This window comes from Mesorhizobium sp. P2_C4, assembly GCF_056404575.1.
The window spans coordinates 219,202-319,614 of the sequence record NZ_JBFUDT010000006.1; the positions used below are offsets into that span (position 1 = coordinate 219,202).

Annotated in this window: 96 protein-coding genes and 1 tRNA gene (1 of these 97 only partly in view); 59 read left to right on the forward strand and 38 right to left on the reverse strand. The window is 62.2% G+C overall.

The genetic code is table 11. The annotated features are described in order from the left end of the window. On the reverse strand, positions 1–3,283 hold the 5' portion of the coding sequence (locus AC1DX6_RS23025; protein ID WP_477317568.1) for a vitamin B12-dependent ribonucleotide reductase. It extends 536 nt beyond the left edge of the window; only the first 3,283 of its 3,819 coding nucleotides appear in the window; it begins with the start codon at positions 3,281–3,283; the stop codon falls past the left edge of the window. A 732-nt stretch (positions 3,284–4,015) separates the two neighbouring features. Between AC1DX6_RS23025 and gltX the strand changes: the two genes are divergently transcribed. Then, positions 4,016–5,389 carry a glutamate--tRNA ligase gene (gene gltX / locus AC1DX6_RS23030; protein ID WP_477317570.1) on the forward strand — a complete coding sequence of 458 codons (1,374 nt, stop codon included), beginning with the start codon at positions 4,016–4,018 and terminating at the stop codon, positions 5,387–5,389. Here the strand turns inward: gltX and AC1DX6_RS23035 are convergent. Further along, on the reverse strand, positions 5,307–6,527 hold the full coding sequence (locus AC1DX6_RS23035) for a DUF2865 domain-containing protein (RefSeq protein WP_477317572.1): 1,221 nt from the start codon (positions 6,525–6,527) through the stop codon (positions 5,307–5,309). The genes gltX and AC1DX6_RS23035 overlap by 83 nt on opposite strands. A gap of 166 nt (positions 6,528–6,693) precedes the next feature. Here AC1DX6_RS23035 and AC1DX6_RS23040 point away from each other — a divergent pair, with 166 nt between their 5' ends. Further along, a complete protein-coding gene (locus AC1DX6_RS23040) occupies positions 6,694–7,314 on the forward strand; it encodes a DUF1287 domain-containing protein (RefSeq protein WP_477317574.1) in 621 nt (206 codons plus the stop codon). A 6-nt stretch (positions 7,315–7,320) separates the two neighbouring features. Here AC1DX6_RS23040 and AC1DX6_RS23045 read toward each other — a convergent pair whose 3' ends face one another. Continuing rightward, positions 7,321–9,645 (reverse strand): NADP-dependent malic enzyme, encoded by a 2,325-nt coding sequence (locus AC1DX6_RS23045; RefSeq protein ID WP_477317576.1) that lies wholly within the window; start codon positions 9,643–9,645, stop codon positions 7,321–7,323. A gap of 173 nt (positions 9,646–9,818) precedes the next feature. Next, positions 9,819–10,598: an SDR family oxidoreductase gene (locus AC1DX6_RS23050; protein WP_477317578.1), complete on the reverse strand. Its 780-nt coding sequence runs from the start codon at positions 10,596–10,598 to the stop codon at positions 9,819–9,821. Between the two features lie 119 nt (positions 10,599–10,717). Between AC1DX6_RS23050 and AC1DX6_RS23055 the strand changes: the two genes are divergently transcribed. Together AC1DX6_RS23055 and AC1DX6_RS23060 are read left to right on the forward strand one after the other, a co-directional pair. Next, on the forward strand, positions 10,718–11,533 hold the full coding sequence (locus AC1DX6_RS23055) for a UDP-2,3-diacylglucosamine diphosphatase (protein ID WP_477317580.1): 816 nt from the start codon (positions 10,718–10,720) through the stop codon (positions 11,531–11,533). Between the two features lie 127 nt (positions 11,534–11,660). Then, entirely contained in the window at positions 11,661–12,875 is a 1,215-nt protein-coding gene (locus tag AC1DX6_RS23060; protein WP_477317582.1) for an MFS transporter, read from the forward strand. Here AC1DX6_RS23060 and dgcA read toward each other — a convergent pair. Further along, positions 12,846–13,829 carry an N-acetyl-D-Glu racemase DgcA gene (gene dgcA / locus AC1DX6_RS23065; RefSeq protein WP_477317584.1) on the reverse strand — a complete coding sequence of 328 codons (984 nt, stop codon included), beginning with the start codon at positions 13,827–13,829 and terminating at the stop codon, positions 12,846–12,848. The two genes, AC1DX6_RS23060 and dgcA, sit on opposite strands and share 30 nt — an antisense overlap. Before the next feature lie 76 nt (positions 13,830–13,905). On the opposite strand from dgcA, the gene AC1DX6_RS23070 reads away from it, so the two are divergent. The 4 genes from AC1DX6_RS23070 (at position 13,906) to AC1DX6_RS23085 (ending at position 18,001) form a co-directional block, all read left to right on the forward strand. Continuing rightward, a complete protein-coding gene (locus tag AC1DX6_RS23070) occupies positions 13,906–15,093 on the forward strand; it encodes an MlaE family ABC transporter permease (protein ID WP_477317586.1) in 1,188 nt (395 codons plus the stop codon). A gap of 1 nt (position 15,094) precedes the next feature. After that, entirely contained in the window at positions 15,095–15,916 is an 822-nt protein-coding gene (locus tag AC1DX6_RS23075; protein ID WP_477317588.1) for an ABC transporter ATP-binding protein, read from the forward strand. A gap of 14 nt (positions 15,917–15,930) precedes the next feature. Next, positions 15,931–17,304 carry an MlaD family protein gene (locus tag AC1DX6_RS23080; RefSeq protein ID WP_477317590.1) on the forward strand — a complete coding sequence of 458 codons (1,374 nt, stop codon included), beginning with the start codon at positions 15,931–15,933 and terminating at the stop codon, positions 17,302–17,304. A gap of 106 nt (positions 17,305–17,410) precedes the next feature. Continuing rightward, positions 17,411–18,001, forward strand: coding sequence for an ABC-type transport auxiliary lipoprotein family protein (locus AC1DX6_RS23085; RefSeq protein ID WP_477317592.1), 591 nt, complete (start codon positions 17,411–17,413; stop codon positions 17,999–18,001). 368 nt (positions 18,002–18,369) lie between these two features. On the opposite strand, the gene AC1DX6_RS23090 is transcribed toward AC1DX6_RS23085, so the two are convergent. After that, positions 18,370–24,336 (reverse strand): kinesin, encoded by a 5,967-nt coding sequence (locus AC1DX6_RS23090; protein WP_477317594.1) that lies wholly within the window; start codon positions 24,334–24,336, stop codon positions 18,370–18,372. Positions 24,337–24,654: 318 nt separating this feature from the next. Between AC1DX6_RS23090 and AC1DX6_RS23095 the strand changes: the two genes are divergently transcribed. From AC1DX6_RS23095 to AC1DX6_RS23105, 3 genes are all read left to right on the forward strand, one after another. Next, positions 24,655–24,993: an Hpt domain-containing protein gene (locus AC1DX6_RS23095; RefSeq protein ID WP_477317749.1), complete on the forward strand. Its 339-nt coding sequence runs from the start codon at positions 24,655–24,657 to the stop codon at positions 24,991–24,993. Between the two features lie 102 nt (positions 24,994–25,095). Then, on the forward strand, positions 25,096–25,416 hold the full coding sequence (locus tag AC1DX6_RS23100) for a 2Fe-2S iron-sulfur cluster-binding protein (RefSeq protein ID WP_477243009.1): 321 nt from the start codon (positions 25,096–25,098) through the stop codon (positions 25,414–25,416). A gap of 81 nt (positions 25,417–25,497) precedes the next feature. Continuing rightward, positions 25,498–26,526 carry an NAD(P)/FAD-dependent oxidoreductase gene (locus AC1DX6_RS23105; protein WP_477317596.1) on the forward strand — a complete coding sequence of 343 codons (1,029 nt, stop codon included), beginning with the start codon at positions 25,498–25,500 and terminating at the stop codon, positions 26,524–26,526. A 71-nt stretch (positions 26,527–26,597) separates the two neighbouring features. Here AC1DX6_RS23105 and AC1DX6_RS23110 read toward each other — a convergent pair whose 3' ends face one another. Beyond that, complete coding sequence (locus AC1DX6_RS23110) at positions 26,598–28,079, reverse strand: MDR family MFS transporter (RefSeq protein WP_477317751.1); 1,482 nt, start codon at positions 28,077–28,079, stop codon at positions 26,598–26,600. Between the two features lie 236 nt (positions 28,080–28,315). Next, a complete protein-coding gene (locus tag AC1DX6_RS23115) occupies positions 28,316–28,936 on the reverse strand; it encodes a DUF922 domain-containing Zn-dependent protease (RefSeq protein ID WP_477317598.1) in 621 nt (206 codons plus the stop codon). An 84-nt stretch (positions 28,937–29,020) separates the two neighbouring features. Between AC1DX6_RS23115 and folP the strand changes: the two genes are divergently transcribed. The 3 genes from folP to folK are packed head-to-tail and all read left to right on the forward strand — an operon-like array spanning position 29,021 to position 30,731. Then, positions 29,021–29,872, forward strand: a complete 852-nt coding sequence (folP, locus tag AC1DX6_RS23120; protein WP_477317599.1) for a dihydropteroate synthase — start codon at positions 29,021–29,023, stop codon at positions 29,870–29,872. A 3-nt stretch (positions 29,873–29,875) separates the two neighbouring features. Next, positions 29,876–30,235: a dihydroneopterin aldolase gene (folB, locus tag AC1DX6_RS23125; RefSeq protein WP_477317601.1), complete on the forward strand. Its 360-nt coding sequence runs from the start codon at positions 29,876–29,878 to the stop codon at positions 30,233–30,235. Beyond that, positions 30,219–30,731 (forward strand): 2-amino-4-hydroxy-6-hydroxymethyldihydropteridine diphosphokinase, encoded by a 513-nt coding sequence (gene folK / locus AC1DX6_RS23130; RefSeq protein ID WP_477317603.1) that lies wholly within the window; start codon positions 30,219–30,221, stop codon positions 30,729–30,731. Before folB ends, folK begins: the two co-directional genes overlap by 17 nt. An 18-nt stretch (positions 30,732–30,749) precedes the next feature. On the opposite strand, the gene AC1DX6_RS23135 is transcribed toward folK, so the two are convergent. Next, positions 30,750–31,298 carry a DUF924 family protein gene (locus AC1DX6_RS23135; protein ID WP_477317605.1) on the reverse strand — a complete coding sequence of 183 codons (549 nt, stop codon included), beginning with the start codon at positions 31,296–31,298 and terminating at the stop codon, positions 30,750–30,752. 4 nt (positions 31,299–31,302) lie between these two features. After that, on the reverse strand, positions 31,303–33,141 hold the full coding sequence (locus AC1DX6_RS23140) for a monovalent cation:proton antiporter-2 (CPA2) family protein (RefSeq protein ID WP_477317607.1): 1,839 nt from the start codon (positions 33,139–33,141) through the stop codon (positions 31,303–31,305). Between the two features lie 161 nt (positions 33,142–33,302). Here AC1DX6_RS23140 and AC1DX6_RS23145 point away from each other — a divergent pair, with 161 nt between their 5' ends. The 3 genes from AC1DX6_RS23145 (at position 33,303) to AC1DX6_RS23155 (ending at position 36,011) form a co-directional block, all read left to right on the forward strand. Continuing rightward, complete coding sequence (locus AC1DX6_RS23145) at positions 33,303–34,292, forward strand: AraC family transcriptional regulator (RefSeq protein ID WP_477317609.1); 990 nt, start codon at positions 33,303–33,305, stop codon at positions 34,290–34,292. A gap of 60 nt (positions 34,293–34,352) precedes the next feature. Beyond that, a complete protein-coding gene (locus AC1DX6_RS23150) occupies positions 34,353–35,561 on the forward strand; it encodes an MFS transporter (protein WP_477317611.1) in 1,209 nt (402 codons plus the stop codon). A gap of 183 nt (positions 35,562–35,744) precedes the next feature. Then, positions 35,745–36,011, forward strand: coding sequence for a hypothetical protein (locus tag AC1DX6_RS23155; protein ID WP_477243021.1), 267 nt, complete (start codon positions 35,745–35,747; stop codon positions 36,009–36,011). A gap of 80 nt (positions 36,012–36,091) precedes the next feature. Here the strand turns inward: AC1DX6_RS23155 and AC1DX6_RS23160 are convergent, their stop codons facing one another. From AC1DX6_RS23160 to AC1DX6_RS23175, 4 genes are all read right to left on the reverse strand, one after another. Continuing rightward, a complete protein-coding gene (locus AC1DX6_RS23160; protein ID WP_477317613.1) occupies positions 36,092–36,646 on the reverse strand; it encodes a hypothetical protein in 555 nt (184 codons plus the stop codon). A gap of 77 nt (positions 36,647–36,723) precedes the next feature. Then, positions 36,724–37,818: a YcjF family protein gene (locus AC1DX6_RS23165; RefSeq protein ID WP_477317615.1), complete on the reverse strand. Its 1,095-nt coding sequence runs from the start codon at positions 37,816–37,818 to the stop codon at positions 36,724–36,726. Next, positions 37,815–39,293 (reverse strand): YcjX family GTP-binding protein, encoded by a 1,479-nt coding sequence (locus AC1DX6_RS23170; protein ID WP_477317617.1) that lies wholly within the window; start codon positions 39,291–39,293, stop codon positions 37,815–37,817. The genes AC1DX6_RS23165 and AC1DX6_RS23170 overlap by 4 nt, the downstream gene beginning before the upstream one ends. A gap of 64 nt (positions 39,294–39,357) precedes the next feature. After that, complete coding sequence (locus AC1DX6_RS23175) at positions 39,358–39,861, reverse strand: SixA phosphatase family protein (RefSeq protein WP_477317619.1); 504 nt, start codon at positions 39,859–39,861, stop codon at positions 39,358–39,360. A 256-nt stretch (positions 39,862–40,117) separates the two neighbouring features. On the opposite strand from AC1DX6_RS23175, the gene dksA reads away from it, so the two are divergent. After that, on the forward strand, positions 40,118–40,534 hold the full coding sequence (gene dksA, locus AC1DX6_RS23180) for an RNA polymerase-binding protein DksA (protein WP_006202025.1): 417 nt from the start codon (positions 40,118–40,120) through the stop codon (positions 40,532–40,534). A 191-nt stretch (positions 40,535–40,725) separates the two neighbouring features. Here the strand turns inward: dksA and AC1DX6_RS23185 are convergent, their stop codons facing one another. Then, the gene (locus AC1DX6_RS23185; protein ID WP_477317620.1) at positions 40,726–41,445 is read right to left on the reverse strand and encodes a hypothetical protein; all 720 of its coding nucleotides are present in this window, start codon (positions 41,443–41,445) and stop codon (positions 40,726–40,728) included. Between the two features lie 217 nt (positions 41,446–41,662). Here AC1DX6_RS23185 and cckA point away from each other — a divergent pair, with 217 nt between their 5' ends. Both cckA and AC1DX6_RS23195 read left to right on the forward strand, forming a co-directional pair. Then, positions 41,663–44,236, forward strand: a complete 2,574-nt coding sequence (cckA, locus tag AC1DX6_RS23190) for a cell cycle histidine kinase CckA (RefSeq protein ID WP_477317622.1) — start codon at positions 41,663–41,665, stop codon at positions 44,234–44,236. A gap of 213 nt (positions 44,237–44,449) precedes the next feature. Further along, positions 44,450–45,166 (forward strand): purine-nucleoside phosphorylase, encoded by a 717-nt coding sequence (locus AC1DX6_RS23195; RefSeq protein WP_477317624.1) that lies wholly within the window; start codon positions 44,450–44,452, stop codon positions 45,164–45,166. 56 nt (positions 45,167–45,222) lie between these two features. Here the strand turns inward: AC1DX6_RS23195 and AC1DX6_RS23200 are convergent, their stop codons facing one another. Continuing rightward, positions 45,223–47,136 (reverse strand): PhoX family protein, encoded by a 1,914-nt coding sequence (locus AC1DX6_RS23200; protein WP_477317626.1) that lies wholly within the window; start codon positions 47,134–47,136, stop codon positions 45,223–45,225. 109 nt (positions 47,137–47,245) lie between these two features. Further along, complete coding sequence (locus AC1DX6_RS23205) at positions 47,246–47,641, reverse strand: hypothetical protein (RefSeq protein ID WP_477317628.1); 396 nt, start codon at positions 47,639–47,641, stop codon at positions 47,246–47,248. A 317-nt stretch (positions 47,642–47,958) separates the two neighbouring features. Here AC1DX6_RS23205 and urtA point away from each other — a divergent pair, with 317 nt between their 5' ends. The 6 genes from urtA (at position 47,959) to AC1DX6_RS23235 (ending at position 54,170) form a co-directional block, all read left to right on the forward strand. Further along, positions 47,959–49,269, forward strand: coding sequence for an urea ABC transporter substrate-binding protein (gene urtA, locus AC1DX6_RS23210; protein ID WP_477317630.1), 1,311 nt, complete (start codon positions 47,959–47,961; stop codon positions 49,267–49,269). A gap of 122 nt (positions 49,270–49,391) precedes the next feature. After that, positions 49,392–51,008, forward strand: coding sequence for an urea ABC transporter permease subunit UrtB (gene urtB / locus AC1DX6_RS23215; RefSeq protein ID WP_477317632.1), 1,617 nt, complete (start codon positions 49,392–49,394; stop codon positions 51,006–51,008). After that, positions 51,005–52,237, forward strand: coding sequence for an urea ABC transporter permease subunit UrtC (gene urtC / locus AC1DX6_RS23220; protein WP_477317634.1), 1,233 nt, complete (start codon positions 51,005–51,007; stop codon positions 52,235–52,237). Before urtB ends, urtC begins: the two co-directional genes overlap by 4 nt. Positions 52,238–52,243: 6 nt before the next feature. After that, a complete protein-coding gene (gene urtD / locus AC1DX6_RS23225; protein ID WP_477317636.1) occupies positions 52,244–52,990 on the forward strand; it encodes an urea ABC transporter ATP-binding protein UrtD in 747 nt (248 codons plus the stop codon). Positions 52,991–53,060: 70 nt separating this feature from the next. After that, on the forward strand, positions 53,061–53,756 hold the full coding sequence (urtE, locus tag AC1DX6_RS23230) for an urea ABC transporter ATP-binding subunit UrtE (RefSeq protein WP_477317638.1): 696 nt from the start codon (positions 53,061–53,063) through the stop codon (positions 53,754–53,756). 237 nt (positions 53,757–53,993) lie between these two features. Then, a complete protein-coding gene (locus AC1DX6_RS23235) occupies positions 53,994–54,170 on the forward strand; it encodes a hypothetical protein (protein ID WP_477317640.1) in 177 nt (58 codons plus the stop codon). A 23-nt stretch (positions 54,171–54,193) separates the two neighbouring features. Here AC1DX6_RS23235 and AC1DX6_RS23240 read toward each other — a convergent pair whose 3' ends face one another. The 9 genes from AC1DX6_RS23240 to AC1DX6_RS23280 all read right to left on the reverse strand — a co-directional run bounded on the left by AC1DX6_RS23240 (position 54,194) and on the right by AC1DX6_RS23280 (position 62,759). Then, the gene (locus AC1DX6_RS23240; protein WP_477317642.1) at positions 54,194–55,345 is read right to left on the reverse strand and encodes a GGDEF domain-containing protein; all 1,152 of its coding nucleotides are present in this window, start codon (positions 55,343–55,345) and stop codon (positions 54,194–54,196) included. Positions 55,346–55,483: 138 nt separating this feature from the next. After that, complete coding sequence (locus AC1DX6_RS23245; RefSeq protein WP_477317644.1) at positions 55,484–56,290, reverse strand: DUF72 domain-containing protein; 807 nt, start codon at positions 56,288–56,290, stop codon at positions 55,484–55,486. A 27-nt stretch (positions 56,291–56,317) separates the two neighbouring features. Continuing rightward, positions 56,318–56,776, reverse strand: coding sequence for a GNAT family N-acetyltransferase (locus tag AC1DX6_RS23250; protein ID WP_477317646.1), 459 nt, complete (start codon positions 56,774–56,776; stop codon positions 56,318–56,320). Between the two features lie 34 nt (positions 56,777–56,810). Then, positions 56,811–59,732: an excinuclease ABC subunit UvrA gene (uvrA, locus tag AC1DX6_RS23255; protein WP_477317648.1), complete on the reverse strand. Its 2,922-nt coding sequence runs from the start codon at positions 59,730–59,732 to the stop codon at positions 56,811–56,813. Between the two features lie 796 nt (positions 59,733–60,528). Next, on the reverse strand, positions 60,529–60,810 hold the full coding sequence (locus tag AC1DX6_RS23260; RefSeq protein ID WP_477317650.1) for a hypothetical protein: 282 nt from the start codon (positions 60,808–60,810) through the stop codon (positions 60,529–60,531). Positions 60,811–60,910: 100 nt separating this feature from the next. Further along, positions 60,911–61,516, reverse strand: coding sequence for an ATP-dependent Clp protease proteolytic subunit (locus AC1DX6_RS23265; protein WP_477317652.1), 606 nt, complete (start codon positions 61,514–61,516; stop codon positions 60,911–60,913). A gap of 24 nt (positions 61,517–61,540) precedes the next feature. Beyond that, a complete protein-coding gene (locus tag AC1DX6_RS23270) occupies positions 61,541–62,014 on the reverse strand; it encodes an SRPBCC family protein (protein ID WP_477317654.1) in 474 nt (157 codons plus the stop codon). Next, positions 62,011–62,325 carry an ArsR/SmtB family transcription factor gene (locus AC1DX6_RS23275; RefSeq protein ID WP_477317656.1) on the reverse strand — a complete coding sequence of 105 codons (315 nt, stop codon included), beginning with the start codon at positions 62,323–62,325 and terminating at the stop codon, positions 62,011–62,013. The genes AC1DX6_RS23270 and AC1DX6_RS23275 overlap by 4 nt, the downstream gene beginning before the upstream one ends. A 44-nt stretch (positions 62,326–62,369) precedes the next feature. Then, positions 62,370–62,759, reverse strand: a complete 390-nt coding sequence (locus AC1DX6_RS23280; protein WP_477317658.1) for a cupin domain-containing protein — start codon at positions 62,757–62,759, stop codon at positions 62,370–62,372. Between the two features lie 111 nt (positions 62,760–62,870). On the opposite strand from AC1DX6_RS23280, the gene AC1DX6_RS23285 reads away from it, so the two are divergent. From AC1DX6_RS23285 to AC1DX6_RS23305, 5 genes are all read left to right on the forward strand, one after another. Next, entirely contained in the window at positions 62,871–63,041 is a 171-nt protein-coding gene (locus AC1DX6_RS23285) for a hypothetical protein (RefSeq protein ID WP_477317660.1), read from the forward strand. A gap of 120 nt (positions 63,042–63,161) precedes the next feature. Beyond that, positions 63,162–63,491: a c-type cytochrome gene (locus AC1DX6_RS23290; RefSeq protein ID WP_477317662.1), complete on the forward strand. Its 330-nt coding sequence runs from the start codon at positions 63,162–63,164 to the stop codon at positions 63,489–63,491. 282 nt (positions 63,492–63,773) lie between these two features. Further along, positions 63,774–64,295, forward strand: a complete 522-nt coding sequence (locus AC1DX6_RS23295) for a single-stranded DNA-binding protein (RefSeq protein WP_477317664.1) — start codon at positions 63,774–63,776, stop codon at positions 64,293–64,295. 21 nt (positions 64,296–64,316) lie between these two features. Next, the gene (locus AC1DX6_RS23300) at positions 64,317–64,715 is read left to right on the forward strand and encodes a DUF2306 domain-containing protein (RefSeq protein ID WP_477317666.1); all 399 of its coding nucleotides are present in this window, start codon (positions 64,317–64,319) and stop codon (positions 64,713–64,715) included. 31 nt (positions 64,716–64,746) lie between these two features. Beyond that, positions 64,747–65,172, forward strand: coding sequence for an OsmC family protein (locus tag AC1DX6_RS23305; protein ID WP_477317668.1), 426 nt, complete (start codon positions 64,747–64,749; stop codon positions 65,170–65,172). Between the two features lie 17 nt (positions 65,173–65,189). Here AC1DX6_RS23305 and AC1DX6_RS23310 read toward each other — a convergent pair whose 3' ends face one another. The 3 genes from AC1DX6_RS23310 to AC1DX6_RS23320 all read right to left on the reverse strand — a co-directional run bounded on the left by AC1DX6_RS23310 (position 65,190) and on the right by AC1DX6_RS23320 (position 66,861). Next, entirely contained in the window at positions 65,190–65,819 is a 630-nt protein-coding gene (locus tag AC1DX6_RS23310) for a MarC family protein (protein ID WP_477317670.1), read from the reverse strand. Positions 65,820–65,914: 95 nt separating this feature from the next. After that, positions 65,915–66,292 carry a VOC family protein gene (locus AC1DX6_RS23315; protein ID WP_477317672.1) on the reverse strand — a complete coding sequence of 126 codons (378 nt, stop codon included), beginning with the start codon at positions 66,290–66,292 and terminating at the stop codon, positions 65,915–65,917. Between the two features lie 38 nt (positions 66,293–66,330). Beyond that, positions 66,331–66,861 carry a hypothetical protein gene (locus tag AC1DX6_RS23320; RefSeq protein ID WP_477317674.1) on the reverse strand — a complete coding sequence of 177 codons (531 nt, stop codon included), beginning with the start codon at positions 66,859–66,861 and terminating at the stop codon, positions 66,331–66,333. An 87-nt stretch (positions 66,862–66,948) separates the two neighbouring features. On the opposite strand from AC1DX6_RS23320, the gene AC1DX6_RS23325 reads away from it, so the two are divergent. Next, positions 66,949–67,836, forward strand: a complete 888-nt coding sequence (locus tag AC1DX6_RS23325) for a helix-turn-helix transcriptional regulator (RefSeq protein WP_477317676.1) — start codon at positions 66,949–66,951, stop codon at positions 67,834–67,836. Here AC1DX6_RS23325 and AC1DX6_RS23330 read toward each other — a convergent pair. Beyond that, positions 67,800–68,423: a ParB-like protein gene (locus AC1DX6_RS23330; protein ID WP_477317678.1), complete on the reverse strand. Its 624-nt coding sequence runs from the start codon at positions 68,421–68,423 to the stop codon at positions 67,800–67,802. The genes AC1DX6_RS23325 and AC1DX6_RS23330 overlap by 37 nt on opposite strands. Beyond that, entirely contained in the window at positions 68,420–70,108 is a 1,689-nt protein-coding gene (locus tag AC1DX6_RS23335; protein WP_477317680.1) for a SulP family inorganic anion transporter, read from the reverse strand. Before AC1DX6_RS23335 ends, AC1DX6_RS23330 begins: the two co-directional genes overlap by 4 nt. Positions 70,109–70,318: 210 nt before the next feature. On the opposite strand from AC1DX6_RS23335, the gene gyrA reads away from it, so the two are divergent. Beyond that, positions 70,319–73,135: a DNA gyrase subunit A gene (gene gyrA / locus AC1DX6_RS23340; RefSeq protein ID WP_477317682.1), complete on the forward strand. Its 2,817-nt coding sequence runs from the start codon at positions 70,319–70,321 to the stop codon at positions 73,133–73,135. 56 nt (positions 73,136–73,191) lie between these two features. On the opposite strand, the gene AC1DX6_RS23345 is transcribed toward gyrA, so the two are convergent. After that, positions 73,192–73,338 carry a hypothetical protein gene (locus AC1DX6_RS23345; RefSeq protein ID WP_477317684.1) on the reverse strand — a complete coding sequence of 49 codons (147 nt, stop codon included), beginning with the start codon at positions 73,336–73,338 and terminating at the stop codon, positions 73,192–73,194. 180 nt (positions 73,339–73,518) lie between these two features. On the opposite strand from AC1DX6_RS23345, the gene coaD reads away from it, so the two are divergent. The 7 genes from coaD (at position 73,519) to tgt (ending at position 78,149) form a co-directional block, all read left to right on the forward strand. Beyond that, complete coding sequence (gene coaD, locus AC1DX6_RS23350) at positions 73,519–74,019, forward strand: pantetheine-phosphate adenylyltransferase (RefSeq protein ID WP_477317686.1); 501 nt, start codon at positions 73,519–73,521, stop codon at positions 74,017–74,019. A 166-nt stretch (positions 74,020–74,185) separates the two neighbouring features. Continuing rightward, entirely contained in the window at positions 74,186–74,680 is a 495-nt protein-coding gene (locus tag AC1DX6_RS23355) for a peptidylprolyl isomerase (RefSeq protein ID WP_477317753.1), read from the forward strand. A gap of 27 nt (positions 74,681–74,707) precedes the next feature. Continuing rightward, positions 74,708–75,220 (forward strand): peptidylprolyl isomerase, encoded by a 513-nt coding sequence (locus AC1DX6_RS23360; protein WP_477243054.1) that lies wholly within the window; start codon positions 74,708–74,710, stop codon positions 75,218–75,220. A 12-nt stretch (positions 75,221–75,232) separates the two neighbouring features. Continuing rightward, complete coding sequence (locus AC1DX6_RS23365; RefSeq protein WP_477317688.1) at positions 75,233–75,682, forward strand: DMT family transporter; 450 nt, start codon at positions 75,233–75,235, stop codon at positions 75,680–75,682. Further along, positions 75,682–76,767 (forward strand): tRNA preQ1(34) S-adenosylmethionine ribosyltransferase-isomerase QueA, encoded by a 1,086-nt coding sequence (gene queA, locus AC1DX6_RS23370; protein WP_477317690.1) that lies wholly within the window; start codon positions 75,682–75,684, stop codon positions 76,765–76,767. The genes AC1DX6_RS23365 and queA overlap by 1 nt, the downstream gene beginning before the upstream one ends. After that, on the forward strand, positions 76,757–77,026 hold the full coding sequence (locus tag AC1DX6_RS23375; RefSeq protein WP_477317692.1) for a hypothetical protein: 270 nt from the start codon (positions 76,757–76,759) through the stop codon (positions 77,024–77,026). The genes queA and AC1DX6_RS23375 overlap by 11 nt, the downstream gene beginning before the upstream one ends. Beyond that, complete coding sequence (gene tgt / locus AC1DX6_RS23380; RefSeq protein ID WP_477317694.1) at positions 77,019–78,149, forward strand: tRNA guanosine(34) transglycosylase Tgt; 1,131 nt, start codon at positions 77,019–77,021, stop codon at positions 78,147–78,149. Before AC1DX6_RS23375 ends, tgt begins: the two co-directional genes overlap by 8 nt. 3 nt (positions 78,150–78,152) lie before the next feature. Here tgt and AC1DX6_RS23385 read toward each other — a convergent pair whose 3' ends face one another. Continuing rightward, entirely contained in the window at positions 78,153–78,587 is a 435-nt protein-coding gene (locus tag AC1DX6_RS23385) for a DUF4864 domain-containing protein (RefSeq protein ID WP_477317696.1), read from the reverse strand. 209 nt (positions 78,588–78,796) lie between these two features. Between AC1DX6_RS23385 and AC1DX6_RS23390 the strand changes: the two genes are divergently transcribed. From AC1DX6_RS23390 to glpK, 16 genes are all read left to right on the forward strand, one after another. Further along, entirely contained in the window at positions 78,797–79,408 is a 612-nt protein-coding gene (locus AC1DX6_RS23390; RefSeq protein ID WP_477317698.1) for a DsbA family protein, read from the forward strand. Positions 79,409–79,489: 81 nt separating this feature from the next. Further along, the gene (locus AC1DX6_RS23395) at positions 79,490–79,726 is read left to right on the forward strand and encodes an Lrp/AsnC ligand binding domain-containing protein (protein WP_023674883.1); all 237 of its coding nucleotides are present in this window, start codon (positions 79,490–79,492) and stop codon (positions 79,724–79,726) included. 172 nt (positions 79,727–79,898) lie between these two features. Then, positions 79,899–81,311, forward strand: coding sequence for a circularly permuted type 2 ATP-grasp protein (locus AC1DX6_RS23400; protein ID WP_477243061.1), 1,413 nt, complete (start codon positions 79,899–79,901; stop codon positions 81,309–81,311). 21 nt (positions 81,312–81,332) lie between these two features. Beyond that, the gene (locus tag AC1DX6_RS23405) at positions 81,333–82,274 is read left to right on the forward strand and encodes an alpha-E domain-containing protein (RefSeq protein WP_477317700.1); all 942 of its coding nucleotides are present in this window, start codon (positions 81,333–81,335) and stop codon (positions 82,272–82,274) included. An 85-nt stretch (positions 82,275–82,359) separates the two neighbouring features. Then, positions 82,360–83,154 carry a transglutaminase family protein gene (locus AC1DX6_RS23410; protein ID WP_477317701.1) on the forward strand — a complete coding sequence of 265 codons (795 nt, stop codon included), beginning with the start codon at positions 82,360–82,362 and terminating at the stop codon, positions 83,152–83,154. A gap of 31 nt (positions 83,155–83,185) precedes the next feature. Continuing rightward, entirely contained in the window at positions 83,186–83,917 is a 732-nt protein-coding gene (locus AC1DX6_RS23415) for a proteasome-type protease (protein WP_477243064.1), read from the forward strand. Between the two features lie 116 nt (positions 83,918–84,033). Further along, positions 84,034–85,446 carry a pyridoxal phosphate-dependent decarboxylase family protein gene (locus AC1DX6_RS23420; RefSeq protein WP_477317703.1) on the forward strand — a complete coding sequence of 471 codons (1,413 nt, stop codon included), beginning with the start codon at positions 84,034–84,036 and terminating at the stop codon, positions 85,444–85,446. Between the two features lie 128 nt (positions 85,447–85,574). Then, a complete protein-coding gene (locus AC1DX6_RS23425; protein ID WP_477317705.1) occupies positions 85,575–86,342 on the forward strand; it encodes a DeoR/GlpR family DNA-binding transcription regulator in 768 nt (255 codons plus the stop codon). A gap of 129 nt (positions 86,343–86,471) precedes the next feature. Next, positions 86,472–87,998: a glycerol-3-phosphate dehydrogenase gene (gene glpD, locus AC1DX6_RS23430; protein WP_477317707.1), complete on the forward strand. Its 1,527-nt coding sequence runs from the start codon at positions 86,472–86,474 to the stop codon at positions 87,996–87,998. A 38-nt stretch (positions 87,999–88,036) separates the two neighbouring features. Next, positions 88,037–89,116, forward strand: a complete 1,080-nt coding sequence (locus AC1DX6_RS23435) for an ABC transporter ATP-binding protein (RefSeq protein ID WP_477317709.1) — start codon at positions 88,037–88,039, stop codon at positions 89,114–89,116. Positions 89,117–89,125: 9 nt separating this feature from the next. Further along, the gene (locus AC1DX6_RS23440; protein WP_477317711.1) at positions 89,126–90,193 is read left to right on the forward strand and encodes an ABC transporter ATP-binding protein; all 1,068 of its coding nucleotides are present in this window, start codon (positions 89,126–89,128) and stop codon (positions 90,191–90,193) included. Further along, positions 90,194–91,060, forward strand: coding sequence for a carbohydrate ABC transporter permease (locus AC1DX6_RS23445; RefSeq protein ID WP_477243070.1), 867 nt, complete (start codon positions 90,194–90,196; stop codon positions 91,058–91,060). Between the two features lies 1 nt (position 91,061). Then, positions 91,062–91,985 carry a carbohydrate ABC transporter permease gene (locus tag AC1DX6_RS23450; protein ID WP_477317713.1) on the forward strand — a complete coding sequence of 308 codons (924 nt, stop codon included), beginning with the start codon at positions 91,062–91,064 and terminating at the stop codon, positions 91,983–91,985. 2 nt (positions 91,986–91,987) lie between these two features. Further along, positions 91,988–92,275: a DUF2160 domain-containing protein gene (locus AC1DX6_RS23455; RefSeq protein WP_477317715.1), complete on the forward strand. Its 288-nt coding sequence runs from the start codon at positions 91,988–91,990 to the stop codon at positions 92,273–92,275. A 79-nt stretch (positions 92,276–92,354) separates the two neighbouring features. Then, positions 92,355–94,082, forward strand: coding sequence for an ABC transporter substrate-binding protein (locus AC1DX6_RS23460; RefSeq protein WP_477317717.1), 1,728 nt, complete (start codon positions 92,355–92,357; stop codon positions 94,080–94,082). 99 nt (positions 94,083–94,181) lie between these two features. Continuing rightward, the gene (glpK, locus tag AC1DX6_RS23465; protein ID WP_477317719.1) at positions 94,182–95,675 is read left to right on the forward strand and encodes a glycerol kinase GlpK; all 1,494 of its coding nucleotides are present in this window, start codon (positions 94,182–94,184) and stop codon (positions 95,673–95,675) included. Positions 95,676–95,733: 58 nt separating this feature from the next. Here glpK and AC1DX6_RS23470 read toward each other — a convergent pair whose 3' ends face one another. Beyond that, positions 95,734–96,198: a BA14K family protein gene (locus AC1DX6_RS23470; protein WP_477317721.1), complete on the reverse strand. Its 465-nt coding sequence runs from the start codon at positions 96,196–96,198 to the stop codon at positions 95,734–95,736. Between the two features lie 299 nt (positions 96,199–96,497). Between AC1DX6_RS23470 and AC1DX6_RS23475 the strand changes: the two genes are divergently transcribed. Next, positions 96,498–96,573, forward strand: a tRNA-Lys gene (locus AC1DX6_RS23475). 184 nt (positions 96,574–96,757) lie between these two features. Here the strand turns inward: AC1DX6_RS23475 and AC1DX6_RS23480 are convergent. The 4 genes from AC1DX6_RS23480 to AC1DX6_RS23495 form a co-directional block, all read right to left on the reverse strand. Then, positions 96,758–96,847: a putative RiPP precursor gene (locus tag AC1DX6_RS23480; RefSeq protein ID WP_477317723.1), complete on the reverse strand. Its 90-nt coding sequence runs from the start codon at positions 96,845–96,847 to the stop codon at positions 96,758–96,760. Between the two features lie 794 nt (positions 96,848–97,641). Next, entirely contained in the window at positions 97,642–98,205 is a 564-nt protein-coding gene (locus AC1DX6_RS23485; protein ID WP_477317725.1) for an NADPH-dependent FMN reductase, read from the reverse strand. Between the two features lie 468 nt (positions 98,206–98,673). Then, positions 98,674–98,889, reverse strand: a complete 216-nt coding sequence (locus AC1DX6_RS23490; protein WP_477317727.1) for a hypothetical protein — start codon at positions 98,887–98,889, stop codon at positions 98,674–98,676. A 144-nt stretch (positions 98,890–99,033) separates the two neighbouring features. Next, positions 99,034–99,300 carry a hypothetical protein gene (locus AC1DX6_RS23495; protein ID WP_477317729.1) on the reverse strand — a complete coding sequence of 89 codons (267 nt, stop codon included), beginning with the start codon at positions 99,298–99,300 and terminating at the stop codon, positions 99,034–99,036. Positions 99,301–99,450: 150 nt separating this feature from the next. Here AC1DX6_RS23495 and AC1DX6_RS23500 point away from each other — a divergent pair, with 150 nt between their 5' ends. After that, positions 99,451–99,666, forward strand: a complete 216-nt coding sequence (locus AC1DX6_RS23500; RefSeq protein WP_477317731.1) for a hypothetical protein — start codon at positions 99,451–99,453, stop codon at positions 99,664–99,666. Between the two features lie 471 nt (positions 99,667–100,137). Continuing rightward, a partial coding sequence (locus AC1DX6_RS23505) for a DnaJ domain-containing protein (protein ID WP_477317733.1) occupies positions 100,138–100,413 on the forward strand: 276 nt, incomplete at its 3' end.

Consider the following 100,413-nt stretch of genomic DNA (forward strand, 5'->3'; position numbering starts at 1 on the left):
TGGAAAAGTCCGACTGGTCGACATGGGCGAGGTCGTTGCGGCCGAGATAGGAGATGGCGAGTTCCCGGAACACGTAGTCGAGGATCGACGTCGCGCTCTTGATGGCGTCGTTGCCTTGCACCATGCCAGCCGGCTCGAATTTGGTGAAGGTGAAGGCGTGCACATATTCGTCGAGCGGCACGCCGTACTGCAGGCCGAGCGAGATGGCGATGGCGAAATTGTTGAGAAGGCCACGCAGCGTCGCGCCCTCTTTGTTCATGTCGATGAAGATCTCGCCGAGACGGCCATCGTCATATTCGCCGGTGCGCAGGAAGATGGTGTTGCCACCGATCTTGGCCTTCTGGGTGTAGCCCTTGCGGCGTCCCGGCAGCTTTTCCTGCTCGCGCGACACACGCTCGATGATCCGCTCGACGATCCGCTCGGTGATTTGTGCCGCACGCGCCGCCGCCGGGGCCTGGATCAACTGCTCGACCGCATCGTCCTCGTCCTCCTCGCCATCGGCGAGCAGCGAGGCATTCAGCGGCTGCGACAGCTTCGAGCCGTCGCGATAGAGCGCATTGGCTTTCAGGGCCAGCTTCCACGACAGCATGTAGGCGCCCTTGGCGTCTTCCACCGTCGCATCGTTGGGCATGTTGATGGTCTTGGAGATGGCGCCGGAGATGAAGGGCTGTGCCGCAGCCATCATCTGGATGTGGCTGTTGATCGACAGCGAGCGCTTGCCGATCTTGCCGCAGGGGCTCGCGCAATCGAACACCGCGAGATGCTGTTCCCTAAGGAACGGCGCGCCTTCCAGGGTCATCGCACCGCAGACATGGATGTTGGCGGCCTCGATCTCCTTCTTGGAGAAGCCCAGCGCCGGCAGCATCTCGAACGAGAAATCGTTGAGCTGCTCGTCGGTGAAGCCAAACGTCTCCTTTACCCAGTCGGCGCCCAGCGTCCACTGGTTGAAGACGAACTTGATGTCGAAGGCCGACTTCAGCGCCGCATTGAGCGCCGCGATCTTTTCATCGGTGAAACCCTTGGCCTTGAGCGAGCCGGGGTTGACCGCCGGCGCCTGGTTCATGTTGCCATGGCCGACAGCATAGGCCTCGATCTCGGCAAGCTGCGCCTCCGAATAGCCGAGCGTGCGCAGCGCCTCCGGCACGGCGCGGTTGATGATCTTGAAGTAGCCGCCGCCGGCCAGCTTCTTGAACTTCACCAGTGCGAAGTCGGGCTCGATGCCGGTGGTGTCGCAATCCATGACCAGGCCGATCGTACCGGTCGGCGCGATCACGGTCGCCTGCGCGTTGCGGTAGCCATGCTCCTCGCCAAGCTCGATGGCGCGGTCCCAGGCAGCCTTGGCGTGCTCGACAAGCTCCTGCTGCTTGAGGTCGGAGGCGACCAGCGGCACCGGATTGACGGCGAGCTTCTCGTAGCCCTGCTTCTCGCCATAGGCGGCACGACGATGATTGCGCATGACGCGCAGCATGTTCTGCGCATTGCGGTCGTAGTCGGCGAAGGCGCCGAGTTCACCGGCCATCTCGGCCGAGGTGGCATAGGCGACGCCGGTCATGATCGCGGTGAGGGCGGCGCAGATGGCGCGGCCTTCGTCGGAGTCGTAGGGAATGCCCGAGGTCATCAGCAGGCCGCCAATATTGGCGTAGCCGAGGCCGAGCGTGCGGTATTCGTAGGACTGCTTGGCGATCTCCTTCGACGGGAACTGCGCCATCATCACCGAGATTTCGAGAACGATGGTCCACAGCCGCACCGTGTGCTCGTAGGCGGCGATATCGATCGTGCCGTCGGCGTTGCGGTAGGGCAAAAGGTTGATCGAGGCCAGGTTGCAGGCCGTGTCGTCGAGGAACATGTATTCCGAGCACGGGTTGGAGGCCCGGATCGCACCGGCCGAAGCGCAGGTGTGCCAGTCGTTCATCGTCGTGTTGAAATGCAGGCCGGGGTCAGCCGACGCCCAGGCGGCGTAGCCGATCTTTTCCCAGAGGTCGCGTGCCTTTAGCGTCTTCAGCACCTTGCCGTCCTTGCGGGCGGTCAGGTGCCAGTCGGCGTCTTGCTCGACGGCGCGCAGGAAATTGTCCTTCAGCGACACCGAATTGTTGGAATTCTGGCCGGAAACCGTGAGATAGGCATCCGAATCCCAGTCGGTGTCGTAGGTCTTGAACGACATCGAGGTGTAGCCCTGCTTGGCGAACTGGATGACGCGGTAGATGTAGTTCTCCGGCACCGCGTTCTTCTTGGCCGCCTTGATCTCGCGCTTCAGCGCCGTGTTGATCGACGGATCGAAGCAATCGTCGTCATGGCCTTCGCAATTGATGCAGGCCTTCATGATCGCTTCGAGATGCTTCTTGACGATCTTGGAGCCGGTGACCAGCGACGCCACCTTCTGCTCTTCATTGACCTTCCAGTCGATGAATTCCTCGATATCGGGGTGGTCGGCGTCGACAATGACCATTTTGGCCGCGCGGCGCGTCGTGCCGCCCGACTTGATGGCGCCCGCCGCGCGGTCGCCGATCTTGAGGAAGCTCATCAGGCCGGACGAGCGGCCGCCGCCCGAAAGCTTTTCGCCTTCGCCGCGCAGCATGGAGAAGTTGGAGCCGGTGCCCGAGCCGTATTTGAACAGGCGCGCTTCACGCACCCACAGGTCCATGATGCCGCCCTCGTTGACGAGATCGTCCTGCACGCCCTGGATGAAGCAGGCATGCGGCTGCGGATGCTCGTAGGACGACTTCGACTTGGTCAGCTTGCCGGTGAACGGGTCGACATAGAAATGGCCCTGGCTCGGGCCGTCAATGCCATAGGCCCAGTGCAGGCCGGTGTTGAACCATTGCGGCGAGTTAGGCGCGACGCGCTGCGTGGCCAGCATATAGGCGAGCTCGTCGCGGAAGGTGAGCGCGTCGTCTTCCGACTTGAAGTAGCCGCCCTTGTACCCCCAATAAGTCCAGGTGCCGGCAAGGCGGTCAAAAACCTGACGAGCGTCGATCTCGGAACCGTAGCGCTCGGCCTCCGGCAGCTTTGCCAGTTCCGCCTCGTCGGCGACGGAGCGCCACAGGAAGGAGGGGACGTCGTTCTCCTCGACCTTCTTCAGCCGTGCGGGAACGCCGGCCTTGCGGAAATACTTCTGCGCCAGGATATCGGCGGCAACTTGGCTGAACTGAGCCGGCACATCGATATTGTCCAAGCGGAACACCACCGAGCCATCCGGATTCTTGATCTCCGAAAGCGCCTTGCGGAATTCGATCTCCGCGTAAGCCGATTGCCCTTGCTTGGTGAAACGCCGCTCGATGCGCATTTGTCCGATCCCTTTTGTCTATATATAGCGCTTTCCCAAGGGGATTTCTTCCCCCAATAGTGAAACGCGCGGTCCGCCGTTTGCCGGCGTTCGAAAACAACCGGCTCTCCATTTCACAGTCTCCGCCGTCCTGCTGGTCAAAACTCCTTGCGAAGCGCCTGTCCAACTCTGCGACGAACCCTGCGGGTCCCTCAAAACTGATTTTTTGTCGATTCCCTCACCGGAGGGAAATTCACACTATCTAGTGTCGAACCTACCTGCAAACACTAAATATAGTATTAACAGACAATTTATTCCAGTCCGACAATTCGCCCTAATCACCCCCACGCCCCCACAATCCCAACGCTTCCGCCAGCCTCGTAAACGGGCGGAAATACGGGCAAAAAACGCACATAATCCGGGAAAAAGACCGGGCTCAGAACTTTCCGGTCGCGCTCTCAACAGGAACGCATGGCCTATAAAAGGCGACTCGTTTTGCGCCGTCAAGGATTCGTTTCTGAAGCTTTTATGACCCCAACATCTTGTGTGTCACATATGTGGATAACGGGGATAGAATGACGTTTTGAGAATCCCCGGTTTTGCCGGCGTGCCGTCGCCGATGGGCGATCTATCCGGTTCACGCCGGGCAGCCTTGGTCCACAGCCTTTTCATTTCGGCTGGCATGTTCTATGTCTGGCGCCTCGCGCGGGGGCGCGTCTTGTCAACCATAAAAGCATCCGTTACGCCCCGCTCATGACAGTTACCGTTCGTTTTGCCCCTTCACCGACCGGCCGCATTCATATCGGCAATGCGCGCACCGCTCTGTTCAACTGGCTGTTTGCCATGAACAACAAGGGCCGCTTCATCCAGCGCTTCGATGACACCGATAGTGCCCGCTCAAGGCAGGAATTTGCCGACGCCATTCTTTACGATCTGCACTGGCTGGGGATTTTCCCCGACGCCACCGAATACCAGTCGCGGCGTGTCGAGGTTTACGATGCGGCGGTCGAACGGCTGAAGGCGGCGCGCGTCCTCTATGCCTGCTACGAAACGCCCGAAGAGCTCGATCTCCGCCGCAAGGTGCGCCGTACGCGCGGCCTGCCGCCGGTGTATGGCCGCGAGGCGCTGACACTGACGCCGAGCCAGATCGCCGAATACCGCGCCGATGGCCGCCGGCCGCACTGGCGTTTTCTGCTGCCCAATTTCACCAACGATCCTCAGCAGCCAGAGCGCACAGAGGTTCATTGGATCGATTTGGTGCGTGGCGAAGAAACCGTCGACCTTGCCTCGCTTTCCGATCCAGTCCTGCTGCGCGAGGACGGCACCTATCTCTATACGCTGCCATCGGTGGTCGACGACATCGAGATGGGCGTCAGCCATGTCATCCGCGGCGACGATCACGTTACCAACACCGGCGTGCAGATCGCCTTGTTCAAGGCGCTGGGCGCCGAGCCGCCGATCTTCGGCCACCACAATCTGTTGACTACGGCTTCGGGCGAGGGGCTGTCGAAGCGCACCGGCGCGCTGTCTATCGAGAGCCTGCGCGAGGATGGCATCGAGCCGATGGCGGTGGCGTCGCTGGCCGTGCTTGTCGGCACCTCGGAAAATGTCGTGGCTATGCATGATATCAGGGAGCTTGCTGAACGCTTCGATCCGGCCGCGACGTCAAAATCCGCTGCCAAGTTCGATCCGGACGAGCTTTTCGTGCTCAACCGCACGCTGCTGCACAAAATGCCGTTTGCCGAGGCGCGCGACCGCCTGATTGTGCTCGGCATTTCTGGCGACAAGGCTGAAGCCTTCTGGCTGGCGGTGCGCGGCAATCTCGACACGCTGGCCGACGCCGTAGACTGGTGGCGCATCCTTGACGAGGGGCCGCAGGAGCCGCCGGAGTTTTCCGGTGAGGATCGCGCGTTTCTGGAGCAGGCGTTCGAATTGCTGCCTGAGGAACCATGGAGCGGCACGGTCTGGAAGGACTGGACCGGCAAAGTCAGGGAAGCGACGGGCCGCAAGGGCAAGGCGCTGTTCATGCCGCTCAGGCTGGCGCTTACGGGACTGCCTTCCGGGCCGGAGCTTGCAGATCTATTGCCGCTCCTGGGTCGGGAAGGAACGCTGGCCCGACGACCCTGACCTTGCGCTGATCCGGCGGCAGGGCCGACACTGGCGACGTCACAGGTTTCGCCGAAAGACGCTTGATCGCGTCGCGGTCGAGCCCGCCTTCCATATTGGCCAGCGTCTCCGGATCGGCGCCGGGATCAGGCTTGGCGACCGGCATCGGAACAAACGGCGTGGTCTCCGTATTGGCCTGCGACGGATCCGGCGGATTGCCGCCAATGATCTCGAAATTCTGCGCCGCATTGCAGCCGCAGGTCGGCGGGCGCGGTATGTTGGTCTGCTTGTAGAGATAGGCCCTAGGCAACTCGCTATACGGTCTTCCGGTCACCGACGATGTCATGTTGGCGGAATCGTCGTCCATGCCGCGTGAGTAGAAAACCTGCATTTCGGTGCCGGGGCAGGCCGATTCGCAATTCTTCTGGTCACGTTCGAAGTCGCTCAAAGAGGCTGCGTTCGACATGGGGAAGAAATAGCCGTCGCAGGTGCGCACGCAACTCGTGTGGAACTCGCCGCCGACGCTCGGGAAATCCGGGACGCCGGGCTGGTTGAGCACCCGGCGGATGTTGCGCTCCTCGCCGGGATCGTCGGGCTGGTCGAGCGTGTCTGAATCGAGTTGGTGGCTGCCGCCACCGAACAGCTGCTCGAACAGATTGCCGTTGCCCCCATCATTTCCGAGGCCATTGTCGCGGTTTGCTTCCTGGACGGGTGCGTGCCGTGGCGCAATGGTGTCGTCACGACAGTCATTGGCATCGAGCGCTGCCAGGATGCGGCTGCGATCGCGCCGCGAACCGCCGCCGGCGAGCCGTGCGCGCTTGGCCTGCAAGGCGTCGAGATTGGCATTCATGCGCTCGATGGTGCTGTTGAGCGCGGCGCATTGGTTGACGTTGCGGCTGAACAGCGAAAAGCCGCAATTGGCATCGCTCGCCCGGCCGCGGACCTTTGCAAGCTGTTCGCGCTGCCGATCGATGGCATCATCGTATCGTCGCAGTATCGCCGAACCGCCGCCGCCGCCATTTGAAGCGGCCGCAAGCTCGGCTTCCAATTGCCGGCAAACGCGCGAGGCCGCCTGCGGCTCGGTGACAGCGACGACAGACAAAGCCAGCGCGCCGAGCAGCGCAGCAAGGTGTGCCAGCTTCCACCCTCCGCCTATCATATGCCCAGAACTCCGCTTGCTTGCCTGTCGCGATGCTACCGGATTCGCGGTTAACCGTTCCCTCAATCTACAACCAAAGATGGTCTTAGCCCATTCCAGCGCTGCATGAAAAAGGCGTATTCGCCCGGGAGAACTGCCTGGGTCCAGTAGGGCTCGGAGGCTCGGCGTGAGCGCGATTACCCGTCGAACCGCACTGCAGTTCGGTCTTGTGTGCCTGGCGATGCCTGCCGCCATGGCGCAGCAGAAGCCCGACGCGCCGGATTGGCGCACCCGACTGGTTGACGCCGCCCGGGAACAGATCGGCATCACCACCCTCTACGATCCGACCTATGTCCGGCTGGGCTATCCCGGTGGCGATGTCGCGCCGGAGCGGGGCGTGTGCACAGATGTCATCGTTCGCGCCTATCGCCGCGCCTTCGGGCTCGATCTGCAAAGACTGGTGCATGAGGATATGGCGGCCAAGTTCGCCGCCTATCCCAAGACCTGGGGCCTGAAAGCGACCGACCGCAACATAGATCATCGCCGGGTTGGGAATCTCGCCGCCTTTTTCAGCCGGCGAGGTGTTTCCCTGGCGGTCAGCCAGGATCCCGCCGACTTCCAGCCGGGCGATCTGGTCACCCAGATGCTGCCCGGCAATCTGCCGCACATCGCCATCGTCTCGTCAGGTCGTTCAGCGGACGTGCCGGAAAGGCCGCTGGTCATCCACAATATCGGCGCTGGCGCCCGCGAAGAGGACACCTTGTTCGTCTTCAGACAGACCGGGCGTTACCGCTTCGCGCCCGCCTAAGGAAACTCAGCCCAGATCCACCACCGCTTGCGCCTTGTGGGCGGCTTCGACTACCGCCAGCGCCGTCATGTTGACGACGCCGCGCGAGGTCACCGACGGCGTCAGGATGTGGGCCGGCTTGTCGGTGCCGAGCAGGATCGGGCCGACATGCAGCGCGTCCATCATCGTGCGCAGCGCGGTGAGCGTGATGTTGGCGGAATCGAGATTGGGGAAGACCAGCAGATTGGCTTCGCCCTTCAACCGTGAATGCGGATAGACGCGCTGGCGCAGGTGCTCGGACAGAGCCGAATCTGCATGCATCTCGCCGTCGGACTGCAGGTCGGGCGCAATCCGCGCCAGGATCGCCGCCGCCTGGCGCATCTTCAAGGCGCTCGGCGAATCGCGCGAGCCGAAATCCGAATGCGACAGCAGGGCGGCCTTGGGCTCGATGCCGAAGCGCTGGATTTCTTCCGCCGCCAGCACCGTCATCTCGGCGATTTCTTCCGCCGTCGGGTCGACGGAGACATGGGTGTCGGTGAGGAAAATGATGCCACGCTGCGAAATCAGCATGGAAAGCGTCGACAGGTCGCGGTCCTTGACGCCCGCACGTGGGCCTATGACGAGCGTCACGTTGCGCAAATGCCGCTCGAAACGCCCTTCGAGGCCGCAGATCATGGCGTCGGCGTCGCCGCGTTTCAGCGCCAGTGCTGCGATCACCGTGTTGTCGGTGCGCACCATGGTGCGCGCGGCTTCCGTCGTCACGCCGCGCCGCCCGGCGAGTTCGATCAAGAGGTCGACATAGTGGCGATAGCGTGGATCGTCTTCGGGATTGATCAGGCCGAAATCGACGCCCGGCTTGATGCGCAGCCCGTAGCGTTTCAGCCTGACTTCGATGACATGCGGGCGGCCGATCAGGATCGGCTCGGCGATGCCTTCCTCCAGCACCACCTGGGCGGCGCGCAGCACGCGCTCGTCCTCGCCATCGGCATAGATGACGCGCTTGGCGCTCGACGCCTTGGCCGACGAGAACACCGGCTTCATCACCAGGCCGGAGCGGAAGACGAAGCGGTTCAGCTTGTCGATATAGGCGGCAAAGTCGGTGATCGGCCGTGTGGCGACGCCGGTCTCGCAGGCGGCCTTGGCGACTGCAGGCGCGATGCGCAGGATCAGCCTGGGATCGAAGGGCGAGGGGATCAGGAATTCAGGGCCGAAGATCGGCGTCTCGCCCGAATAGGCGCGGGCCGCGACATCCGACGGTTCTTCGCGGGCAAGGGCTGCGATCGCCCGCACCGCCGCCATCTTCATCTCTTCGTTGATGGCCTTGGCGCCGCAATCCAGCGCACCACGAAAGATGTAAGGAAAACAAAGGACGTTGTTGACCTGATTGGGAAAATCGGAACGCCCGGTGCAGATCATCGCATCCGGCCTGGCCGCCCGCGCGGCCTCCGGCATGATCTCGGGATTGGGATTGGCCAACGCCAGGATCAGCGGTTTTGGCGCCATATGCTGGAGCAGTTCCGGCTTCAGCACGCCGGCGGCGGAAAGGCCGAGGAACACATCAGCGCCCGGGATGACATCGGCCAGCGTGCGCGCCTCGGTGTCCTTCACATAGGGGTCTTTCCATCGGTCCATCTCGTCGATGCGGCCCTTGTAGGCGACGCCGAAACGGTCAGTGACCCAGATGTTTTCGACCTTGGCGCCGAGTGAGACCAGCAGATTGAGGCAGGCCAGCGCGGCGGCCCCGGCGCCTGAGGTGACGATCTTGATGTCCGAAATGGCCTTGCCGGCGAATTCCAGGCCGTTGAGCACGGCGGCGGCAACGATGATGGCGGTGCCGTGCTGGTCGTCGTGGAAGACGGGAATGCCCATGCGGGCCTTCAACTGCTCCTCAACCTCAAAACATTCGGGTGCCTTGATGTCCTCGAGATTGATGCCGCCAAAGGTCGGCTCCAGCGCCGAGATCGTCTCGACCATGCGCTCGATCCCCGGCGCGTCGATCTCGATGTCGAACACGTCGATGCCGGCGAATTTCTTGAACAGCACCGCCTTGCCTTCCATCACCGGCTTGGAAGCGAGTGGGCCGATATTGCCGAGACCGAGCACCGCCGAACCGTTGGTGACGACGCCGACCAGATTGGCCCGCGCCGTGTAGTCGGCGGCGGTTGCCGGATTGTCGCGGATTTCGAGGCAAGGAGCGGCGACGCCCGGCGAATAGGCGAGCGCCAGGTCGCGCTGGTTGCCGAGCGGCTTGGTCGCCTGTATCTCAAGCTTCCCCGGCGTCGGGTATTTGTGAAAGTAGAGCGCGGCTTCGTCGAGGTCCGACCGTGCCGTCTTCTTGCTTTCGCCTTCCATGCCGGCCTCCCTGCAATCCTGCTTTGAAGCCTTTTAGCATGCGGCAGCGATTTTTCGCGACGCCAAATGACGCATTCGCCGAATAGGCCGGTGAAGCGTCAAAAATCAAGTCATCTCAGAGGCTTGTGCTGAAATCCTGTTGAAGCGATCAGGTCGCGCTCCGCGCCGCGCGATCAGAACGCGCTGACATAGAGGCCACCATCCACCGGTATGTTCTGACCGGTGAGATAGCCGGCATGGACCGAGCACAGGAAGGCGCAGATCTGGCCGAATTCCTCCGGCGTGCCGAGCCGCTTGGCCGGAACGTCGGCGCTGATGCGGGTCTTGCGCGCGGCCGCCGCCGCCGGATCTTCCACGGTGCCGGCTTCATGCGGGCCGCGCAGCCGGTCGGTGTCGAGCTTGCCCGGCAGCATGCTGTTGATGGTCACGTTGCGGTCGACCACCGTGCGCGCCACACCGGCCAGGAACGAGGTCAGCCCGGCGCGTGCGCCGGACGACAGATCAAGGCCGGGGATCGGCACGTAGACCGACAGCGAGGTGATGTTGACGATGCGGCCAAAACCGCGCGCCGCCATGCCGTCGATCACGGCTTGCACCAGTTCGATCGGGGTCACCATGTTCTGGGTGACGCCTTCGAGGATCTTTGCGCGGTCGAGCTCGCGGAAATCGCGCAATGGCGGACCGCCATTGTTGTTGACCAGGATATCGGGGTCGGGGCAGGCGGCAAGCAGCGCCTTCTGCACCTCCGGCTTCGAGACGTCGCCGACGATTTCCGTCACTTTGACGCCGAATTTTTCGCGCAACTCCGCGGCGGTCCTGGCCAGGAGCTCGGCGTTGCGCCCGTTGACGACCAGGTCGCAGCCGGCCTCGGCCAGCGCCATGGCGCAACCGCGCCCCAGTCCCTTGCTTGAAGCGCAGACAATGGCCTTCTTGCCGCGAATGCCGAGATCCATGACGAAATCCTCCAATTGATCGGCGGCAAGCTAGTCCTTTGGCTGGACCAATCGCAACCGTCATACGGTTGTTGCATGAATCGGGGCATAGCCTGCGCGAAAGCAACGGTGACAAACTGATGTCTGGCCCAGAGCCCCGCACTTTCCGCAGCATGTTCATCTCCGATATCCATCTCGGATCGAAGGCGGCCAAGGCCGAGTTCCTGATCGATTTCCTGCGTCACCACGACGCCGATATCATCTATCTCGTCGGCGACATCGTCGACGGCTGGCGCTTGCGCAGAAGCTGGCACTGGCCGCAGAGCCACAACGACGTTGTCCAGAAACTGCTGCGCAAGGCGCGCAAGGGCGCCAGCATCACCTACATCGCCGGCAATCACGACGAGTTCGCCCGCCAGTTCCAGGGCGTGCATTTCGGCGGCATCGTCGTCGCCGATCGCGCCATCCACGAAACCGCCGATGGCAGGCGCCTGCTGGTCATCCATGGCGACCAGTTCGACACCGTCGTCCACAATGCGCGCTGGCTCGCCTATCTCGGCGACTACGCCTATGACGCGGCCATGCTGATCAACCGGGTGGTAACGCGGCTTCGCCAGTTGCTCGGCCTGCCTTACTGGTCGTTTTCGTCCTGGGCCAAGGTCAACGTCAAGAAGGCGGTGAACTTCATCGGCTCGTTCCAGACCATGTTGACCGAGGAAGCGCGCCGCTCGCATGTCGACGGCGTCATTTGCGGCCATATCCATCACGCCGCGATCGAAACCTACGAGGACGTGCAATACATCAACACCGGCGACTGGGTGGAAAGCTGCACGGCCGTGGTCGAGCATTTTGACGGCCACATGGAGATCATCCACTGGGCGCAGGTCCTGCCTGAAGCTCCGGATGAACCATTCATCCCGATGCTCATCGAGGACAGGGTGGTCGAGGCCGCCTGACGCGAAACACGCTGCGGATTGCGCGACCAATCGGTTGGTCCAGCCGGTTTCGTCCCGATTTTCTCCATGTTAAGGGGTCTGTACGTTGCTGGCCGGCCGGTCGAATGCGGCGTAATTGGATCGATTCATGTCCCTGCCGCCGCTCTCGCCCGAACAGCTCGTAAAACCGCGCCATTTCGAACTGCGCATGAGCCTGATCTTCGCGACACTTTTCCTGTCGCCGGGGACGCATCTGCCCTATTTCCCACTTTGGCTGCAGGCGCAGGGTTTTCATGCCCAGCAGATCGCCATCATTCTCGCAGCACCGATGTTTCTGCGCGTGGTGACGACGCCGTTGCTGACAGCGCTCGCCGACAGGGCCAGGGACCGCGCCAATGTCTATGTCGCGCTGGTGCTTGCGTCGCTGGTACTTTCCGCCGGCTATTTCCTGCCCGCCACCTACGCGATGGTGCTCGCCGTGTCGCTGGCGCTGACCATCGTCTGGACGCCGCACTCGCCGATCGCCGATTCGCTGGCGCTGTCGGGCGTGCGCCGCTTCGGCTCGAACTACACCTCGATGCGCAAATGGGGATCGATCTCCTATCTGTGCGCCAACGTTGCCGGCGGCTTCATCCTGGCGGCAACCGGGTCGCAAGCCGTTCCGGTGATCATATTCTTGGCGTTCAGTGCTCAACTTGGCGCCGGCCTGCTGGCGCCGCGCCTTGGCCGGCCCCGCCGCGCGTCGCCGCTTTCGGCCACCGACATCCAGCAATCCGCGCCAAAGCTGCTCAACCCGTATTTCCTGTATTTCTCCATCGGCGTCGGCGTCATCACCGCCAGTCACGCGTTTCTCTACGGCTTCGTGTCGATCTACTGGAAATCGATCGGCATCAGCGATTCGGTCGTCGGACTGCTATGGGCCTGGGGCGTCGTCTCCGAGGTCTGCATGTTCGTGATCTTCACCCGTGTTTTCGGGTCGTTCTCCGTGGTCTCGATCATGGCCATTGCCGGCATCGGCTCGGTCGTGCGCTGGATCGCCTTTCCGCTGATCTGGCCGCTCGGTCTTGGCATTCCAGGGTTTTTCGGTGTTCAGACATTGCACGCGGTTTCAGTGGCGATGGTGCTGATCGGTCTGCAGAAGATGATCGGCGAGACAGTCTCCGAAGAGCGCACCGGAGCTGCGCAAGGCATCGCCTATTTCTCCAACGGGTTCTTCATGGCCGTGGCAACGCTGGCGTCGGGTCCGCTCTATGACCACTTCGGCGTCGACGGTTTCTTTGCCATGATCCCGATCGCCCTGATTGGACTGGCGCTGATCGGCTTTGCCGCGCGCTCAGCCCCACAGCGCCGTAGCGGGCGGTGACACCATCGATCCCCGGTAGACGAGGCCGGGAGCGCGGTCGCGCGCGAGCAGCAGCGGACCGTCGAGATCCACGAAGTCGGCATCCTGCGCCAGCAGCACCGCCGGTGCCATCGCTAGCGATGTCCCGACCATGCAGCCGACCATCACACCAAAACCCAGTTCACGCGCGCGGTCGCGAAGCATGAGCGCGGCGGTCAGCCCGCCCGATTTGTCGAGCTTGATGTTGACGGCATCGTAAAGGCCGACAAGCGCGGCGAGGTTTTCTGCCTCATGCACGCTTTCATCGGCGCAGATCGGCACCGGATGCGCAATGTGACGCAAGATGCCGTCACGGCCGGCCGGCAGCGGCTGTTCGATCAGCGCAATGCCCAGTTCGGCGGCAAAAGCGAGATTTGCGACGATATTGTCGTCGGTCCAGCCCTCATTGGCGTCGAGGATGATGCGGCTGGCCGGTGCTGCGTCCCGGACCGCGCGGATACGGGGGACATCGTTGTCGCCGCCGATCTTGACCTTGAGCAGCGGCCGCGCCGCATTGGCGCGGGCCTGCGCCGCCATCGCTTCTGGTTCACCCAGCGACAGCGTGTAAGCGGTTTCGAGTGCGCGTGGCGCGGCGGTGCAGATTTGCGCGGCCACCGGCTTGCCGCTGATCTTGGCCTCCAGGTCCCAGAGCGCGCAGTCTATGGCGTTGCGGGCCGCACCCGCGGGCATTGCGCCCAGCAAGGCGGTGCGGCTGATCCCGTCCGCAATCGGCTTGCGCATGGCCTCGATCGCGTCGTGCACGCCCTCCATGCTCTCGCCATAGCGCTTGTAGGGAACGCATTCGCCACGTCCGCTATGGGCGCCGTCGCCGATCGTGCAGGTGATGACTTGTGCCTCAGTCTTGGAACCGCGTGAGATGGTGAAGGTCCCGGCGATGGGAAAACGCTCGGCCTCAACCGAAATGACACGCGCCATATTTTTCTGCTCCGGCTGTGCGACAAGCGTTGTCGGCAAATCGACAGGTCAGACCCGTCAGGCTAAACAGGACGCCATGTTGACTATCGGCAAACGCGACGCAAGCGGCACGGCCGCCAAGGAGGCTGACCGCGAGCCGCGTGTTGCGGTTGGCGAAGAAGGCAACATTCTCGGCTGCGCTTTCTCCGGCATCTGGACGACGCGCACCGTTGCGCTGGTCGACGCCGAAATGCGCAAGATCGAGAAACGGAACAATTTCAAGATTTTAGCGCTCGACCTTTCCAAGATCGAGAAGATCGATACTGCCGGCGCCTGGCTCATCGACCGGCTGGTCAGCGTCTTCGAGAAGAAGGGCGTCGAGGTCAAGATGCAGGGGCAAAGCGAGATAGCCTCGATCCTGCTTGGCGCCGTTGGCGAAGCTGTCCGGCGCGAGCCCGAATCGAGCCGCGTTCGGCCGCCCAACATCATCATTCGCGGGCTGGAGGCGGTCGGGCGCCGCGTCTATGAGATGCGCGACGATTTCCTCGCCTCGATGAACATCCTCGGCGCTACCATCGGCGGCGCGCAGATGAAGCTCGGCCGCGGCCATGCCATCAACCCGGCGGCGATCTTCAACCAGATCGATCGCATGGGTGTCGGCGCCATTCCGGTGGTTGTGCTGATGTCGGCGATCGTCGGCGCCATCGTTGCCCAGCAAGGCGCCTACCAGCTCAACTATTTCGGCGCCAACATCTTCGTCGTCGACCTTGTCGGCGTGCTGATCCTGCGCGAACTCGGCGTGCTGATGACCGCCATCATGATCGCCGGCCGCTCCGGCAGCGCCATCACCGCCGAGATCGGGTCGATGAAGATGCGCGAGGAGGTTGACGCGCTGAAGGTCATCGGCCTCAACCCGATCGGCGTGCTGGTCTTTCCGCGTCTGGTGGCGCTGGTGATCGCGTTGCCCTGCCTGACCATCGTTGCCAATTTCGCCGCCCTTGGTGGCGGCATCCTCGCCGCCTGGCTTTATTCCGGCATTGCGCCATCCGCTTTCATCGACCGGCTGCGCGGCGCCATCGATCTCAGCACCATTTTCGCCGGCCTAATCAAGGCACCTTTCATGGCCATGATCATCGGGACCATTGCTTCCGTGGAAGGCATGAAAGTCGGCGGCAGCGCCGAATCGCTGGGATTGCACGTCACTGCATCGGTGGTGAAGTCGATCTTCGTCGTCATCATCCTCGATGGGCTGTTCGCCATCTTCTACGCGGCGATCGAGTTCTGACATGCTGCTGAAAAAGAGGAAAAGGGCGAGTGCACTGGTGGACGATGCCGGCGAGGGCGACATCGTGCTTTCCGCGCACGACGTCACCGTGGCCTTTGGCGACAAAATCATTCTCGACAAGCTTTCGCTCGATATCAGGCGCGGCGAGATTCTCGGCTTCGTCGGCGCCTCGGGGGCCGGCAAGTCCGTTCTTCTGCGCACCATCCTTGGCCTGACTAGCAAACAGTCAGGAACGATCAAGCTGTTTGGCACCGATGTCGAAAAAATGAGCGAGCTGGAGCGCCTGCGCATCGACATGCGCCTTGGCGTGCTTTTCCAGCATGGCGCGTTGTTTTCCGCGCTGACGGTACTCGAGAACGTTCAGGTGCCGATGCGCGAATATCTCGATTTGCCGAGAAAACTGATGGATGAGCTGGCGATGCTCAAGGTCGAACTGGTCGGGCTGCCGCCGGACGCGGCGCAGAAATTCCCCTCCGAGCTTTCCGGCGGCATGATCAAACGTGCCGCCCTGGCTCGCGCCCTGGCACTCGATCCGGACATCGTCTTCCTCGACGAGCCGACCTCCGGTCTCGATCCGATCAGCGCGGCGGAGTTCGACGAACTGGTGGTCAAACTGCGCGATACGATGGACCTGACCGTCTACATGGTCACGCACGATCTCGACACGCTGTTCACCGCTTGCGACCACGTGGCGGTGCTCGGCAACAAGAAAGTGCTGGTTGAAGGCACGATAGACGACATGCTGAAGAGCGAGGAACCGTGGGTTAAATCCTATTTCCGCGGAAAACGCGCCCGGCAACTTGATCTTGCCGCGCGCGCATAGCCATAAGTGAAGCAATGGAAACCCGAGCCAACTACGTCATTGTCGGCATCTTCACCCTGGCTGCGATTCTGGCGGCCTTCGCCTTCGTCTATTGGACCGCCCAGATCGGCGATCGGGGCGAGACGGCGGAGTTGCGCGTGCGCATTCAGGGATCGGCTTCCGGCCTCGGCCCCGGCAGTCTGGTGCTGTTCAACGGCGTCAAGGTCGGCGTGGTCAAGCGCGTCTTTTTCGACCGTAACGATCCGAATGCCGCCATCGCCACCACCGAGATCGACAAGACAACGCCGCTTACCAAATCGACGCAGGCCGATATCGGCATCGCCAGCCTTGCCGGCCAGGTCAACATTGAACTGAAGGGCGCCGATCCCAAGGAGCCGAACCTGCTTGAAGAGGCGGAAAAGGAAGGCAGGATCGCCGAGATCGTCGCCAACCCCTCGGCCGTCAACAATCTCCTGCAGACGGCGCAGAACATCTTCACCCGTGCCGACAAGGTGCTTTCCGATCTCGAAGGTTTCACCAAGGATGTGCGCGGGCCGCTGACCGAGACCGTCAAGAACGCCCAGACATTCTCGGATGCTTTGGCCAAGAATGCCGACGGCATTGACAAGTTCCTGTCGAGCGTCAGCGCGTTGGCCGACGAACTGAAGGGGGTTTCCGGCAAGCTCGACGGCACGCTGAAGGCCGCCGAAAGCCTGCTCAATGCCGTCGACAAGGACCAGATCAAGAGCATCGTCGCCAATGTGAACACCGTAACCGCCAATCTGAAGGAGACCAGCGGGCAGCTCGACGGCGTGATCAAGAACGTTGATACCGCCGTAGGCTCGGTCAATGATTTCGCCAAGCAGACGCAAGGCACACTGGCCAAGGTCGACGGCGTGCTGGACGGCATCGATCCGGCGCAGGTGCGCACGGCGCTGGCCAACATCCAGAAAGCCAGCGAAAGCGCCGACAAGGCCGCCGCCGACATCGCCAAGGTGACCGGCAAGTTCGCCGACCGGGCCGACGATATCGACGAGACGATCAAGGACGCCAAGCAGCTGGCGCAGCGCCTCAACGATGCCTCGGTGCGCGTCGATGGCATTCTTGCCAGGGTCGACACGCTGTTGGGCTCCGGCCAGGCGGATGGCGTGATGGCCGACGCCAGGGACACGCTGAAGTCGTTCAAGCAGGTCGCCGACACGCTGAACGCCCGCCTCGGCGTCATCACCGACAATCTGGCGCGGTTCTCCGGCCAGGGGCTCTCGAATGTCGAGGCGCTGGTCCAGGACAGCCGTCGTTCGATCAGCCGCATCGAAGAGGCGGTAACCGACCTCAGCCGCAATCCGCAGCGGATCCTGTCCGGTGGCGACGGTGAGGTTCGGCAATATGACGGCAGGGTGCGGCGTTGACATCGGCTCCCGCCCGCCGCAAGAAAGTTGGACAGATGTGCAGCCGCACTGAGTTGCTGCCACGGTCCGGGGACGGGGATCGCGTGTGAAGCCGAGCGGGTTCAAGTTGGGTGGGGTCAAACCGGCTGTGGCGTTGCTTGCGCTGGCGCTTGCCGGCTGCGCGGCGCTGCCCGGCGGCGGGCCGGCGCCTCTGGACACGTTCGAGCTTTCGGCACCGTCGCTCGATGAGCGCGGCCACAGCCGTCGCCAGATCCTCATCGCCCAACCGTCTGCGCTCAAGGCGCTGGACAGCCAGAACATCGTCATCAAGCCCTCCGATCGCTCGATCCAGTATCTCAAGGGCGCGCAATGGGCCGATCGGCTGCCGCTGATCGTGCAGGCGCGGTTGGCCGAGACGTTTCAGCGATCGGGCAGCTTTGCCGGCGTCGGCAAGCCCGGCGAGGGGCTGGCCATCGACTATCAGGTGATCGTCGAGATCCGTTCCTTCGAGGTCCGCGTCGACGGTGGCGATCACGCCGAGGTTGACCTGTTCGTGCGCATACTGAACGACCGCAACGGCGAGGTCCGCGCCTCGAAGAGTTTTACCGCCACCGCGCCTGTCTCGGGCAGCGGCAACCCGGCCTATGTCGCCGCGCTCGACAGCGCCTTCGGCGACGCGGCCAAGCAGATCGTCCGCTGGACGGATTCGCTGATCTGAACCGATCGAGGCTTCAAAGCGATCGCGCGTCGGATTGAAACACCCCACAGAACGCACCGATCAAAGATCGTCAGTTTACGCTGCCCCTCATTGCCCTGCCGGGCATTTCTCCCCGTATAGTGACGGGGAGAAAGACGCTGTCGCCAATGATTTCGCCAATCACCAGCCTTGCAGAATGGGCGGCGAGTTTCGATGCCATCTCCCTTCTCCCCGTCACTATACGGGGAGAAGGTGCCGGCAGGCGGATGAGGGGCAGCGCGGACCTGCCATGATCTTTTCCGGCAGCGGATTAGAGGAGCGGACAATCGCCTGGCGTGAACAAAAAAGGCGGGCCGAGGCCCGCCTTTTTGTTTCCGTCTATCGCCAGATCAATGCAACCGGCCGCTGGCATGCGCCAGCATGGTGTAGACCTTGCCGGTGTCCGAAGTCAGGTAGGTCTGCGCCATGATGTTGTCGCGGTCGTTGCGCGACACGTCCTTGAGCAGCTTCTCGAAATCGTCGCAGTAGCGGTCGACGGCGGCGCGGAACTCGGCCTCCGACTGATACTTGCGGCGAATTTCATCAAACGTCTGCTGGCCCTTCAGCGTGTAGAGGCGCCGCGTGAACACGTCACGCTCGCCGCGCCGGTAGCGGTTCCACAGCTCGATCGAGGCATCGTGATCGATGGCCCGTGCAATATCGACGGACAGCGAGTTGAGCGACTCCATGACGTGCAGCGGCGAGCGCTGGGCGGGAGCCGAGCGTGGTGCTTCCGCCGGTGCGGCGGGCCGGGCGTCTTCCTCGCGCGAAGCCCCGGTCAGGAGATCGCGCACCCAGCCGCCTTGCGGCGTACGGGCACTTTGATCGCGCTGGCGCTGGGCCGTCTCGGTCGGGCGCTCGAGGTCGAGCGTGCCGCGCAGTGCTGAGCCGCCCAACGGTGCCTGAGGCGCCGGACGCTCCGCCTGCGGCTGCTGCGGCGGCGCCGGAGGACGGCGCTGCGGTTCGGCGGGGCGCTGAACAGGCGCTTGCGGCGCCGGACGCAGGTTGCGCTGCTCGGAATTGTCGTTTCCGCGGCCCGATTTCGCAACGATATCCGAAAGTTCCTTCAGCGCGTTGATCTGCTCGGCGACGGCGCGACGGATGGCTGAGGTCGATTCCTTGGCCTCTTCCGGCATCTCGATGACGCCCTTCTTGAGTTCGGCGCGGGTAAGGTCGAGTTCGCTCTTGATCGAGCCGGCCGTGCGCCGGATCTCCTCGGTGGCCTGGGCGAAGCGCGTTGTCGCCGAATCGACGACCTCGGAAATAGCGGTGCGAATCTTCTCCGCCGATTCCATGGTTCTGCCTTCGGCGTTCTGCATCGTCTGGCCGACCAGGCTCTCGAACGAACGCATGACCTTTTCGAGATCCTCCGACTTCTTGACCAGGCCGACGGCGAGGTCCTCAAGCGACGACTGCCGCTCGAGCGTATGTTCGAGGTTGCTCTGCGCCGAGCTCAACAGGTCCGAAGCGCTGGACAGCAAGCGGCTGTGCTCGTCGAACTTGGTGGCGATCGAGGCGACCTCGCGCAAGGTGGCTGACGACAGTTCGGTAAGCCGTGTCGTGTTCGAATCGACCAGGCGTGCCGAGCTGGCAAAAGTCTGCGCGGCCTTTTCGGTCGTCGCGGCAAAGCTCTGTGTGCTGCCGCTCAGCCGTTCGTCGACCTGGCCCAGATTGACCGCGGCCTGCTCGATCAGCTGACCGAGCTGCGAGCTGGAGGTGGACATGCGGCCGATGAGATCGGCGACACTGTCAGAGAGCGACGAGCGCGCGCCTTCGACAGCCGACAAGGTTTCGGCCGTCCGGCTGGCGAGCGCGTTGACGAGGGCGGCGTTTTCGCTGCGCAGCCTCTCGGTCGCACGTTCGGTGACCTCTTCCATGCTCTTTTGCAGTTCCGAGCTGCCCTGGGCAAAACGTTCGACCAGCGGCCGAGCCGTTTCGTCGAGGATTCTTGCCATCTCGGCGGAACGCGACGCGAGCATTGTGTTGAGTTCGCGGGTGTTGGCGCCGATGGTCTTGGCGGCATCGTTGGTGCTCTGGCCGATATGCTGTCCGACCGCGGTGAAGGTTTCCGCGATCACATTGGCGCGCGAAACCAGCTGAGCCTCGGCGCCCGAAACCTGCTCGTTGAGCCTCTGGCCCATCGTCTCGGTGGTGTAGGCGAGGCGGTTTTCGACGCTGGCGATCTGCTCCTCGACACGGGCGGCCGCAGCAGCGGCGCTCGAGGCAAGGCGCTCATCGGCGCCGGCCAGCGCCTGTTCGATCTCGCGGGCGTGGACGGCCAGTTCCTGACCGGTCTGGCGTGCACGGTCGGCAACTCTCTGCTCGGTGCTGGCAAAGGCGCCGACAATGGTCTCGGCATGCCCACCGATCGCGCTGCTGCTGTCAGCGATGCGCGACACCAGGCGCTGGTCCGCATCGTCGAAGATGCGGGCGATTTCGGATGCACGCGACGACAGCGCTTCCGAACCTTCGGCGATGCGCGAGAGCAGGTGCTGGTCGGCGGCATCGAAGATGCGGCCGAGATCCGACGCGCGTGACGCCAGCGCCTCGGCCGATTCGCCGATGCGCATGCTCAGCCGCTGGTCGGCGCCTTCGAAATTGCGCAGGATGTCACCGGCGCGTGCGGCCAGCGACTGCGCCGTCTCGACGGCACGGGCAACCAGCTTCTGGTCGGCCACATCGAATGTGCCGGCGATCTCGCTGGCACGGGCGGCCAACTGCTCGGCAGTCGCCTCGGCGCGAGCCAGCAACGTGTTGTGCGTGTCGTCATGCCGGGCAAGCAGCGCGCTCGACGTGTCTTCTGCACGTGCATGCAGGCGGCGATCCGCCTCCTCGAAGGTGCGGGCGATGTCCTCGGCCCTGGCGAGCAGGGCGCTCGAGGTCTGTTCGGCGCGCTCGGCGATCTTGCGGTCGGCGTCGCTGAAGGCCGCACCCGCCTGCTCATGCAGCGCGCTGGTGACTTCCATGACCTTCTCGCGCAAGGCGCCGGCGACGAAGACGGCGCTTTTCTCAAGCACGCTGCGGACATTGTCGACACCCACCGACAGCGCGCGCTCCATGGTTCCGGCGCGCTCCTCGATGATGCCGGTCTGCCGGCTGAATGCCTGCTCGATCTTCTCGACATCCGCGGCGATTGCAGCGGAAATATCGGTGCTTCTGGAAGCAATCTGGTCGATATGGCCGGACAGGGAAAGGTCGACGTCCTTGCGCGTATCGGCCAGTTTGCCGAGATCTTCTTCCAGGGCACGGGTCAGCATGTTGCGGCCTTCGGCCAGCTTGCCGACATGTCCGGCGATGATGTCGTCGACCTCGCTGCGGCTCGCCGCAAGCTTCTGCATATCGGCCTCGAGCGCGCGCCTGAGGATGTCGCGGCCCTCGGCCAGCTTCTCGACCTGGCCGGCGACCAGCCCGTCGATGCTGGAACGGCTCTCCGCCAGTTTGGCGAGATCGTCCTCGAGCGCCTTCGACAGTGTCGAACGATCCTGGACGAGCCTTTCGCTGTGGCCTTGGAGGAGGCCGTTGACGTTTTCCAGATCGGCTTCCAGCACCCGTGCGAACTCAGAACGGTTTTCGGTCAGCTTCTGCGACTGGTCGGCGATGGTGCCCTTGATCATGTTCAGATCGGCTTCCAGCGCACGCCTGAGAATGTCGCGGCCCTCGGCCAGCTTTTCGACCTGGCCAGCGACCAGCCCGTCGATGCTCGACCGGCTTTCCGCCAGCTTGGCAAGATCGTCTTCGAGCGCCTTCGACAGGGTCGAGCGATCCTGAGCAAGCCTGTTCATATGGTCGGAGACAATGCCGTTCACGCCCTGCAGGTCGGTTTCCAGCGCGCGTGAAAGCTGGCTGCGATCCTCGGCCAGCTTTTCGGACTGGCTGGCGAGGGTGCTCTTGATCGTATTCAGATCGGCTTCGAGCGCGCGCTTGAGGATGTCGCGGCCCTCGGCCAGCTTCTCGACCTGTCCGGCGACCAGCCCGTCGATGCTCGACCGGCCTTCCGCCAGCTTGGCAAGGTCGGCTTCGAGCGTCTGCGACAGCAGGCTGCGATCGTCGGCGAGCCTGGTCGAATGACCTTCGATCAGATTGCGTATGCCCGACAGATCGCTCTCCAGCGCTCTGCTGAGTTCGGTCCGGTCTTCGGCCAGTTTCGCCGAATGATTCTCGATCACGCCCTTGATGCCGATAATGTCGCTTTCCAGCGCCTTGGTCAGAATGGCGCGGCCTTCGGCGATCTTCTCGACCTGGCTCGCGACCAGACCGTCGACACTGGCGCGGCTGTCGGCCAGCTTGCCGAGATCGGCCTCGAGCGCGCGCGAAAGAATGTTGCGGCCTTCGGCAAGCTTGCCGACATGGCCGGAAACCATTTCGTCAATGATCGTACGGGCTTGCACCAGTTTTCCGGAGTCTTCATTCAAGGCCTGGGACAGCCGGTTGCGGCCGTCTTCAAGCCGCTCGAGATGGCTGCCGAGCGAAGCGTCGATGGCGGCGCGCGACTCGTTGACCTTGCGCAGATCCTCTTCGAGAGCGCGCGAGATCAGGTTGCGGCCTTCGGCCAGCTTCTGAACCTGGTTGGTTACGGCTGCGTCGATGCCGGCGCGGCCTTCGGCGAACTTCGCCAGATCGGCCTCCATTGCCACCGCCATGCGGTCCCGGCTTTCGGAAAGCTTGCGGCTGTGGTTTTCGACCGCTTCCTCGATGCCGACGCGGGCATCGGCAAGCCGCTGGATATCGGTGTCGAAGGAACGCGACACGACATGACGGGCCGCTTCCATGCGGCCGGCGAAATCGCTGGCACGGGCTTCGAGCATCGACGAGGTCGACGAGACGATGTCGGCCATGTCGGCGCCGATCTGGGTCTTGCCCTGATCGATCATCGCCGACAGCGTGTCCTTGCTCTCCGCGAAAGTGTGCGCGATTTCGCGCGCGCGCTCGACCAGTGTCTCGTTGATCTGGCGTGCGCGGGCTTCGAGAGCGGCATTAAGCTTCTGCGTGCCGGTGTCCAACGCCTCGGCGCGGGTCTGGAATTCGCTGATCAGCGCCTGACCGCGCTCGGCCAGCGTCCGTTCGATGCCGTTGAGGCTGGCTTCGAATTCGGAATTGAGCGTGCGCGCGGCACCGCCGAGCAGCGACACCATGCCGGTGGTGCGGTCGTCGAGCAGATCGGTCAGCGACCGGGTGAGACCGTCGGTCGTGTCCGTCAGCTTGGCAATGCGCGTATCGAGAAGGCTGGCGAAGGCTTCGCCGGAGGTCGAAAGCCGGTCGGTGATCGAATCGAGCCGGCCTTCGACGGAATCGAAGATCGACATCGAGCTTTCGTTGATCCTGTCGATCAGCGTGTCGCCGGAATTGGTGATCGTCATCGACAATTTGGTCGATGCGTTGAGGATCGAGTCGCGAATGATGTCGCTGGCAGCTCCGATTTCATCCTTCAGCGTCTCATGGGCGCCGGTGATCGACGCGCGCACCCGCTCGGCGTGGGTGACAACGGCTTCGCGCTCGCTGCCGAGCCCGTCGACGAGCGAACGGATGCGGGATTCGTTCTCCGAATAGGAGCGTTCGATCTGGTTGACTTCGCTGTGGACCAGGGTTTCGAGCTCGACGGCACGCGCCAGCGTGCGTTCGATGCCTTCACCCATGGCCGCCACCTCGCGGCGAACAGCCTGCCCGACCATCATGACACGATCCTGAGCGAGGTTTTCCGGCTCGGCCAGGCGGAAGGCCACTTCGGTCATCGACTGGGCGGCAATGCGCATTTCCTGCGCGCGCCGGATCATCGCCGCGAATGCCCAGAACAGGATGATGGGGACGATCGCCGCGACCGCCAGCCCGATCAGCTCGGGGCGGGCGAGAAACTGGTCAAGCGTGCGGATTTTCCAGATGCTGGACCCGAACAGAAGATTGGCCAGGCCGCCGGCGCCGGCAATCCAGGCCAGCGAAACGAATGCCACGACCCAGTAGATCGTGTTCGAGGCGCGGCGATTGAGGGTATGCAGAAGCGACTTGTAGTCTTTTTGACGGTCGTCATTGGCTGGTGCGAAACCGGCCGGCTGCGAGCTGTTGCGGGTTTCCACAGGGCGCAATTCGGCCGGCTTGGCTGCAGGTTTTGCGATCTGGCTCTGATTGGGGGCAGCGGCGGGTTGCGGGCTGCGGCCTTCGCGCGCCAGTTCGTCCGCGGCTTGCGATATCTGCGCTTCCAGATCTTCCATCGAAGCGGCGATGTCGAGGTCGCCGGTGTCTCCGCTCAGATCGAGATCAAGTGCCTTTTCGAGTTCCCTGGCTACGTCGCTGTCGAGAGTTCTTGTCGTTGGTTTCTTCGCCATGCCTTCGCTACCCTGTACTAGCTGCCGCGGGACTTATGATTCTGGTTGTCTTATCCCATGCAGGAGGCTGAAAATGGACCCCTCGTATCGTAATGACACACAGGGGTAAAGAAAACCTGCATTCCGCGAGATACGTAAAACTTTAAATATAAGGTTAACAAGAACGTGATTTCGCGGCCTCTACGGCAACAATTTTCCGGGCCATTCATTAACGCGATAGCTACGGAAATCGCCTAGGTTTTCGAGCGATCGATGGTTTGGGCGATCGAGACAGGGAGTTTCAAATTGGTACGCGGCGAAAGCGGCATTGCCTTTTCAATGCCCGGCGGCGATGTGTCGGGAACGGGTCGCTCGCGGCCGGTCGACCTGACCCATCTTGCACGTCAGACGATGGGTGACCGGGGCCTCGAGCAGGAAGTGCTGGCGCTGTTCGTACAGCAGGCGCTTTCCGTCCGCGACAAGATAGTCGACGCCGACGTGCGGGAACGGCTGCTTCTGGCGCATGGGTTGAAAGGCTCGGCGCGAGGGGTCGGCGCCTTCGCCATTGCCGACTGCGCGACTGACATTGAACGTCAGCCCGAAGACGTCAGAACCCTCAAGCGTCTTGGCACTTTGATCGAGGAAGTGCGCGATTTCATCGCCGCCATCAGTCGCTGAAATCGGTTTTCCCTAAAAAACGTCACGCAGCGCCGCTTTCTCGCGACAGTTGACTTGTCTGCCGGAGTGATTATCTCGGCTGGAACTCCCTTCAGGTGACAAATGACCAAGCTGACCTTCATCGCCCATGACGGCACTCATTTCGACGTCGATGCCGAAAACGGCTCGACCGTCATGGAAAACGCAATCCGCCATGCGGTGCCGGGCATCGAGGCCGAATGCGGCGGCGCCTGTGCCTGCGCGACCTGCCATGTCTATGTCGACGAGGCATGGACGGCCGAGGTCGGCGAGCCGGAAGCGATGGAGGAAGACATGCTGGACTTCGCCTACGACGTCCAGCCGAACTCACGGCTGTCGTGCCAGATCAAGGTGCGCGACGCTCTCGACGGCCTGCTTGTACGCGTGCCCGCCCGCCAGGGCTGAGCCGGCTTTTTTTCTGCTGCAGCTTGGCAGCAGGCCCATGGTCATGCAGTGTCGCGCGGTTTCCGCATCGAGGCGCATCGCATGACCGATATTATCAAGACGGACGTACTGATTGTCGGGGCAGGGCCTGTCGGCCTGTTCGCCGTGTTCGAACTCGGCCTCTTCGACATGAAGTGCCATCTGATCGATATTCTCGATCGTCCCGGCGGACAATGCGCCGAACTCTATCCGGAAAAGCCGATCTACGACATTCCCGGCTGGCCGCTGATCACGGCGCAGGGCCTGGTTGACAAGCTGCTCGAGCAGATCCACCCGTTCAAGCCCGAATTCTCCTATAACCGCATGGTCTCGAGCCTCGAAAAGCTCGAGGACGGCAGCTTTCGCGTCACCACAGACGAGAACGAGGTGTTTGAAGCCAAGGTGGTGGTGATTGCCGCTGGCGGCGGCTCGTTCCAGCCGAAGCGGCCGCCTATACCGGGCATCGAGCCCTATGAAGGCAAAAGCGTCTTCTACTCCGTCCGCCGTATGGAGGAATTCCGCGGCCACGACCTCGTCATCGTCGGCGGCGGCGATTCAGCGCTCGACTGGACGCTGAACCTGCAACCGGTGGCAAAGAGCGTGACGCTGGTGCACCGTCGCCCGGAATTCCGCGCCGCGCCTGATAGCGTCAACAAGATGTACGCCATGCAGGAGATGAAGGAACTGGATTTTCAGGTCGGCCAGGTGACCGGGCTGACCGGCGCCGACGGCCAACTCGCCTCGGCAATCATCAAGGGACCTGACGGCGATGTCGAAGTGCCTTGCACGCGCATGCTGCCGTTCTTCGGCCTGACGATGAAGCTGGGACCGATCGCCGAATGGGGGCTCAATCTCCACGAGAACCTGATCCCGGTCGATACCGAGAAATTCCAGACCTCCGTGCCCGGCATTTTTGCCGTCGGCGACATCAACTGGTATCCCGGCAAGCTGAAGCTGATCCTGTCGGGCTTCCATGAGGTGGCGCTGATGGCGCAGGCTGCCAAGCGCATCATCAGCCCCGGCGAGCGCATCGTGTTCCAGTACACGACGTCGTCGACCAGCCTGCAGAAGAAGCTCGGCGTCCACGATTGACGCCTGGAGCATGATCCCGAAAAGTGGTTCCGGTTTTCGGACAAGATCATGCTCAAACAAACAGATAGAGCTTATTCCGCCAGGATCGGGGCCGCGGTCTCGTCATTGCCGCGCAGCACTTTTTCCGGCATCAGCGCGAGCATCACCAGCGCCAGGACCAGCGTCGCTGCGGCGGCCAGAAAGATCATCACGAATGGCAGTCCCGATATGACCTGCCCGGAAGCCGGCGTGCCTTCGCCGGCAAGCAGCAGCCCATAGCCCAGGGCGACGGCGCCGAGCATGGCGACGCCGAGCGCGCTGCCCAGCGAGCGAAGGAAGGTCAGCACGCCGGTGGCGACACCGAGATGCATGCGGTCGACGGCGTTCTGGACCGAGACCGTGACCACCGGAAAGGTTGTTCCCGAGCCCAGCCCGATGCAGATGGTCAGGATTTCGACCAGCAGCAGCGAGGCATGCTCGGCGACAAGGCTGAGCGATCCCAGGCACAGTATGGCGAACGTAACCCCCACCATCGCGATCCGCTTGTAGTGGACGAAGCGCGGTATCGTGCGACCGCTGAAGGTCGCGCCGGCCACGGTGCCGAGCAGCAGCCCCAGCATGGCGATGCCCGACTGGCTGACCGACAGACCGACGATCGATTGCAGATAGACCGGCAGATAGACCGCAAGGCCGATATTGGCAGCCTGCAGCATGAACATGGAAAGCGTACCGGCGCGAACGATCGGATTGCCAAGCACTTCGAGAGAGATCAGCGGTTCGGCCGCGCGCAGCAGGCGCAGCGCGAAGGCGGCCCAGAAAACCGCCGAACAGGCGACGAGCCCAAGGATTTCGCGTGACCCCCAGGGATAGGTGCTGCCGCCCCAGTTCAGCGCCAGCAGCAGCAGCGCCGTCGCCACGACCAGAAGCACCGCGCCGAGGCCGTCGATGCTATGATGTTTTGCCGCGATCGGCAGTTTCTTCAGCGGCTTGTTGATGATCGCCATGGCCGCAAGGCCGAGCGGAATGTTGATCCAGAAAATCAGCGACCAGTGCAAATGTTCGGCAAAGGTACCGCCAAGCAGCGGCCCGGCGATGCTGGCGACAGCCCATGTGCCGGCGATCCAGGCCGCATAGCGCGCCCGCTCGCGTGGCGGCACGAGGTCGCCGATGACGGTCTGCGCCAGGGCAAACAGCCCGCCGCCGCCGGCGCCCTGGATCGCGCGGCCGATGACCAGGACCAGCATGTTGGGCGCCATGGCGCTGACCAGCGATCCCAGGAGAAAGATCAGGATCGCCGCGTAGACCGTCGGACGCCGCCCGTAGACATCGGAAATCTTGCCGTAGAGCGGCGCCACCGCGGTCGCGGTCAGGAGATAGCCGGTGACGATCCATGGCAGATATTCGGCGTGGCCGAGCGCCCGCCCGATCGTCGGCATGGCCGGCGAGATGATGGTCTGGTCAAGGGCTGCCAGAAGCATCGACAACAGCACGCCGGCGATGATGGCGTTTTTCTCGCTTTCGCTCAGCGGCGTGCCGGTTTCCACCATCGTTTGCTTGTCGACAGCCTGATCCATGCTGGGGTCGTCCATGTGCTTGCGTGCGCTTCCTAAGGCCGCTGGCCGGGCCGATGGGGTGCGTCTGCCGCTTCGATTGTTTGCATCTCGTGCTCTGGAGATCGCGCCCTCGCGACCCTGACATATATCGTCCCGTATAGGCCGATTTCGACAGGGGCTCGAAAGTTTTTCGGCGCTGGCACTACGCTTCGACGAAATTGGCTTGCCGTCGATGCTACTCTTTTGCTTGGCGAAATTCAGGCCGGTGGCAGCTGGCCGTTCTCGATGCGCTGGATGCGGTAGCGCAGCAGGCGCAGGATGCGGCTCTCGAAATTGACGCTTTCGACGCGATCGAACTGCAGCTGGGCCTGGTCATGCTTGGCAAGGATGGCAGCGGTGATGGCGGCGGCCTTTGCCTTGGCCGCTTCGCAACTCTTCTGCGGATAGGCCGCCCGCAACGCATTCTCGAGTTCACGGGCATGGTTCTTGGCGATTTCGACATGGCGTTCCTCGTGACGCTTGATGTCGGCCGACAATGTGTCCCAGAATAGCCTTACATCCGGATCGGCTTTGCGCGGACGCCGCCACTCGGGAAGGATGACCTTCACCTTGACGGTTACAAACGCGTCGGCGATCCCGCAGGATTTGGGCGTTTGCGCGTAGCTGATACGGGTGGTGAACGCCATCTGGGTGGCGCCCGGATGCCGCGTCCCGGTGCTTTTCACCTGGGGCCCGTGTTTCGACAACTGGCTCTCAATGTCCTCGAGCGTCCTGCCGCCGATGGCGAAGTAGCTATATGTCTTCACCAGTTGAGCCGCCCCCGCCGGCAAGGCGGTCAAAGCGAGCATCAGGGCGCACAGCAGGGGTCGTTTCATCATGTTGCCTCTTCAGCCACCTTGCTTTACGGCCGTTCCCGGCGCAACGGAATTGATCTCGGGCAGATCACACATGGTTGATGGACAATGACGACAAGGCGATGGCAGCTGGCGCACGGGCGCCATCTCGACCTTGGCGGCAAGGCGGTGGTCGTCGGCATCCTCAATGTCACGCCGGACAGTTTTTCCGATGGCGGTCTGTTCGCGACGCCCGATCAGGCGCTGGCCCAGGCGCGTCGCATGCTGGAGGAGGGGGCGTCCGTCATCGACGTCGGCGGCGAATCGACCCGCCCCGGTGCCTCACCGGTAACCGCCGGGGAAGAGCAGGCCCGCATCCTGCCGGTCATCGCGGCGCTCGCCGGACTGGGTGAAGCCCTGATCTCGGTCGACACCTATCGCGAGGCGACGGCCCGGCTTGCCGTCGCCGCCGGCGCGCATATCGTCAACGATGTCTGGGGCTTGCAGCGCGAACCGGGTATTGCCCGTGTCGCCGCCGAGACCGGCGCCGGGCTGGTCATCATGCACACCGGGCGCAATCGCGAGAAGCTGCCCGACGTGATCGCCGACCAGTTCCTGTTTCTCAGAAAATCATTGGAAATTGCCCGCCAGAATGGCGTCGGCGACGAGCATATCGTGCTCGACGCGGGTTTCGGCTTCGCCAAGGAGACGGCGGAGGAAAACCTCGACCTGATGGCGCGGTTTGCCGAACTCAACGTGCTCGGCTTTCCACTGATGGCCGGGACATCGCGAAAACGCTTCATCGGCAATGTCACCGGCCGCGACGCCAAGGACAGGGCCGCCGGCACGGCCGCCACCAGCGTCATTCTGAGACTGAAAGGCGCCGATCTGTTTCGCGTCCACGATGTCGCAATCAACGTGGACGCACTGGCCGTCGCCGATGCTATGCTGGCACGCGAAACAGGCCAGGCAGGACGCTGAGCGATGTATGTCATCCGCATGAAGAATTGCGCCTTCTTTGCCCGGCACGGCGTGCTGGACGAGGAGGAAAAGCTCGGCCAGCGCTTCTATGTCGATGCCGCGCTGACCGTCGACCCCGGCACAGCACTGGTCGATGATTCCATCAACGACACCGTCAACTATGGCATCGCCTTCGCGGTGATCGAAAAGATCATCACCGGGCAGCGGCGCTTTCTGATCGAGGCGTTGGCGCTGGAGGTTGCCCGGGCGCTTACGGCGCGTTTTCCGCAGATCAAAAGGGCCGAGATCACCGTGCGCAAACCGAACGCGCCGGTGCCCGGTGTGCTCGATTACGTCGAGGTGACCGTTGTCTGGCCCGAATAACACCGTCTATCTCAGCCTTGGCGGCAATCTCGGCGATCCCGAGAAGTCGATGGGTTCGGCGCTGCGCATGTTGGATGGCGATCGCGATACGCGCATCGTTGCCGTCTCCTCGCTTTACCGCACGCCGCCCTGGGGCAAGCTCGACCAGCCGGATTTCTTGAACGCGGCGGCCGAAATTTCGACGACGCTGGCGCCACGCGCGCTGCTCGATCTCTGTCTCGACGCCGAACGCCGACTGAAGCGGGTGCGCGAGGAACGCTGGGGTCCGCGCCTGATCGATATCGACATCCTGGTGTTCGGCGACCGGATCATCCACGAGACCGGGCTGGAAGTGCCGCATCCCAGGATGCTGGAACGCGCCTTTGTGCTGGCGCCGCTGGCCGAAATCGCGCCTGGCCTCGCCGTCGGCGGCCGCAGCGTCTCGGAGCGGCTGGGCGCTGTCGACATTTCGGGAATCGAGCGATTGGGGTCAGGCCGGGACTGGTGGTTGGCCTGACGGCTTGGCGTCGAACGCTCAGCCGGAAAATCCGCCACCGTCCAGAAACATCTGTTCCTCCGGTGTCGTCTCGCGGCCCAGCATCCGGTTTCGATGCGGAAAGCGGCCGAAGCGCTGGACGATGTCGCGGTGCTCGACCGCATATTTCAGATAGTCGGCGGCCTTGGCGCTGGTCAACTCCACCGACCTGAACTGGTCAGCGACAAGCTCGGAATGCTCAAAGGGCAAATAGAGAAAAAAGCGGACCTCGTCGTCGAGCAGCAGGTCCTGGCCAGCGCCAATCGCTTTGGCCGCAAAATGCCGCGCCAGCGGATCGGTGGCATACATGTGGCCGGTGCCGCGAAAGCAATTGCGCGGAAACTGGTCGAGCAGGATCATCAGCGCCAGAGAGCCTTCGGCATGGTCCGACCAGTGGTCGCACTCGCGCCGAGCGGCGGCGTAGTGCAGGTCGAGGAACCGGTCGCGGAAATCCGCATCGAAAGCGTCGTTTTTCTCGAACCACGCATCCTCTCCGGCTTCGCGCCAGAATGAGGTGACGATGAGCGCCCGGCTGTCCAGTTCGGTCATCGGCTTAGTCTCCCGCAGGCTCGGATTTGTGCAGCACGCCAGCCGTCTCTTCGTTGAGCGCCTGGCCAGGGCGGCGCGGCGGGGTAAGCGGCGTCGGTATCGGCGTGTTGATGTTGCCTTTCAGGAAGCGCCGACCGGCGCGGACACCTTCAGCCAGCTGGATCTCGAAACGGGCAGCATCGCGGCGCCGCACATCCTCGATCACCTCGGCAACGTCTTCCGGGTCGACACCCAGCGCTTCCAGGGTGGAACCGCCGAAAATGAGCGCCGATTCGAAGGTTTCGCGCAGCTGGAAGTCGACGCCGGCACGAATGAGCTGCAGCGCGGTTCCGCGATCGAAGGCGCGGGCCAGCACCGTCAGCAGCGGAAACTCCGCTTTGACGAGCTCGGCGATGCGCACGGCGGCATCGGCCTTGTCGACGCAGATCAGCACGGCGCGAGCCCGGCCGGCGCCGGCGGCCCGCAGAATGTCCAGCCGCGTGCCGTCGCCATAATAGACCTTGAAGCCGAAATCGGCGGCCGCCTGGATCATCTCGACATCATTGTCGATGATCGACACATCGATGCCGCGCAGCAGCAGTGGCTGGCTGGCGATCTGGCCGAAGCGACCGAAGCCGATGACCAGAACGCTGCCGGTGAGGCCGTCGGCGATATCGACGCCTTCGAGCGACTGCTCGTCGCGCGGCGTCAGATATTTGAGCGCGATGATCGCTAGCGGCGTCAGCACCATCGAGATGATGACGATCGCCGTCAGGGTCGCATTGGCCCGGCTGTCTATGATGCCGACCGCTGCGGCGGCGGAATAAAGGACGAAGGCGAATTCACCGCCTTGCGCCATGAACACGGCGCGCTCGAGCGCTTCCCGGTGACCCGTCTTGAGCAGGCGGGCGACGATGTAGATGCCGAGCGCCTTCATCACCATGTAGGCGACGACGTAGATGGCAACCAGGCGCCAGTTCTCGACCACCACATGCAGGTCGAGCGACATGCCTACGGCAAGGAAGAACAGGCCGAGCAGGATGCCGCGGAACGGCTCGATGTCGGCCTCCAGCTGGTGGCGAAAAGTCGATTCCGACAAAAGCACGCCGGCGAGGAACGCGCCCATTGCCATCGACAGGCCGGAAAGCTGCATAGCGAGCGCCGAACCGAGCACGACCAGCAGGGCGGCTGCGGTCATCACCTCGCGGGCGCGGGCATCCGCCAGGATACGAAAGAACGGATTGAGCAGATAACGCCCGGCCACCACCAGCCCGACGATCGCGGCAAGGCCGATGCCGACCTCCGTCAGCCGTTGCGTCAGGCTCATATCGCCACCGCCCGGCGCCAGGAAGGCGATCAGCGCCAGCAATGGCACGATCGCCAGATCCTCGAGCAGCAGGACGGAAACGATGCGCTGTCCCTTGGGGGAAGCCATTTCGCCGCGTTCTTCGAGAAGCTGCATGACGATCGCCGTCGAGGTCAGCACAAAGCCGGCGCCGGCGACAAAGGACTGCGCAATAGGAAAACCGCCGGCCAGTCCGACGCTGGTCAGCAGCAGCGCACACACTCCGACCTGCAGCGCGCCGAGGCCAAAAATTTCCCGGCGCAGACCCCACAGCCGCGATGGCTGCATCTCCAGCCCGATGATGAACAGGAACATGACCACGCCGAGTTCGGCGACATGGAGAATCGATTCCGATTCGGAAAAGACGCCGATGCCGAACGGGCCGATGACCACACCGGCCGCGAGATAGCCGAGGATGGAGCCCAGCCCCATGCGTTTGAAGATCGGTACGGCGACGACGCCTGCGGCAAGCAGCGCCACCACCTGAATGAGATCGCTGCCCGATACTTCCGCTGCCATGCCTCTTGTCCCTGTCTCTAGCAGCACTCCTTGCATGCAGTTGGAGCGGGAGGCAAGGGCGAGAAGCCTGCCAGGAAGGGTAGGGTGCGTTTGAAGCGATTCCCCTGGTGGAACAACGGTCACCGCTTGCCTGCCGGACGTTCGGCATCTATATCTGCTAAATGCTTGACCATTCGTCCCGGCCATCTCCGCAGTCACATATCCCGATGGATGCGCTCAGCGAAGTCCTGCAAGACTTTCGCTTGAGTGGCGTCAACTATGGCCGCTGCGAGCTCCGACATCCTTGGAGCATAGACTTTCCGCAACAACCGCTGCTTCGGTTTCACTTTGTCGGCCAGGGTCCGTGCTGGATTCACACCGAAGCGCAAGGCTGGCAGGAGTTGCGCGATGGCGATCTGGTGCTGCTGCCGCAAGGCATCGCCCACCGGCTGGCGAGCGCGCCGGGCGTTGCAGGCGACTCGCTCGAAGGTTGCCAGGTGACCAAGTTGGGGGGCAATGTCTGCGAGGTGGTAAGGCAGGGAACGGGCGCGCCAAGCACCCTTTTCTGCGGCTCGATGGCCTTGGGCTCCTATGCGCTCAACCCGTTGATCACGTTGATGCCGCCTATCATCAAGGGTTGCGACGTGGCCGGCAATGACCCGGTCGTCGGCCCTTTGCTGGCGGCCATGACGGTGGAGGCCGCACAACCGCAGATGGGCAGCGCCACGATTCTGTCACGTATGGCGGACTTGCTGACGGCCCGGCTCATCCGCTGCTGGGTCAATTGCAATGGCGCTTTGACCACCGGTTGGCTCGCAGCCATCCGCGACCCCCATATCGGCCGCGCTCTGGCCGCCATGCACCGAGACCCCGGCCATAACTGGACGCTGGGAAGCCTCGCCGGTGTGGCAGGCCAATCGCGCTCGATTTTCGCCGAGCGTTTCAGCGCTGTCTTGGGGGAGGGTGCCGCACACTATCTCGCCCGCTTGCGTATGCAGCTTGCCCGCGAGTTGCTGGGGCAAAACGGCATGTCGGTTGCCGAAGTCGCTACCCGTCTGGGCTATGATTCCGAGGCATCCTTCGCTCGCGCGTTCAAGCGCATCACCAATGTCTCCCCGGGCGTTGTGCGCCGCACAATTCCCGGACGAATAGATATGAATTTCGGATTTTAAGGTACATATCATCCGGGCGGACTCGCCTATTTAAGATCTCCAACCTTTGGAGATCCTCCCGTGACTGACACAACATTACAGCTTGAAGACGCCGCGATTGGCCTTGACGCCGATGCGCCATCCGCATGGAGCGCAGCCACCTGGTTTGCGGTCATTTCATTGGCGGCCACCAGCTTTGCTCTGGTGTCGGCCGAGTTCCTGCCGGCAGGTCTGTTGACCCCAATGGCGCGCGATCTCGGCATCAGCGAGGGAACAGCCGGACAGGTCGTCACCGCCACCGCCTCGGTCGGCGCCGTGACGGCCATGTTGAGCAATGTTCTTATCGGCCGATTGAACCGCAAGACGGTGCTGGTTGGCCTTATGGCCTTGGCGGTCGCTTCCAATATTCTTGCAGCGTTGGCGCCCAATTTCTGGCTGTTGTTGTTAGGCAGGGCCGGGCTGGGCATCGCTCTCAGCGCGTTCTGGGCACTTTCGGTTGCCGTCGTGGCGAGGCTGGTTGGCGCCAATGCGACAGGTCGGGGCATGGCTATCGTTACCCTTGGCGTCTCGCTCGCCACCATTGCAGCACCGTCGATGGGCGCGTTGATCAGCGACTGGCTGGGATGGCGCAGCGCCATGGCCATGACAGCGGGGCTGGCCGTGGTTGCCATGCTGCTGCAGTTTCTCAGCCTGCCGACCTTGCCGGCAACAGCAAGCAATAGTCTTGCAGACGTATTTCGGCTGACGCGCCGGCGTGGCATTCAGCTTGGCATGCTCGCCATTGTTTTGCTGATGACCGGGCACTTTGCTGGTTCTGTTTATGTGCGCCCCTTCCTCGAACACGTGACGCTCCTTGCAACCGGGCCAATCGCCCTGGCCCTGCTCGGATTTGGCATCGCCGCTGTGATCGGCAATATTGCCGGCGGCCGCCTGGCCGACGCCAATATCCGCGTGGCTCTCGCGGTCACCGCCGCTTTGATGGCGTTTGCGGCGCTGGCATTGGTGCTTTGGGGCGTGCACATTGGCGCTGCCTTCGGATTCGTTACGCTTTGGGGCTTCGCCTTTGGCATGGGGCCGGTGGTGCTGCCGACCAATCTGTCCCGCGCGGCACCTGATGCGCTGGAAGCAGCGGGCAGCCTGATGGTCGTCTCTTTCCAAATTGCCATCACCATCGGCGCGGTTGTCGGTGGCTACGTCGTAGACAATTACGGTGCCACGGCGCCCTTGACCCTGACTGCCGTCCTTGCCGCATCGACAGCTCTGCTGGCGCTGCTGCAGCCTCGCGGCTGAACCCTGCTTCAACTGACACGGGCGGCCTGAATCCGGGGCCGCCCCGATGTTGCAGCCGCGTTACACAAGTTTACGCATCGGTTGCGTTGCGTGTTGCCACAATCGGGCGCTAAGGACATTTGGCTTCGGCCATTGGAGGACCAGCGACGATCAAGTCGCGGCCTTTCTGAGGAGATGACTGACATGAAGAAGTTTTTGCTTGTTGCCGTTGGCATCGCGGCGCTTGCCGGTTCGGCCTGTTCTAAGGCGCCGGAGTGCACGACGGAAATGCTGACCAAGAAGGCTCAGGATGTGACGACCGCCCTGCAGGAGGCGATCACCAAGGATCCGTCCAAGGCGGCCGATCTCACCGCCAAGGTCCAGGCTGTGACCACCAAATATTCGGGCGCCACTACGGCGGCCGAGGCCTGCAAGGCCTATGACGACGTGCTTGCCGCCATCAAGGGCTGAGCAAAGCGCTGATCTGGTTGCTTTGAAAGGAGGCGGTGGCCATTGGCTGCCGCCTCTTTTTTTGCGTTCAGGAAGGTGTTTCAGTTGGGCGCGATGGAGCCGACTTCGACGGCATCGACCCGCTTCAGGCTCATGCCGATGACCGGCACCAATTGCTGATCGACGCGCACCGCAATCGTCACGGTCATCGAATTGTCGTCGGGGATGCGGGCCTGCATCACCCCGCGCAACTGGTTGCGATTGATGGTGAAGACGACCTTGCGGGCATCGACGACATTGCCGCCGATGATGTCGAGGCCGGTACCGGCAGCGCCACCCATGAAATTGCCCTTGTAGCCGTCGCGCCCCTTGCGTTCGACGGTCGCCGACATTTTCTGCGTGAACATGCCGACCCGGCAGTCGCCGTCGAGCGTCATGCCGGTTCTGCCGTCAGGCGTCGAACCGTCGAAATTGCAGGTGAATTTCGTGCCCTTGTACTTGCCGGCGACAATTTCACCCGGGCCGACCCATTTGCCTTCGACCGTGTGAAAGAACTGCTTGTCGGGCTCTGCCGCAAACGCCTTCCCGGCCAGACCCAGCGGTGCCGCAGCCGCGATCGTCAAGGGCAGGACGGTGGACAGAATTACGCTTTTCATCGACGACACCCGGCAACAAGGAGGCTGTTGTGAAACTGGTCTGACCATGAACAAGATTGGTTAATGCTTGGTGACCGTCACTTGCCGGGAGCCGATGTTTCCTCTTCCTTTTTGGTTGCAAACGATGTCAGCGCCGAGAGGAAATCGCCCATGCCGGGCCGCTTGCCGGCAATGAAGGGCAGGGGCCGCGCCGTTTCCATTGCCGCAATGCCGATGCGTGCCGTCATCATGCCGTTGACGACACCTTCGCCGAGTTTTGCTGAAAGCCGGGCGGCAAGGCCGTGACCGACGATCTGTTGGACAAAGCTGTCGCCGACGGCGATCGAGCCGGTGACCGCCAGATGGGCGAGAACGCTGCGCCCCAGCCGGAAGAAGCCCAGCGTGCCCGGCCGGCCGCCATAGAGCTCCGACAGGCGGCGAATGAGCCGCCCGGCTTCGAACACGACATAGGCGACATCGACGATTGCGCGCGGGCTGACCGCCGTCACCAGCGATACGCGCTTTGCCGCTTCGAGGATCATCATCTTGGCCCTGATATCGAGCGGCCCGAGGATTTCGGTCTCGGCCAGGCGCACCAGATTGCCGCCATCGATGATCTCGCCGCGCAATTCGGCCAGCGAGCGCCTGCCTGCCGCGGTTTCGGGCTTGGCGGCGACAAAGGCCGAAAGCTCGTCGACGACGCTTCGCGCGGTCTTCGGATCGTCGCGCGCGACAGCATCCAGCGCACGTTTCTGCAGTTTTTCGACCTCGGCGAGACGGGCAATCGCCAAAAACTCGCGGAAAAGGATGATCACAAGCGCCAGCGCTGCGATGGCCGCCATCCCTGCGGCCAGCCAGCCCAGCCATTGGGCACGCTCGAACAGGTCGCGAATCAGCTGGTCGGTCCAGAGGCCGACGGCCAGCGAAACCAGAACGCCGAACGCGCCGAAGAAGATGCTGGCAAGCAGCGACCGCTTGCGCGGCGCGGTGGCGGGCGGCGGTTCGGCGGCAATGATGTCAGGCTCGTCGAAGACGTCGATCTCCGCCGGCACGACAACAGCGACGTCGGTCTTTACCGTGCGCGGCTTTCGCGCCGGCGTCACCTCGATTTGCGCGCGATGGTTTGCCGCCTCTTGCCTGGTTGCGGGCTCCGGCTCGATGCGGAATGCCGCGGGTTTGCGGGGCGCGGTCATGCCAGATGGTCTCCGATCAGGAACTGCAGGGCACGGTCGAGCCTGATATGCGGCAGCGACAGCGTCACGCCTTCGGCCGTGCGCTCGAGTTTTGGCGGGCGAAAGCGCACGAAGCGGATCGCCGGATCGTCATTGTTCTGCCGATGGTCCGGCTCGGAAATGTCGAAAACGGCGTCAATTTTCTCCGGTAAGTCACCGGGAAATATGGCTGTTTCGGCTTCTCCATCGAACGTTTCGCCATTGATCTTTTCGCCGCTCAATGGGATGCCGATGATGACCGGCAGCGTTTCACGGCCTTGTTTGACCGTGCCTTCGCGGGTCGCCCGCACGGCGGCCAGGGCGACCACATCGACATCGGCGCCGGTGAAGTTCGCCCGCGCCACGGCACGGTCGGCAAGCCGCCGCACGATCGCCTGCAGCCGGTCGTGGCTTTCGTGATGCAAATGGTCGGCCTTGGTCGCGGCCACCAGTATGCGGTCGATGCGTCGTGAAAACAGGTCGGTGAGAAAGCCGCCCCTGCCGGGGCGAAAACAGGAAAGGATTTCGGTGACGGCGCGTTCCAGGTCGGCCATGGCGCCAGGACCGGCGTTCAGGGCCTGCATGGCATCGATCAGCACGATCTGGCGGTCCAGCCGAGTGATGTGCTCGCGGAAGAACGGTTTGACGACATGCGTCTTGTAGGCCTCGTAGCGTCGCTCCATCATCGCCTGTAGCGATCCGGAGCGTGACCGCCGATCGCTGCGGATCTGCAACGGCGCAAAAGTCAGCGCCGGCGAGCCCTCCAGGTCGCCGGGCATCAGGAAGCGGCCGGGCGGCAAGGTCGAGAGCGCCCGCTCGTCGAGCTTGCAGGCCTTGAGATAGGCGGCAAAGCCCTCGGCCAGCCGACGTGCCGTCATCTCGTCGGCGTCGGTATTGGGATCGATCGAGGCGGCAAGTGCCCGCCACGCCTGCGACAGGTCGGCGCGCACCGGCAGCGCCGCCATCTCGAAAGCTTCGCGCGAAAAATCGGCGAAGGATTTGCCGAGCAATGGCAGATCGAGCAGCCATTCGCCCGGATAGTCGACAATATCGATCGCCAATTTTCCTCGGGAAAACATACGGTTCCAGCCGGAAGCCGATTCGAATTCGATGGTCAGCCGCAGTTCGGAAATGGCGCGTGTCGAGTCAGGCCAGACGCGGTCGTTGACCAGGGCTGCGATGTGATCCTCGTACTGGAAACGCGGTACTGCATCGTCCGGTTGCTCTTCGAGAAAAGCCCGGGCGATGCGCCCCGACCTTTGCGCCTCGAACAGCGGCAGGCGCCCGCCATGGATCAGATTGTGGACAAAGGCCGAGATGAACACCGTCTTGCCCGCGCGGGAGAGGCCGGTGACCCCCAGCCGCAGCGACGGAGCAAAGAGCCCGGCGGCGCGCCCTGACAGCGTATCCAGGGCAATCCGCGCTTCGTCGGTGAAAGTGGTCAGCGATGATGCCAAATCGGTTCTCTCGGGGCCTCGGTGAGTTCCGATATAGGCTCTGCATCAGGGCTTTGTAATGGTCTCAGAGATCGGCGGGGGTCAGGAAGGCCTCGAGATAGCCTGTGCCTTGCGCGGCTTCGGCGAGATTGCCGTTGAACCGCACGACGGCAAGACCGGAGGTCGGGAAACCGTGGTTGAGCATTCCCCTCGCAGCCTCGTCACCGTCACCCGAAACCGCCATGGCGAGATCTTCCGTCATCGGATTGTGGCCGATGACCAGCAGCGAGCCCGGCCCGCCATTCCTGCGGATGATGCCGAGGTAGCCGGCGGCGTCTTCGCTGTAGAGCGTGTCGAAAAACAGCACCCGGCCGGTATCGGTATGGCCGGCAAGGCCTTCCAGCGTCTGGCGGGCTCGCTTGGCGTTGGAGCAAAGCGTGATGTCGGGAATGTAGTTGCGGGTCCGCATGGCCGCCCCCATCACCTCGGCATCGGCGATGCCGGACGCGTCAAGTGGACGATCGAAGTCGCGCACGCCGGGCAGGGCCCATCCGGCCTTGGCATGCCTCAACAGATAAAGTCTGCTCACCGAACCCTCATTGGCGCCGCAAAGTCTAGCAATGACATTGCAGGATTAGCCATGAGAAAGGCCCGCGCACAATGGCTTGGCGCCCTCAAGCACAACGAATCATGTGGGAATTTGGCCGCACCCTTGTTGCAAAAGCTGTTGCCGGCGCCAGTCCGCCCAACATTAACTTTTGCGTGAGACTGCGGCCGATTGCGCTTGTGCAGGCGTCGGACGGCGAATATATAGGCGCAAAATTTGGGGTTGTTGGGTGAGTCGAATGAACGACATCGTTACCGCCGATTACGTACCCTCCGAAGACGAGCCGTTCATGAATGAGCGGCAGAAATCCTACTTTCGCCTGAAGCTCGTCACTTGGAAGAACGACATATTGCGCGAAGCGCGCGAAACTCTCGAAATCCTGCAGCAGGAAAACGCCAACCATCCCGATCTTGCCGATCGCGCTTCCTCGGAAACCGATCGCGCCATCGAACTTCGCGCCCGCGATCGCCAGCGCAAGCTCATTTCGAAGATTGATTCCGCGCTGCAGCGCATCGACGAAGGCACTTACGGCTATTGCGAGGAAACCGGCGAGCCGATCGCACTGAAGCGGCTCGACGCGCGTCCGATCGCCACCCTGTCGATCGAGGCGCAGGAGCGCCACGAGCGCCGCGAGAAAGTCTATCGCGACGACTGAAGCGTTCAGCTGGAGCAAAATTCGTTAGAAATGGCCGGTTTTACCGGCCATTTTTTTGGCTCTCGACTAGAGTAATTCCAGGAAAAGTGTGAGCGGTTTTCCCGGGAAAATCGCGTTGCGATTTCCCTTGGGAATTGCGTAAAAACAAAGACATAGAGCAGTTCGGCGTTTCCGTGAAACGATGAACTGCTCTAGCGTTTCTGACTGGAGAGCTCGCCGAGAAGTTTTGTCATCTCGTCATCAAGGGAGGGCGGCGCCTTCGCGGCCGGCTTGCTCGCCGGCTTGGCGGCGCGCGGATCGTCGAGCGAAACCTCGAGCTCCTTCATCAGCGTATCGTCGATGGAATCACGCTTCGCCGGCGGCGGCGCATGGCGAACGACATTGGCGTTGGCTGAGCCATAGGCAGGCAGCGGGGTGATGTTGGAGGGCTGATAGCTTTGCGCGGCCGGCTTCGGCGCCGGTGTTGCCGGACGTGGTCGAACGGGCGCCGGAGCCGCATTGACCGGCTGCGGTGCTGACGCCTGCCGCGCAGGCGTAGCAGCGGGTTGCGGCGCGCGCGGCCGCGGTGCCTGCTGCTGGCCGCCATCTCCGGTCAAGGCCGGGCGGCGCGGCGCCGCCAGCCTGATGTCGCGCTCGACGACGACGTCGGTCGGGCCGCCGATCAGCAACAGATGTTCGATATCGTCGCGGCGCACCAGCACCAGCCGGCGATGGCTGTCGACGGCGGTGGCATCCATGACGGCCAGCCGCGTCTTGCGATTTCTGCCGCCGGCAACGAATGTTCCAAAAGTCAGATTGCGGACAAGCTTGATGATGACGAGGATGATGACCAGCAAGACAAGTGCTGCAAACGTCCACAGGATTGCCGCGGCATATCCAGGACCGGCCACACTATCGAGCATCTGCAGCATCGGTGCCCCCAAATCGCCTTGTCGAAGTGACGCGACACTAGACCGTTGCGGCGGGCGACCGCAAGTTGCGTTTCACGCGTCGTGAACAGCTTGAAACACTGTGAGCCCAACGGCACCATTTTTAACGGACATTTGCCGTCGGGGCCTTTTCCGGACTAGGAGAATGTGATTCAACCGGGCCAGGTGTCGGACACCGGAATTCACGAGCAGGGGGCACATGGCCAAGGAAACGCGCGGCGATTTCTATCCGGTACCTATCGTCGACCAGAATACAAAGCCGGGTGCGGTTGCCCGGCTCGTCGTCTTCATCGTCGTCCTGACCGGGGCTGCGATCGTTTTCGGGCTTTTCCGCGAGCGTCTTGGCGACCCCTTCCTGCTGGGCATGCTTGGCGTGCTGGCAATGATCGGTGTCGGCTTCCTGTTCGCCACCGCGATCGGTTTCGTGCAGATCGCGCCGCGCTCGACCAGCGACGAACTGTCGAAAGCCTTCGTCGATTCGATGTCGCAAGGCCTGCTCGTCACCGACACCAAGGGCCGTGTCGTCTACGCCAACCGCGCCTATGCCGACATGACGGGGGCAGCCTCCGCGACGGATCTGAAGACGGTCGAAGGGTTGCTTTCCGACATTCCTGAGGCCTCGGTGACCATCTACCGGCTGGCCTCTGGCCTGCGTGACGGCCAGCCCGGCGACGGCGAGTTCCGGCTTGCGCAATCCATTCGCCCTGGCGCCGAACCTGGCGCGCGCTGGTATCGCGCCCGTGCCCGTGCCTTCAGCGTTCCGGGCCAGCGGCTGCCTATGCTCGCCTGGCAGCTTGCCGACATCTCGCAGGAGCGGGCCGAGCAGGAGCGCTTCTTTCTCGACCTGCAAAAGGCCATCGATCATCTCGACCATGCGCCGGCTGGCTTCTTTTCGGCCGACCAGGAGGGCCGCGTCACCTATATCAACGCCACGCTCGCCGAATGGCTGGGCGTGGACCTGGCCAGCTTCACACCTGGCGCCGTCACACTGTCGGAGATCGTTGCCGGCGACGGCATGGCGCTGGTCCGCTCGGTCAAGGCCGATCCCGGCACCACCCGCAATGCGGTCATCGATCTCGATCTGACGACAGCCAAGGGCGAGGCACTGCCGGTGCGCTTCATGCACCGTGTTTCAGCCAGCCGCGAAGGACTGAACGGTCCGACCCGCACCATCGTGCTCAACCGCACGCAAGGCGAGGACGCTTCCGCCGACCTTCGCGCCTCCGAGGTCCGTTTCACCCGCTTCTTCAACTCGACGCCGATGGCCATTGCCGCCGTCGACAAGAGCGGCCGCATCCTGCGCACCAACGCGCCGTTCCTGTCGCTGTTTTCCTCGGTCGTCGACGGCGACGCGGTCGATCGCCGCGTGCGGCTGGATACCGTGATCCATGAGCGCGACCGGCCGGCTTTTGCCGCGGCCTTCGAAAAGGCCCGGCAGCGGCAGGCCGACATCGAGCCGATCGACACGCTGCTGCCCGGCAACGATGACCGTCACATACGCTTCTACGTCAACGCGGTTGCCGACAGCGCCGGTGGCGAAGGGGCCGAAGAATCTGCCATTGTCTATGCCGTCGAGACCACCGAGCAGAAGGCGCTCGAGGGCCAGATGGCGCAAAGCCAGAAAATGCAGGCGGTTGGCCAGCTTGCCGGCGGCATCGCGCACGATTTCAACAATGTGCTGACCGCCATCATCATGGCGTCCGACCTTTTGTTGACCAATCACCGTCCGTCGGACCCGTCCTTCCCTGACATCATGAACATCAAGCAGAACGCCAACCGGGCGGCATCGCTGGTGCGGCAGCTGCTGGCCTTCTCGCGCAAGCAGACGCTGCGGCCGGAGGTGCTCAACCTGACCGACGTGCTCGCCGATCTCAGGATGCTGCTTGCGCGTCTGGTCGGCAACGACATCAAGCTAAAGGTCGATCATGGCCGCGACCTGTGGCCGGTCAAGGTCGATATCGGGCAATTCGAGCAGGTGGTGGTGAACCTCGCCGTCAACGCGCGCGATGCGATGCCGGCCGGCGGCGACCTTACCGTGCGCACCCGCAACGTCACCGAAGCGGAGTGCAAGACCTTTGCCTACCGCGAACTCACCCCGGCCGACTATGTCGTGGTCGAGGTCGAAGATACCGGCTCAGGCATCGCGCCGGACATCCTGAAGAAGATATTCGAGCCCTTCTTCACCACCAAGGAGGTCGGCAAGGGCACCGGCCTTGGCCTGTCGATGGTCTACGGCATCATCAAGCAGACCGGCGGCTTCATCTACTGCGATTCCGAAGTCGGCAAGGGCTCGACATTCCGCATCTTCCTGCCGCGCCACATTGCCGAAGCAAGAAAGGCCGGCGATCCCGCCGACGCCCCGGCGGCACCGGTAAAAATCGCCGATGCGGCCAAGGATCTGTCGGGATCGGCCACGGTGCTGCTGGTCGAGGACGAGGATGCCGTGCGCATGGGTGGCATGCGGGCGCTGACATCGCGCGGCTATACCGTGCATGAGGCGTCCTCGGGCGTCGAGGCGCTGGAAGTGTTCGAAGCGCTGGGCGGCAAGGTCGATATCGTCGTCTCCGACGTGGTTATGCCGGAGATGGATGGACCGACGCTGCTTGGCGAATTGCGCAAGCGCCAGCCGGACATCAAGTTCATCTTCGTGTCCGGCTATGCCGAGGACGCGTTTGCCAGAAACCTGCCCGCGGACGCGCAGTTCGGTTTCCTGCCAAAGCCGTTCTCGCTCAAGCAATTGGCCACCATCGTCAAGGACGTGCTGGAGTCCTAATTTAGAGCGCGCCGCGTGAAGTGCGTCGCCCGAATGTGAACGAGCCCACAGACGCCCCTGCCATGCCGTCTACACGTGGCGGCGCCGGAGAACGAGCCGTCCGTTCATAACCAGTCAGATCCGGCGACTGGAGCTTCGCAATCGCCGCTTGCGCATCGTCGCCAGCCTGCCATGATTGCGATGAAAAACGCGGCGGGATTTGGGGTAGATGCCGTGACGCCGCACAATGAGGCTGACAAGGGCGATTATGCCGAAACGGTGCTGTTGCCGGGCGACCCGCAACGTGCCGAATGGATGGCTGAGACTTTTCTCGAGGCGCCGCGCTGCGTCAACCGCCGCCGGGGCGCGCTAGGCTTCACCGGCCTGTTTCGCGGCAAGCCCGTCAGCATCCAGGCGACCGGTATCGGCGTCTCGTCTTTCCTGATCTACGTGAATGAACTGCTGGATTTCCATGGCGTCAAAACGCTGATCCGCACCGGAACCTGCGGCGGCCTGACCGCCAATGTGGGGTTGCGCAGCCTTGTTATCTCGCAATCGGTACGTGCCGAGAGCGCCGAGAGCGGTCAGGTGTTCGGGCTCTACCAGGCTGCTGCCGGCCCCGATCCGATACTGTCTGCCAGAGCGACGGCGCGGGCCGTCGAACTTGGCATTGATCACCATGCCGGGCTGACGATCTGCAGCGATATATTCTATCACCCCGAGGGACATGCCCGCTTTGCCGAAGCGCAGGCCCGCGGTGCGCTCGCCGTGGATATGGAAACCAGCGCGCTCTATCGTATCGCTGCGCATTTTGGCGCCCGCGCCCTGTCGCTGCTGACCGTCGTCGACAATGTCGCGACCGGCGAACAAACCGCCTATTCCGAACGTCAGGCGCTGTTCACTGACATGACCCGGCTGGCGCTCGATATTGCCGCCACCAACGCTGCATAGCGCCCGCGCGTCAGCGCAAGAGCCATTCCTGGCTCTCGCACCGATGCCTGGTTCGACTATGCGCCGACTGGCTGTGTGTCCTTGCGGCGAATGGCGACCACTGACGGGCGCGGCGGCTGGCCGGCGTTGAAGTCGGGCCACAGCGTTTCGACCTTGTCGAGCGTTTCGGCGTCCTCGGCCGGATGCTGGACCGACAGGAACAGCGTCGTGCCGTCCGGTGTGAAGCAGGGGCCGGTCGCTTCGGCGCCATGCGGGCAGGTGAACAGCAGTTTCGGCAAACCGCGCGCCGCACCTTCCGTGTCGACGCCATAGACGCCGTCCGGCAGGCCGAAATCATTGGCGCCGTCGGTTGCCACCCAGAGCCGGCCGGCCGGGTCGAAGGTGATGTTGTCGGGGCAGACGAACCAGCCATTGTCCGAGGTATCAGGATGGAAGGTCGCGCCGACGGCAGCGTCCTTGGGATTGCCGCAGAGCACGAACAGGTCCCATTCGTATTTTTCGGCGGTGTGGTCGGCGGTGGCGCCACGGCCGCTGGGCGGGATCAGTTCGACGATATGGCCCCAGAGGTTCTCTGGGCGGGTGTTGGCCGGATTGACCTTCGACTGGTCGCGTTTCTTGTTCTTGGTCATCACCGCATAGACGCGGCCGGTCACGGGATTGGTCTCGATGTCCTCGGGGCGGTCCATCGGCGTCGCCCCGAGCGCATCGGCGGCAAAGCGGGTTTTCAGCAGCACTTCGGCCTGGTCGGCAAAGCCGTTTTCAGGCGTCAGCTTGCCCTGGCCGTGAACCAGCGGCAGCCAGCTCATCGTGCCATCGGCATCGAAACGCGCGACTGACAGCACGCCGTCGTCGAGCAGATTGTTGCCGGAGGCCGGGTTGGCCTTGTCGTAGGCCTTGGCCGAAACGAAGCGATACATGTATTCGAAATAGTCGTCGTCGCCCATGTAGACGACGACGCGGCCGTCCTTGTTGAGCACCACGGTGGACGCCTCATGCGACATGCGGCCGAGTGCCGTGCGCTTCACCGGCTTCGACTGGGGATCGTAGGGGTCGATTTCGACCACCCAGTCGAAGCGGTTGGCCTCGTTCGGTTCCTTGTCGAGGTTGAACCGGTCATGGAAGCGCCCGCGGCCATAGACGTCGGAGCCGTCAAAGCCGTAGCGGTCGAGGATGTCGGCAGTCGGCGCCTGCTTCGGATCGCCGCCGAAAATGTCGGAAACGCCTTCTTCGCAGGTCAGCACGGTGCCCCAAGGGGTGACGCCGCCGCTGCAATTGTAGCTGGTGCCGAGGACTTTTGTGCCACTCGCGTCGGCGGACGTCTTCATCAGGGCATGCCCAGCAACGGGGCCGGAGACGGTCATTTCGGTGTTGGCGGTGATGCGGCGGTTGAGCGGGCTGTCCTCGACCAGCGACCACTTGCCGTCCTTCAGCAGCACTTCGACGATCGAATGGCCCATCGCGGCCATGCCGAGGTCGACCTGTTCCCGGGTCATCGTCTCGCCGGCATCGTCCTCTGTCATGCCTGGAAACATCACATTGGGCGAAATGTATTCGTTGTTGACGCACAGCAGCCCGTGGTCGGAATTGACCGAGCCTTTCGGCAGCGGCATGAAGGCGATGTAGTCGCAATTGTAGCCGAAGCGCTTTTCCTGCTCTTCCGCCGCGACCTTGTTGCCGTCGAACTCCGGCAGGCCGGCTGCCAGCGGATCGCCCCAGCGGGCCACGATCGTGGTCTCGTAGCCTTCAGCGGCGGCATGGGTCTTGTCGTAGACGCGCTTAAGTTCGGGAAAGCCGAGCGTCGAGAGTGCGGCGGCGGCATGTGCATCTCCGGCAAACAGCGAACCGACGAAGCTGCCGCCGGCGATCAGCGCGCCGGAGGCGAGGCCACCTTTCAACATCTCGCGGCGCGAGACGCGGGCGGCAATGATTTCGCGAATGACAGGGGAGGATGAAGACGGGGTGTTGGCCATGGTGTCTGCCTCTCTGGGTGAATGGTGACGGCGCACCGCTGCCTAGTCTGCTTTGGCAACATCCGCATGACATGACAGGAACAGCAGGCGAGCGCGGCAAGAACCTCGCTCAGCCCTTGGTGCAGGTTGAGGCGGTGAAGGCGCCGTCGGGCTGTTTCAGGATGACGTCGAAGGAGGGGGTGGTCTGGCCGTCCAGCGTCGCTTGCGTCATCGAGATGGAATTGCCGCCGGCGGTGTAGCCGCCCAGCGGCCCAAGCCAGGTGATCTCGCCATTGGCGTCCATCTGATAGTTGTAGCCTTGCGTCGCGGTGCCGAAGGTCACCGGGCCGCTGTAGACGTTGCCTTTGATGGTGATGTCGCCGAGATTGAGGAACATGCCAAGCAGATAGACCTCGCAATGATAGGTCCCGTCCGGCAGCTTGCCGTCGGTGAAGTCGGCACGTGCGGCACCGGTCGCCGCAAGCAGCAGCACGATGCTGAAAACAGAAGAAATCCTTGAGGCCATGACGTCGCTCGTTTGAGGATCGAACTTGCCCTATTTTCTGGCGATGCCGCAACGGTCGTCGTCAGCCATTCACCGATGCACGGCAGGTCAAAATTTAGGCAGATGGGCGAATTGGGTGAAAATTAGGCATGGGTGCGTAATTTTTTCTCAATCAATTTTTAACCTGCGCATTTCACTGCCAACGTATATTTGACGGCTAATATAGTAACCATCGGATAATATTGGATATTCCTGGCGTTCTCGACGTTGCTCCAGCGGTTGGCACAGCCGTTGCATGGTCTGTTGCGGTACCATCAACCAGCTTGGGAGTCTGTAATATGAGGGGTAATTTCTCGACAATAACAAAGATGTTTTCGGCAAGCGTGGTGGCGGCGGGGCTTTTGATGTCCGTTCCGGCCAAGGCGGCTGACGACACCATCAAGATCGGCATTCTCCATTCGCTGTCGGGGACAATGGCGATTTCGGAAACGACGTTGAAGGACGCCATGCTGATGCTCATCGATGAGCAGAACGCCAAGGGCGGCCTGCTCGGCAAGAAGCTCGAGGCGGTCGTCGTCGATCCGGCTTCCAACTGGCCGCTGTTCGCCGAAAAGGCGCGCGAGCTGATCTCCAAGGACAAGGTGGCCGCCGTGTTCGGCTGCTGGACCTCGGTGTCGCGCAAGTCCGTGCTGCCGGTGTTCTCCGAGCTCGACAACATCCTGTTCTACCCCGTCCAGTATGAGGGCGAGGAAAGCGAGCGCAACGTGTTCTACACCGGTGCGGCGCCGAACCAGCAGGCCATTCCGGCTGTCGACTATCTGATGAGCGAAGACGGCGGTTCGGTGAAGCGCTGGGTGCTGGAAGGCACCGACTACGTCTATCCGCGCACCACCAACAAGATCCTCGAGGCCTATCTGAAGGCCAAGGGCGTTGCCGCCGAAGACATCATGGTCAACTACACGCCGTTCGGCTTCTCCGACTGGCAGACCGAAGTCTCGGCGATCAAGAAGTTCGGTTCGGCCGGCAAGAAGACCGCCGTCGTCTCGACCGTCAACGGCGACGCCAACGTGCCGTTCTACAAGGAACTCGGCAACCAGGGCATCAAGGCCGAGGACATCCCGGTCATGGCCTTCTCGGTCGGCGAAGAAGAGCTGGCCGGTCTCGACACCGCACCGCTGGTCGGCCATCTCGCCGCCTGGAACTACTTTGAGAGCGTCGACACGCCCGAAAACAAGAAGTTCATCGCCGACTGGCACAAGTTCATCAAGAACGACAAGCGCACCACCAACGACCCGATGGAAGCCCATTACATCGGCTTCAACATGTGGGTGAAGGCGGTCGAGAAGGCCGGCACCACCGATCCGGACAAGGTCATCGACGCCATGATCGGTGTCTCCGTGCCCAATTTGACCGGCGGCTATTCGACCATGATGCCGAACCATCACATCACCAAGCCGGTGCTGATCGGCGAAATCCAGGCCGACGGCCAGTTCGAGACCGTTTCACAGACGCCTGGCCTCGTCATGGGTGACGAATGGTCCGACTACCTGCCCGACTCCAAGGACCTGATCTCCGATTGGCGTGCGCCTCTGTCCTGCGGCAACTTCAATGTTGCCACCGGCAAGTGCGGCGGCAAGGGCACAAACTGATCCTCCCGGGTCTGAACGGTCGTGGAGTTTTCCACGACCAAGACCGCAATGCGTCCGGGCGAACTCATGTCCTCCAGTCCGCCCGGACGCAAACTTAACCCGCTGGGAGCCGCCAGAAACCGATGAATTCGATCCGCGCGATAGGTCTGACGCTGCTCTGCCTGCTGGCGACGCTGTTGCCGTCGAACGCCGCGGAAGCCGATCTTCGCGCCATCATCGCCAAATTCGCCACCGCCTCGAATTTCTCGGCCACCGAAGCCGTCGTGCATGAGCTTGCGGCCACCGGCGATCCCTTGGTCGAACGTCCGTTGGCAGCGCTTGGCGACGGCAATCTTTACATCCGCAAGGCCGATTCCCTGGTCTTTGTCGGCAAGGAGGCCGGCGACAGCGTTGAGCTGCTCGACCCGCTGAGCGGCGAAAAGTCGGCCGAGGCCGCCAAGGCCGATCTCACCAAGATCAAGGTCAACAACACACTGCGCCGTGTCATCCGCGATGCGCTGGGCACGCTGACATTGCGTGCGAAAGATCCGGCCGTGCGCATCGCTGCCGCCGACACCATGTTCAAGACGCCCGATGCCGCCAACATCGAACCGCTCGATGCCGCGATATCAGGCGAAACCGTGGCCAGCGTCAAAGCGCTGTTCGAACAGGCCCGCGCGGCATCGGTGCTGGTCTCCGACAAACCGGAGGTCGACAAGCTGGCGGCCATCGCCCTGATCGGCGCCCGCGGTGACCGCGACGCGCTGTCTTTGCTCACCTCCGTCGAGGCCAACTCAGAAGGCGCGGTCAAGGAAGCTGCGACGGCGGCGATGGCCAACATCAATTCGACGCTGGCATTCTGGGATGCCGGCCAGAACATCTGGTATGGCATTTCGCTCGGATCGGTGCTGCTGCTCGCCGCTATCGGCCTCGCCATCACCTTCGGCGTCATGGGCGTCATCAACATGGCGCATGGCGAGATGGTCATGCTCGGCGCCTACACCACCTTTGTCGTGCAGGAGGTGATCCGCAATTCCTTCCCCGGCTTGTTCGACTGGTCGCTGGTCATCGCGCTGCCGCTGGCTTTCCTAGTCGCGGCTTTGGTCGGTCTCATCATCGAGCGCGGCGTCATCCGCTTCCTATATGGCCGGCCGCTGGAAACGCTGCTGGCGACATGGGGTGTGTCGCTGATCCTGCAGCAGGCGGTGCGCACCATCTTCGGGCCGACCAACCAGGAGGTCGGCAATCCGTCCTGGATGTCCGGCTCCTTCTCCATCGGTCAGCTGGCCGTGACCTGGAACCGCCTGTGGATCCTGGTCTTCGCGCTCTGCGTCTTTGGCGTGCTGCTCTATGTCATGAAGCGCACGCCCTGGGGCCTGCAGATGCGCGCTGTTACTGCCAATCGCCGCATGGCGGCATCCATGGGCATCAGGACGCCATGGGTCGATGCGCTGACTTTTGCATTGGGTTCCGGCATAGCCGGCATTGCCGGTGTCGCGCTCAGCCAGATCGACAATGTCTCACCCAATCTCGGCCGCGGCTACATCATCGACAGCTTCATGGTCGTCGTCTTCGGCGGCGTCGGCAATCTCTGGGGCACGCTGGTCGGCGCCTTCTCGCTCGGCATCGTCAACAAGGTCCTTGAACCCTATGCCGGCGCGGTGCTCGGCAAGATCGTCGTGCTGGTCCTCATCATCCTGTTCATCCAGAAGCGCCCGCGCGGCCTGTTCGCGCTCAAGGGCAGGGCGGTGGAAGTATGATCACAGGACGATTCTTCGCCGCGGGTGCGGACCGCCGCATCGCCATCACCATCTTCATCCTGCTGGCGGTCGCCATCATCGTGCCGCTGCTCAATCTCGTGGTTTCGCCGGCCAGCGCCTTCTACGTGCCGTCCTACATCGTCGCGCTCACCGGCAAGTATCTCTGCTATGCGCTGCTGGCTTTGGCGCTCGATCTCGTCTGGGGTTACTGCGGCATCCTTTCGCTCGGCCACGGCGCTTTCTTCGCGCTCGGCGGCTACGCGATGGGCATGTATCTGATGCGCCAGATCGGCTCACGTGGCGTCTATGGCAATCCTGTACTGCCCGACTTCATGGTGTTCCTGAACTACAAAGCACTGCCGTGGTTTTGGACCGGTTTCGACCACTTCTGGTTTGCCGCCATCATGGTGCTGGCCGTGCCCGGCCTGCTCGCCTTCGTCTTCGGCTGGTTCGCCTTCCGCAGCCGTGTCACCGGCGTCTATCTCTCGATCATCACCCAGGCGATGACCTATGCGCTGCTGCTCGCCTTTTTCCGCAACGATATGGGTTTCGGCGGCAACAACGGCCTGACCGATTTCAAGGATATTCTCGGCTTCAACGTGCAGGCCGACGCGACCCGCTCGGCGCTGTTTGCCGCCAGCGCGGTGACGCTGGCGCTGGCCGTCTACGTCACCTGGGCCATCGTCGGTTCCAAATACGGCAAGCTGCTGATGGCGGTGCGCGATGCCGAGAGCCGCACCCGCTTCCTCGGCTGGCGGGCGGAGAACGTCAAACTGTTTGCCTTCACCGTATCGGCTGTCATGGCCGGCATTGCCGGCGCGCTCTACGTGCCGCAGGTCGGCATTATCAATCCGGGCGAGTTCGAGCCATCCAATTCGATCGAGGTCGTCGTCTGGGCGGCCGTTGGCGGGCGCGGCACCATCGTTGGGCCGATCATCGGCGCGCTGCTGGTCAATGCCGGCAAATCCTGGTTCACCGGCGTGCTACCAGAATTCTGGCTGTTTGCGCTGGGCGGGCTGTTTGTCGCCGTCACGCTGTTCCTCCCCAAGGGCATCATCGGCATGTGGGACAGCTGGCGCGGCAACGCCAGAGCAATGCGCGCCGCCTCGATCGCCGAGGAAGCCGGCACCGATGCCGACGTCCCGCCGCCGGCGAAGATCGTTCGCAGTGCGGCGACAAAGCCCGGCGACTGGTCCGCATCCAGCCCCGAACCGCAGCCGGCGGAGTGAGCGACAATGAGCAAGTCGAACACGATCCTCTATCTCGACGGCGTCTCGGTCTCCTTCGACGGCTTTCGCGCCATCAACAATCTGTCGCTGGTGCTCGACAAGGGTGAGATGCGCGCCATCATCGGTCCCAACGGCGCCGGCAAGACGACGATGATGGACATCGTCACCGGCAAGACGCGGCCCGACGAGGGCGAGGTCTTCTTCGACGGTCAGGTCGACCTGACCAAGCATGACGAAGCCGAGATCGCCATGATGGGCATCGGCCGCAAATTCCAGAAGCCGACCGTCTTCGAAAGCCACTCGATCGAGGAAAACCTGATGCTGGCGCTGAAAGGCCCGCGCTCGATCTTTCCGGCCCTGTTCCATCGCCGCTCGGCCGCCGAGGCGCGGCAGATCGACGACATCCTCGGCATCATCAGGCTTGGCGACAAGCGCAGCGAATTGGCGGCAAATCTGAGCCACGGCCAAAAGCAATGGCTCGAGATCGGCATGCTTTTGGCGCAGGATCCAAAACTGCTTTTGGTCGATGAGCCGGTCGCCGGCATGACCGACGCTGAGACCGAAGAAACGGCGCGCCTGCTCAAGGACATCGCCCGCGACCATTCGGTCATCGTTGTCGAGCACGACATGCATTTCGTGCGCGAGCTCGGCGTCAAGGTGACCTGCCTGCATGAAGGTTCGGTGCTGTCCGAAGGCACACTCGATTTCGTTTCTACCGACGAGCGCGTCGTCGAAGTCTATCTCGGGAGATGAGCATGGTCTGGCGGGTTCAATTCCATCGCTTCGATCTGTCGTTTCTCAAATTCTGGAGAAAGCGCTGACCATGCTCGAAGTCTCCAATGCCACGCTGCACTACGGCGCAGCCCAGGCGCTGCGCGGCGTCTCTCTGAAGGCCGGCGCCGGCAAGATCACCTGCGTGCTCGGCCGCAACGGCGTCGGCAAAACCAGTTTGATGAGATCGATCGTCGGCCACCATCGGCTGACGAGCGGAAGTGTTGCCTTCGAGGGGAAGGCGCTCGACCGGAGCGCGGCGTATGACCGCGCCCGGTCGGGCATCGCATTCGTACCGCAGGGCAGGGAGATCTTTCCACTGCTCACGGTGCGCGAAAACCTCGAATCGGGCTTTGCGCCGCTGAAGCGGGCCGACCGCAACATTCCGGCGCATGTCTTCGAGCTGTTTCCGGTGCTGAAGCAGATGCTTGGCCGCCGCGGCGGCGATCTGTCCGGCGGCCAGCAGCAGCAGCTGGCGATCGGCCGGGCGCTGGTCATGCGGCCGAAGCTTTTGGTGCTCGACGAACCCACCGAAGGCATCCAGCCGTCGATTATCAAGGATATCGGCCGCGCCATCCGCTATCTGCGCGACCAGGCGGGCATCGCCGTGCTGCTGGTCGAACAGTATCTCGATTTCTGCCGCGAACTCGCCGACGAGGTCAACGTCATGGACCGCGGTCTCATCGTCCATACTGGCCCGGCGCAAGATCTTGATCGGGCCGACGTCCGGAAATTTCTCACCGTATAAATCGGTCTTCAGTCATTCTTCGATCCGTTGCTTGAAGCTCTGGCGCGCTGCTAGCTGCATGCTAGTCTTTGCCTGGCCTTGGTGAGTCGGCCGTTCCGTATCAGTCTGGTTTGTCGCAGATCGAGGGGAATGCGCGGGTCAAGCCGGCAAGTTCCACACAAGCAAGCACACCTAGCTTCCCTCCTGCGACCTGTTTTGTGTTCAACGCGTTTGAGCATTCAGGCCAGGAGAAAGCCGATGGAACGTTTCGTCGAAGACTACCAGAAGCGACGGCTCACGGAGCGCGTCGACATCATCACAGCCATCAACATTCTGAAGTCGCAAGGCTACGGCCACGACGAGCTGATCAGCGAGATCACCAAGGTCTTCTACGTCGATCTTGATGCCTACAATGAGATCGTCCTGGCGGCGTGATATCTGTCACCAGGCGAGCCTGACTAGCCCGCACGCCGGAACGCCGAGGCAAAGACGCGATTGCGGCCACCACGCTTGGCAGCATAGAGCGCCTTGTCGGCAGAGCTGAGCACCTTGTCGAAGCTCAGGCCTTCAGTGCTGCCGAAGGCATATCCGGCGCTGACCGTGCAAGACAGCGGACGGGTCTCGGTTTCGATCCGGCGCGCGGCGAAGGCAGCGCGCACCCGTTCGGCGGCAAATTCCACCTTCTCGGGCAGGGTTCGCTGCAGAACCAATGCGAACTCCTCCCCGCCGATGCGGGCGGCGGCATCGGCCGGGCGAAGATTGTCGGTCAGGTCCTTCGCGAACAGCTTCAGCACCTCATCGCCAGTGGCGTGGCCGAATTCATCATTGATGGCCTTGAAGCCGTCCAGGTCGAACACCACCACCGCCGTAAAGGCGCCCATCTGTGCGGCGCCATGCAGATCGAACAGGGCGCGGCGATTGAGCAGGCCGGTCAGCGGATCGGTCAGGGCATCCCGGCGGTGATGCTGCGCCAGCCGCCCCTGATTGAGCGCCAGCGAAAGGGCGCCGATGCCGGTCATGCAGGCGATAACGACGACGAGGCTCAAATCTTCGGCCCAGTTGCTCGGCGCATGTCCGAGGACAAGCTTGCCGTCCAGCGCCAGAACCATGGCGCACAACGCGAAGGATATGGCGGTGGCCGAGTAGAGCCCAGCTATGCCGATGATTGGGGCGGGGAACTCGGTTCGTCCCTTCCAGTATTCAAAAGCAGTCGCAAACAGCAGCAGGGCTGCAAAGGAATTCTCGAGCATGAAGCCGAGCCCGTCATATCCCAAGGTGATGGGCGGCAGCGTTGCGGCGAGCGAAATGCCGCCACCGAGAAGGATGCTCGGCAAGGGCGATCGGCCCGTCGTAAACTGGCGGGCAGCGCCAAGCATGGTCGAGAACCCGAGCAGAAGCAGGGTGAAGGTGGCGATGCCGAGCACGCGTCCCGGTGTCTCGATATAGGCCTTGTAGGTGAAGACGTCGGCGACGACCAACAACACGCTGACCGCCCATGTCAGCAGGAACTTCTCCGAGCGCGCGGTCAGCCATATGCCGAACAGCGTCAGGCTCAGGCAGGCGGCGGAAAACCCGACTGCCAGGAGGAGTGAGTTGTAGTCGAGCGACATGCCTCGTCCTTGCCCGCGACGGCCCATCCTCTGCGACTTGGCCGGACTGGATTCTTGCAGCAAGGAGGTATCGATAAGGTTACGATGGCGGTGAAGAAGCCGAGATTCCCCTGCTTCAGTCTGTCACCAGCTGCATCGTCAGTCTGTCACGCGTTTCATCAGCGCCATGGCGCCGAATGGCGCCCGCACCTTGCCTTCGGTGATGAAGTAGACGAACACGTCGCGCGGTTTGACCGGTGCGTCGGTCGCAGTATCGGCGCGCCGCAGGTCGGTCGGCACTTTGCCTTCCGCCCAGATCTTTATTCGCGCCGCCCATTCGTCGAGACCTTTCGGCGTGTAGCAATCGGGATTGTCGTCGCTGCCGGTCTGCAGCCGCGCGTAGACGAAATCGCCGGTGACGTCGGCGATATCAGGATATTTGGCGTGGTCGGCATAGACGATCGCCGCCTTGTATTTGCGCGCGAGTGCGGCGAATTCCGGCACGATGAAGCTGTCGTTGCGCACTTCGAGCGCGTGGCGCAGCGCAACGCCGTCCTGCTTTTCCGGCAACAGTTTCAAAAAGGCTTCGAAGTCGTCGGGATCGAACTTTTTCGTCGGTGCGAACTGCCACAGGATTGGCCCGAGCTTTTCACCAAGTGCGGCAACGCCGGATCCCAGAAAGCGCATCATCGATTCACCGGCTTCGCCGAGCACGCGGCGGTTGGTGACGAAGCGGTTGCCTTTCAGGGAATAGACGAACCCGTCCGGCACTTCGCTGGCCCATTTGACGAACGTGGGTTCCTTGAAGCTGGAGTAATAGGTGCCGTTGACCTCGATGCTCGGCACCTGCCGGCTGGCGTAGTTCAGCTGCTTGGCCTTGGACAGCTTGTCGGGATAGAACGACGTGTCCCAAGGCTCAAAAGTCCAGCCGCCCATGCCGGCACGGATTTTTCCCTGACTGCTCATTGCTATCCTCCCAAGTGCTGAAAAAGATCAGGCGTCCACGGCTTTCGCCATGTCGACCAGAGTCCATCCTGGCCGGTATGGATTGGCCCGGCGACCCGTTTCGTGAAAGCCATAGGCTAGATAGAGCGCGATGTTCCGCTCCATGCGCGAATTGGTGTAGAGCCGCACCTCCGGCAAGCCCCATAGCCGCGTCTGCTCATCGGCGAAGTCGAGCAGCGCTATGCCGAGTTTCTTGCCCTGGAAGGCAGGGGAGACGGCGACACTGAAGATCATCGCATGATCGGGATGCCGCTCGAGGACGATCAGCCCGGCCAGCTCGGAGCCGCTCTCCAGCAGCCAGACTTCGCCACGCTCGATGCGCGGCGCATAGTCCTCGGTGACCGGCATCGGCGGCGCGCCGAACAGGGCGGTGTAGTGCCCATAGGCGGCTTGCGTCAGCGAGACGACAGTTTGGAGATCACCGGCAAGCGCTTTTCGGAGTGTCATGCAAAAGCTCTCCAGGCGCCAATCGGTCCGGTCATCACTCCGCCGCTTCGCGCTTGCCTCCGGGGCGCCGCTCCAGCAGCTCCTTGAGGAACTGGCCGGTGTAGCTGCGCTTTTCGCGGACGATCGCTTCCGGCGTACCCTGGGCGACCAGTTCGCCGCCGCCATCGCCGCCCTCAGGGCCGAGGTCGAGCACCCAGTCGGCAGTCTTGATCACCTCGAGGTTGTGCTCGATGACCACCACCGTGTTGCCCTGGTCGACCAGCTCATGCAGCACTTCCAAAAGCTTGGCGACGTCGTGGAAATGCAGGCCGGTAGTCGGCTCATCAAGAATGTAGAGCGTCTTGCCGGTCGCCTTGCGCGACAGTTCCTTGGCCAGCTTGATGCGCTGCGCCTCGCCGCCGGAAAGCGTCGTCGCTTGCTGGCCGATATGGATATAGCCGAGGCCGACCTGCTTCAGCGTCTCCAGCTTGTCGCGCACGCCAGGCACCGCGGCGAAGAAATCGACGCCTTCCTCGACCGTCATGTCCAGCACGTCGGCGATCGACTTGCCCTTGAACACAACGTCGAGCGTTTCGCGGTTGTAGCGCTTGCCGTGACATACGTCGCAGGTGACGTAGACGTCGGGCAAAAAGTGCATCTCGATCTTGATGACGCCATCGCCCTGGCAGGCCTCGCAGCGGCCGCCCTTGACATTGAACGAGAAGCGCCCGGGCTGGTAGCCGCGCGCCTTGGCCTCCGGCAATCCGGCGAACCAATCGCGGATCGGCGTGAAGGCACCGGTATAGGTCGCGGGGTTGGAGCGCGGCGTTCTTCCGATCGGCGACTGGTCGATATCGATGACCTTGTCGAGGAATTCGAGACCCTCGATGCGGTCATGCTCGGCCGGGTGCTCGCGCGAACCCATGATGCGGCGCGACGCCGCCTTGAACAGCGTCTCGATCAGGAAGGTCGACTTGCCACCACCCGACACGCCGGTGACGGCAGTAAACGTGCCCAACGGGATTTCGGCCGTCACGTTCTTCAGATTGTTGCCGCGCGCGCCGACGATCTTCAGGCGACGGTTCTTCTTCGGCTCGCGCCGCACGCCAGGTGTCGCCACTTCGAGTGCGCCCGACAGATATTTGCCGGTGATCGAATTGGGGTTGGCCATCACCTGCTGCGGCGTTCCCTGGGCGATGATCTCGCCGCCATGGATGCCGGCGGCCGGTCCCATGTCGACGACATAGTCGGCATGCAGGATGGCATCCTCGTCATGCTCGACGACGATCACCGTGTTGCCGATGTCGCGCAAATGCTTCAGAGTGTCGAGCAGGCGGGCATTGTCGCGCTGGTGCAGGCCGATCGACGGCTCGTCCAGCACATAGAGCACGCCGGTCAGGCCGGAGCCGATCTGCGACGCCAGCCGAATGCGCTGGCTCTCGCCGCCAGACAGCGTGCCGGAGTTGCGCGATAGCGTCAGATAGTCGAGCCCGACATCGTTGAGGAAGCGCAGCCGCTCGCGGATCTCCTTGAGCACCCGCACCGCGATCTCGTTCTGCTGATCGTTGAGATGGGGCGGTAGGTCGGTGAACCAGCGGTCGGCGCTGCGGATCGACAGTTCGGTGACCTCGCCGATGTGCTTTCCCGCGATCTTCACCGCCAGCGACTCCGGCTTCAGCCGATAGCCTTTGCAGACCGGGCAAGGTGTGGCCGACATGAAGCGCTCGATCTCCTCGCGCATCCAGGCGGATTCGGTCTCTTTCCAGCGCCGCTCGAGATTGGGGATGACGCCCTCGAAGGTCTTGGTCGTCTTGTAGGAGCGCAAGCCGTCATCATACTGAAAAGTGACCTCGCGCTCGCCGGTGCCGCGCAGGATGGCTTCCTTGGCCTCTTCGCTTATATCCCTAAACTTGTCGCCGAGCTTGAAGCCGTAGGCCTTGCCCAGCGCTTCCAGCGTCTGTGAATAATAGGGCGAGGTCGACTTCGCCCACGGGCTGACGGCGCCGTCGCGCAGCGAGACGTTTTCGTCGGGCACGATCAGGCTGGCGTCGATGGCGCGCTGGCTGCCGAGACCGTCGCAGGTCGGGCAGGCGCCGAACGGGTTGTTAAAGGAGAACAGCCTGGGCTCGATCTCGGGAATGGTGAAGCCGGACACCGGGCAGGCGAATTTTTCCGAGAACAGGATGCGCTCATGCGTCTCGTTCTTCGACTTGTTGACCGAATCCTCGCCGGTCTGGCTGGCGTCGAGCGGCTTGTCGGCGAACTCGGCCACCGCCAGGCCTTCGGCCAGCTTCAGCGCGGTTTCGATGGAATCGGCAAGCCGCGTCGCCAGGTCGCCGCGCACGACGATGCGGTCGACGACGACGTCGAGGTCATGCTTGTATTTTTTATCGAGCGCCGGCACATCTGATATCTCGTAGAAGACGCCGTCGACCTTGACGCGCTGAAAGCCCTTCTTCTGCAGCTCCAGCAGTTCCTTGCGGTACTCGCCTTTGCGGCCGCGCACCATCGGCGCCAGGATGAACAGGCGCGTGCCTTCCTCGACCGCCAGCACGCGGTCGACCATCTGGCTGACCGTCTGGCTCTCGATCGGCAGGCCGGTGGCCGGCGAATAAGGAATGCCGACACGCGCGAACAGCAGCCGCATGTAGTCGTAGATTTCGGTGACGGTGCCGACCGTGGAGCGCGGGTTCTTCGACGTCGTCTTCTGCTCGATGGAGATGGCGGGCGACAGGCCGTCGATCTGGTCGACGTCAGGCTTTTGCATCATTTCGAGGAATTGCCGGGCATAGGCCGACAGGCTCTCGACATAGCGGCGCTGTCCCTCGGCATAGATGGTGTCGAAGGCGAGCGACGACTTGCCGGACCCAGACAGGCCGGTCATGACGATCAGGCTGTCACGCGGCAGGTCGAGATCGACATTCTTCAGATTGTGTTCGCGCGCCCCGCGAATGGAAAGATATTTATGGTCGGCCATTGCCGGTCGCCGCCTCAGATCTGGTGTCAGTGGGATCGGCGGGGTTTTCCCGGCCATCCCCTATGTAGGTATTTTTGCCGCCACGTCGAGAGACGCCACAATTCTCGACAAAAGCGTTTAACCGCCTTTCGCCCGAACGGGCAAGCGGAAAGAACAAAGACCGAACACGCTCCTGACAAAGCCTGTGCGGAACCTGACTTGCACGTAACCTCCCGGCGATCACTTTTTTCGGTAATCGGCTATTGAAGGTTGACGTCGCCGAATCAGGGGAGCAGTGTCCAAACGTCAACGAAGCCGGCTGTCTTTCGATGGCCTCGCCGCCCCAAGGCGGCCTGCGAGACGCCGCAGGTATTTGCGATTTGTGCTTCGGATTGACGACAATCGCAACGGACACAGGAGCGGAGCATGACGCCACCGGATAGTCCATTGAGGCTCCACCTATGGCTGGAGCCGCGGCAGGCATAAGTGCCAGGGTTGATTCAAAGTCTTAGAGCGTGCGTTGTGCGTGGAAGCGGACACATGTGGTTCTAACGCCTTCATTCCACCCGACAAACCGTGACCTGCCGTCCCCCACGAAAATCAGAGACTACTAGTCGGATCGTCGGCTGAATGCCGCGAAGCATCCGAAATCAAAGTCGGTATAACACTACCGGCAGGTTGGATCTGGAATCCAAAAAAAGCCCCGACCGTTTGCGGAAGCAACGGCGGGGCTGCTTTTATGGGCGGCAGTGAGTGCTGCACTCTTCCAGTCCTTCACGTGCACTGCTTCCGACGACGTCGCTCGGCCGCAGCACTGTCAATGACGCGGGAGCCCGGTTCTCCCGGCGCCGACATCGATGGCGATGCTGCCGGAAATCCTGACATCGGTATCGCCGATCTTGAACGTGCCGTTCTCGCCGGCGGAGACCGCATCGTCGGGCTCGGGCTGCAGTGCTGGCTTGGCGATGCGATAGTCGCTGGTCACGCCGGGCAGGGCGCCTTTCGGCGACGAGGCCGTGCTGTCCCCGGCAAAAGCCGCGCTGGAGGTTGCAGCGGTGATCGCAATGGCGATGATCAGTCTGTTCAGGCGGAAATGCATCGCAAGACTATAGTGCTGCGATCCAGGCGAAACCAGACCGGCGGCGCCAAAATTGCCTTGGGGTCGACCGGTCCAAATTCCGTTCGTCGGTGCCGGCGCTCTATGCCGCCTGTTTGCGCGTATCAAAAACGTGGTCGACGAGGCCCCAGTCCTTGGCTTCCTTCGCGGTCATGAAGAAATCGCGGTCGAGCGTGCGCTCGACCTCTTCATAGGTGCGGCCGCAATGCTGCGCATAGAGCTCCGTCATGTGCCGCTTGGTGCGCAATATGCCCTCGGCATGGCGCTGGATGTCGGAGGCCTGGCCCTGGAAGCCTCCTAGGGGCTGATGCAGCACGATGCTGGCGTTGGGCAGGGCGATGCGCCGTCCCGGCGTTCCCGCCATCAGCAGGAACGAGGCCATCGAGGCGGCAAAGCCCATGCACACCGTCGACACCGGGCAACTGATATATTGCATCGTGTCGTAGATGGCGAAGCCACTGGTCACCACGCCGCCCGGCGAGTTGATGTAGAGCGAGATCTCCTTGTCGGGATTGTCCGATTCCAATGACAGAAGCTGCGCGCAGACCAGTGCCGACATGCCGTCATTGATCTCGCCATTGACGAAGATGATACGCTCGCGCAGCAGTCGCGAGAAAATGTCGAAGGCGCGTTCGCCGCGGCTCGACTGCTCGATCACCATCGGAACCAGATTGGCAAGGCCGCTCATCTCTTTGTCTCCGTTTATTTTTGCTCAGGCTGCGCGCATCAACAGGCGTGGCGCATTGACGGCTATGGGCAGTTTTGGCTTGCATGCGCCGAGTGAAAGCCGGCAGCCGGCGCTCGCCATCGCCACCGCGGGCGTTGCCTCCTGGACAAACCCGTCATGCACGATGCGCAGGTGCGTGCCGCCCGAAATGGTGCGGGCAAGCGTGAAGGTGACGATGCTGTCCAGCCGGCCGGCATCGTTGGTCTGCGACCGCTCGCGCCAGGAGTAGCGCAGCAAACGCCCGGGTTCGGCATCGAGCACTTCGCAGTCGATCGGCGTATCCGGCCCGGCAAAGGCAAAACGGCTGCCGGTTTCAGGCTTGATGTCGTTCGGCATCATCCATGCCGCCAGTAATTCGGGCACCGTCAGCGCCCGCCACACCTTCTCCGGTGCGTCTGGCAGATCGCATTCGAAGGCGAGGGCGTCACTGGCGGCCGGCGCCTGCTTTTCATCGGTCATTGGTCCATGTCCTTCAAAACCGCCTTCAGCCTTTCGATGCGTTCCGGCCAGAATGCGCGGTAGCGTTCGATCCAGCCGAGCAGGGGGCCAAGCCCTTGCGGATCGGCGCGATAATAGGCGTTGCGGCCGGCCCGCCGTTCAACCACCAGGCCGGCGCCGCGCAGCACCGCCAGATGCTGCGACACCGCCGGTTGCGACACGCTCATGCCGCTGCGCAACTCCGACACGCTCATCTCGCCGGCGGCGAGCCGTTCGTAGACGGCGCGTCGTGTGGGGTCGGCCAGCGCGCGAAAAATCTCTGCTTCGATCATGGTCAAAGCATAAGTCGATACTTATTGGTTTGGCAAGCGCTGTTTTACAAAATCGTGGGAAGCCAGCGCCTCACCATCTCAGGCGATCCGTCGAATGTCGCTTCGAAGATGGGTGCCGCCAGCACCGCATGGATGTGAAGCATTTCGGAGCCGACATTTCGAAAGCCGTGGTTCTTGTGCGCGGGAATGACGAGTGATTGTCCGGCGATCAGGACGTCATGCTCGTCGTCGATCCACATCTCGGCCTTCCCGGCCATCACGGTAAGCACTTCCTCAACCGGGTGCCAATGTGTCGGGGCACCAACCGCAGGCTCCACCCATTGTTCAAAAATACAAAGTTGGGCTGCACCATTGCCGGCGGAAATATGCATCCGGGTTTCGACCCCTGCTCGCCACCGCTCAAGCGGCTGCTTCTCATGCACTACGATTTTCATTGATCGCCCTTTCGATCCGCGTCTCGAAACATCGAATTGTGCTGGGGAACCACGCTATTGCGCAAGCGTCGGAGCTGTTGTGCTGGGTAAGAGGATTTCGAGGGTGGTCCGATGGACCCGGTGCGCGTCGCGCTGCATAGCGACATCTCGGCGCCGCTCGACGGCAAGGCCTATGTCGAAAAGACCGTTGCCGACATGGCGTCGTTGCTGGCGACCGCGGCACTTGTCCGCAAGGCAGGCACGCCAGACAATGCCGGGATAAAGAGCCTTGGTGCTGGGTAGTGTCTCAGTTTGAATTTCCGATCTTCGACCATGCAAGATTCGCTACCCCGTCTCGCCGGGTGTAGGGTGCCTTGTCGTCCGATCTAAAAGATCACTCTTAACACTGAGGGGAGGACTTCGATGATCAAGAAACTTGTCCTTGGCCTGGCTGCCCTCGTGGTCACCTCGTCATTTGCGCAGGCTGCAGGCGACAGCACCGCCGGCCGGAAAGTCATGGAGCGATGCCAATCGTGCCACGGCAAGGATGGCCTCGGAAGAATGAATTACGTGCCCAATCTCGCCGGGCAGAAGTACGACTATCTCGTCCACGCGCTGACGGTTTACAAGGCCGGAGAGCGCAAGAGTCAAATGATGTCGCTGGTCGTCAAAAGCCTGAGCGAGGAAGACATTGCCAATGTTGCGGCTTACTATTCCGCGATCAAGATTACCGTCGAAGCTCCGCCGCCTTAAGCCACCTTTTTGTACGGTCCGCGCGGACCCGGCTTAGGCGCTACGGCGTCCATCTTCTCGCAAAGATCGTCCATCGACCAGAGAGTAGCCGACACGCCAGCCGCCATTGAAACTGAGACACTACCTGGTGCTGACATTCCTTGACAACCGGCCTTGATCGACTTAGAACGAAAAGAGAACAAAAACCTTGTGGGTAAAGGCAGCCACAGCAGGCGGGGATTGTCCGTAGCCTGTAAGGTGCGGCGACAAAAATCTGGTTTCGGATGAGCGCGGAGAAATATCATGGCGGGTAGCGTCAACAAGGTCATTCTGGTGGGCAACCTGGGGGCAGACCCTGAAATCCGCCGTTTGAATTCGGGCGAACCGGTCGTCAACATCCGCATCGCCACGTCAGAAAGCTGGCGTGACAAGAATTCCGGCGAGCGCAAGGAAAAGACCGAGTGGCACAACGTCGTCATCTTCAACGACCAGCTCGCCAAGGTGGCTGAGCAGTATCTGAAGAAGGGCATGAAGGTCTATGTCGAGGGCCAGTTGCAGACGCGCAAATGGCAGGATCAGACCGGCAACGACAAGTACACGACCGAAGTCGTGCTGCAGAAATTCCGTGGCGAGCTGCAGATGCTCGACGCACGCGGGCAAGGCGAGGGCGGTCAGGTCGGCGGTTACTCAGGCGGTGGCGCTGCCCGCGGTTCCGATTTCGGCCAGTCCGGCCCGGGCGAGAGCTTTAGCCGTGGTGGTGGCGGCGCCAAGAGCGGCGGTGGCGGCGGTTCGTCGCGCGAACTGGACGACGAAATCCCGTTCTGAGATTTATCGGGAGAGGGCGCCATGTCGCTGGGACCGCTGCTTGCCGCGCCCCCTCCCATTCCCTGGCATGCCTTTGCGGCCTTTGCCGCATTGGTGACGGGCGCCACGCAACTGGCGCTGCCAAAGGGCACGCCGCGCCATCGTGTCGTCGGCTATGCCTGGGCGACGCTGATGCTGGTCATCGCCGTCTCCAGCTTCTGGATACAAGAGATACGTCTCGTCGGCCCGTTCAGCCCGATCCATCTGCTGTCGATCCTGGTGCTGGTCACGGTGCCGCTGGCGGTGTGGTACGCGCACACCCATCGCGTCGAAAAGCATCGCGGCGTCATGATCAAGCTCTATGTTTTCGCGCTGATCGGCGCCGGCGTTTTCACGCTGCTGCCGGGGCGCATCATGCACACCGTCGTGTTCGGCCAGTGATCGGCGTCATGCACTAGCAAGGAAGAGTCCAGTGAAAGCACGGGTCAAATGGGTCGAGGAGCGCACCTTCGTCGGCGAGTCCGGCAGCGGCCACAAGCTGGTGCTGGGAACGGCGGCCGGACCGGAAGGCAAGACACCGGGACCAAGCCCGATGGAACTGGTGCTGATCGGCACTGGCGGCTGCTCGGCCTATGACGTCGTCCACATCCTCGAAAAAGGTCGCGAGGCGATCGAGGACTGCGTCGTCGAACTCGACGCCGACCGGGCGGAAACCGACCCAAAAGTGTTCACCCGCATCCACATGCATTTCGTCGTCAAGGGCAGAGCGCTCTCGCACGACAAGGTCAAGCGGGCGATCAACCTCTCGATCGAAAAATACTGCTCGGCCTCCGCCATGCTGGCCAAGGCAGCCGAAATCACCCACGACTTCGAAGTCGTTGATACGGCGGTGAAGTAGGCAGTAGGCACTGCCGTTCACCCCGCCATCAGCGCCTTGATGCCGTCGGCGACGAACTGCACGGCAAGTGCTGCCAGGATGACGCCGAGCAGCCGCGTCAGGATCGAGCGGCCGGTGTGACCGAGGATTCGGTCGATGCGCTCGGACAAGACGAACACCAGATAAGTGATGGCCAGGCAGACGAAGATGATGCCGACCAATGCCGCTTGTGCTGCAAAACCCTGAAACGAGCCGGAGAGCAGGACCGTCGCGGAAATCGCGCCCGGCCCGGCGATCAGCGGGATCGCCAGCGGGAAGGCGGCGATGTTGTGGATCATGTCCTTGGTGATGGCGACGTCGCCGATCTTCTCCTTGCGGTCCTGCCGGCGCTCGAAGACCATTTCAAAGGCGATGAAGAACAGCAGGAAACCGCCGGCGACGCGGAAGGCCGGAAGCGTGATGCCGAACACCGACAGGATCGATGCGCCGGCGACGGCAAACAGCGCCATCACCAGGAAACCCATGATCGAGGCGCGGATAGAAACCTGCTGGCGTTCCTCGCGGTTCATGCCGCGCGTCACCGCCAGGAAAAGCGGCGCCAGGCCAGGCGGGTCGATGGTCACCAGAATGGTGACGAAGGCATTGAACAGGCTGTCGAAGCTCGGCATCTCTGACCCCTCCCGCCGGGCCATGCCCGGGCCTTTGCATTGGTAGAGCAAAGCAGGGTCAGAGGAAACCGTCTCAACCCCGGGAATTCGGCCGACTAGCCAGCCGCGCCGCAATAGGCCTCGATGCGGTAACCGTCGGGGTCGACGACAAAGGCGGCGTAGTAATTTTCGCCATAGGCGGCGCGCAGGCCGGGCGCGCCATTGTCGCTGCCGCCTTCACGCAAGGCGCCGGCATGGAAGGCGTCGACGCTGCCACGCGTCGGCGCGGCGAAGCAGAAATGCAGGCCGGACTCCGTGTCGGCCGCAACCGGGCGCGGGGCTTCGTTCACCCAGAGTGCCACCGCCTCAGTGCCGTAGCCCAATGAGCCCGGCGACTGGCTGAGACAGCTATAGCCAAGCGGTTTTAGCGCGGCGTCGTAGAAGCGCTTCGAGGCGTTGGCGTCGCGAACACCGATCGAGACATGGTCGAGCATCGTTTTCTCCGTTGTTACAATTGGTTGGGTTGTCAGCCTTAGGTCGTGCGGCGCGCCAGAAACTCGACTTCCAGCCGCCATGTCGCACCGTCGTCATGCGAACGTTCACCCAGCCAGCGGAAGGAATTCTCGGTAATCCGGGAAAAACTCCACCGCACCGCAGAGCCGGTGCCGTCGACCCCTTGCTGGACGATGGTATCGCCCTCGGCACGGCCGAGTTGACGGCTGTAATACTGGTTGCGCGGATCGCTCCAGAAGATGTGCCAGGCATCATTGCCCGGGTCGTAGACGCGCAATGTCGTGCCGTAGAAAGTCCATTTGCCAAGCGATGGCGAGGGACCGGCATCCCGCGCCGGCAGGATCCACACATCCTGGACCGCCCGGCCCTCGAGAACCCAGCCGAAGTGAACCTCGCCGCGCCCGCTGAGCACCGTGCCGTCCTCGAGACGGCGCGTGGCGTTGAATGTCCAGGCGCCGACGAAGCGGCCGTAAAGGCCGAGCTTTTCAGCCAGGCCGGGATTGGGCCCATCGTTGTGCAAGGCTTCGGCAAAGGAGGTTGAATCGGTCATGGTTGCTGCCTTCGTGCTGTCAGGAGACTGCAGACGTTAGGTCCGGGCAGGGTTCTGGGCTTGGGAAAAATTGCTATAGTTCGGGCCATGACAGCGAGCACGCAAATCCTGGCATCGGGACGAGGCTGGCACGTCGCGGATGTGGTCTGCACCGCCAGCGCCGCCGACAGGCCGTTCGAGGAAGAACACCAGAATTTCTGCGTCGCCGCGGTGGCCAACGGCACGTTCCGCTACCGCACACGCCAGGGCACGGCGATGCTGGCGCCCGGCGCCCTTCTGTTCGGCAACCCCGGTTCCTGCTACGAATGCGGCCACGAGCATGGTGCCGGCGACCGCTGCCTCTCCTTCCATTTTTCTCCGGCCTATCTGGAACAGGTCGCAGCCGACGTGTCGGGCGTGAAAAAGGTAGCCTTCGAGATGCCGCGACTGCCGCCTCTGCCGGCGTTGGCATCACTGCTGGCCGAGGCGGAGGCCGCGCGCGAAACGGCCGATCTGGAAGCGTTCGAGGAACTTGGTCTGCGCATTGCCGGCGCCGCTCTGACTGCGGCTTCCGGCGCTGCACCAGTTGGCCGGGCGCCGAGCCGCCGCGACCAGAAACGGGTCGCGGAAGCCGTGCGGCGGATCGAACTCGATGCCGATAGGCCGATTTCGCTTGCCGGGCTTGCCGACGAAACGGCTACCAGTCCCTATCATTTCCTGCGGACGTTCCGGCAGGTGGCCGGGATGACCCCCTACCAGTTTCTTTTGCGAACCCGGCTGCACCGGGCAGCAGTACGGTTGCGAACATCGGATGAGGCGATTTCGGCGATCGCCTTCGATGCCGGGTTCAACGATCTGTCGACCTTCAACCGCCGCTTCCGAAAGGTGATGGGTGCGACGCCCGGCGCCTATCGGGCATGCCGCGTTTCATCGCCGAACGCGGCTGCGGCCTTGCAAAGTCAGTCCTCGGTCGGTCCGCACCAACCCGGCAGGTAGTCAGCATCCTTGCTCCTGGCCAAGGCAAGCGCATCCTTCATCGCCTTGTCGAAGTTCTTCGCAATGGCATGGCGGTGGATGCGCCGACGCAGGAAATCCGCCCAGATGAATTCGCTGAATGGCGTCGTGTCCTTGGCAAAGCCGCCCATCCGACGCAGTTCGCCCGCTACGCTGCGGTAAGGATCATCGATCAGCTCGCCGATTGTCTTGGGAATTGCCGAGTAGTCGCGGCGCCGACCGTTCTCATCGAACGGGTGCATCCAGCCGCGGTTGTCGAGCACGAAAAGAAACGCTTCCTTGTCGAGCGCGGACAGGTCGCTGATCACGGTCACAAGCACGTCCTTGACGCCTTCCTCGAGCAGCGCGCGGGCGAGGTGATGGTGATCGGTGACGTAGTTACGATTTTTGGGACCCAAAACCACCGGCACCATGTGTTTACCGAGAAAAGCGCCGGTCTTCTGCTTGGCGTCCTGCGCCCGGATCATCTGGCGCTTCAACGCAACTTCCCTCATGCCGACTGTTATCTGCGTCGGCCGAAGGTCCTCGACAGGGACCGGCGTGACAATGGGTTCTCGGGGGTCAATCATGGCACTCCATCCTGTTCTTGCTGCTGCTGTTTCCCCGGACCAAGTGATTTGATAGCGGCATCGACGCTGTGAAAGATCCGCTGCGGGCCAACGAGGTCGGCAATGCCAAACCGCGCCAGAGCCGATTGAGCGCGCAGCGATTCCAGGCGCGCTATGGCAAAGATCGCGCCCGTCTTGCGGCAGTGGGCGATGGTGTCGATCAGCGCCTGTGCCGCGGTATAGTCGATCTCCACGATGTTGCTGGCTTCCAGCACGACCAGCTTCACGCTTTCGCCTCTGGCGTCGATCATCTCGCCAAGGCCGCGTTTGAAAAGGTCGGCGTTGACGAAGGACAGCGGCGCCTGAAACGCCGCGACGAGCACGCCGGGCAATTGCTCGCCTGCGTCCGGCTTGGCCGGCGGCCACCAGACCGAAGTGCCGGGAACCTGTTCCAGCTCGATCGGTTGTGTCCGTGTCGCGCTCCAGATGCCATGCAGCAGCGACAGGCCGATGCCGGTCGCGACGCCGGTCTGGATCGGCAGCACGACGATGGCCGCCATGGTGATGAGGATCAGCGCGAATTCAATCGGTGCCTGCCGGTAGACATTGGCGAACACTTTCCAGCGCAAAATGTGCTGGGCAACGAACATCAGAACGCCGGCCAATGCCGCCTGCGGGACATCGGCGAGCAGGCCGCCGCCAAAAGCGCCGAGCACAAGCACGATGGCCGCGGCGATCAAGCCTGAAAACTGCGAACGTCCGCCCGACTGGGCGACGATTGCGGTGCGCGGCGGGCTGGCATTGACCGCGAAGGCGCCGAACAGGCCACACAGAATGCTGCCGGCGCCGACGCCGACAAAGTCGCGGTTGATGTCGGGCGCCTCGCCGACGAAGGAGCGGCTGGTCGCCGCCGTCTGCACCATGACGACGATGGCGATCAGCAGCGCCAACGGCAGCAGCGCCTGCGCATCGTCAAGGCCGACCAGCGGCATGCTGGCCCGCGGCAGTCCGTTCGGCAAGGCGCCGAGCACCTCGACGCCTTGGTCTTTGAGGCCGAAGGCCGCAACCGCCGCGGTGGCCAGCACCATGCCTATCAGGGCGCCGGGGATGCGGGCGCTGATGCGTTCGGCGCCGAACACGATGGCGAACACGCCAAGGCCAAGCGCCAAGCTCCACGGGTTGGTGAGGTGGAGATTGGCGGCGATTTCAGCGACCCGGCGCAGCGTCTCACCGCTTTCGGGCGGCAGGCCGAGCAATCCCGGCAGTTGCGAAACGATGATATGGACCGAAATGCCGGCCAGAAACCCTGTCGTCACCGGCACCGAGAGCAGGTCGGCGATCCAGCCAAGCCGGAAGATGCCGCTCAAACCCACCAGCAGCCCGACCATCAGCGCCAGCATCGCCGCCAGCGCCAGATAGTGCGCCGAACCGGCAACGGCGATGAGGGCGAGACCGCCGGCAAACAGCGGCGTGATGGTCGAATCCGCGCCGGACGACAGATGGCGATTGGCGCCAAGCAGGGCAAAGGCCAGCGATCCCGCGACAAAGGCGAAAAAGCCGACCTCGGGGGCAAAGCCGCCAAGGCGTGCTGTCGCCATCTGTTCGGGGATGGCGATCGCCGCCAGCGTGAGCCCGGCGGCCAGATCGCCATTGAGATCTCTCAGCCGCCAACCGCTCAGCGCTCGCAAAGGCAGCCACCAATTCATCGTGCTTACGGCTCGGGCTTGAGAAAACAGTCCATCGCAGGCTTTTGCCCTGGTGGCGGCGAAATGCGTTATGGCCAAATCGTCGCAATCAGCGGTATCCATTTGAAATTACCACCGAAATTGTCGTTGGAAAAGTGCCGCGAATGTTGGAGTTTCGGTCCTGCTTCCTATATAAGCGGCAAGTGATTCCTGATTAGATTGTGACGCGATTTGACCGACCAGAAGACACCGCGCGGCGCCGACGGCGGCCCCACTGGCATCGAGCCGATATCCATCATCGAGGAGATGCAGCGCTCCTATCTCGATTACGCCATGAGCGTGATCGTCAGCCGTGCGTTGCCGGACGTGCGCGACGGCCTGAAGCCGGTGCATCGCCGCATTCTCTACGCTGCCCATGAGAGCGGCTACCACTGGAACCGCAAATATGTGAAGTCGGCCCGCCCGGTCGCCGACGTAATGGGTAAATACCATCCGCACGGCGACGCCTCCATCTATGACGCCTTGGTGCGCATGGCGCAGGACTGGTCGCTGCGCGTGCCGCTGATCGACGGACAAGGCAATTTCGGCTCAATCGACGGCGATCCGCCGGCGGCGATGCGCTACACCGAATCGCGGCTGACCAAGGTCGCGCACGAGCTGCTCGAGGATATCGACAAGGAAACCGTCGATTTCCAGGACACGTATGACGCCTCCGACACCGAGCCGAAGGTGCTGCCGGCACGCTTCCCGAACCTCCTGGTCAATGGTTCCGGCGGCATTGCCGTCGGCATGGCCACCAACATTCCGCCGCACAATCTCGCCGAAGTCTGCAACGGCGCCATCGCCATCATCGACAATCCGGCGATCGACCTGCCGGCGCTGATGGAGATCATTCCAGGCCCTGATTTCCCCACCGGCGGCATCGTGCTCGGCCGCTCCGGTATCTACAGCGCCTATTCGACCGGCCGTGGTTCGATCGTCATGCGCGGCAAGGTCAACGTCGAACAGCGCGGCAACGACCGTGAATCGATCATCATCACCGAGGTTCCCTACCAAGTGAACAAGTCGTCGATGATCGAGAAGATGGCCGAACTGGTGCGCGACAAGCGCATCGAGGGCATTTCCGACATCCGCGACGAAAGCGACCGCCAGGGTTACCGCGTCGTCATCGAACTGAAGCGCGACGCCGTCGCCGACGTCATTCTCAACCAGCTCTATCGCTTCACGCCTCTGCAGACCTCGTTCGGTGCCAACATGGTGGCGCTGAACGGCGGCAAGCCGGAAGTGATGACGCTGACCGACATGCTGAAGGCGTTCGTCGGCTTTCGCGAAGAGGTGATCAGCCGGCGCACGAAATTCCTGCTGCGCAAGGCGCGCGACCGCGCCCATGTGCTGGTCGGCCTGGCGATTGCCGTCGCCAACATCGACGAAGTGATCAAGCTGATCCGCACCGCCCCCGATCCGCAGACGGCGCGCGAGCAGTTGATGGAGCGGCGCTGGCCCTCGGGCGACGTCGAATCGCTGATCCTGTTGATCGACGACCCGCGCCACCGCATCAACGAGGACGGCACCTACAATCTGTCCGAGGAACAGGCTCGCGCCATCCTCGAACTGCGCCTCCAGCGGCTGACTGCGCTCGGCCGTGACGAAATCGCCGACGAGTTGAATACGATCGGCGCGGAAATCATTGATTATCTTGACATCTTGTCGTCCCGCGCGCGCATCCAGCAGATCGTCAAGGACGAGCTGACCGCAGTGCGCGACGAGTTCGGCACGCCACGTCGCACCGAGCTCACCGATGGCGGCGCCGACATGGAAGACGAGGACCTCATCCAGCGCGAGGACATGGTCGTTACTGTTACTCATGAGGGCTACATCAAGCGCGTACCGCTGTCGCTTTATCGGGCGCAAGGTCGGGGTGGTAAGGGCCGCTCCGGTATGTCCACTAAAGACGAGGATTTTGTCACACGGCTGTTCGTTGCCAACACCCACACGCCGGTGCTGTTCTTCTCGTCACGCGGCATTGTCTACAAGGAAAAGGTCTGGCGGCTGCCGATCGGCAATCCGCAGTCCCGCGGCAAATTTCTTCGCAATATGCTGCCACTCGAGGAAGGTGAGCGCATCACCACTATTATGCCATTACCCGAGGAAGAAGAGCGGTGGGGCGAACTTGATGTGATGTTCGCCACCACGCGCGGCACGGTGCGACGCAACAAGCTTTCCGACTTCGTCCAGGTCAACCGCAACGGCAAGATCGCCATGAAGCTGGATGAGGAAGGCGACGAGATCCTCGGCGTCGAGACTTGTACCGACAATCACGACGTGCTGCTGACCGCCAATTCTGGCCAATGTATCCGCTTTCCAGTTACCGATGTGCGCGTATTCAAGGGCCGGGATTCGACTGGTGTGCGCGGTTTGAGCATGGGCGATGAAGATCGCGCCATTTCAATGACTATCCTTGAGCATGTTGAAGCCACCCCTGCGGAGAGGGCGGCTTACCTGAAGCGCTCCGGGGCCGAGCGCCGGGCTGCCATCGGTGCGACCTCTGTGGAAGAAGACGAAATCTCACTTACGAATGAGGAAGTCGGCGAAGAGGCCGAATTGGATGAAGTGCGCTATGCAACCCTGAAGGATCATGAGCAATTCGTCCTTACGGTCACTGCATTCGGATATGGCAAGCGCTCGTCTTCCTACGATTTCCGTCTTGCAAATCGCGGCGGAAAGGGCATTCGGGCGACGGATATTTCGAAGCGCGATGAGATTGGACCACTGGTAGCGGCCTTTCCTGTCGTTGACGAAGACGAGATCATGCTCGTTACCGACGGCGGGAAGGTGATCCGTTCGCCTGTGCACAGTTCTGATCCGAAGAAATCCATCCGCATCATCAGTCGTACGTCTAAGGGCGTTACCATCTTCGATACCGCCGAAGGCGAGAAGGTCGTCTCCGTTGAGCGGATTTCGGAACCGCAATCGGATGAGGAAGAGGGTGACGTTGAGGCCGGCCCGGATGTGGCTGCTGGCGACACTGCCCCGGACAACACCGAATAGGCTCTGACATGACAACGCCGGCCCGCTGGGCCGGCGTGGTCAAAATGCCGGTGAAATCAGTAGTGGCGATGGGGCTTGCGGACGCCGAAGCCTTCGAAGCGCTTGGTCTTGACGCGGACGCGCTCGGCTTCCTGATGCAGCCCGAAGGCGGTGGCGATCAGCATTGCGACGGTCATTGCGGTGGCGAGCATGTAGATCAGCATGTGCGTGTTCTCCTGCTTCAACAACGATTTTGGTCCGGTTTGGTTTCACCGTCTGTGAAACCACTTACATGGCTGCCGTTGAATTCTTCGTGAGCGGCCCGTTCATCTGTCGTTCATGGCGGCCAAAAGGTTCACCTGCGCATTTGCCTTTGCCCGAGAGGCTCGCTAGAAGCACCTGCCATGACCGAACGCATCGCTCTCTATGCCGGCTCCTTCGATCCGCTGACCAACGGCCATCTCGACGTGCTCAAGGCGTCGCTGGCCGTGGCCGACATCGTCTATGCGGCGATCGGCATCCATCCCGGCAAGAAGCCGTTGTTTTCCTTCGAGGAACGGGTGAAGCTGATCGAGATCGCGACCAAGGCGGAATTCGGCAGCGACAGCGCCCGCATCAAGGTCGTCGCCTTTGACGGGCTGGTCATCGACGCCGCCAGGAGAGAGGGCGCCTCGATCATGATCCGCGGCCTGCGCGACGGTACCGACCTCGACTACGAAATGCAGATGGCCGGCATGAACGAGACCATGGCACCGGAACTGCAGACGGTTTTCCTGCCCGCCAGTCCCTCGGTGCGAACCATTACCGCCACACTTGTCCGCCAGATAGCCTCGATGGGAGGCGACATCCGCCCCTTCGTGCCGGCGGCCGTGGCCGGTGCACTCACCGCCAAATTCGCGAAATAATGCATGTCGCCCAAAAGTGGACTCCGGTTTTGGGATAACGACATGCATCAAACAAAGATTTTCGGAGATAGATATGCAGCTGAAAAAGCTCGCCTCGTTCCTCATTGTGCTTGCCGGTCTCGTGACGGCATCCGTTTCGGCGTTCGCCGCCGATCCTGAAAACACCATGATCATCACGCTGAAGGACGGCGATGTGGTTGTTGCACTGCGGCCCGACCTCGCGCCAAAGCATGTCGCGCAGATCAAGAAGCTGGTGCGCCAGGGCGCCTACAACAATGTCGCCTTTCACCGCGTCATCGACGGTTTCATGGCGCAGACCGGCGACGTGAAGTTCGGCAACATGGAAAAGGGCTTCAATCCCAACCTCGTCGGCACCGGCGGTTCCGATCTTGCAGACCTGCCGGCCGAGTTTTCGCAGACCGAGCACTACAAGCGCGGCGTGGTTGGCATGGCCCGCTCGCAGGATCCGGATTCCGCCAATTCGCAGTTTTTCATCATGTTCGCGCCGGCGCCGCCGCTCGATGGCCAGTACACCATTGTCGGCAACGTCGTCAGCGGCATGCCGCTGGTGGATCACATCCAGAAGGGTGACGAGGCAGACAACGGCACGGTCGCCAACCCCGACCGGATGATCAAAGTGCGCATCGCCGCCGACAAATAACTTCGTTTTATCAAAAGGATATCTGACATGGCTGAGATCAAGGACCGCGAAAACGCGCTCATCCTGGAAACGACCAAGGGCAAGGTCGTCATCGAACTTTTCCCTGATTTGGCCCCCGGCCACGTCGCCCGCATCAAGGAACTGGCGCGCGAAGGCGCCTATGACGGCGTGGTCTTCCACCGCGTCATCGAAGGTTTCATGGCGCAGACCGGCGACGTGAAGTTCGGCAATTCCTCGAAGCCTTCGTTTGCGCCATCTCGCGCGGGCATGGGCGGCTCCGACAAGCCCGACCTGAAGGCCGAGTTCTCCAACGCCAACCATGGCCGCGGCACCTGCTCGATGGCGCGCTCGCAGAACCCGAACTCCGCCAATTCGCAGTTCTTCATCTGCTTCGACGATGCCGCCTTCCTCAACCGCCAGTACACGGTCTGGGGCCAGGTCATCGAAGGCATGGACAATGTCGACAAGATCAAGCGCGGCGAGCCGGTGCAGGATCCCGACAAGATCGTGTCGCTGAAGGTCGCGGCCGACGTCAAGTAGGGCGAAACGACGATGATGGGCGCAGTCTGGTCGCTGCTCGGCATCCTGTCCGGCGCCTTCATCGCCATTCAGGCGCCGATCAACTCGCAGCTGGCGCGCGGCCTGGGGCTCCCGGTCGCCGCCGCGGCGTTCTCGTTCCTGTCGGGCGCGGTCGTGCTCGGCATCATCTCCGTCGGGGTGGTCAAGCTGCAGGGCATCTCGCTCGACTGGAAAGCGCCGGCGCCCTGGCTGTTCGTCGCCGGCGGCATGCTCGGCGGCTTCTACGTCACGCTGTCGACAATCCTGACGCCGCGCATTGGCGCGGCGGCGCTGATGGCGTTCCTGGTCGCCGGCCAGCTCTTGGCCGGCATGCTCATCGACCGTGTCGGCTTCCTCGGCGTCGCTGTGCGCGAGATTTCGCTCGGCCGCGTCACTGGCGCGGTGCTGCTCTTGGCCGGAGCGCTGCTCGTCCGGCTCTACTGATGCGCGTCGATCTCTTCGACTTTGATTTGCCCGACGAGCGCATCGCGCTGCGCCCGGCGGAGCCGCGCGACAGCGCCAAGATGCTGGTCGTCAGGCCGGATGAAGGGCTTGAGGACCACACGGTGGGCGACTTGCCGTCTTTGCTCAGGGCCGGCGACGTGCTGGTCTTCAACGACACCAAGGTCATTCCGGCGCAGCTCAAGGGCATCAGGCGGCGCGGCGAAGCGTCAGCGCAGGTCGAGGCGACGCTGCATATGCGCATGGCGCCCGACCGCTGGTTGGCCTTCATGCGGCCGGGCAAGCGCATCGCCGCAGGTGACCGCATCCATTTCGGCCATGACGGCAATTCGTGCTTTCTCGGCCAGCTCGATGCCACGGTGCTAGAGAAGGGCGAAGGCGGCGAGGCGCTGCTCGGCTTCGATCTCGCCGGCGCCTACCTCGATGAGGCGCTGCACGCTGTCGGCCACATCCCGCTGCCGCCCTACATCGCCTCGAAACGCGACGATGACGAGCGCGACCGCAGCGACTATCAGACCATCTATGCCAGGGAAGAGGGCGCCGTTGCCGCCCCCACCGCCGGCCTGCATTTCACGCCGGAGCTCTTCGCCGCGCTTGACGCCAAAGGCGTCGAGCGCAGCTTCGTCACCTTGCATGTCGGCGCCGGCACCTTCCTGCCGGTGAAGGTCGATGACACCGCGGACCACAAGATGCATGCCGAGACCGGGTCGGTCAGCCGCGAGACGGCCGAGGCGCTGAATGCAGTGAAGGCAAGGGGCGGGCGCGTCGTCGCCGTTGGCACGACCTCGTTGCGGCTCCTGGAAAGTGCGGCGCGCGCCGACGGCACGCTCGCCGCCTGGTCCGGCCCGACCGACATTTTCATCACGCCAGGCTATCGTTTCAAAACCGCCGACATGCTGATGACCAATTTCCATCTGCCGCGCTCGACCCTGTTCATGCTGGTTTCGGCCTTTTGCGGCCTGGAAACGATGCGTGCGGCCTATGCGCATGCCATCGACAACAGCTACAGATTCTACTCCTACGGCGACGCCAGTCTTCTGTTCAGGGAGGTGAACGATGGACGATGATCTCGATAGCCTGGACCGCGATTCCTTGATCGCGGAAGTGAAGAGACTGCGGGCCGGCATTCGCGGCCACCGCGACACCTCAGGCCACGATCTTTGCTGGCATCATCCCGACCTTTGGAACCTGTTGCCGGAAAAGACCGAGCCGGCGATCGCCGTGCCGCCCTGGGAAAAGTTTATGCGCGGCTGCATCCGCTACCGGCAGTCGCTCGACGAGCAGGCGCCGGGCGCGCCGGTATTCGACAAGGAATTCAATGGCTGAGGCATTTACCTTCAAGGTTCTGGCGACCGACGGCAAGGCGCGGCGCGGCGCGATCACCATGCCGCGTGGCGAAATCCGCACGCCGGCCTTCATGCCGGTCGGTACCGGCGGCACGGTCAAAACAATGTATATGGACCAGGTGCGCGGCGTCGGTGCCGACATCATCCTGGGCAATACCTACCATCTGATGCTGCGGCCCGGCGCCGAGCGCGTGGCGCGGCTCGGCGGCCTGCATGAGTTCGCCCGCTGGCCGCACCCGATCCTGACCGACAGCGGCGGTTTTCAGGTGATGTCGCTGTCGAAATTACGGAAACTCACCGAAAAGGGCGTCACCTTCCGCTCGCATATAGATGGCGCCGCCTACGAGATGTCGCCGGAGCGCTCGATCGAGATCCAGGGGCTGCTCGATTCCGACATCCAGATGCAGCTCGACGAATGCACGGCGCTGCCTGCCGAGCGCAAGGAAATCGAGCGCGCGATGGAATTGTCGCTGCGCTGGGCCGAGCGCTGCAAGACAGCCTTCGGCGACCAGGCTGGGAAGGCGATGTTCGGCATTGTTCAGGGCGGCGACGTACCGGAGTTGCGCATCCTTTCGGCGCAGGCGCTGAAGGCGATGGACCTCAAAGGCTATGCGGTCGGCGGCCTCGCCGTCGGCGAGCCGCAAGCGGTGATGCTGGATATGCTTGATATCACCTGCCCGGAACTGCCTGACAACAAGCCGCGCTATCTGATGGGCGTCGGCACGCCGGACGACATCGTCAAATCGGTGGCGCGCGGCATCGACATGTTCGACTGCGTGATGCCGACCCGCGCCGGCCGTCACGGCCTTGCCTACACCAGGCGCGGCAAGGTCAATCTGCGCAACGCCCGCCATGCCGACGATCCGCGCCCGCTGGACGAGGAAAGCGACTGCCCGGCCGCACGCGATTACTCACGCGCCTATTTGCACCATCTGGTGCGCTCGCAAGAGGCGCTGGGGGCGATGCTGCTGACCTGGAACAATCTGTCCTACTATCAAAAGCTGATGCAGGACATTCGCGCCGCGATTGAAGCCGGCACCTTCGAGGCGCGCACGGTGGAAATCGCCGAGGGCTGGGCGAGGGGCGATATTCCGGTCGTTTAGCGCTCAGGTGCTCAACGAGGTCGACGCGCGCAGGCTGCAGCCAGTGATCTGAAAACTGCCGTCGGGCTGTTGCTCGAGCGTGTAGACCGCCTCATAGTCCTTGCCGTCCGGACCGACGATCAGCACCTGTTGGACAACAGAGGTCGGGCCGGTCTGCTGCACCTTGCCGAAGGAATAGGTTTGCGGCTTGCGCACCGGCGGATAGCCGTTGGTCACCATGCTCATGAACGTGTCGACGGTCGGAAAGATGCGTTTCACATTCGGTGCGGCAAAGCTGTAGGCCGCAGCCCCGTCATTGGCGATGAAGGCTTTCAGCTGGCCATCGATGGCAGTCTGCGCTGCCTTGATTTCGGCATCGCCGGCAAATGCCCCGGACACCAGAAGAGACGACAGGAAAAGCAATGGAATGACTGCGAATGCGAGTAACGCGCGGCGCATGGCCTGTCTCCGTTGTCCCCCGAAGGAATCCCTGCAACAAAATCGCTGTCCGAAGGCACATCATACCATACGCTTGGCAGGGCCTCACGGTTTCAGCGACGGCAACATTCGCCACGCAGATGCCACAGAATTATGCTTAACCCCCCTTTAAGGCGAGGCGCGCATCGTAAAGTGGGTGGGGACCTGTTCGCGCAACCAAGGGACGAACAATGTTTGGACAGCCGATCGACCGGCGCCTTTTGCTGAAGGGCGCCGCAAGCCTCGCTGTTTTGGCCCCCTTGCCGGCCTGGGCGAGTGCTGCGCCGACGGTCACCGAAGTAGCGTTCGATCCGGTCATTCCAGCACTTGGCAATCCCGATGGCGATGTCACCATCGCCGAATTCGTCGACTATCAGTGCCCGATCTGCAAACTCGTCTTTGTCGAACTGAAGAAACTGATGGAGCAGGACAGCGGCATCAGGCTGGTGATGAAGGATTGGCCAATCTTCGGCGACACTTCACGCGACGCGGCGCGCATGGCGCTTTTGACCGGTGACCACTACGCCGCCGCGGTGGATGCCCTGATGACCAATGAACGCGGCCTTTCCGAGCGTCGAACCAATGATATCCTGGCTTCCGTCGGCGTCGATGTCGCCATGCTCCGCGCCGGTCTCGCTACCCGCGAACCTGACATCGACGCGGCGCTCTCTCGCACCGATGCCCAGGCGAGCGCCTTCAAGCTGCAAGGCACTCCGGCGCTGGTCATCGGTGGCAGGTTGTTCCGGCGCGGCATGCCGGTGGCTGAGATGAAACAGGCCGTCGCCGCGGCGCGAGCCGCCTGAGGTCCATCCTGATGCTTGAAAGCCGGGCGGCAGTCTGCCACAAGAGCCGCTTGTGCGTGAAAGCTTGAGCAGGGCCGGTCAATGAAGGCGTTTTTTGTGCAGATAAAGTGCGATCTGGGCAAAGCCTATGACGTTGCCAGCGCTTTGGCCGACGCCGAGATCGCTTCGGAAATCTACTCGACCGCCGGCAATTACGATCTGCTCGCCAAATTCTACGTCGACGACGAAGAAGACATTGGCCACTTCGTCAACGAGAAGGTGCAGATTCTGCCTGGCATCAAGGACACGTTTACCGTCGTCACCTTCCGGGCGTTCTAGCCGCCATTCGGCACTTGCCCGGGCACGAGGCAAAGCCTGATTACAGGCATATTGCGGCTGCCTTAATTTTAGGCAGTTGTGACATACTGGTCGCCGGTGTCTTCCAAATTACCGATTGCGCTTGATTTTCTGCGGCGACGCCAGTGAAATGGCGTCACAGGGGAGTACGCGATTGGCAGCGTTCGATGAAATGCTTCCGGAAGTTTCCGGATTGAGAAAACCGTATACGGCTTATGACCGCTGGCTGAAGGAGCAGGATCCGGCCAGGCTTACCGAAAAGATGCAGGACGCCGAGCGCGTCTTCCGCAAGACCGGCATTACCTTCGCCGTCTACGGCGAGCAGGAAGCTTCCGAGCGGCTGATTCCCTTCGACATCGTTCCCCGCATCATCTCCGGCAATGAATGGCGACGGCTGACGCAAGGCATCGAGCAGCGCGTACAGGCGCTGAACGCCTTCCTCGACGACATCTACCATCGCCAGGAAATCCTGCGCGCCGGCCGCGTGCCGAAGGAACTGATCGCCAAGAACGAGGCGTTCCTGCCCGAGATGATCGGCGTGCGGCCGCCGGCCGGCGTCTACACCCATATCATCGGCGTCGACATCGTCCGCATCTCGGAGAACGAATTCTACGTGCTGGAGGACAATGCGCGCACGCCGTCCGGCGTCTCTTATATGCTGGAGAACCGCGAGACGATGATGCAGCTCTTCCCTGAGCTGTTCCAGCAGATCAAGGTTCGGCCGGTGGAGAACTATCCGCAACTGCTGCGCCAGTCGCTGGCGGCGGTGCGGCCGCAAAGCACCAAGGGCACGCCGACCATTGCCGTGCTGACCCCGGGCAGCTTCAACTCCGCCTATTTCGAACACGCCTTCCTTGCCGACCAGATGGGTGTGCAATTGGTCGAAGGGCAGGATCTGCGCGTAGTCGACGGCCATGTCGCCATGCGCACCACCGAAGGCTACAAGCAGATCGACGTGCTCTACCGCCGCGTCGACGATTCCTTCCTCGATCCGCTGACCTTCCGCCCGGACTCCGCCCTTGGTGTGCCGGGCATCATGGACGTCTACCGCGCCGGCAACATCACCATCGCCAACGCGCCGGGCACCGGCATTGCCGACGACAAGGCGATCTATTCCTACATGCCCGAGATCGTCGAATTCTACACCGGCCGCAAGGCGATCCTCGGCAACATCCCGACCTGGCGCTGTTCCGAGCCGGACAGCCTGAAATATGTGCTCGAACACATCGACGAACTGGTGATCAAGGAAGTCCACGGCTCCGGCGGCTACGGCATGCTGGTCGGCCCGGCGGCAACCAAGAAGGAATGCGAGGATTTTTCCAAGAAACTCGCGGCAAAGCCGTCCAACTACATCGCCCAGCCGACGCTGGCGCTGTCGACCTGTCCGATCTTGACCGACAAGGGCCTCGCGCCGCGGCATGTCGATCTCAGGCCTTATGTCCTGGTTTCCGACCGCATCCAGATCGTGCCGGGAGGGCTGACCCGCGTCGCCCTCAAGGAAGGCTCGCTGGTGGTGAATTCTTCGCAGGGCGGCGGCACGAAAGACACTTGGGTGCTCGATGACTGATTTTCACCTGAAGGATTTTTGATGCTTTTAGGCCGTACCGCAAACGGGCTCTACTGGATGAACCGCTACATCGAGCGGGCGGAGAATATGGCGCGGCTGGTCGATGCCGGTTTGCGCATGGCTTTGACTCGCACGCAAAGCGCCTCGGAAGAGTGGAATTCGGTGCTGCTCAGCGCCGGCTCGGACGTCGCCTTCACCCAGAAATATCAGGATTATACCGCGGCCAACGTGGCTGACTTCCTGTTGCGCGACACGTCGAACCCGTCGAGCACGATGTCGGCGATCGAGACGGCCCGCAACAATGCCCGCATGGTTCGCACCGCGCTGACGCGCGAAACCTGGGAAAGCATCAACGAAGCCTGGATGTCGCTGAAGCGGATGCTGGCCAAGCCGATCGACGAGCGCGACCTGCCCACCGTGCTCGACGCCATCAAGCGCGAGACGGCGCTGATCCGCGGCTCTTTCTACGGCACCATGCTGCGCAACGAGATCTTCGATTTCTCGCAGCTCGGCACCTATGTCGAGCGCGCCGACAACACGGCACGCATCCTCGACGTCAAATACTACGTGCTGTTGCCGTCGATTTCCTGGGTCGGTTCGACGCTCGACAACTATCAGTGGGAATCGATCTTGCGCTCGGTGTCGGCGCACCGCTCCTATCGCTGGGTCTACGAAGCCGACTACAAGCCAACCAACATTGCCGACTATCTGATCCTCAATGTTCGCATGCCGCGCTCGCTGATGTTCTGCTATCGTTTTCTGGCCGAGCATCTGAAATTTCTCGGCGACGATTATGGCGAGCGCCATGCCTGCCATGCGACGGCGGAGAAAACCCAAGCCATGCTGAAGGCAGGGTCGATCAAGGACATATTCGACACCGGCCTGCACGAATTCCTGGCCAGGTTCATTCAAGAAAACACCAGGCTCGGCGACGAGATCGCACAAGATTACCGGTTCAATTGAGCATGATCCCGAACCGAAGGACCGCGTTGGCGAAAAGTGGGAGCCGGTTTTCGGACAAGATCATGCTCACAAACGGAAAAAAAGCATGCGGCTGAAGATCACCCACCGGACCGAATACCGCTACGATGCGCCGGTGCAATATCTGCTGCAGCGGTTGCGGCTGTTGCCGGTTAGCGGCTCGACGCAGACCGTTTTGTCTTGGGGGCTGAAGACCGAAGGCGCGCGCGAAGAGGTGCGCTTCGTCGATCATTTCGGCAACGATACAAGGTTGTTGAGCGTCGAAGGCGAGCGCGATTTCATCACCGTCGAAGCATCAGGCGAAGTGGTGACACGCGACACGGCAGGCGTCTCCGGGCCGCATCAGGGTTTTACGCCGCTTTGGCTGTATGGCCACGAAACGCCATTGACGGTGATCGGCAGCGGCATTCGCGACCTTGCCGCATCGGTCGGCAAGGGCACCGATATTGAAAGGCTGCACCGGCTGATGGCCATCATCTCCGAGTGCGTCGCCTATACGCCTGGAACCACCAACGCGGCGACGCCGGCCGAGGAGGCTTTGGCGCTGAAGACAGGCGTCTGCCAGGACCACAGCCACATCTTTGCCGCCGCCGCGCGCGCCATGGGTTTCCCGGCCCGCTACATCAGCGGCTATCTGATGATGGATGCGACAATCGAACAGGCGGCCAGCCATGCCTGGAGCGAAGCGCATGTTTCCGGCCTCGGCTGGGTCGCATTCGACGTCGCCAATGGCATCTCGCCCGACGAACGCTATGTAAAGGTGGCAACGGGCCGCGATTACCGAGATGCCACGCCGGTGTCGGGAATTCGACTGGGACAGGCGGAAGAACAGCTTGCGGTCACGGTCACGGTAGAGCAGTAGTTCCGGCAAGATTGCTGCCAAAAGAGATTCCATGACCTATTGTGTCGGCCTGAAGATCGATCGCGGGCTCGTGTTCATGTCGGACACGCGCACCAATGCCGGTATGGATTCGATCTCCACCTTCAAGAAGATGCACATCTGGGAAGAGCCGGGCGAGCGCGTCATCGTGCTGATGTCGGCCGGCAATCTGGCGACGACGCAAGCCGTGGTCAGCCTGCTCGACGAGCGCACCAAGGCGGTGGCGGATCGTCATGCCACGCTCTTGGAGACACCCTCCATGTATCAGACGGTGCGGCTGGTCGGCGACACCGTCAAGGAAGTCATCGCCAGTTCCTCGCCGGCGGGCGAGAAAGCAGATTCCTACTTCAATGCCTCGTTCATCCTTGGCGGGCAGATCAAGGGCAGCGCGCCGCGCCTGTTCATGATCTATCCCGAAGGCAATTTCATCGAATCGACCGACGACACGCCGTTCTTCCAGATCGGCGAGACCAAATACGGCAAGCCGATCATCATCCGCGCCTATGAAAAGACGATGAGCCTGGCCGAGACGGTGAAGCTGCTGCTGGTGTCGTTCGACTCGACGCTGAAGTCGAACCTGTCGGTCGGCCTGCCGCTCGATCTTCTTTTCTACGAAAAGGACGCCTTCAAGGTCAGCCTGAAGAAGCGGATCGGCCAGGACGACCAGTACTACCGCACCATTTCGGATGGCTGGTCGAGTGCGCTGAAGGCGGCCTTCGCCAGCCTGCCCGATTTTCCGGGATAGGCTGCGTTCTTCTGCGCGCTGTTGCAGAGATGTAATTCACATGTTAAGTAAAATGGAATTGATCGCGCTTTCCACGGCGAATGCCGGCGCTTGACCGATTCCCGGGAGGAGATGCCATGAACAATGATGATTTCCGGCAATGGTCGAGGCGCGCCGCCGACTGGGGCGCCGACTATCGCGACACGCTGCGCGAACGGCCGGTGCGGCCTTTGCTTGTGCCGGGCGACATTTTCAGAAGCATCGAGGCGTCGCCGCCTGAAGCAGCGGAGCCGATGGAGGCGATCTTCGCCGACTTCGAGGAGAAGATACTGCCGGGCATGACGCACTGGCAGCATCCACGCTTCTTCGCCTATTTTCCGGCCAATGCGGCACCCGTCTCGGTGGTGGCCGAATATCTGGTCTCGGCCATGGCCGCGCAATGCATGCTGTGGCAGACCTCACCAGCGGCGACCGAGCTCGAGACGCGCACCGTCGACTGGATGCGCCAGGCGCTCGGCCTGCCCGACGGATTTTCCGGCGTGATCCAGGATTCCGCGTCGTCGGCGACGCTGGCCGCCGTGCTGACCATGCGCGAGCGCGCGCTCGACTGGCAAGGCAACAGAAAGGGTCTGAGCGGGCAGGCAAGGCTTCGCATCTATTCCTCCGACCAGGTTCACACCTCGATCGACCGGGCGATCTGGGTCTCCGGCATCGGCGAGGACAACCTTGTCCGCATTCCGGTTGCCGGCCGCTTCAGCGCCATGGACACCGCAGCGCTCGAGGCGGCAATCATCGCCGACCGCGAGGCCGGCATGTTGCCGGCCGGCATCATCGCCTGCGTCGGTGGCACCAGCACAGGCGGCACTGACGATATTGCCGCTGTCGCAGCGGTGGCGAAGCGGCACGGGCTCTATCTGCATGTCGATGCCGCCTGGGCCGGATCGGCGATGATCTGTCCGGAATACCGGCATTTCTGGACCGGCGTCGACGAGGCCGATTCGATCGTCTTTAATCCGCACAAATGGCTCGGCGCGCAGTTCGACTGCTCGATCCAGTTCCTGCGCGATCCCGAAAGTCACGTCAGGACCCTGGCCATCAAGCCGGACTATCTGAAAACCCACGGCCATGACGGCATCATCAACTATTCCGAATGGACGGTGCCGCTCGGCCGGCGCTTCCGCGCCCTGAAACTGTGGTTCCTGCTGCGCGCCCATGGGCTGGAAGGCCTGCGCCGGATGATCCGAAACCATGTCGCCTGGAGCGAGAGGCTCGCCGCGCGGCTGGCAAAGGAGGCGGATTTCGAGATCGTATCCGAACCGATGCTGTCGCTGTTCTCGTTCCGGCACAGGACCGTCGCCGGCATCGATGCCGACGAACACAACCTTCGCCTGGTCAACGCCATCAACGACGATGGCCGCATCTATCTGACGCAGACAAGGGTGGACGGGCAGGTGGCGATCCGCTTTCAGGTCGGACAATTCGAGACGACCGCGGCGGATATCGATGCGGCTTTCAATGTCGTCACCGAAATTGCTCGCGGTCTGGCCTGATACAGCCCTCCTTGGGTTGCGTCGTTGTTTGCGTTTGCAATCATGTGATTTTCATTAGCCGGCTTATGCCTTTTCATCGCTTTCGTTTTAAGCTATAGACAAGAAAAACGAAAACGGGAGGCCCCTCAATGTATCTGTCGCCGCGGCATGCCGAAATCATCCAGATGGCCAAGGACCATGGCCGCGTGCTGGTCGACGATCTGGCCACGCATTTCAACGTAACGCCGCAGACCATCCGCAAGGATCTCAACGATCTGTGCGACCAGCGGCTGCTTTCACGCATCCATGGCGGGGCGCTGTTCCCGTCCGGCATCGAGAACATGGAGTATGAGGCACGGCGCAAGATCGCCGCCGAGGAGAAGGAGGCGATCGGCCGCGCTGCAGCCAGGCTGATCCCCGACAACGCCTCTTTGTTCATCAACATCGGCACCACGACCGAATCAGTCAGCAAGGCGCTGCTCGACCACAACGGGCTGATGGTCATCACCAATAACATCAATGTTGCCAACAGGATGCGCATATATCCTTCGATCGAGGTGGTGATCGCCGGCGGCGTTGTTCGCGGCTCCGACGGCGGCGTGGTCGGCGAGGCGGCGGTCGATTTCATCCGGCAGTTCAAGGTCGACTATGCGGTGATCGGCGCCTCGGCCATCGACCATGACGGGGCGCTGCTCGACTTCGATTTTCGCGAGGTCAAGGTGGCGCAGGCCATCATCGCCAATGCCAGGCATGTCATCCTGGTTTCCGACCAGACCAAATTCGAGCGCACGGCGCCGGTTCGCATCGGCCATCTGTCGCAGGTCAACACCTTCATCACCGACCGTTGCGACATCCCATCGGTGCGCAAGATCTGCGAGGAAGCCGAGGTTCAGCTGATCGAGACATCGCTCGGCTAGAGGCTACCGAGAAACCCCGATCACGGGTCTGTGACATTTCGTTTGACATTCGTTCTCATTTCGAAATAATCCCCATACGGTTTCGTAAAAACCTAAAAATGCTGCAATGCGAAATCGCGGGAGGATTTTGTGGACGCATCCCCGATCCATGACATTTTCGTCATCGGTGGCGGTATCAACGGCTGCGGCATTGCCCGCGATGCCGTTGGGCGCGGCTTTACGGTCTTCCTTGCCGAGATGAACGATCTGGCCAGTGGAACCTCTTCCGGCTCGACCAAACTGATCCATGGCGGCCTGCGCTATCTCGAATTCTACGAGTTCCGCCTGGTGCGCGAAGCGCTGATGGAACGCGAGGTTCTGTGGCGCAACGCGCCGCACATCATCTGGCCGATGCGCTTCGTGCTGCCTTACGCCAAGGGCCTGCGCCCGGCCTGGCTGATCCGGCTCGGTCTTTTTCTCTACGACCACATTGGCGGCCGCAAATTGCTACCGGCGACCAGGACCCTGGACATGGCCAAGGACCCGGCCGGCAAGCCGTTGAAGCCGTTGTTCACAAAGGCTTTCGAATATTCGGACGGCTGGGTCAACGACGCACGGCTGGTGGCGTTGAACGCCCGCGACGCCGCCGACCGTGGCGCAACAATCCGAACCCGAACGAAAGTCGTTGGTGCTCGCCGCGAGGGTGACCTGTGGGCGATCAGGCTGGAGAACGTCCAGACCGGCGAGGCCGAAGAGGTGAAGGCCCGGCTGCTGGTCAACGCCGCCGGTCCGTGGGTCGACCACGTCCTATCCGCCACCGTCGGCCTGAACGATGTGCACAATGTCCGCCTCGTCCAGGGCAGCCATATCGTCATCGCCAAGAAATTCGACGATCCGCGCGCTTATTTCTTCCAGAACAAGGATGGGCGCATCATTTTCGCCATTCCTTATGAGGAAGAGTTCACCCTGATCGGCACCACCGACCAGGATTATCCCGGCGACCCGCATGACGTGAAAATCAGCGACACCGAGATCGACTATTTGTGCGCTGCGGCGAGCGAGTATTTCGCGCAACCCGTCAAGCGTTCGGACATCGTCTGGACCTACTCCGCCGTGCGCCCGCTCTATGATGACGGCGCCTCGAAGGCGCAGGAAGCGACCCGCGACTATGTGCTGAAGGCCGATGGCGGCGAGGGCGCTGCCCCGATCATCAACGCCTTTGGCGGCAAGATCACCACCTATCGCCGGCTGTCGGAATCGATGCTGGAAAAGATCGAGGGTTTTCTCGGCAAGCGCGGCAAGCCATGGACTGCCAACGCATCGCTGCCGGGCGGCGATTTTCCGGCCACCGGTTTCGACGCCGAAGTGGCCAAGCTGAAGACCGCTTATCCTTTCCTCGACGCGCGGCTCGCCCGCCGGCTGACCCGGCTCTACGGCACCCGCGCCAGGATGCTGCTGGGCCTCGCCAAGTCGAATGCCGATCTTGGCCGCAACTTCGGCGCCGATCTTTATGAGGCCGAGGTGCGCTACCTCGTTCAAAACGAATGGGCTGTCACCGCCGAAGATGTATTGTGGCGCCGGACCAAGCGCGGCCTGCATCTCAGCCGCGAGCAGGCGGCGGCACTTGACGAATTCATGCATGGAATAAGCCGGCGCCATGTCGCCGCTGCCGAATAGAGGGGACGATTGATGCAGAAAGCCTGGGAGGAGGCATCATGTTGGAACTGAGAAACGTGACGAAGACGGTCGGCGCGTCGGAGCATATCCGCGATGTCTCGCTGACGCTTCAGCACGGCTCGCTCAACGTTCTGCTCGGACCGACGCTTTCCGGCAAGACCAGCCTGATGCGGCTGATGGCCGGCCTCGACGTGCCGACCTCCGGCTCGATCTGGTTCGATGGCCAGGATGTCACCGGCGTGCCGGTGCAAAAGCGCAAGATCGCCATGGTCTACCAGCAGTTCATCAACTATCCGGCGATGACGGTCTACGAGAACATCGCCTCGCCGCTGCGCGTGGCCGGCACCGATCAGGCAAAGATCGACAAGGAAGTCCGCAACGCGGCAAACTTGCTCAAGCTGACGCCCTATCTCGACCGCACGCCGCTCAGCCTCTCAGGCGGCCAGCAGCAGCGCACCGCGCTCGCGCGCGCCATCGTGAAGAACGCCAGCCTGGTGCTGCTCGACGAGCCGCTCGCCAATCTCGATTACAAGCTGCGCGAGGAATTGCGCGCCGAACTGCCGAAGATCTTCGCCGCCGCCGGCACCATTTTCGTCTACGCCACGACCGAGCCGCACGAGGCTTTGCTGCTCGGCGGCAACACGGCGACGCTTTCGCAGGGCAAGATCACCCAGTTCGGCCCGACCATCGAAGTGTTCCGCAAGCCGGCCGATCTGGTGACGGCAAGGACCTTTTCCGATCCGCCGCTCAACACCATCGTGCTGGCCAAGAAGGGTCGCGATTTCCTGCTCGAGGGTGGTGTCAACCTGCCGGTGCCGGCCGAACTCGCCGGCATTGCCGATGCCGTCTACACGATCGGCTTTCAGCCACATCATTTGTCGCTCGAACGGCCCAATGCGGCTGCCGTGCCGGTGCGGGCAAAGGTCACGATCACCGAGATCACCGGGTCGGAAAGCTTTATCCATCTCGATTTCGCCGATGCGCGCTGGGTCATGCTGACCCATGGTATCAGGCATTTCGAGCCCGACGAGGTGGTCGAGGTGTTCATCGATCCGCGCCACATCATGGTGTTCGACGAGCACGGCCGCGCCGTGACCGCGTCGAAGCTGGCGGCTTAGGAGCAAGAGATGGCGCGCATCGACGTCAACCACATCCGCCACTCCTACCTGCCCAACCCGCAGAAGGATACCGATTTCGCACTGAAGGAAGTGCATCACACCTTCGAGGATGGCGGCGCCTATGCGTTGCTCGGCCCCTCGGGTTGCGGCAAGACCACCCTGCTCAACATCATCTCGGGGCTGCTGCATCCCTCGCACGGCCAGTTGCTGTTCAACGGCAAGGACGTGACCAACCTGTCGACGCAGGAACGCAACATCGCGCAGGTGTTCCAGTTCCCGGTCATCTACGACACCATGACCGTCTACGACAATCTGGCCTTCCCGCTGCGCAACCGCGGCGTGCCCGAAGCCGATGTCGACCGCAAGGTGCGCGAGACGCTGGAGATGATCGATCTCGCCTCCTGGGCCAAGAAGAAGGCGCGCGGCCTGACCGCCGACCAGAAGCAGAAAATCTCGCTGGGTCGAGGGCTGGTGCGCGCGGACGTCAACGCCATCCTGTTCGACGAGCCGCTGACCGTTATCGATCCGCATATGAAATGGGTGCTGCGCTCGCAGCTGAAACAGCTGCACCGCCGCTTCGGCTACACCATGGTCTATGTTACGCACGACCAGACCGAGGCGCTGACCTTCGCCGACCGCGTCGTCGTCATGTATGACGGCGAGATCGTGCAGATCGGCACGCCGGCCGAGCTGTTCGAGCGTCCGCGCCATACTTTCGTTGGCTATTTCATCGGCTCGCCGGGCATGAACGTCATGCCGGTGGCCATCGACGGCAAGACGGCGAAACTCGGCTCGCAGCGCATCGACCTGCCGGGCGCGCCAAAGGCCGGCAGTGGCGCCATCGAACTCGGCATTCGTCCCGAATATGTGCGGCTGGGCAGCCAGGGCATGGCTGTTTCCATCAGCAAGGTCGAGGATCTCGGCCGCCACAAGGTGGTCCGCGCCAATCTGGAAGGCCGTGAGATCGCGGCGGTCATCGGCGAGGACGAGAACGTGCCGGCCGATCCGAAGGTGCGCTTCGACCCGGCCGGCATCAACATCTATGCCGATTCCTGGCGCGTCGAGATGGGGGCATAGATGGACAAGACCTGGAACAACAAGGCCTGGTTCCTGGTGCTGCCGGTGCTGGTGCTTGTGGCGTTCTCGGCGGTCATCCCGCTGATGACGGTCGTCAACTATTCGGTGCAGGACACATTCGGCAACAACGTCTTTTTCTGGGCGGGCACCGAGTGGTTCGAGGAACTGCTCTCGTCCAGCCGCTTCTGGGAAGCGATGGTCCGCAACCTGATCTTCTCCTTCATCATCCTGGCCATCGAAGTGCCGCTCGGCATCTTCATCGCGCTCAACATGCCGAAGAAGGGCTGGGGCGTGCCGGTCTGCCTGGTGCTGATGGCGCTGCCGCTGCTGATCCCGTGGAATGTCGTCGGCACCATCTGGCAGGTATTCGGTCGCAACGACATCGGCCTGCTCGGCTACTACGTCAACGCGCTCGGCATCGACTACAACTACGTGCAGGACCCGTTCGACGCCTGGGTCACCGTCATCGTCATGGATGTTTGGCACTGGACCAGCCTCGTCGTGCTGCTCTGCTATGCCGGCCTGGTCTCCATTCCGGATGCCTTCTACCAGGCCGCCAAGATCGACGGCGCCTCGCGCTGGGCGGTGTTCCGCTACATCCAGCTGCCGAAGATGAACCGCGTGCTTCTGATCGCCGTGCTGCTGCGCTTCATGGACAGCTTCATGATCTACACCGAGCCCTTCGTCGTTACCGGCGGCGGCCCCGGCAACTCGACGACCTTCCTGTCGATCGACCTCGTCAAGACAGCGCTCGGCCAGTTCGATCTCGGTCCGGCGGCTGCCATGTCGCTGGTCTACTTCCTCATCGTCCTTCTGCTGTCATGGGTGTTCTACACCGTGATGACCAACTACGACGCGGAGCGCTGAGATGAGCGGCGCCAACGAAAGAACCACGAGGCAGGACAGAGTGAGCGAAACGACGGCTTCGGAAGCACTGGCCAGCGCCATGTCGCAGGACCAGATCGCGCGGCTGATGCGCCGGCGCGGCGAGGAATCGCGTTGGTGGTGGATCGTGCCGACGGTCTACATCATCGTGCTGTTGCTGCCGATCTACTGGCTCATCAACATGAGCTTCAAGACCAATGCCGAGATCGTCTCGTCGCTGACGCTCTATCCGCACGCGCCTACCATCGCCAACTACGTCACCATCTTCACCGATGCGTCCTGGTATTCGGGCTACATCAACTCGATCACCTATGTGGTGATGAACATGGTGATCTCGGTCTCCGTGGCGCTGCCGGCGGCCTACGCCTTCTCGCGCTACCGCTTCCTCGGCGACAAGCATCTGTTCTTCTGGCTTTTGACCAACCGCATGGCGCCGCCGGCGGTGTTCGCACTGCCGTTCTTCCAGCTCTACTCGGCCTTCGGCCTGATCGACACGCATATTGCGGTGGCGCTGGCGCATTGCCTGTTCAACGTGCCGCTTGCGGTGTGGATCCTCGAAGGCTTCATGTCGGGCGTGCCGAAGGAAATTGACGAGACGGCCTATATCGACGGCTATTCGTTCCCGCGCTTCTTCGTCAGGATCTTCATGCCGCTGATCGCCAGCGGCATCGGCGTCGCCTGCTTCTTCTGCTTCATGTTCTCATGGGTCGAACTGCTGATTGCCCGCACGCTGACCACAACGGATGCCAAGCCGATCGCCGCCACCATGACCCGCACGGTTTCGGCCGCCGGCATGGATTGGGGCCTGCTCGCCGCCGCCGGCGTGCTGACGCTGATCCCGGGTGCGTTGGTCATCTGGTTTGTCCGCAATTATATCGCCAAGGGCTTTGCCCTGGGGAGGGTGTGACCATGAACCTCGACCTCTCCTGGATGGCATGGACGTGGCCGACGGCGGCGTTCTTTGGCACCATCTTTCTGCTGCTGTGCGGCATGGCGGCCTGGGAATATGCCTCGCCGGGCGGCAACCCACGCATCGGCGTGCTGCGCTTCGAGACGACGCGCGGTGACCGCCTTTTCCTTTCGCTGCTTGGCAGCGCCTTTATCCATCTCGCTTGGTTGGGTCTTGTCGGATCCAACCTGTGGTGGGCTCTCGCTCTCTCCGTGGTCTACGCCATTGGCGTGTTCCGCTACGTATAGAGGGGGAAACTGTTGGAGCGGCCGCGTGCCGGCGACCGCTCCAGATCGCACTTGAAACCTGTAAAGTGGAGGAAACGAAATGCGACGGCAATTTTTAACATCAACGACTGCCCTTGTCCTGTTGCTCGGGGTAGGCAATGCCTACGCCGGAATGGACGAGGCCAAAGCGTTCCTGGACAAGGAGATCGGCCCGCTGTCGACGCTCGACCGCGCCGGCCAGGAAGCCGAAATGCAATGGTTCATCGATGCCGCGAAACCCTTCGCCGGCATGGACATCAAGGTCGTCTCCGAAACCATCGCCACCCACCAGTATGAATCGCAGGTGCTGGCGCCGGCCTTTACCGCCATCACCGGCATCAAGGTCACGCATGACGTCATCCAGGAAGGCGACGTCGTCGAGAAGATCCAGACCCAGATGCAGACCGGCCAGAACCTCTATGACGGCTGGGTCAACGATTCCGACCTGATCGGCACGCACTGGCGCTACCAGCAGGTGCGCAACCTGACCGACTGGATGGCGGGCGACGGCAAGGATGTTACCAACCCGAACCTCGACCTGAAGGACTTCATCGGCACCTCCTTCACCACGGCGCCGGACAAGAAGCTCTACCAGCTTCCCGACCAGCAGTTCGCCAACCTCTACTGGTTCCGCTACGACTGGTTCAACGACGAGAAGAACAAGGCCGACTTCAAGGCCAAGTACGGCTACGATCTCGGCGTGCCGGTCAACTGGTCGGCATATGAGGACATCGCCGAGTTCTTCACCGGCCGCGAGATCGACGGCAAGAAGGTCTACGGCCACATGGACTACGGCAAGAAGGACCCGTCGCTCGGCTGGCGGTTCACCGATGCCTGGCTGTCGATGGCCGGCAACGGCGACAAGGGCATCCCGAACGGTCTGCCGGTTGACGAGTGGGGCATCAAGGTCGACGAGAACTCGCGTCCTGTCGGCTCCTGCACGGCGCGCGGCGGCGACACCAACGGCCCGGCTGCCGTCTACTCGATCCAGAAGTATCTCGACTGGCTGAAGGCCTACGCTCCGGCCGAAGCACAGGGCATGACCTTCTCCGAATCCGGCCCGGTGCCGGCGCAAGGTGCGGTTGCTCAGCAGATCTTCTGGTACACCGCCTTCACCGCGTCGATGGTCGACGCCGGCGCCAAGGCTGTGATGAACGACGACGGCACGCCGAAGTGGCGCATGGCGCCGTCGCCGCACGGCGTCTACTGGAAGGACGGCATGAAGCTCGGCTACCAGGACGTGGGTTCCTGGACGCTGATGAAGTCGACGCCGACCGACCGCGCCAAGGCCGCTTGGCTTTACGCGCAGTTCGTCACCTCGAAGACCGTCGACGTGAAGAAGAGCCATGTCGGCCTGACCTTCATCCGCGAGAGCACGATCCACGACAAGAGCTTCACCGAGCGCGCTCCGAAGCTCGGCGGCCTGATCGAGTTCTACCGCTCGCCGGCCCGTGTCCAGTGGTCGCCGACCGGCACCAACGTGCCTGACTATCCGAAGCTGGCTCAGCTCTGGTGGCAGGCGATCGGCGATGCCTCGTCGGGCGCCAAGACGGCGCAGGAGGCGATGGACTCGCTCTGCGGCGAGCAGGAAAAGGTCATGAGCCGTATCGAGAAGTCGGGCGTCCAGGGCGATATCGGCCCGAAGATGGCCGAAGAGCATGATCTTGCCTTCTGGAACGCCGACGCGGTCAAGAAGGGCAATCTCGCTCCTCAGCTCAAGATCGAGAACGAGAAGGAAAAGCCGATCACCATCAACTACGACGAACTGGTGAAGAGCTGGCAGAAGTAACTATTTGATGCGGGCGTTCGCGCCCGCATCGCAACAATCGGGGGAGGCGGCATCTTGCCGTCTCCCTTGTTTGTGTAAAAGACTGAGCGGGGAGGCAGAATGACGGGATACATCCTAGCCATCGACCAGGGCACGACATCGAGCCGGGCGATCCTGTTCGACGACAAGATGAGGGTCGCCGGCAGCGGGCAGAAGGAATTCACCCAGCACTATCCAGCTTCCGGCTGGGTCGAGCATGACCCGGAAGAGATCTGGTCGAGTGTCGTGACGACGGTGAAGGCGGCGCTGAAGAATGCCGGCCGAGAGGCTTCTGATGTGGCCGCGATCGGCATTACCAACCAGCGCGAGACCGTCGTCATCTGGGACAAGGCCACCGGCAAGCCGATCCACAACGCGATCGTCTGGCAGGACCGCCGCACCGCGCCGCTGTGCCAGAAATTGAAGAAGCAGGGGCTGGAGAAGACATTCACCAAGAAAACCGGGCTGCTGCTCGATCCCTATTTCTCCGGCACCAAGATCGCCTGGGTGCTGGACAAGGTGAAGGGCGTCAGAAAACGCGCCGAGAAGGGCGAATTGCTCGCCGGCACCATCGACAGCTTTCTGATCTGGCGGCTGACCGGCGGCAAGGTTCACGCCACCGATGCCACCAACGCCTCTCGCACGCTGGTCTACAACATCGAAAAAAATGTCTGGGACGACGAGCTGCTGGCCATCCTCAACATACCGGCAAAAATGCTGCCGGAGGTGAAGGATTGCGCCGACGACTATGGCGTGACGGAGAAAAGCCTGTTCGGCGCCGAGATCAGGATTTTGGGCGTCGCCGGCGACCAGCATGCGGCGACCATCGGCCAGGCCTGTTTCGAGCCAGGCATGATGAAATCCACCTATGGCACCGGCTGTTTTGCCCTGCTCAATACCGGCAGCGATCTGGTGCGTTCGAAGAACCGGCTTTTGACCACCATCGCCTACCGGCTGAACGGCAAGACCACCTATGCGCTGGAAGGCTCGATCTTCATCGCCGGCGCCGCCGTGCAATGGCTGCGCGATGGCATCAAGGTGATCGGCAAGGCCGAGCAGAGCGGCGCGCTGGCGGCGACCGCCGACCCGACGCAAAACGTCTATCTGGTGCCGGCCTTCGTCGGCCTCGGCGCACCGCACTGGGACGCCGATGCACGCGGCGCCATTTTCGGCCTGACCCGCAATTCCGGCCCAGCCGAGTTCGCTCGGGCCGCACTCGAATCCGTCGCCTACCAGACCCGCGACCTGCTCGACGCCATGCGCAAGGACTGGAAGGGTGCGTCGGCCAAGACTGTGCTCAGGGTCGATGGCGGCATGGTGGCCTCGGACTGGACGATGCAACGCCTGGCCGACATCCTCGATGCGCCTGTCGACCGTCCGACCATTTTGGAGACGACCGCGCTCGGCGCGGCATGGCTGGCGGGTTCGAAGGCGGGTGTGTGGCCGAAAGCGAAGGACTTCGCCAGGAGTTGGGCGCTTGAGCGGCGGTTCAAGCCGGATATGGATGCTTCGACACGGTCCGCCAAGCTTGCGGGCTGGCGTGACGCGGTACGCAGAACGCTGAGCACGCACTGAAAAACCCGCGCCGTTGCCGGCGCGGGTTTCATCAGCGTCTGCTCAACTCTGCCCAGACTCAGTAAGGTGAATTGCACTGCTGCCGAGGACCGTAGTTCGGCTGAAAAGTGTTGTCGGACGCGCGGTAGGAGCGGTAGCGGTCATAGCACCACTGTACGTGCGAATCGCCATGATAGACGCGGTTCTGGTTGTTGTTGATGATCGCGCCGGTAATCAGCGCGCCTGCGATGAAGGCGCCAGCCGGGAACCAGAAATCGCCGTGGCGGCGATAGCCGCGATGATATTCACGCGAGCCGCGATGGCCATTCCAGTAGACGTCGCCGTTGTTGCTGCGTGAGAAATTGCGGTCGCCGTTGAAGTTGCGGTGCTTTCTCCACGGCTTGTAGTCAACCGCCTGCACATCCGACGACGCCGAAGGCGCCTGCGGCGTGAACATCTGGGCGGCGCCGGCAGGCATGACGGCCGTAGCCGCGAACGAAACTGACAATGTGGCCGCCAGCAAGCCCGAGAGGGTCTTGTTCATGATCTTCTCCTTGGAAGGGTGGTTGACGTCCCTTGTGAGGAGGAAACGGTCCGGCAATGCGATGGTTCCGCGAAAACGGTAAGTTACTGATTTGTAATGTTTCTCCAATCCAACCTGTGACGCAGCGCCATTCTTCGATTGCTGCAAACTGGTCGTTTGGCCCCTGCGCGGAGGCGGGCCGCAAGATCTCCGACGACAGCAAAAAAGCCTGGCTTGCAAGCCATCTTTTTCCGGTTGACCGGTCGCGGCACTCTCCCTATGTTCCGCGCAATTTCGAGGGCAGCTTTTCGAGCCCGCGGGAGCGCGTAGCTCAGCCGGTAGAGCAACTGACTTTTAATCAGTAGGTCATGGGTTCGAATCCCATCGCGCTCACCAACAAATTCCAGGCACAATCAGCGCGCCCTGAAATAGTTCCCCAAAAGAAAAACCCCGCATCCAGCGGGGCTTTTGGTCGTTAGATTCTGCGCTGGCTATGCGCCCTTGGAAACCGCAACCGCCACTATCGCTGCCAGTTTGGCAGCCTTGATGAGTGTCGGCCGTGCGTAGGTCTTCTTCATGTTCAATTCCCAACCACTGAACCTGGAGCATTTGCCGTAACGGCAGACAGCCGCTCTTTCTTGACCAAGGTCGGCTTTTCGTACTTTTTCATCGTTGTCTCCCGCGAAAATCGTTCGTGACAGTTGTCTGTCATCCTAGTGCCCTGTCAATCAGGCCAAGCATTATTAGCGGCCCCTGTTGCAATCCTGCCGCGCATTCCGGCCGCTCTAGACTCTCCCCCGCATCGGACGCATTCTCTCCCTCGGGGAGAAGGGGCGTGGGCAAGGTCCAGCGTCATCAAGGTGCAACCAGGCCGACCGTTGGCGAAGAAACGCCAGGAGGCGTCGGGCGCGTCTCCGTTCACAGTATCTGTTCGCGGTGGTGATGGTTCCCTTGGCTGTGTTTCTCACGGCGAGACCACATACCCTTGACACTGTCGCGGGCTTCGTCCCCGCCGGCTGGCGCACAGCAAACGCCGAGGCGCGCGGGGCGGGCTGGCGGAAAGCGAACTCACTTTCGTCGTCGCAACAGTCGCGGTTCCGCTCCCGCAACTGGGCTTCGTAGTCAGGTATCAAGGTGAAGAACACAGGTCGACGATCACGGCCGGCGGCTTTGCATCTGGTGCAGCCGAAGACCCCAACCAGATCGTCACGCATTGAGCCGTGGCCGGGGCCGAGCCTGTCTATCAGCGCCTGGATATCGAGCTTTGTCGACTTGCTGCACATGGGATGGCCGCAATTCACATAGACGGATTCGCGGGCGGCTAACGTGTCAGCAAGGGTTTTTTTGGGGCATAGCGATCCTCCGTTGAAGGGGTCGCCGCAACGGAGGATTATATTCCTGATCTAGATGGCGCTAGCAAGGGCCGTTCATCGAATGGGACGGGACGGAGCCGGTTAGGCAACCCTAGGCCAGGGCGGTATAGACCCGAGTAATGAAGCCGTGGAATTGCATCATGTAGTCGCGCAGGAACTCCTCAGTCCGGGCGTCGGTGACCTTACCTTCATCGGTGATCAGGCCGGGCTTGAACTGGATGTAAGCCTCGATCGAGTTCATCTGCGGGGAGTTGCAGAAGCCAAGAACGCCGCGAAGGCTTTGCTGCGCCAGCGCGGTGCCGATCGAACCCGGCGAGGTGCCGATGACCGCCGACGGTTTTCGGGTGAACGAGTTATGGCCGTAGGGTCGGCTCGCCCAGTCGATCGCATTTTTGAGCCCGCCTGGGATTGAGCGGTTATACTCCGGCGTGACGAACAACACGGCTTCGATCCCGGCGAGCGCTTCCTTGAATGCCCTAGCCGGCGGAGGGAAATCCGCATCGTAGTCGTAGCTGTACAGCGGCAAGTCCTTGAACGGGATTTCAGCCATCGAGAGTTCGGCTGGCGCTAAGTTCACGAGCGCCTTGGCCAGCTTCCGGTTGATTGAGCCCTTGGCGAGGCTGCCAATGAGATAACCGACTTTGTACGCGGTCATGGGAATGCCTCCTCGGGAGAATGCCAGTAAGCGGCTGGCAGCGCAGTCCCGAAGGGTACACCTCTAGGCTGATCAATGCACGCAGCCGGATCTCACTCCTCCCTGAAATCCTGCAGCGAAGCATGCCGTAAATCCTCCTCGCCGCGCAGGTGCTTCACAGTCGCGACGAGGCCTGGCTTGACCCATTGCGTGGCCGGCCGCTTCATTCCCTTCGGCGCCGTCCCTGGGTGCTCCTGAACGCGCTTCCAAAGCCGTTCACGCAATTCCCGGTTCAGGGTAATGAAAGCGAAGTCTAAGAAGGCGCGCTAGCCGTACCGCCTCATGTCGTCATCCATCTGGGCATCAAGTATCGCCTTCAATCCATCGGCGGTCTGGTATCCACACCCATAGAGATGCAGGATTAAGCTCGCGATATCCCGTCCCAAAAGGCTAATGCGACTTTCGGGCCGCGGTCTGAAGCCCCAGACTTCAAAAAGGCCCCCCACCCAAGCCCACCTGCTTCTCGACCTGGTTCTGCGAGCGCGCGAAGTCGCGTTCAACAGCTATCTGGCGGCGCTCCCTCTCGTAGGTTTTATCGGCCTGCTCGCTGATGTGTTCACGCTCCTGGTGCATCCGATCAGCGCTCGCCTCTTTGCGCTCGCATAGCCGATCGTAGACCTGACGGATCTTGGCAAATATCCTCATTAGCCCAACTCCTTGTCCTCTACCTTGCGCGACGGCTCAGATATTAGCACCGATTTTGACATTCCGCACGAATCGGCGTGCGCCTCTATCGGCCTGCTAGGCTCTCTGCCTTGTGGAAGGGAAATGCCATGCGACAAGAGCAGATCAGTTCCGCCCTGATTGAATCGGTTCGCTTTCAAGCTGCTCCGCTTTTCGCAGTAGAGCCTCGCTCAGTTGGCGAAGTTGAGCGGGCGTCATGGTCAATTGAACAGATTTGGTGCGGCCTCGACGAAGATCGTCAGCAGTCGGCGCATAGTCCAGCTTAGCGATACAGAACATGCCCTGCACGGGTGCGAGGGTGTAACCCATCAAGGGGCTGACCTTGATCTTGCCTTTCCGGTCCAGTTCGAAACCATGTGCGTCTGTCCGCATTTGGGCGTGTCCTTGCTCAACGAATTGCGCCTATCGCCCACGGTCATGTTTGCCAAGTACATAATCGCCTTAGCAACTGCTTGCATTCGATCCAAGGCGGGATCATGCTTAGAGAACCTCGAGCAGAACGGAGACTGACGGGAGGAAGAAATGAGCCGGGTCAAGGACGTTTGCGATCGAGCACGATCGCTATGGCTGCGGGTGGTGCGATCGATCCATGTCGACGATGTCGAGAACGACGAGCTGTATCGGCTGATCGACGGCAAAAACAAGGATAACACCGGCACCAACTTCGAGGCGTCCCGCTTCGACATCGAGACCCGTCTATCGCGGTGGGAGAGCTACAAGCCGCCGAACCGTAACTGAAAACTATTCCGGTTAGGAGTACTTTGGAGAGCCCGCCGCGCTGGGCTTTTCCATTTCAGTAAACATGCGATCGGCTTTCTCGATCTAGCCGGAACAGCTCGGCGTCTGGTGTTCGGCCAGGCACCGGGAATGGTCGCCGGCCAGGGCTGCCCCCATGGCGGGAATAGAGACGATGGCGCCAAAGTATGAGGCCGCAAGAAGCCGCTGCGCGACATGCTGTCTGGCGTGTAGAAGGCCGACATACGCCAAGTGACAGAGGCAACCCACACCTCTTCAACAAATTGGCAAGAGCTCCGTGCGACAGCGACAAGCCGCACCCGCCAATCGTAGAATGGCGGATACTGTCACCGGAAGCGCGCCCTTGCGGGGGCGAAGCCTGCGGTGCTGGTAGAGGTGATTAACCCTTTACTAACGATTAATTTGCCGCCGTTCGGCGGGTGCTTTTATAATAGCGCCGGAGGGAGCACCGCTTTGTTCATTGACTATTACGAGCTTTTGGAAGTCAGCCGAAACGCCAACTCAGAAACGATAGAGCGCGTGTTTCGCTATTTTGCCATGCGCTATCATCCCGACAACCAGAATACCGGGGACGAAGCGCGCTTCAGCGAAATCGTCGAGGCACATGATACGCTCAAGGATCCCGTCAAGCGCGCGCAGTACGACATTCACTACAATGAGCAGCTGAACATACATCGCGAGCTGACCCAGGAAGCCACCGACACCAAAGGCCTAGAACGAGATAGCGTC

Bases quoted from the DNA above. Each gene is read 5' to 3' on its own strand.
- gltX (WP_477317570.1), top strand. From the start codon at position 4,016: ATGACAGTTACCGTTCGTTTTGCCCCTTCACCGACCGGCCGCATTCAT.
- AC1DX6_RS23035 (WP_477317572.1), bottom strand. From the start codon at position 6,527: ATGATAGGCGGAGGGTGGAAGCTGGCACACCTTGCTGCGCTGCTCGGC.
- AC1DX6_RS23045 (WP_477317576.1), bottom strand. From the start codon at position 9,645: ATGGAAGGCGAAAGCAAGAAGACGGCACGGTCGGACCTCGACGAAGCC.
- AC1DX6_RS23050 (WP_477317578.1), bottom strand. From the start codon at position 10,598: ATGGATCTCGGCATTCGCGGCAAGAAGGCCATTGTCTGCGCTTCAAGC.
- AC1DX6_RS23055 (WP_477317580.1), top strand. From the start codon at position 10,718: ATGTCTGGCCCAGAGCCCCGCACTTTCCGCAGCATGTTCATCTCCGAT.
- AC1DX6_RS23060 (WP_477317582.1), top strand. From the start codon at position 11,661: ATGTCCCTGCCGCCGCTCTCGCCCGAACAGCTCGTAAAACCGCGCCAT.
- dgcA (WP_477317584.1), bottom strand. From the start codon at position 13,829: ATGGCGCGTGTCATTTCGGTTGAGGCCGAGCGTTTTCCCATCGCCGGG.
- AC1DX6_RS23070 (WP_477317586.1), top strand. From the start codon at position 13,906: ATGTTGACTATCGGCAAACGCGACGCAAGCGGCACGGCCGCCAAGGAG.
- AC1DX6_RS23075 (WP_477317588.1), top strand. From the start codon at position 15,095: ATGCTGCTGAAAAAGAGGAAAAGGGCGAGTGCACTGGTGGACGATGCC.
- AC1DX6_RS23080 (WP_477317590.1), top strand. From the start codon at position 15,931: ATGGAAACCCGAGCCAACTACGTCATTGTCGGCATCTTCACCCTGGCT.
- AC1DX6_RS23090 (WP_477317594.1), bottom strand. From the start codon at position 24,336: ATGGCGAAGAAACCAACGACAAGAACTCTCGACAGCGACGTAGCCAGG.
- AC1DX6_RS23095 (WP_477317749.1), top strand. From the start codon at position 24,655: ATGCCCGGCGGCGATGTGTCGGGAACGGGTCGCTCGCGGCCGGTCGAC.
- AC1DX6_RS23100 (WP_477243009.1), top strand. From the start codon at position 25,096: ATGACCAAGCTGACCTTCATCGCCCATGACGGCACTCATTTCGACGTC.
- AC1DX6_RS23105 (WP_477317596.1), top strand. From the start codon at position 25,498: ATGACCGATATTATCAAGACGGACGTACTGATTGTCGGGGCAGGGCCT.
- AC1DX6_RS23110 (WP_477317751.1), bottom strand. From the start codon at position 28,079: ATGGATCAGGCTGTCGACAAGCAAACGATGGTGGAAACCGGCACGCCG.
- AC1DX6_RS23115 (WP_477317598.1), bottom strand. From the start codon at position 28,936: ATGATGAAACGACCCCTGCTGTGCGCCCTGATGCTCGCTTTGACCGCC.
- folP (WP_477317599.1), top strand. From the start codon at position 29,021: ATGACGACAAGGCGATGGCAGCTGGCGCACGGGCGCCATCTCGACCTT.
- folB (WP_477317601.1), top strand. From the start codon at position 29,876: ATGTATGTCATCCGCATGAAGAATTGCGCCTTCTTTGCCCGGCACGGC.
- AC1DX6_RS23135 (WP_477317605.1), bottom strand. From the start codon at position 31,298: ATGACCGAACTGGACAGCCGGGCGCTCATCGTCACCTCATTCTGGCGC.
- AC1DX6_RS23140 (WP_477317607.1), bottom strand. From the start codon at position 33,141: ATGGCAGCGGAAGTATCGGGCAGCGATCTCATTCAGGTGGTGGCGCTG.
- AC1DX6_RS23145 (WP_477317609.1), top strand. From the start codon at position 33,303: ATGCTTGACCATTCGTCCCGGCCATCTCCGCAGTCACATATCCCGATG.
- AC1DX6_RS23155 (WP_477243021.1), top strand. From the start codon at position 35,745: ATGAAGAAGTTTTTGCTTGTTGCCGTTGGCATCGCGGCGCTTGCCGGT.
- AC1DX6_RS23160 (WP_477317613.1), bottom strand. From the start codon at position 36,646: ATGAAAAGCGTAATTCTGTCCACCGTCCTGCCCTTGACGATCGCGGCT.
- AC1DX6_RS23165 (WP_477317615.1), bottom strand. From the start codon at position 37,818: ATGACCGCGCCCCGCAAACCCGCGGCATTCCGCATCGAGCCGGAGCCC.
- dksA (WP_006202025.1), top strand. From the start codon at position 40,118: ATGAACGACATCGTTACCGCCGATTACGTACCCTCCGAAGACGAGCCG.
- AC1DX6_RS23185 (WP_477317620.1), bottom strand. From the start codon at position 41,445: ATGCTGCAGATGCTCGATAGTGTGGCCGGTCCTGGATATGCCGCGGCA.
- cckA (WP_477317622.1), top strand. From the start codon at position 41,663: ATGGCCAAGGAAACGCGCGGCGATTTCTATCCGGTACCTATCGTCGAC.
- AC1DX6_RS23200 (WP_477317626.1), bottom strand. From the start codon at position 47,136: ATGGCCAACACCCCGTCTTCATCCTCCCCTGTCATTCGCGAAATCATT.
- AC1DX6_RS23205 (WP_477317628.1), bottom strand. From the start codon at position 47,641: ATGGCCTCAAGGATTTCTTCTGTTTTCAGCATCGTGCTGCTGCTTGCG.
- urtA (WP_477317630.1), top strand. From the start codon at position 47,959: ATGAGGGGTAATTTCTCGACAATAACAAAGATGTTTTCGGCAAGCGTG.
- urtB (WP_477317632.1), top strand. From the start codon at position 49,392: ATGAATTCGATCCGCGCGATAGGTCTGACGCTGCTCTGCCTGCTGGCG.
- urtC (WP_477317634.1), top strand. From the start codon at position 51,005: ATGATCACAGGACGATTCTTCGCCGCGGGTGCGGACCGCCGCATCGCC.
- urtD (WP_477317636.1), top strand. From the start codon at position 52,244: ATGAGCAAGTCGAACACGATCCTCTATCTCGACGGCGTCTCGGTCTCC.
- urtE (WP_477317638.1), top strand. From the start codon at position 53,061: ATGCTCGAAGTCTCCAATGCCACGCTGCACTACGGCGCAGCCCAGGCG.
- AC1DX6_RS23235 (WP_477317640.1), top strand. From the start codon at position 53,994: ATGGAACGTTTCGTCGAAGACTACCAGAAGCGACGGCTCACGGAGCGC.
- AC1DX6_RS23240 (WP_477317642.1), bottom strand. From the start codon at position 55,345: ATGTCGCTCGACTACAACTCACTCCTCCTGGCAGTCGGGTTTTCCGCC.
- AC1DX6_RS23245 (WP_477317644.1), bottom strand. From the start codon at position 56,290: ATGAGCAGTCAGGGAAAAATCCGTGCCGGCATGGGCGGCTGGACTTTT.
- AC1DX6_RS23250 (WP_477317646.1), bottom strand. From the start codon at position 56,776: ATGACACTCCGAAAAGCGCTTGCCGGTGATCTCCAAACTGTCGTCTCG.
- uvrA (WP_477317648.1), bottom strand. From the start codon at position 59,732: ATGGCCGACCATAAATATCTTTCCATTCGCGGGGCGCGCGAACACAAT.
- AC1DX6_RS23260 (WP_477317650.1), bottom strand. From the start codon at position 60,810: ATGCATTTCCGCCTGAACAGACTGATCATCGCCATTGCGATCACCGCT.
- AC1DX6_RS23265 (WP_477317652.1), bottom strand. From the start codon at position 61,516: ATGAGCGGCCTTGCCAATCTGGTTCCGATGGTGATCGAGCAGTCGAGC.
- AC1DX6_RS23270 (WP_477317654.1), bottom strand. From the start codon at position 62,014: ATGACCGATGAAAAGCAGGCGCCGGCCGCCAGTGACGCCCTCGCCTTC.
- AC1DX6_RS23275 (WP_477317656.1), bottom strand. From the start codon at position 62,325: ATGATCGAAGCAGAGATTTTTCGCGCGCTGGCCGACCCCACACGACGC.
- AC1DX6_RS23280 (WP_477317658.1), bottom strand. From the start codon at position 62,759: ATGAAAATCGTAGTGCATGAGAAGCAGCCGCTTGAGCGGTGGCGAGCA.
- AC1DX6_RS23285 (WP_477317660.1), top strand. From the start codon at position 62,871: ATGGACCCGGTGCGCGTCGCGCTGCATAGCGACATCTCGGCGCCGCTC.
- AC1DX6_RS23290 (WP_477317662.1), top strand. From the start codon at position 63,162: ATGATCAAGAAACTTGTCCTTGGCCTGGCTGCCCTCGTGGTCACCTCG.
- AC1DX6_RS23295 (WP_477317664.1), top strand. From the start codon at position 63,774: ATGGCGGGTAGCGTCAACAAGGTCATTCTGGTGGGCAACCTGGGGGCA.
- AC1DX6_RS23300 (WP_477317666.1), top strand. From the start codon at position 64,317: ATGTCGCTGGGACCGCTGCTTGCCGCGCCCCCTCCCATTCCCTGGCAT.
- AC1DX6_RS23310 (WP_477317670.1), bottom strand. From the start codon at position 65,819: ATGCCGAGCTTCGACAGCCTGTTCAATGCCTTCGTCACCATTCTGGTG.
- AC1DX6_RS23315 (WP_477317672.1), bottom strand. From the start codon at position 66,292: ATGCTCGACCATGTCTCGATCGGTGTTCGCGACGCCAACGCCTCGAAG.
- AC1DX6_RS23320 (WP_477317674.1), bottom strand. From the start codon at position 66,861: ATGACCGATTCAACCTCCTTTGCCGAAGCCTTGCACAACGATGGGCCC.
- AC1DX6_RS23325 (WP_477317676.1), top strand. From the start codon at position 66,949: ATGACAGCGAGCACGCAAATCCTGGCATCGGGACGAGGCTGGCACGTC.
- AC1DX6_RS23330 (WP_477317678.1), bottom strand. From the start codon at position 68,423: ATGATTGACCCCCGAGAACCCATTGTCACGCCGGTCCCTGTCGAGGAC.
- AC1DX6_RS23335 (WP_477317680.1), bottom strand. From the start codon at position 70,108: ATGAATTGGTGGCTGCCTTTGCGAGCGCTGAGCGGTTGGCGGCTGAGA.
- AC1DX6_RS23345 (WP_477317684.1), bottom strand. From the start codon at position 73,338: ATGCTGATCTACATGCTCGCCACCGCAATGACCGTCGCAATGCTGATC.
- coaD (WP_477317686.1), top strand. From the start codon at position 73,519: ATGACCGAACGCATCGCTCTCTATGCCGGCTCCTTCGATCCGCTGACC.
- AC1DX6_RS23355 (WP_477317753.1), top strand. From the start codon at position 74,186: ATGATCATCACGCTGAAGGACGGCGATGTGGTTGTTGCACTGCGGCCC.
- AC1DX6_RS23360 (WP_477243054.1), top strand. From the start codon at position 74,708: ATGGCTGAGATCAAGGACCGCGAAAACGCGCTCATCCTGGAAACGACC.
- AC1DX6_RS23365 (WP_477317688.1), top strand. From the start codon at position 75,233: ATGATGGGCGCAGTCTGGTCGCTGCTCGGCATCCTGTCCGGCGCCTTC.
- queA (WP_477317690.1), top strand. From the start codon at position 75,682: ATGCGCGTCGATCTCTTCGACTTTGATTTGCCCGACGAGCGCATCGCG.
- AC1DX6_RS23375 (WP_477317692.1), top strand. From the start codon at position 76,757: ATGGACGATGATCTCGATAGCCTGGACCGCGATTCCTTGATCGCGGAA.
- tgt (WP_477317694.1), top strand. From the start codon at position 77,019: ATGGCTGAGGCATTTACCTTCAAGGTTCTGGCGACCGACGGCAAGGCG.
- AC1DX6_RS23385 (WP_477317696.1), bottom strand. From the start codon at position 78,587: ATGCGCCGCGCGTTACTCGCATTCGCAGTCATTCCATTGCTTTTCCTG.
- AC1DX6_RS23390 (WP_477317698.1), top strand. From the start codon at position 78,797: ATGTTTGGACAGCCGATCGACCGGCGCCTTTTGCTGAAGGGCGCCGCA.
- AC1DX6_RS23395 (WP_023674883.1), top strand. From the start codon at position 79,490: ATGAAGGCGTTTTTTGTGCAGATAAAGTGCGATCTGGGCAAAGCCTAT.
- AC1DX6_RS23405 (WP_477317700.1), top strand. From the start codon at position 81,333: ATGCTTTTAGGCCGTACCGCAAACGGGCTCTACTGGATGAACCGCTAC.
- AC1DX6_RS23410 (WP_477317701.1), top strand. From the start codon at position 82,360: ATGCGGCTGAAGATCACCCACCGGACCGAATACCGCTACGATGCGCCG.
- AC1DX6_RS23415 (WP_477243064.1), top strand. From the start codon at position 83,186: ATGACCTATTGTGTCGGCCTGAAGATCGATCGCGGGCTCGTGTTCATG.
- AC1DX6_RS23420 (WP_477317703.1), top strand. From the start codon at position 84,034: ATGAACAATGATGATTTCCGGCAATGGTCGAGGCGCGCCGCCGACTGG.
- AC1DX6_RS23425 (WP_477317705.1), top strand. From the start codon at position 85,575: ATGTATCTGTCGCCGCGGCATGCCGAAATCATCCAGATGGCCAAGGAC.
- AC1DX6_RS23435 (WP_477317709.1), top strand. From the start codon at position 88,037: ATGTTGGAACTGAGAAACGTGACGAAGACGGTCGGCGCGTCGGAGCAT.
- AC1DX6_RS23440 (WP_477317711.1), top strand. From the start codon at position 89,126: ATGGCGCGCATCGACGTCAACCACATCCGCCACTCCTACCTGCCCAAC.
- AC1DX6_RS23445 (WP_477243070.1), top strand. From the start codon at position 90,194: ATGGACAAGACCTGGAACAACAAGGCCTGGTTCCTGGTGCTGCCGGTG.
- AC1DX6_RS23450 (WP_477317713.1), top strand. From the start codon at position 91,062: ATGAGCGGCGCCAACGAAAGAACCACGAGGCAGGACAGAGTGAGCGAA.
- AC1DX6_RS23455 (WP_477317715.1), top strand. From the start codon at position 91,988: ATGAACCTCGACCTCTCCTGGATGGCATGGACGTGGCCGACGGCGGCG.
- AC1DX6_RS23460 (WP_477317717.1), top strand. From the start codon at position 92,355: ATGCGACGGCAATTTTTAACATCAACGACTGCCCTTGTCCTGTTGCTC.
- glpK (WP_477317719.1), top strand. From the start codon at position 94,182: ATGACGGGATACATCCTAGCCATCGACCAGGGCACGACATCGAGCCGG.
- AC1DX6_RS23470 (WP_477317721.1), bottom strand. From the start codon at position 96,198: ATGAACAAGACCCTCTCGGGCTTGCTGGCGGCCACATTGTCAGTTTCG.
- AC1DX6_RS23480 (WP_477317723.1), bottom strand. From the start codon at position 96,847: ATGAAAAAGTACGAAAAGCCGACCTTGGTCAAGAAAGAGCGGCTGTCT.
- AC1DX6_RS23485 (WP_477317725.1), bottom strand. From the start codon at position 98,205: ATGACCGCGTACAAAGTCGGTTATCTCATTGGCAGCCTCGCCAAGGGC.
- AC1DX6_RS23490 (WP_477317727.1), bottom strand. From the start codon at position 98,889: ATGAGGATATTTGCCAAGATCCGTCAGGTCTACGATCGGCTATGCGAG.
- AC1DX6_RS23495 (WP_477317729.1), bottom strand. From the start codon at position 99,300: ATGCGGACAGACGCACATGGTTTCGAACTGGACCGGAAAGGCAAGATC.
- AC1DX6_RS23500 (WP_477317731.1), top strand. From the start codon at position 99,451: ATGAGCCGGGTCAAGGACGTTTGCGATCGAGCACGATCGCTATGGCTG.